Source organism: Allohahella marinimesophila, from assembly GCF_039538005.1.
GTDB classification, from domain to species: Bacteria; Pseudomonadota; Gammaproteobacteria; order Pseudomonadales; family Oleiphilaceae; genus Allohahella; species Allohahella marinimesophila.
Genome location: NZ_BAABBO010000011.1, coordinates 114,537 through 229,879 on the forward strand (window position 1 = coordinate 114,537; position 115,343 = coordinate 229,879).

Below are 115,343 nucleotides of genomic sequence, written 5' to 3' on the forward strand. Positions count from 1 at the left end.
AACGGTGGTGATCGCGAGCAGTTCCTCAAGGCGTTTTACTCCTTCAGCGTCAAATCGCAGACCGCACAGGCTGAGAAACGCGGCATGAGCTACCGGGCCACAGGTGTTCCAGCCCTCGTCGTGAATGGAAAATATCGTATTGCTTCCACGGTGCCCGGTGGATTCGAAGCCATGCTGGACATCGCCGACTTCCTGATAGCCAAAGAGCGGAAAGCTGCCGCCAAATCCGGCGGCTAAGCGTTGTGTTCGAATGAGTGAAAAGTCGGAGTCGAGTGCGGCGCTGTCTCGCTTGAGAGGGCGGCTCAATCAGCCGTTTTCAGGCCGTGCTGACTTTCTGCATGCCTGCAGTTTCGTGCCCGGGCGCTCTCACGCGCTGTCGTCCGAATCGCCTCGTGGGGATTCGAGGCGACTGCTTGCCGAGAAGTTTCACGCGCTCAAGCTGCTGAGCTTCAATATTCAGGTTGGCATCACCACACAATCCTACAAGCACTATGTCACCCGTAGCTGGCAGCACCTGTTACCAAGCAGGCGGCGAATGCCTGCGCTGGATAGCGTGGCGCAGCTCCTTCGCGATTACGACATCATTGCGCTACAGGAAGTGGATGGCGGCAGTATCAGGAGTGATCGTACCAATCAGGTGGCTTATCTGGCGGAGCACAGTGGGCATCCCTACTGGTATCAGCAGCTCAACAGAAATCTCGGCGCCGTTGCGCAGCATAGTAATGGACTGGTGAGTCGCTACGAGCCCCTCCATGTGGAGCCGCATCGTTTGCCAGGATTCCTGCCGGGACGCGGCTGTATGCTGGGTTTCTTCGGCTCCACTCGCGACCCGCTGGTGGTAGTGAACCTGCATCTGGCGCTGAGTCTTCAGGCTCAGATCAAGCAACTGGATTATCTCTATTCGATCATCGCTGAATACAATCATATCGTCATCATGGGCGATATGAACAACAGCTTCACGACGTTGATAGCCCAGTCGAAACTGGCCAGGCTGGATCTGCATGCGCTGCCAGAGCTGGCGCCGAGCTTCCCTTCCTGGCGTCCGTCGAAAAGTCTGGATCATGTCGCTGTCAGTAAATCACTGCACGTGGAGCGGGCTGGTGTGGTTAATCTGGCCATATCGGACCACCTGCCAGTCGAAGTGGTGATTAGTCGAAAATAGCGGGTGAGCATAACTCACGATTTCGAGATACAAAAAAGCCGGCAGATGCCGGCTTTTTCATGAGCTCAATACAAGTAGGATCTACTTGATCTTCGCTTCCTTGTAGTTCACGTGCTTGCGGATGGTAGGATCGAACTTCTTGATCTCCATCTTTTCTGGCATGTTTCGCTTGTTCTTGGTGGTCGTGTAGAAGTGACCAGTACCAGCGGACGAAACGAGTCTGATTTTTTCGCGCATTTTGCTATTCCTCTAAGCGTCTATAATTAGACTTTTTCGCCGCGTGCACGCAGCTCGGACAGGACCGTATCGATACCTTTCTTATCGATGATCCGCATTCCTTTGGTAGTCACACGCAACTTCACGAAACGCTTCTCGCTTTCAAGCCAGAACCTGTGGGTTTGCAGGTTAGGCAGAAACCGACGACGGGTTCTGTTGTTGGCGTGCGACACATTGTTTCCGGTTACGGGTCTCTTGCCTGTAACCTGACACACTCTAGACATCGCTATTACTCCAGCTGGGTTGTCAGGGCTTGCTGACAAGGCACGATATTCGCCAAAACGGGGGCTGAAAATTCAGCGCCGGACAGCGAACAGGCAAGCCATAACCCTGGTAAAATTTGAGCGCGACTTTATATCAAACCTGGCTCAACTAAGCAAGCCATCTGTTTGTCTGACTCGTGGCCGCTGGGCCGATTCATAACAGTCCGAGCTCCGAAAAAGAGCTGACGACCGGGTCGCCAACCACCAGGTGATCCAGCAGGCGCACGTCGATCAGTTGAAGCGCTTTCTGCAGGTCCCGCGTAATGGCGATGTCCGACTGGCTCGGCTCGGAAATACCGCTGGGGTGATTGTGGCCAACGATCAGGGCGGCGGCGTTGTATTGCAGGCAGCGGCGCACCACTTCCCGAAGATGGACCTGCGCGCTGTTGATCGTGCCGTTGAAGAGGTGTTCGAAGCGGATCATCTCGTGCTGATTGTTGAGGAACAGTACGGCAAAGACTTCATTTGGCTGGTGACGTAATTCCGACTTGAAGAGAAGCTTGCTCGCAGCGCTACTGGTGAGAGATTCTCCGCGAGGTCGTTCAGCCTTCAGGTAGCGTCGACTCAGCTCGAGTATGGCGTTCAGTTGAGCACTTTTGGCGAGGCCGATGCCGTTCACCTGGCGCAACTCCTCGGGCGTCGCATCGAAAAGCTGACGCAGGCCGCCGAAATGATTGAGCAGATTCAGGCCAAGGTCCAGCGCGCTGAGCGAGCGTGTGCCGCTGCTGATGAAGAGCGCCAGCAGTTCGGCATCCGATAATGCGCCCGCGCCTCGCGCGGCCAGTTTTTCACGCGGCCGCTCGCTGGCTGGCCAGTGCAGAATAGACATCATTACATCCTTGTAGTGTCAGTCGTAGAAGCGGGGCAGTTTAGCAGAGGCAGTTTGTCGGCTGTACAAAAATCGATCGCCAACCGGCTTCAATTGTCGGGCAGCTTTCCAAAAACGGGATTTTAGGCCAGTATAAGAAGTACTTTTCGGACGTAAATCCATAGGAAATAGCGATTTACCCCGTCTTTTATCCAAGCCCCAATGAGAGCAGTCGATGGCGCCAGAGGCATGGCAATCCAGGCGGGTCCTTCTCGCCGTGACCGGAGGCATAGCTGCCTACAAAAGTGCACTGCTTGCGCGTCTGCTTGTGAAGGCGGGGGCTGATGTTCAGGTGCTCATGACTGCTGGCGCCCACGCCTTCATTCAGCCTCTGACTTTTCAGGCACTGACAGGCCGTGCCGTCAGAAGTGATCTGCTCGACGAGCAGGCCGAGCAGGGCATGGGTCATATCGAGCTGGCCAGATGGCCAGATCTCATCGTCATCGCTCCAGCCAGTGCAGATGCCATGGCCCGAGCGGCTGCCGGAATGGCTGATGATCTGCTGACTACGGTTTTACTGGCGACCCGTAAACCCGTTTTCTGGGTGCCCGCCATGAACCAGGCGATGTGGTCGCATCCATTGACTCAGCGAAATCTGGCCATTCTTGCCGAAATCCCCTTCTATACTCTATTTGATACCGCTGAAGGTGCGCAGGCCTGTGGTGATACCGGGCCCGGAAGAATGCTGGAGCCTGAGCAGATCGTGGCCTTGCTCACCGCTACACTTTCAGCGGAAGAGGCCTCGCCACAGCGAACGCCTGCTCCTGTGGCGGCCGGTATACTCTCGGGCACCAGGGTTGTGCTGACAGCGGGTCCGACGCGCGAATATATCGATCCGGTCCGCTTCGTCAGCAATGAAAGCAGTGGTCGGATGGGATATGCGCTGGCCGCTGCTGCCATCAGTGCGGGCGCAGAGGTGACCTTGATATCAGGTCCGGTGGGTATACCGGCACCCGACGGCGTTCAGTTGGCGTCGGTGACCTCGGCGGAGCAAATGCTTCAGGCGGCTCTGGCCGCTACGGCAGAGGGCTGCGATATCTTCATCGCGGCTGCGGCCGTGGCGGATTATCGGCCCGCCAGTCCGGCGGGGCAGAAGCTTAAGAAGCAGGCGGCAGCGGCGCAGCTCTCACAGCTGCAGCTCGTCGAAAACCCGGATGTGCTCAAGTCCGTCGCAGATAGTCACAAGGTGACATATCTTGTGGGTTTCGCCGCCGAGACCGAGCAACTGGCTGAGCACGCTCGCAGCAAGCTGACACGGAAAGGTATCGATCTTATCGTTGCCAATGACGTGTCGCGGACGGATATTGGTTTCAACAGTGACTTCAATGAGGTGCTGCTGATTGATCACGAGCAGACGCAGCGGCTCGAAAGACAGTCGAAGACACAACTCGGCCAGTACCTGCTGGCAGAAATCGTCACACGCTGGCAGCACAAGCAGGCGAATGAACCCGGACAAAACGGTAATGGACGTACAGGGCAATGAGTAGACAAAAGCTTCAGGTCAGGATTTTGAACGACATGATCGGGCAATCCATACCGATGCCAGCCTATGCAACTTCGGGTTCTGCCGGGCTTGATCTGCGAGCCTGCCTGACCGAGTCGATCCACCTCGATGCTGGCGAGACAGTGCTGGTGCCAACGGGCTTGGCTATCCATATCGCCGATCCGCAACTGGCTGCGATGATCCTGCCGCGCTCAGGGCTCGGGCACAAACATGGCATCGTTCTCGGCAATCTTACCGGCTTGATCGACTCCGATTATCAGGGCGAACTGATGATTTCCTGCTGGAATAGAGGCACTACGAGCTTCGAAATAGAGCCCGGCGCCAGAATTGCCCAAATGATCATCGTGCCCGTGGTGCAGGTCGATTTCGACATCACCGATGCTTTCTCCAGTGGTAATGCTGAAGCAAGTCGTGGCACCGGCGGCTTCGGCTCAACAGGCAGGGAGTAAACAGTGGGAAAACCACAGAAGCAGGCTCAGAAAACCCCGAAAGCCGAGACGCAGAAGTCGGCAGCGGCGTCGCTCGGCAAGCAGACCCTGATCATCGGTCTCGCCACCTTTCTGGCGCTGGTGCTCACGGCTCTGGCTATCCACTTTCTTGTGTTCAAGCCGATGTTACAGCAGTCCCGGCTCGATCAGGCAGAAACCGCTGTCGAAGCGGCAGTGCTAGCCACTGAAAGTCGCCTCATGTTTCTCGGCGGCCTTGCCGAGCAGCTGGCCAACTCGGGCGCCGTTAGCCTGAAGCCGGAACAGACGGCGTCAGCCAACGAAATCGTGGCGAATCGCAGGATTGCCGTGCAACTGGCCAGCATCGTCGAAAGCAATATGCCGCTTGCCCGCCGCGTCATAGCCTTCCCCAGTGGGCAGGCCAGACGGGACAGCGACGAAGCTGTACCTCTGAGTTTCGCCAGCATAGAGCTCGTCCGGCAGATAGAGGGCGGTGCCAGTGCGCGTGCGGAAGCCTTTCTCGCTAATGATACCTGGCTGCTGCAGATGGCCAGCCCAGTTCGCATGCCGGGACAGGATCCCGCGACCCCGCCCTGGGGAACGCTGCTGGTGATTTTGCCAATCGAGATGCTGACTGATGTCATGCAGCCGCTCGACGGACGCCTGGAACTGCTGCAGGAGGTTGGTGCAGCACAGCAGATCGTTCATTCGGTCGGTTCGCTGCCTGATCCCTCCGCTGCGGGGGAGCCGCTGACTCGAAAAGTGGGCGACCAACCCTGGCTGGTTCGTTTTACGCCCCGGTCGCATGATCTGGATACCGAAATTCTTGCTGATCCGAACTTCTGGGTTCTTGTACTGGTGCCGGCCCTGCTGCTGCTTCTGGTGGTCTGGGCTGTTCTTCGTCAGCTGTCGTCTCAACTGAACGCTGATGTCAGAAAAGCGGCCGTTTACACCCAGGCCAGGCTGCGAGGAGAGTCTGCACAGCGCCCCACGGTGCGCAGCCCCTATTTCGAGGCCTTCCTGTCTCTGCTGCAGACGCGTACCGATGTCGATACGGGTGTACAGGAGCGGAAACCAGCGGGTAAGGCCCCACTGCCCGCCGACCAGCCTGGAAAAATGACTGCTGCAGACAAGCCGCCAGCCGTCAAGAGCAAGACCGCAGTGCCGGAAGCCCCCGAAAAGAGCGAGGAAGCCCTGTTCGACGATCGTGAGCTATCCAGTTTCGATCTGCTTGGTAGCGATGAGGATCTGCTCGGGCTCGGCTCATCAGACGGCATGCTGGTAGAGGAAATCAACACGGTTCAGATATCCAAGGTGATATTCCGGGCTTATGACATAAGAGGCGTGGTCGGAGAAACGCTGACAGCTGAAATCATGACCGAAATAGGTCGGGCGCTCGGCAGCGAAGGCAAGAGCCGGGGCGTGAATGCCATGTGTGTCGGCTATGACGGGCGCAATTCAAGCAAGAGCCTTGCAGACGCCGTGATCGATGGACTGCTGGCGGTCGGAATGGATGTCATCGATATCGGTCAGGTGCCGACGCCACTGTTGTACTATGCCACGCAACGGCTGCAGACCGGCAGCGGCGCCATGATCACCGGCAGTCATAACCCTGCCAGCCACAATGGCCTCAAGATGATGCTCTCCGGCGACACGCTTGCCGACGAGGAGATTCAGAAACTGTACCAGCGCACGGTAACCCAGAACTTTACCCAGGGTAAGGGGCGGAGACAGACCGCCGACGTCGTTCGCGACTACATGGATGAGATTCTCAATGATATCGCGGTCGCTGCGCCACTTAAAGTCGTGATAGATGCAGGAAATGGGGTGGCCGGTGCCGTGGCACCTCAGCTCATCGAAGATCTCGGTTGCGAAGTGGTGCAACTCTATTGCGATGTCGATGGCAACTTTCCGAACCATCACCCCGATCCCAGCAACCCCGCGAACCTGGCGGATCTGCAGGCAAAGGTCGTAGAGACTGGTGCGGACATTGGCATTGCCTTCGATGGCGATGGCGACCGAATTGGTGTGGTGACTGGCGGTGGCAAGATCATCTGGCCGGATCGTCTGCTGATGCTGTTCGCCAAGGACGTGGTATCTAGGAATCCTGGCGCCGATGTCATATTTGATGTCAAATGCAGCCGTCGTCTGAACGCACTGGTCTCGAGATTTGGCGGTCGACCGGTGATGTGGAAGTCGGGCCACTCCATGATCAAGGCCAAGATGCGCGAAACGGGCGCCTTGCTGGCCGGTGAAATGAGTGGCCATATCTTTTTCAAGGAGCGCTGGTTCGGCTTCGATGATGGTCTCTACGCAGCCGTACGCCTGCTGGAAATACTCGGCATCGACGAACGTAGTGCTGACATGATTTTTGAAGATTTCCCTGAGGATATCAGTACACCAGAGCTGTTCGTGGACGTGGCGGATTCCGCCAAGTTCGACCTGATGACAACGCTGGCCGGTAAAGCCGCCTGGAGTGGCGGGTCGGTCAATACCATCGACGGCCTCAGGGTCGAATATGCTGATGGCTGGGGTTTGGTCCGCGCATCGAACACGGTGCCGGCGCTGACGCTGCGGTTTGAAGCTGAATCGACCGAAGCCATGCAGCGTATCCAGGATATATTCAGGGCCCAGTTACTGAAAGCCGAGCCAGGGCTCGATCTGCCATTTTGACGAGTTGACTGAATTACAGATGAAAGAGAATACACCGCCACAGAACGTCGCTGAAGTTGCCACCGTACTGCATCGTGCATTGCCGTATATCAAGCGTTTTAGCGGCAAGACCATCGTCATCAAGTATGGCGGCAATGCCATGACGGATGAAACTCTGAAGCAGGGATTTGCCCGGGATATCGTGCTGCTGAAACTCGTTGGCATCAATCCCATCGTCGTTCACGGCGGCGGGCCACAGATTGGTGGGTTACTGGATCGCCTGCAGATCAAGTCGCACTTCGTGAATGGCATGCGCGTCACCGACGCCGAAACCATGGACGTCGTCGAAATGGTGCTCGGCGGCCTGGTCAACAAGGGCATCGTCAGCCTGATCAACAGCGCTGGCGGTAGTGCCGTTGGCCTGACAGGAAAGGATGCGGGTTTCATCAAGGCCCGCAAACTCGAAGTCCTCAGCGCCAGCCCAGATATGCAGAAGCCGGAGATCATCGACATCGGACATGTTGGTGAAGTGGTCAGTATCAATACCGGCATCATCTCGATGCTGACGCAAAGCAATTATATTCCCGTCATTGCACCAATTGGCGTTGGCCAGAATGGCGAATCCTACAATATCAACGCGGATATCGTGGCCGGCAAAATCGCTGAGGTGCTCAAGGCAGAAAAACTGATACTGCTGACGAATATCGCCGGCCTGCTGGACAAGTCCGGCACACTGTTGACCGGGCTGAGCCGGGCAGAAGTTCAGGCGCTCATAGCTGACGGCACAATCCATGGCGGAATGCTGCCAAAAATAGAATGCGCGCTGTCTGCGGTCGAGCATGGGGTCAATACAGCTCATATCATCGATGGACGGGTGCCCAATGCTACACTGCTGGAAATCCTGACCGACGAAGGCGTGGGAACGCTGATTTCGGGATGACGTGCGTTAGGTCAGGTCATCGACCATGAGGTCGCTTCTACGGGCTTTGGGCTACGCCATCCTGTTCACTACGCTGCTGGTGGTCGTGGCCTATAGCGTGTTGCTGTGGCAAACCGAAAGATGGATAGAGCGGGTTCGAACTGCAGGTGAAGATCAGTTCTCGCTCAGTCATGGTCTCGCACGCTTCGACCTCGATGGCGCTCTGCACATCGCAGATCTGCGCTTCACTGATTACAGACTGCAGGAGCCGATCATCATTGAGCGCCTCAGTGTCCGATTCAGGTCAGTCCTGGATGCAGTCACCTTTGCCGTGTCTGATCTCATGGACGACTCGTCGCTGCCCGAAGCCCTGACTTTTGAAATCACAAACGCCTCGGTGCCGACCACTGCCGAGTGGGACGTGCTCGATCCTGGCCTGCTGCCCCAAGCCAGTAAGCCATGGGTGAATTACGCCTGCGGCACGATACGACCCTTTGAGCAGGCTAGCTTCGAGAAGATGGGCTTTTCCCGGCTGAGGGTCGATGGCCAGCTTCACTACGAGTTCATTGCAGAAGAGAACGTATTTGCCGTGCTCGGCGAACTTCGCTCCGTGGGCTTCCAGTCTGTAGGTATCAGTGCGAGTGCCGTACTCAGTCATGACCTGTCCTGGCCGCCTCCAGAGGATGCCGAGCCACCACGACTCCAGCATCTTCAGCTCAACTTTAGCGAACAGGGCTTCTGGCAGCGCTTTGCACAGCTGTGTCAGGGCGAGGTCGGCCTGGACAGTCAGGCGTTCTGGTCGCGGAGCCTGACTCAAACCAGAGCGCGGCTAGGCGAAGCGGGCATCGTGATTGGCGGACAGTTCTGGAGCGCAATGCCGGACTATCTTCAGGGCAAGGCACCGCTGGATCTGCAGCTGCACCCGCGTAGCGACTTCGACCCGGCCCTCATGCCTTTCCTGGACTTCAAGGAGCAACTCGCACGGATAGGTGTTCAGCTCCAGGTATCCGGCATTCGCACCACTGCCGCTGATATACAGATCTCTGCCAAAGCGCTCGCCGACTTCATACAGCCGCCTCCACCACCCAGGCCAGCACCCAGGGTGATCAGGCCGCCGCAGGATCTCGAAATACCGCTGGCGTCCATGGCGTTTGCGACCGAGTTCGTTGGCAAACAGATCGAAGTGGAACGCAAGGCCGGCACGAAACTGCAGGGGCGCCTGCTTGAAGTCGGCCCGCGCAGGTTGACACTGATGACTCAGTTGAACGGAGGTGAGGTGCTGTATCATCTGCAACGCTCCGAACTCGAAAGGCTGACGGTGCGCCTGGTGGAGGCAGATGCCAGAGAGCAGTTCGAACAGAAGCTGGAAGCGGCGGCGGCTGAAGTCACTCCGAGCGATGTGATCGAAACAGACTTACCCGAATCGGACGCAGGATCAGAGACCAGCGATGAGGTGGTTCCGGATACTGACGCGTCTGAGAGTCAGCCTCTGAATGAGGGTATGACGGCTGAACCAGAAGCTGATTCTCAGGACCAGGTGGACGAATTTGATGAATGATGGGACGAAGGACCAGCTGAGCTGGTTCCGCGGGGTCGCGCCTTACATTAACGCCTATCGAGGTGCCACTGTCATCGTGCTGGTCAGTGGGGAACTCCTGCTGCAGAACGATGAAGCTGGTATGCGCCAGACACGGCGTCTGATGGAAGATATCGCGTTGCTCAACAGTCTTGGCCTCAAGATTGTCTGCGTCTATGGCGCGCGACCTCAAATCGATGAACGCCTTCGCCAGGGTGGAATAGACAGTCAGATCCATATGGATCTGCGCGTCACCGATGTGACTACGCTGGCACACCTCACTGAAGCTGTAGGTCGACTGCAGACAGAATTGCAGGCCCGTCTCACGCAGTCACTCAGCAGCACGCCACTCAGAAACAATCAGGTATCTGTGGCTGGTGGTAATTTCATCATCGCCCGACCTATCGGCGTAGTGGATGGCGTCGATTTCGAGCATACCGGTATCGTTCGCAGGGTCGATACACAGAGCATTCGCGCTCTGCTCGATCTAGGCCAGATCGTGTTGCTGGGGCCTTTAGGCTATTCACCTACTGGCGAGGTCTTCAACCTGGCGAGCGAGGATGTGGCTGCGTCGGTGGCCATTGCCCTTCATGCCGAGAAGCTGGTGATCCTGTCTGAACAGGATGGTCTGCTCAACCCAGAAGGACAGCTGGTGAGAGAGACCAGCGTGGCCGAGGCCATGCAGATGATCGACGCCTTCGAGGCCAGTGATGCGCGCTCAGCTTTCCGACATGAGCGGCGTCGACTGCTGGCGGCCTGCCGGGCACTTCAGAAAGGGACACGTCGGGTGCATATTATCAACGGCACTCGCGACGGCGCGCTGATTCAGGAAATCTATACCCGCGACGGCATCGGTACGATGATTACCGATCAGTCTTACGAAACCTTCCGCGCAGCCGTCATCGACGATGCGGCTGGCATTCTCAATATCATCCGTCCGCTGGAAGAGCAGGGCGTTCTGGTGAAGCGGGATCGTGAACGACTCGAGCGGGAGATCGGCAACTTCATGATTGTGGAGCGCGATGGGCTGATCATTGGCTGCGCGGCCTTGTATTTCTACCCGGAGTACGCCGCTGCAGAGCTGGCCTGCGTTGCAGTTGATCAGGCTTACCAGACTGGGGGGCGGGGTGATCGGCTTCTGCAGCATGCCGAGCGCAAGGCCCGGGAACTGGGAGCAAAGCAGGTGTTCGTGCTGACTACACAAACGGCTCACTGGTTCCTCGAGCGAGGCTTTCGTGTCGCAGGTCTGGATGAGCTCCCGCTGGAAAAGCAGCGTCTGTACAACTTTCAGAGACGATCCAAGGTCTTCATGAAGCACCTCGACTGAGGCGCTCGGCTATCAGTCTTGCGCGACCTGTTTCACGATGTCATAGGAGCGAAGACGATCTTCCGGATGGTAGAAGTCCGAGTTTATCATCAGTTCGTCCGCACCCGTGCCTTCAAGAAACCTGGTCAGTTGCTGTCTGACAGTATCAGGCCCGCCCACTACGGCTGCCGACAGCATCTGCATGACTCGAGCACGTTCATGTGGATGCCAGTCCAGCGCTTCGACAGGTGGCTGTGCCCGAGTTGATCTGCCGCGCAGCAGGTTGAGGAATTTCTGCTGGTGAGTCGTTGACAGAAACTCAGCCTCATCATCGCTGTCTGCGGCGATCACCGGGATGCCAAGCATCAGATAGGGTTTGTCGAGCACCGTCGAAGGCTGAAAATTATCACGATACAGCTGAATGGCCTGGTGTAGATACCCAGGCGCAAAATGTCCGGCAAATGCAAAGGGCAGTCCCAACCGGGCGGCCAGTTGTGCGCTGAAGCCACTGGACCCCAGTAACCATAGCGGTACGCGCGTGCCCTGACCTGGAATGGCCTTGACCGATTGCCGCGGATTGGCGTCGGCCAGATAGGCTGAGAGCTCCTGGACCATCTGAGGAAAATTATCGGCAGCCTGGGGGCTTCGGCCGAGTGCGCGAAGCGTCTCACCATCCGTTCCGGGCGCCCGGCCAAGTCCCAGGTCGATGCGATCTGGATACAGTGTTGCCAGCGTGCCAAACTGCTCGGCAATGACCAGCGGCGCATGGTTCGGTAGCATGACACCGCCACTGCCAACGCGCATTGTGCTCGTCTTGCCGGCTATGTGGCCGATCAGCACGGCTGTTGCAGCACTGGCTATACCATCGATGTTGTGATGCTCTGCAAGCCAGTAGCGGTAGTAGCCGAGCGCTTCGACCCGCTGGGCAAGCCTGACCGAGTTGTCGAAGGTCTCGGCAATCGAGCCCTCGTCACGAATCGGTGCAAGATCGAGCACCGACAACCGAACCTTTTTCAGCATACCTACCATCTCCGCATCCCAGTCTGTCAACTAGAGGTTGGGGTGGATCCTGAGGTTTAAAGGGCTGTTGTCAGGACGCGGCCGCCTGGAGCACCTGAAGAACGGCGTCGCGTTCGGACTTTGCAAGGCTGGCAAGTGCGGTGGACCAGCTGTAGAACTGCGCGAGGTCGGCATCCAGTTGCCGGTATTTCTGCAGGAAGGCAGGCACCCACATCGTGTAGTGGCCAACACTCAAAAGGGCCGCATTGTTCAATGGCTGGCTGAAAAAGTGGCCATAGCCCATTGGATAGCCGAAATCGGCCTCCAGCGCGAGGTACTGCGAATGCAGGTCATCTAGGATGTCCTGCTTCAAGAGGCGCTTTTCCACAGGGCTGAGGGCCTCCTGACTGTAGATCCCAGCCAGCGTGTGCAGTGTTTCGTCGACGAAAGCGCTCACCCGGGCCGTCGCCTGCAGTTGTCGCAAGACCTGATCTGTGGTGAGTGCAGACCTGCCGTCAGTAGCCCATCGCTCAGTGGCAATGATCTGCACCGCGGTCGCCCAGCTCTCATTGAAGCTGGTGTCACCGCTGACGTACAGCTTTCGGTGTGCCAGCTCGTGAAACAGCAGTGCCACCAGGGAATGGTCGGCGTAATGAATGAAGCTGGAGAGTACAGGATCGTCGAACCATCCAAGGGTAGAGTAGGCATTGACCCCTCGCACGTAGACGTCAAAGCCGGCCGCTGACATCTGATCGGCATTGCGGCGGGCCAGCATTTCTTCGAAATAGCCCTTGTAAGCCACGCAGCCAGCAACTGGAAAGCACCATTCGTGGCTGTCGGTGGAGAATTCGCCAGCCGCCTGCAGATTCCATACAACGTGTCTTCTCGGCAGCGCGACATAGGTGGCGTAGGCATCGTTCACAGGGAGATCCAGCTCGTCCTGAGCGAACTGTCGGGCAGCCTTGACCAGCCTGAGCTTGTCGGCGAGCACCGGCTCGAGGTCCGGCCGGGCAAGCAGCGACTCAATGGATTCACGGTCCCAGAGCAGGGCGAGCTGACCGCCGGTCGCGTGCATGTAATAGCCGAACTGTTGACAACTGCTGAAGAGAAAGATCACCAGCAGCGTGGCAGGGAGTCTGACCCATAGCGTCCTGGAGGCGCGTCGGAAACGATTCAAATACATAATGTTCGGTTCCCCGGTGTCTGCAATGGGCACGATTGTCTATACTTGCTCGTTCATTACCGCGAAGTCGTGGGGAGACGTCGGCAAGCTATAGCGAGATGTCCCCGGGTCCTTTGCTTGCGCGCAATCTATATAGAACAGGTTTTATGCAGTATCAAACTACAGGCCCTGGCGAACGGCGTGCGAGTCGGCGAAAATCGCTCAATCTGGCTGCCCGAATCGTTTATCGCGGCAGTTCAGCCTTACCGTGTCGAATTGCAGATTTTTGTGCTGATGGTGTGTTCATCAGATATGCGCTGGCTGTCGGTGAAGCGCTCGAAGCGAAACAGTTTCAGGTGCAGGACGTCGTGCGGCTGACCTTCCTCGATGAGGCCAGCGGCGAGACCCAGAATCTTTCGGTCAGCGCAGTGCGCATCATCGATGGCGCCTTTGGCGGCCTTTTCGTCGATACCGAGCCCAGGGTCATCCAGGCCTTGCTGTCGCGATACTCTGCCGAGAGTAAAAGCGGTGCGCAGCAACAGGCTGAAGACGGCGATCGTCAGGCCAGTAGCCAGCTCGTTCTCAAGCAGCTGGAGCGCATCCTGCTGGCCCACGTCGAAGCAGCTGCTGATCAGTTCAGTGCAGCACTCTCGCCTGAGCTCGATCGGCAGATGAGTCAGGCTGCGAGCGACAATCTTCGCGGGCAGTTCATCGATGCGGCCACGGTTCTGAGACAGCGTGGTACCCAGTTACAGAAAAATTTCATTCGTCACGTGGTGCAGGGCGTTCGGCAACAACCCTCAGAATCAGCCTCACAGCCTGCGGGCAATGAGCTGGCGCTCGTGAATAAGGATGAATTCGAAGACTGGTTGACTTTGAAGGTCATGGTTACCAAGGCTGAAACGCAGTATCGCCGGGCGCTGCTCGAGCTCAAGATGCGGCTGGACGCCAGTGCGGTGTTCAGAACGGGTAACGAGGCAGCCGGAACCGCCGGTTACAACCCCCTGGGCCCTGCGCTGATCTGCTTCTCGTTTCATGACGCCCTGCACGAACTGAAGCTGCCCATTGCCGTGGATCGTGCCGTACTCAAGGTGTTTGAGGCCACAGTCGTCAAGGGGCTCGAGCCCCTGTATGACCAGTTGAACGAATTGCTTATTCGGCAGGGTGTTCTACCAAAGCTCGATTTGCGAAAGTATCTCGCTCGGGAAGACAAATCCGTGGAGGAAGAGCTCGCATCCAAGCGGGCCATGGAAGCTGCCAAAGCCGACCACGACAAGGCCGAGGCGGCTCAGGCTTCCGGTGCCGCCGCAAGAAAAGCCCTGAAAACAGCTTCTACCAGTACCCCGCGTGCCACGCAGCTCAAGGTGAGAACAGGACGCCTGCAATCGTCGCTGCCCTCTACTGCTCATGGCCCACTGGACAAATCGAAAATGGCAGCGGCCATGGCCAGGAGCGATGAAACCGGCGCTACGCTGCAAATGCACCTGCAGGATGCGGAGGCTAGCTTCGGCGTTATTCAGGAGCTGCTCGGTGTGCTCAACCGAGGCAAGCTGGTCCGTGCGGGCGAGCAGACAATTCAGCGCCGACGATCCTCTGATCGTCTACAGCCTGATGAACCCGCCGAGACGGTTCCGGAGGCACAGTCTCGGCCGCCTTTCCGCGATGCCGAAGTCTTCCGCAAGCTTTCCGCGCAGCAGATCGCTCCGGATGCCACGCATGAAGTCATTCCGACCCTGCGAGAGCGGCTCAAGGTCGATCTCGGCGATGGCGCACCTGAAAAATCTCTGACGCCCGAGCAGGACAATGCGCTCGACGTGGTCGATCGCTTCTTCATGAGTTTGCTGAAGAACAACAAGATCGAACCACGGGCCAAACGGCAGCTGCGTAGTCTGGAGGTGCCGATTCTCAGACAGTACATGAGACAGCCTGATTTCTTTGTGCAGAAGGAGAATCCTGCGCGGCAGGTAATCAACCGTATCGCCCAGCTCGGCGTGAAGGGCAACCGTGCACCAGCTCATCAGATCCATCAGATTGACCAGTTGGTAGTTCGGATACAGAACGAACATGAGACCGACCAGTCCGTTTTTGCTGAAACGCTCAAGGATCTCGATGAATTGCTCGCCAAGCAGCGCAATCTCTACCGACGAAATGTCGAGCGTGTCATGGCCGCAGCGGAAGGACAGGAGAAAGTCACCTCTTCCAAACAGCGGGTCATGGAGGAAATAGAGAGCAGGCTGGCCGGGCGCAGGGTGCCCAAGGCGGTTATTTCACTATTGAACAATGGCTGGAAGGATCTGCTTTCGCTGGTCTACATCCGCCATGATGACCAGAGTGAAGAGTGGGGCCGTTATCTGGGGGTTATCGACTCACTGCTCGAGTTCGGTGAGAAAGGTGATGATGCGGCCATAGACATGCCTGCGCTCGTGAAGACGATTCAGGATGGCCTCAACACGATTTCATCCCAGCATATGCCAGCCACCAGCATACGGGCTGAGCTGAAAGCTTTCCTGACTGGCGGCGGCGAGAGAGCGCAGTTCGTATCGGTGCCTGAATCCACGGAGGCTGTGGCCGGGAGCAAGGCCGCAGAAGAAGTGCCCAACCGGAGTTTGCAACGTTGGATGCAGCGCATTCAGAAACTCAGGATTGGCGACTGGATTCGGCTGACCAGAGAGGGTGAGATTACCGAGCAGGTTCGCATAGCCTGGATTGGCCACAATTCATCGCGTTATGTGTTCGTCAACCAGATGGGCTCGAAGGTGATCGACCTCGATCCAGTCACCCTGGCAGCCTATCTTCAGCAGGGCATCTGCGCCATTGAAGCCGAGGGGGAACAGCCTGCGGTGAACGAGAGTCTCGCCAATATGGTGAAGGATCTCTACGAGCAGCTCAGTCATGTGGTCGCCACAGACGAGCTCACCGGTCTCATACAGCGCAAGGAGTTCGAGCGGCAGGCCCAGGTCTTCTGCCAGAGCCTGCAGAAGTCGTTCAACCCTGGCCTGATTCTCATCTCCACCCGACAGTTTTATCAGATTAATGAACAGGTCGGTATAGCCGGGGGTGACAAGGCGCTCAAGGATATTGTCCGTATCTGCCGAAACCTGCTACCAGAACAGAGTCTGCTGGCACGTTACTCGGGGGACGAGTTTATCGTAGCCGTAGCCCAGGATGCGGGTGAGCAGGCCAACCGGCTGCTCACGGCGCTGCAGAGCTACCGGCTCTCCTGGGAGGGCGATATGCTGCCCCTGCGCTTCGTCGTGAGTTGCCTGCCCCTGCAGCCAGGTCTGCTCGACCTCAGCGATCATCTGCGTGAAAGCGAAGACCTTGTCCGCAAGGCCAAGAGCAGTGCGGCGCAGCTTCCGGTGCAGCTCTCGCCACGTTATGCCACGGCTACCGAAACCGGCCCGCGTCTCAAGGGATCGCCGGTCGACCTCAGCAAGCTCAATATTCAGCTGCGCTGTCAGAAAATCATTCCGCTTCAGGCCGGCACCCAACTGCCTGGCATTGTCGAGGTGCTGATCAGTGTGCTGTCGCCCAAAGGCGTCGTGATACCGGCAGCCGAATTCGTGCAGGCCGCCGAGCAGTCGGACAGTATTCGCGAAATCGATCGCTGGGTCGTGGGCAACATGTTGACCTGGATGGCGGAGAACGGTGGGCTCATCGAAGAAATGGGCAGCGTGCTCATCAACCTCTCCGGTCATTCGCTGAATGACGAGAGTCTGCTGGAGTTCATCTTCGAACAGCTCACCGCTTTTGAGTGCCCGCTTGAAAAGATCTGCTTCGAAATTACCGAGGCCTCTGCCATCAGTCGGCTCAACGATGTTGCAGACTTCATCACCGAGCTGAAGGAGTATGGCTGCCGGTTCTGTCTGGGCCACTTTGGGGTGGGCGCCAGCGCCTATGAAGCACTCAAGGTATTACCGGTCGACTTCATCAAGATCGATGGCACCTTCATCAGGGATCTGCCCAAGGATCTCTACGATCAGATGATGCTGAAATCGATGGTGGACATGGCACACTATCATGGCAGCGAAGTCATAGCGCCCTTCGTCGAGGACAAGACGACGCTGGATCTACTGCGAGACAGGCACGTGGACTATGCCCAAGGCTTCTTCATCGAGCGACCCAAGGCACTGCCCAAGTTCCGCTAGCGCGCGGCCAGCTAGCCCTGGGAGGGTTTAGTCATCCCAGTTCTCGCTGCCGCCGCTGTCATCCACCGAAGCCATATCCAGCTCCTTCATCTTCCTGGTCAGGGTATTGCGACCCCAGCCGAGAAGAATGGCTGCATCTTTCTTGCGACCACCAGACTGCCGCAGCGCCGATTCGATCATGACCCGTTCGAATATCGGCATCGCCACATCGAGCAGGCCTTCCTTTCGCGTGAGCAGCTGTTTCTCGGACCACAGGCGAAGCGATTCCGGCCAGTCGATGGTCGTTGTCTTGTTCGGCGTCTCATTCTGTAGCTCCGGCGGAAGATCCCCGAGATGGATGGTCCGGCCAGAGGCCATGACGGTCAGCCAGCGACAGGTATTCTGTAGCTGACGCACATTCCCCGGCCAGGGCAACTGACAGAGCAGAGCCTCGGTTTCCGGCGCAAGCAGCTTGTTCTCGGTGCCCAGTTCAGCGGCTGCCTGCTCGAGAAAGTGAGCAGCGAGTCGGGGGATATCTTCCCGCCGCTCACGCAGCGCTGGCAAATGAATTCGGATAACGTTCAGGCGGTGAAAGAGATCCTCCCTGAAGGCACCGGATTCCACCAGCTTTTCAAGATTCTGATGGGTTGCTGCAACGATCCTGACATCCGCCTTGACTGGCGTAGTGGCGCCTATTCGGTAGAATTCGCCATCGGCCAGCACCCTCAGCAAACGCGTCTGTGTATCGGCCGGCATATCACCTATTTCGTCGAGAAAGAGGGTTCCACCACTGGCCTGTTCGAAGCGACCAATCCGCTGACCACCGGCGCCGGTAAAAGCGCCTTTTTCATGGCCGAACAGTTCCGACTCGATGAGGTCCTTCGGAATGGCAGCCATGTTGAGCGCAATGAAGGCATGACCCGCGCGCGGGCTATGTTCGTGCAGGGCCTTCGCGACGAGTTCCTTGCCGGTGCCCGATTCGCCGTTGATCAAAACGGTGATATTGCTGTGCGACAGTCGTCCAATTGCCCGGAAAACTTCCTGCATGGCCGGCGCCTCACCAATGATTGGCGGGCTCTTCTGCTTCTGCTGCTCACTGGGTTGACCAATTTTATTCTGGTTGCCGGTCGCATGCGCCAGCGCCCGTTTGATGATGACAATGGCCTCGTCGAGGTCGAAAGGCTTCGGCAGATAATCGAAGGCACCTTTCTGATAACTGCTCACTGCGCTGTCCAGGTCAGAATGCGCGGTCATGATGATGACCGGTATGCCTGGATGTTGTTCCTGCAGCCGCTGCAGCAGCTCCAGCCCATCAATACCCGGCATTCGCACATCGCTGATGATAGCCAGTGGCTGTTCCCGCTGCAGCCGCGAAAGAATGGAGTCTCCCGACTCAAACGATTCAAAGGCGATGCCTTCCTGCTCCATCGCTTTTTCAAGGACCCAGCGGATAGAGCGGTCGTCATCGATAATCCAGACGGGCGACGGCTCGGTCATAGTGCATTCTCCAGAGGTAGGTAGACGATAAATGAGGTGCGTCCGGGTTCACTTTCACACTCGACGATGCCGGAGTGCTGGCCGATGATGCCCTGGGTGATGGACAGGCCGAGGCCGGTGCCGCTGGCACTGCCGCTGACCATTGGATAAAAGATATTCTTCAGCAGTTCAGGTGGTACGCCGGCTCCGTTGTCGATCACTTCGGCCTTGAGTACCAGCCGATGAAGTTTTCCTGAGAGCGTGAACTGGCGCACCGCTCGGGTTTTGAATCGAATCGCGGGCCGGAAGCCAGGCGCTGTCCCTGGCTGAGTCAATGCCTGAACCGCGTTTCTGGCGATGTTGAGGAAACCCTGTATCAGCTGCTCCTTGTCGCCGGTGAACTCCGGTATGCTTGGATCGTAGTCTCTGCGAATGCTGATATCCGATCCGCATTCCACTTCGATGAGGCTGATGATGCGCTCGAGCACTTCGTGGATATTCACCTCGCTGAGGTGAAGCGCTTTGTTCGGTCCCAGCATGCGGTCTACAAGATTTTTCAGGCGATCGGCTTCGGAAATAATGATGTTGGTATACTCAGACCATCCACCACCGGATGTTGGAACCGACAGCCTTGTGGTTTGCTGGGTGTCCTGACTGGAATCGAGCGCCTTGCCAAGCAACTGCGCGGCACCACGGATGCCACCGAGAGGATTCTTGATTTCGTGAGCCAGGTTGCGGATGAGTACACGGGCAGCCTGATGCTCTGATTGCAGCTCCTCTTCCAGCGAAATCCGCCTGACATGGTCCTTGGCCTGCATCTCGAGCAAGCGAAAGGCTTCGCCTGCGGGCCCGCCAACTTCGGCTGGTGCACTGGATATCGTGTAATCGACGATGATGCTGTTGCCACTGAGTAGAACGAAGCGAACAGTGCTTTGTCCAAAACTTTGCTCGGTCGACAATCCGTTCTCAAGTGCGCTCAAGCCACCCGGCTCGGATTGAATGCAGTCGGTATAATGCGAGCCGAGCATACGGCTCGCGCTACTATCGAGCAGAATTTCCGCAGCGGAATTGACGAAGACGACCTTGCCTCGATGATCGAGCAGAAGTACAGCGGTAGCCAGGTTTTCCAGAAGCCTGGCCAATACGGAGTCGGTCAGCGCGGTTTTTGGGTGCATACGGTGTCACGGATTCTCTGGCAGCTAAGATAGTGCCATGAAGCAATAAACGGTCCATGTTCATGTATTGCCTCAACGCTTGCACCAGATATGGTCGTCAAAAGGCCTCAGAGCTACTGTGGTGCGGATTCGGGGTGCTCAGTCCACAATAGTGCAGGCTCACCTTTACAGCGCTCGCCTGCTGTAGAGGCGCTCAGGGTGCACTGCTTTGGTGCGTTCGGCCGCAGTCGCTCAAGGTGGTGTCAGTACTGAGGGCCGATGCAGGGTAAAGGTTACCGGTTCTGCGCTCTGAATAACGCTGTCACCTTCCACCACATCGACGCTGATGGTGTGGGTGCCTCGGTCCACAGTATTCATCTGAATGGCGGGTCCCTTTGTCAGGGGCAGGGCCTCGCCATCGAGTTTCACAAGCAGAAAATGCTCGCTCTGAAGGTCGGGCGTGATGTCCATGATCACATTGAAGTCGCCGCTGCCAGAGTTGAACGCGCTCTCGTCTTCCGGATAGGCGATGCGCAGGGTTTCGTAGGCTGGACCTTCTTCGCCGGACTCAACTGCCTCCTGCCTTTCGCCAATGATGGCGGTGACCTCTTCAGGCTTCGGGAGTGTAATCGTGGCTGTTTCCTTGAGCTCGACACGCTCGGCGCCCTTACGGGGCTGATCGGTAAACTCGACATTACCTTCGGAGTCGGTGAATCGATACACTTCCGCCTGGGCGCTGCCAATCACGAGTGGCGCCACAAGGGCGCCCATGAACAGGACCAGGTGGCCTATACGACCAATCGACGCTCTCGTGCCTGCTACCCGCCCACAGCAGCTATTCCGGACGCTTGTCTGTTTCTGCATTCTCATACCCGTCTCTGAGCCTCTGAATGTGCAGCTTCCAGTATAGTGCAAGCAGGTCTGAAAACCTGCAGCCATGTTGCAGAAACGAAAAAGGCCCGCTAATGCGGGCCTTCTGATGTGCTCCAGGCGTTTAGAGCGAGTAGTACATCTGGAACTCGACCGGGTGAGTCGTCATGTTCAGACGCTCGACTTCAGCGCGCTTCAGCGCGATGTAGCCATCCAGCATGTCCTGTGAGAACACGTCGCCCTTCAGGAGGAATTCCTTGTCAGCGATCAGCGCATCCAGTGCCTGCTCGAGCGAGCTGCACACTGTTGGGATTTCGGCAGCTTCTTCTGGCGGCAGGTCGTACAGATCCTTGTCGGCAGGGTCGCCTGGGTGGATCTTGTTCTGAATGCCGTCGAGACCAGCCATCATCATGGCCGCAAAACCAAGGTAAGGGTTCTGCATTGGATCAGGGAAACGCGCTTCCATACGACGTGCCTTGGCGCTGTTGACCCATGGAATCCGGATGGACGCCGAGCGGTTACGGGCAGAGTACGCGAGCATGACTGGTGCTTCGAAACCTGGCACCAGACGCTTGTAGCTGTTGGTTGACGGGTTGGTGAAGGCGTTCAGTGCGCGAGCGTGCTTGATGATACCGCCGATGTAGAACAGCGCTGTTTCTGACAGGCCTGCGTAGGCGTCGCCAGCGAAGATGTTCTTGCCGTCTTTGGACAGTGACATGTGAACGTGCATGCCTGAACCGTTGTCGCCAACGATTGGCTTGGGCATGAAGGTCGCAGTCTTGCCGTAGGCGTGAGCAACGTTCAGAACGCAATACTTGAGAATCTGTACTTCGTCAGCCTTGCGGGTCAGTGTGTTGGCGCCAACACCGATCTCGCACTGGCCAGCCGTACCGACTTCGTGGTGGTGTACTTCAATCTTGAGGCCCATGCTTTCCATGGCCGCGCACATGGCGCCACGCAGGTCATGCAGTGAGTCGACTGGTGGCACAGGGAAATAACCACCCTTCACGCCAGGACGGTGACCGACGTTGTTACGGTCGAAATCGTCGTTGGACACCCAGGCAGCTTCTTCAGAATGGATTTCATATGAAGCGCTCTGCATGTCTGCACGATACTTGACGCTGTCGAACACGAAAAACTCAGGCTCTGGACCGAACAGTGCGGAGTCAGCGATACCGGTAGACTTCAGGTACTCCTCGGCGCGCTTGGCAATGGAGCGTGGGTCCCGGTTGTAGCCCTGCATGGTAGAAGGCTCAACGATGGAGCAGGTCACGTTTACTGTGGCGTCTTCGGTGAACGGATCGAGTACGCAGGTGTCGTCATCCGGCATCAGGATCATGTCTGATTCGTTGATGCCTTTCCAGCCAGCTATTGAAGAGCCGTCGAACATCTTGCCGTCCTGGAAGGTCTCCTCGCTGATCTCGCTCACAGGCATGGTAACGTGCTGTTCCTTGCCCTTGGTGTCCGTAAAGCGAAGATCGACCCATTTCGCTTCGTGCTCTTTTATAAGTCCCAGAGTTTTCTCTGACATTCCTTACACTCCGTTTACGTAATTTGTTACAGAAATGGTCCGCTCCACTAGACGGTGAAGTCGCAGCGAGCATAGCACGAGGTTCCGGTTGCTGAAACTGTATCCTGGCAGTCAGGCTACTGCTGAAAGCAGGAGTGCCGTCATGATGTTCATCAGCTTGCGCCCCGTCAGGCTAACCTTCAGGCAATAGGGGTAAGCAATTTCGTTGCCACCTTTATGGTCGAGAGGCAGCCGATGCACCTGGATGAGGCTCGGAAGCCCGCAGGTCAAGCCATTACGGCAGTGACCATCTGCACCAAAGCACTCGCCGTATAAACTGCAAGCGCCCAATTTCGGTGCGAATCGCTCCTTATTGGTGCGAAGACATGTGTCATTGCACCAAAAGTGTGCGATAACGAGCTGGCGTCACTGTCCCTGATCAGGATCAGAAGGGAATGGGTGTGAATATCCGCAATGATTCTATACTCTTCTACGACTCTGCTATCAAGCATTCAAGCAATGGTTTATAATGCCGCGCAATTTTTGCCCGCACAGTTCTTCCATTTCGCCACTATTCGGTACTCGCAACGTGATAGAAAAAGTACGCAACATAGCCATCATTGCCCACGTCGACCACGGTAAGACCACGCTGGTGGACAAGCTGCTGCGTCAGAGCGGTACCCTTGGTCGCAAGGATCAGGACTCAGAGCGGGTCATGGATTCGAACGACCAGGAGAAAGAGCGGGGCATTACCATCCTTGCCAAGAACACCGCGATTACCTGGCATGACTATCAGATCAATATCGTGGATACACCGGGCCACGCTGACTTCGGCGGTGAAGTCGAGCGCGTCCTGTCGATGGTCGATTCGGTGCTCCTGCTCGTGGATGCGCAAGATGGTCCGATGCCGCAGACTCGCTTCGTTACTCAGAAGGCCTTCGCCAATGGCCTGAGCCCGATCGTCGTCATCAACAAGATCGATCGTCCGGGTGCTCGGCCTGACTGGGTGCTCGGTGAGGTCATGGACCTGTTCGACCGGCTCGGCGCGACCGAAGAGCAGCTCGACTTCCCGGTTATCTATGCTTCGGCACTCAACGGCATCGCGGGTCTCGAGCCCGACGCAATGGAAGATGACATGACTTCGCTGTTCCAGATGATCGTGGACAAGGTGCCGCCACCTGATGTCGATCCTGAGGGGCCGTTTCAGATGCAGGTCATGGCCATGGACTACAACAGCTATGTCGGCATTATCGGTGTCGGTCGTATCAGTCGCGGCAAGGTCAAGACCAACACGCCTGTCGTGGTGGTCGATCGGGACGGCAACAAGCGCAATGGCCGCATTCTCAAGATCATGGGCTATCACGGCCTTGAGCGGGTCGAAGTAGATAGTGCGATGGCCGGCGACATCGTCTGTGTGACCGGACTAGACGAACTCAATATTTCCGACACACTGTGTTCGCCAGACAAGCCTGAAGCACTGCCGCCGCTGACCGTGGATGAACCCACTGTGAGCATGATGTTCCAGGTCAACGACTCACCATTCGCTGGCAAGGAAGGCAAGTATGTGACCAGCCGCAACATCAAGGAGCGTCTGGACAAGGAGCTGCTGCATAACGTTGCCCTGCGTGTCGAGCCTGGCCCAACCCCGGACCAGTTTCTGGTCTCAGGCCGAGGTGAGCTGCACCTGTCGGTACTGATCGAGAACATGCGACGTGAAGGTTTCGAAATTGCGGTCGCCAAGCCGAAGGTCATCCTGCGTGAACAGGACGGCGTTATGGTCGAGCCTTTCGAGCAGGTCGTAATTGATATCGAAGATCAGCACCAGGGTGCGATCATGGAAGAAATGGGTGAGCGTCGCGCCGAGCTCACCAATATGATTCCTGATGGCAAGGGTCGAAGCCGGCTTGAGTTCACTGCGCCTTCGCGGGGCCTCATCGGATTCCGCTCGGCCTTCCTCACCATGACCTCTGGTTCGGGCATTCTGACGCATATCTTCGATCATTATGGTCCGCTGAAGGAAGGTATCAGTGCCACTCGTCAGAATGGTGTGATGATAGCTAATCTCACGGGTAAGGCGCTCGGTTACTCTCTGTGGAACCTGCAGGAGCGCGGACGTCTGTTCATCGATCCCAACGTTGAAGTCTATGAAGGCATGGTTATCGGCCTGCACAGCCGGGATAACGACCTAACGGTCAACTGTACCAAGGGCAAGCAGCTCACTAACGTCCGTGCGTCCGGAACTGACGAGAACATCGTGCTCACGCCGCCAATCCGGATGTCTCTGGAGCAGGCGCTTGAGTTCATAGAAGATGATGAGCTTGTCGAAATCACGCCGGCGAGTATCCGGGTCCGTAAACGTCACCTCAAGGAAAGTGATCGCAAGCGAGCCAGCCGCAGCTAACGTTGCAGATCTACCTTACGAAGGCGCCCTCAGTGGCGCCTTTTTTGTTGTTATTCCCCTCTCGTAATTCCCCACAAAGTCAAATCCTCGCCCTCCATTTATTAACGAAGTCTCATTAACTCTCGGTAATTGCTTACTATGACTGCCACGGGGTGAATGTCATGGTTCGGGCATCTGGAGCGGCACGAGGCCAGCTGAGTAAGTTCAACTAGGTAGAAGTGCTAATGCCCCAGGCCCGGTTTGTAACATTAGCGTCACAATTGCTACGTACAATTCCGGATCTATACAGTGTATCCGGCTAACAGTCTGAATTAAAAAGGAATTTATACTTGGCTCTCTCGGCTTGAACGTCGTTCACCGGGGTCTGAGTCGCCACAGAAGGCGCCAACATTGCAAAGACCTGAATGCTGTATTACTAATTGGTTATCGGAAACATGCGTTTAGTGGGTTTTCGTGAAGCAACACTTGAGGATTCGATTCTAACCATTTAGCAAAGATCGGATCGGCAGGCAGAGCGGCAGGAAGCGCTGGTGCCAAAGGGACACTGAAAGTCATTGGAACGACTGCACGAACGAATGAAAGCTGCCGAAGAAGCGGCTGTACCGACCCAGACAAGTTTGGGCGGAAGCAATACCCGGCACTGCCAGTTCAGTTATCCAACAATGAGTTGATTTACACACAGAAGGAAGACGAAATGAAAAAGACGCTTTTAGCTTCAGCTGTCACGCTGGCCACTCTGACGACCGGCACTTTCGCAGTCGCCGACACTACTCCACAAATCGACTCTGCGGCCGCGCTGGCGCAGCGTCTTGATTCCATGCCACAGGTTTATGGCAACGTTCAACTTGCCTGGGTTTATTCGGAAGCAGACAAGAATATCCTCTCGGATAACGGGGATGTAGAATTCTTTGAAGGCTCTACCGTAAGCGGCCTAGAAGATAATGGATCAACCATCGGCTTGACTCACGAGCATGAAATCAGCCCTGGCCTCGAAGCGTTCATGAAAATTGAGCTTGACGGCATTGACGGTGATGACAAGGCTAAAGGACGCGGACGAATCAAGCTTGATGAGGCTTACATCGGACTAAAAGGCGACTTCGGTCAGGTCTGGGTCGGCTCTGACGACTCGGCTTACGAGAGATTAATCGATGGCATCAAACAGTATTACGAGATAGTCGTCTTCAACACCGGCACCGTGTATAACACCGGTGAAGGCGATCTGCTCCAATACACTTCGCCTTCATTCAGCGGTCTGACCTTGCACGGAGCGGTTGAACTCGACGGCAGCTTTGAAGATGCAGACGGTAACGACGTGGGCGGTGAAAATCCATATCAGTTAGGCGTCCAGTACGCGGTTGATCAATTCTCACTGGCTGTGGCAATGGACTCGAACGACAGTTCAAATGCCGGTAACACCTATGGCGTTCGCGGTGCGTTCCAGATGGGCGATCTGGAACTGAGTGCTTTATACTCGACCACGACAGACGTCCGTGATGACTACGGTCTGATGGCGATCTACTCTATGGGTGCCAACACATTCGCGGCGTCATACGAGTTCTCCACGCCGGACGGCGACGGTGAGGACACTTCGGTTATTTCGTTGCAGGCGCTCCACAGCTTCTCGGATAACCTCTATGTCTATACTGAGCTTTACTTCGTAACAAGTGATGAGGAAGGTTTCATCGACATCAATCCTGATGACGCCGATAATTCGCTTGTTGAAACCGGTGCCGATGCGACTCACCTGGCACTGGGCGCAGTCTACGCTTTCTAAAAGGCTGTTTAAGACGGCTTCGCTCTGCGAAGCCGTCTTTTTCTCCGATTTGAAGTACGAAAATTTTATCGCCTTTATCATTTGGTAAGATATCGGCGCCTGACGAGAGGGGCAGTACCTCGTCGGCTTTGCCCCTCTGATCGCTACCAGTTTCTTTTACTGTCAAGCCAAAAGCCTAGCTTGCGCCGGAAGGCCAGATCATCCGCCCGGAATTTCGCCAGACTCTATAGCTGCAGAGCTAGCTTCAATTGGATATCTACTTCAAGAGAGACCTTCGTAATACGATCGAAGGCATTCTTTTCAGAATCAGAACAGGCGTGCCCTGGCGAGACCTGGCGCCAGACTTCGGCAAATGGAATTCGGTCTACAAAAGATTTAATCACTGGTCGAGAAAAGGCGTCTGGCAACGTCTGTTCGACAAGCTGGTAACTGAACCAGACCTTGAATGGGTTTTCCTGGATGGGACTTATGTCAAAGCTCATCAGCACAGTGCAGGCGCAGCGTCGCTCTGGCCTGCGCTTTCGTGTGGCTACCGATGTGAAACGTCAACAGCCCCTAGCAGCCATATCTTACTAGAACGTTTTGCTCCACCCTAACCAAACCTTAGGGTCGCTGGAGCTCACCGAGCCCAGTGCAGTGTCTTCATCGATATCAGCATACTCCAGGTTGAAACTGAAGTCGCCAAATTCTCCAGCATTTTTCGTAATGTTAGCTGAGGCATGTGCGTAACTCGCGTCTCCGACAGATGGAGCGCTGTCGTCGGTAAAGTCGTAGAAACCTGCGAGAACGCCCGTACTGTAGCCGTCCTGCAAAGGTATTTCGACACTTGCATAATAGTAGAGGTCGCCTTGGACGAACAACCCTTTCCCACTCACGTCGCTGTTTGTTGTATACGCGAAGCCTAGGGCCGCAACGCCATAGCTCAGCTCCCCATATATCTCCCCGAAGTCAATGGAATCAGGCGCATCGGGATAGGCATAGTAGATATAGCCCACATCGTAGCCAAGGTCATTCATCGCTCCGGCGAATCCAGCATATAAGTCCAGCTCGTAACTCGTTTCATCGCCGAAATCCACGTTGGAGGCCCATGTACCAGCGTAAAAACCGGAGGCGTGTTCAAAGTCAATTCCACCTTGAACAGCTGGGGAACCGTCTGTTTGCGTTACACCGCGAAACAGATAATTGCTCACAGCGGCGATGTTGGTACTCACCTCTGCGCTCACGAGAGAAGATGTCAGCTGGAGCGTGACCATCAATCCAAAACTTGACGTCATTCGAGATTTTTTCATTGCTTGCACCTTTGTTAAAGAAATCACGATCTCGAAGTATTAGGCAAAACACATGCCACCTTTCTGAAAAACGCTGCAGACATTTGCAATGCATTGATTGCTGGGCAAGCGAAGCTGGTATCAGCTGTTCGTGCGTCGCTGGTAAAGCATAAAAGAACCTCTCGACTCTACGCAATGCGTCAATCTGGTGCATTCGCCGGGGTCGGAGCGCGCTATGCACCAAAAACGCTCTGAACAATTATCATGAGCTCCGTTGTTACGGGTGGATAGTAAAAGGAGTTTTCCCTCAATGATAAAGAGTGCCCCACCTGAACTGCCAACGCGAGTCAGTAAAAAATAAGCCAAGTGATTGCCTTCGTCGAATCCAATCTCGTAGAGATCGTCACCTATCTGTTTACCGTGAGCAAACAAACGTTTTTTACTGATTGGCCGTACGGAAATTCGAAAGGCCGAGGGACGAGAATAATGACTCGTGCTGTGATGTGAAAGTGGCGCGAGGAAGAAGGCCCGCCGTACCATTGCGGCGGTGGCGGGCCATATAGCTAGGCTTTACGGGCGTCTCTGAGCTTGCCTTTTGAGAACAGGGCGAAGAGCACGGGCAGTACAAAGAGTGTCAGGAACGTGGCTGTCACCAGCCCGCCCACGATTACACTGGCCAGCGGCTTTTGTATCTCTGCACCAACACCGTTCGAGAGCATCATGGGTATAAGTCCCAGCGCGGAGGTGAGAGCGGTCATAAGCACAGGCCTCAATCTGGAGGTCGCACCATCGAACACGGCATCGGCTACCGCCAGGCCATCGCCTATCCGCTGATTGATGCTCTCCACCATGACCACCCCATTCAGCACCGCTACCCCGAACAGGGTAATGAAGCCGACGGAGCTGGGAACTGACAGATACTGCCCGGAAATCCAGAGCGAAAACACACCACCGATCACCGCCAGGGGTACGTTGACCAGGATCAGCATGGCCTGTCCCACAGACCCGAACGCAAAGTAGAGCAACAATGCTATGAGGCCAAGTGAGATAGGTATGACGAGTGCCAGTCGTTTCTGCGCTCTCTGCTGGTTTTCGAACTGGCCGCCGATTTCCACTGAATAGCCGGTGGGGAGATCAACCTGCTCAGCGATGACCTGTCGAATGTCCGCTACAACGCTGCCCATATCCCGGCCTTGCACGTTCGCCTGTATCACAACCCGCCGCTGAACATCGTCGCGTCGGACCTGTGGCGGGCCTGAAGCTATCGTGACATCGGCCACATCGCCCAGGCGAACCCACGCACCGGAAGGCGCCTGCAGCCGCAGATCGGCAATCGCCTCACGATTTTCACGGAAACGTTCGCCAAGACGTACATAGATATCATAGCGTTCGTTGCCGTTGATGATCTGGCCAGCGCTCGCCCCGCCGAGCCCCTCCCGTACCAGTTCCATCACATCGCCTACAGCCAGACCATAACGCGAAAGCGCGCGGCGATCTGGTTTGACGACCAGCTGTGCTTCACCCGCAATCTGTTCCATGGCAACATCACGCGCACCAGGAATTTTCTTGACGACTGTCTCAATGGCCTGCCCCTGTTCGGCCAGAACATCCAGGTCCGGGCCGAACAGTTTGATAGCCAACTGCGCTTTCACACCAGACAGCAGTTCATCCACACGCGTGGCAATCGGCTGGGAAAAATTGAACAGTAAGCCGGGATATTGTTCGAGTTTCTCCTCCATCAGGCTCTGCAGCTCATAGCGGCTGCTGGCACTCGTCCATTCAGGCACGGGCTTGAGACCGATATAGATTTCGATATTGTTCACTGGTTCAGGGTCTCCGCCGATTTCCGCTCGCCCGATTCGCGACAGAGCATAGGTCACTTCTGGAAACTCCATCAGCATCGCTTCCAGTTTGGGCGCTACTGTCAGTGCAGTGTCGAGACTGGAAGAGGGCGCCAAGGTAACCCGCAGATTGATCGTCCCCTCTTCAAGTTCAGGCACGAACTCCGTGCCGAGACGAGGAACGACGGCTGCGGCAGCTATCACCATCAGTCCCGCAACCAGAACCACAGTCTTTCGGTGTCCCATCGCCCAAAGCAGTCCCCTGCGATACAGGTAATCCAGCGGCTTCAGCACGAAGCTTTCTCGTTGACGAATCCCCTTCCGGAACATATAGGTAGCCAAAGCCGGAACAATAATCAGCGCCACGAACACCGCAGAAAGCATGGCAAGCATGATGCTGATGGCCATCGGCTGGAATAGCTTGGCCTCGACACCTTCAAAACTGAAGAGCGGCATGAAGACGACCAGGATGATAGCTGTGGCAAAAAAGATCGGACGGGCAACCTCCCGGCCAGCCTCCTGCAGCCTCAGCGCAATGCCATGGTTGTCATGTGGGGCGTCAACAGGGTCTATATCGTCAGGCCCCACGCGTTTCAGTCTTTGTGAGTCGTGCTCGGCATCCGGGTGGGTCAGGTGTTTGAACATGTTTTCAACCATCACCACTGAACCGTCGACCAGCATGCCTATGGCTACTGCGATACCCCCGAGCGACATTAGGTTGGCAGAGAGCCCGAACCACGCCATGACCATCAATGCGATACCAATCGATATCGGGATGGAGATCAGAACCAGGAAAGTGGCACGCAGGTTCATCAGGAACAATGCAAGGATGACGACGATGAACACGAAAGCGAGCAGAAGGGCGTTGACGACGGTCTCTACGGCCTGCGTGATCAGATCGGCCTGATCATAGAATGCCTCAAAATGAACGCCTTCGGGCAAGGCCTGATTAATCCGGTCGACACGGGCGTTGACGGCGTCAATGGTGGTTTTAGTATTTGCGCCCATACGCTTCAGGACGATACCGGCGACCACTTCGCCCAACTGGACGACTTCCCCATCGGCATTCTTTCGGGTCATGGTCACTGCACCCTGGCGAATTTCACTCCCCAGTTCGACCTGAGCCACATCGGAGACGGTAACGGTTGTCCCATCCACCGTTTTCAGTGGGACCTGACGGATCTGTTCCATCCCTGCTTCGCCGTGGTCCATCCAGCCGGTACCACGTATGACCAGCTGCTCCTGACCACGATTCATGTACCACCCACCGACGTTCGTGTTGTTCTGTTCGAGGGCCTCCATCACGTCGTCCTGTGTCAGGTCGTAGGCCAGCAGTCGTGACGGGTTCAGGTTGACCTGATACTGGCGAACATCGCCGCCAAAGGAGAGCACGTCAGTGACGCCTTCAGCCGGAATCAGCAAGAGTTTGACCACCCAGTCGTGCAGGCTGCGTAGCGCCATCGCATCGAAGCCCGAGTCGGGATCGGCGACCAGCAGATATTGATAGACCTGTCCAAGGCCTGAGGTATTCGGGCCCATCTCCGGTGTACCAACACCATCGGGAATCAGCTCCCTGGCAGCCTGAAGCCGCTCGAAAACAAGCTGACGCGCAAAATAGATATCGGTGCCTTCCTTGAAGACGACGGTGACGCCTGACAAGCCGGTCTTTGATATCGAGCGGACTTCTTCTACGTCAGGCAAGGCATACATCACAGCCTCGATCGGGTAGGTGATGAGCTGCTCGACCTCTTCTGCGGCTAGCCCAGGTGCTTCAGTATTGACCGACACCTGAACGTTGGTGACATCAGGAAAGGCGTCGAGATTGAGTTTCGGAATGATAAAAACGGCAGCTGTCATCAGCGCCACGAGTGCAATCACCACCAGCAAGCGATTGGTGACTGCCCAATCGATGATTCGATTAAACATGAACTTTCCTTTGCTTAGTGATTGTGAGGATCAAAGCCGCCTTTGGCGATTTGGGAAGCGACGAAAAAAGCGCCTTCAGTGACGACACGAGCGCCGGGTGCGGCCCCGGATATTTCGCGCAATAGCCCAAGGGATCGTCCCAATTCAACTTCCACTGGCTTGAACTCGCCAGGATGATCTTCGACGAACACGGTCCAGTCGCCATCGGCACCTCGCATCAGTGCGCCTTCCGGAACGGCCAATACTGGCTTTTCAGTACTGAACTGAAAGAACACTTCGGCAAATTGGCCGGGGTGTAGCCGGTGAGACTGGTTATCGACCAGCAGCCGGACCGTTCGCGTGCGTGTGACCGGATCTATGGTATGTGCCTCCTGCGACACGACCGCCGGTACGCGAAGGTTGGGCGTCACGACCTCCGCCTTCGTCCCTTCGGGCAGGGCCAGCGAGCGATCGGCCGGCAGGTGAGCCTCTACCCACAACTCCTTTTCGTCCGCCAGGGTAATCATCGGGGCACCTGCCTCGATGCGCTGCCCCTGCTCGAAATCGTCCGCGAGTACAGAGCCATCGATTTCAGCTCGCAGGGTATATTCGCCAAGGGCCTTGGTCTTTTGTGTCTGCAGCGCCTTGAGGTCCTCCGAAGTGAGGCCGTAAGCCAGCAAGGTCGCCTCTGCGGCTTCCAGGTCAGCCTTGGCGCTGATATACCGTTGTTCTCCCACGGTTCCGCGACCAAGCTTCTGTACCCGCTGCCATTCTGGCCAGGCTCTGCGGTAGTCGGCCTGTGCCTGGGCGACGCTTTCGCTGAAAAGCGTGACCAGCGGCTGACCTTGTTTGACGTGGCTACCCAGCGCCACGTGGCGACGCAACACCACCGAAGGGACCCGAGGCGATACTCGGAAGCTGGTGTAGCCGTTGGACATGATTTCGCCCGGCGCATAGAGCGAATAGTCCACAGACTGAGGGGCGAGCGCTTTCACCTGAATATCCGCCAGCGTCATCTGACCACCGGTCAATGTTGCGGCAGCGCCTTCATCATGACCGCCTTCGTCGTGGCCGCCCTCCTCATGGCCGCCCTCATCGTGCCCACCTTCCTCCTCATGGCCTTTGCCGCCATGGTCATCACCTTCATCTTCGGCATGATCTTCGTCATGGTTTTCATCACTGTGTTCGTCATGACCATGTTCCTCGGCAGTTTCATGTTTATCGTGCGCCCCGTGTTCATCATGATCTTCTTCTTCATGGCTATCGTGTGGCGGCTCGGCAGTCAGAGCGGCGTCCGGTGAAGTTTCTTCATGAGCATGGCCCGGAGAAGTTGTCTCGGCCTGTCCAGCCGTTGCCAGCGTACCAAGTAGAAAAATAAGCAATGTCTTGTTCATGTGAGGTGTCCCGTATCAGTTCGTTTGAGCAGAGGGTGGCACTGTCGCGGCGATCAGTTGACCCGATGTAAGTAGCACTTGTGTAAGCGCCAACTGCGTCTGTTTTTCGAGTGCTATACCAGCCAAAAGACTCTCGGCCCGCTGGTTGAGGGTCTGAAGATAATCTGCTGTGGAAAGATCCCCGCTACGCCATTGGCGCTCCAGCATCTCGGGACCGTTCTCTACATGACTCTGCGCCACTGTTTGCCAGCGGCCATACTGTTGTTGAAAACGCTGCCAGGCGGCCAGAGCCGCCTCGAATTCGAATCGTTGCTTGCGCAAAGCAGAACGATATCGCGCTTCGGCTTCCAAAGCTGCACGGCTCGCAGCGCGAGTTTCGGCACTGAAGTCGTTACGCACGTTGAGTGGAATGGCGAATGTGAGCGCCACGACATTCTCACCATCGTCGCGACCTGCATTGATGCCTACAGTGGGTTCTGCCCTGGCCGCGCGTCGTGTCACCTCGGCCTCCTCCTTCAGCGCCTGCCAGTTTGCGCGCGCAGTCGCGACTGCTGGATGCGTCAGCAGCTCCTCTTCGGACAGCGAACTTGGCAGAGTCGGCCACTCGTCCTTCGAAATACCGCCGAGTGCGGGCGACCACTCCGGAAGAAGTTCACGCAAGCGAGACTCAGCTGTCAGCGACGCGACTTCCAGTTCGGCAAGTTCGGCGAGCTGTTGGGACAGAAAAAGAAATGTAAGCTCCGCATCGATGGTGCTGATATCACCAGCGCTTTGCCGTTTGCGCGCCAACTCGAGCAGTGTCTGGAAGTGGTCTTTCTGTGCTGTCGCGATCGTGGCCGCACGATTTGCGGCATCCCACTCGATGAGGGCTTCCAATACTTCGGCAGTCCTGTCCATGGCCAGCTGGTGGTACTGTGCCTCAGCTGCCTGGCGGATGGATACGGCTTGATCCTTCCTCGCACCTTTTCTGTCCCACCAGTCGAGAGTCTGCTGAACACCGACGCGGAAGTTATTTTCTTCACCGCCACGTTCCACTTCAGAATACAGCTCAGGGTTGTGGAGTGGCTGGTCTGTTGCGTCGGCCGTGGCCCAGGAGCCCAGCAATTGCTCGCGAGCGGCAGAAATATCCGGATGCTGCTCTAGCTGTGGCGCCAGCCAGCCGGGCCAGTTATCCGCTCTGGCTTGCACGGCAAACGTGGAATAGGAAAGAAGTGCACAAATGGCATAAGAAACTTGCAGTTTCTTCATGAAAAGCCCTCGCAATGAGTAAATCAATGTACATCAGACGCAGCGCGGCATTGCCACGCTGTGTCAATAAGCAGATCGTGCCTGTACGTTGACTAGACTATCGGAGGTGGGTTATCTGAAAAAATGATGTGAGACCGGTAGCTGACGTGGTAGTCAAATAGTCCAGCGTGCAGCGCGGTGAGAAAGGATGGATGTTGATCGTCATCGAGAAACATTGGCGAGGAGCCATGACAATGGCAACAATGATGGCAATCCAGTTGGGCGGTAGCAGAATTGGTGGTCTTGTCAGTGAAGTCGCCTGACTGAGTCTGCTTGCTTGCCTCGTGCTCGTGCTCGAATGACAGATGCGCCTCACCTGATTGATGGCTGTTATGCACGTCCGCTATGGCGAGTACCGATTGCAAGGCAATGAGCGCGGCCAGAAAGACGGTCAGGAGGCGGTGAGTCGCAGAAATGATATTGATCCTGTAAAGCCAAAATGATTGACGTGGGTAACCCTACCAGATTCGTCCTTGGAGACCAACGCAATAATGCTATTGTTTATGAACAAGCGGCAAGGTGTCGCGCGTACCCATTTATCGGTCGAGAAAAATGCCGCGCAGTGTCTGGTGCAACCACACTTCGAAAGCGGGCTTAGCTATCAATTCATTTGACCCAGCGGTCTGATGCCTGCGGCTCTGCGTAGCCTCTTCGGCGACTGACGAGGTATTCACCAACATCAGCCCCGCAAGTTCATCCCGATACATGGAACGGGGCAGCAAAGAAAGGAACAGAAATATGGGCGGACATCACGATCACAGTTCCGGCAATTTGAAGACGGCATTCTTTCTGAACCTGAGCTTTACGATCATTGAAATCATTGGAGGCTTGTGGACGAATAGCATCGCAATCCTCAGCGATGCCGTACACGATCTAGGTGATTCCATGTCCCTGGGTCTTGCCTGGTATTTCGATCGCCTCTCGCACAAGGGGCCTAATCCGCAAAACACCTATGGGTATCGCCGCTACGCGCTGCTCGGTGGGCTCATCACCTCGATCGTACTCATCCTGGGTCTCGCCTTCATTCTCTGGCATGCTGTGGGCCGGCTCCTGTCACCAGAGGCTGTCAATGCCCCTGGTATGATGGCTTTGGCGGTGGTCGGGATAGTCTTCAATGGCGTTGCTGTGCTTCGGGTGCGGAAGGGTTCGTCTCTGACCGAAAGGGTCGTGAGCTGGCATCTGCTTGAAGACACGCTCGGTTGGGCGGCGGTCTTGATCGGCGCTGGCGTCATGACCATCTGGGATGTGCCGATCATCGATCCCATACTCTCGATCGGAATCTCTCTGTTCATCCTCTGGAACGTCATTCGAAACCTGCGCCAGTTTTTCCATGTGTTCCTGCAGATCAGTCCAGAGGGTTTCGATATGGAATCCTTTGAGCGTGACATAAGCTCACTGCCAGGCGTCAACTCCGTACACCACTGCCATAGCTGGTCTCTGGATGGCGAACATCACGTCCTGAGCGCGCATCTGGTGATGAATCAATCGGTAAGCCGGGAAGAAGTGGTAACGGTCAAGGAAAAAGTGCGTGAAATGCTGGACACTGAAAAGTTCGTACACCTCACCCTCGATGTTGAGCTCGAAGGCGAGGCTTGTGTCACAGGCGATGGCCCGCACGGCATCCCTCCCGAATTGCCCGGTTAAGGATCAATTGAAAGCCCGGCAAACTGATTGTAGATGCCGGCGCTGAGCGCTTTCATACATTGACTCCAGTCCCCGCTTGACGAATGGCGATGCAAAAAGAAATTGCACCGAAGTAGCGCTCGCTGGAATCACAGCGGGCAAAGTGCCTCTGGATCGAGCGCGCGGGCTTTCGATCTTTCAAATCTGTTGTTACGCCAAACGGTTGCTGCAACTTGGCTCCCAGCTTTACCAGCCAGTCAGGCCAGGCTTCAGGCCAGGTCATTTCGAAGTTCGCGAGCCGGCCGCCTGGCGGAAGTGCCGAGGCGATGGTTCGGATCACGCTGTCGTAATCAGGAATCGTCGCCAGCGCCAGCGTTGCCAGCACGGCATCGACATGTGGTGGAAAGACATAGTCGACCATGTCGCTTGCGACCAGCTCAACGTTACACCAGTCCTCCGCATCAATCTTCCGCTGTGCCTGTTCGAGCATCTCCGGCGACAGGTCGACGCCGATAATCCGCCCGGTCGGGCCAACGGCCCCGAGGAGCAGCGGCAAGTTGACACCGGTGCCGCAGCCTAGGTCGACCACCGTGTCACCCGGCTGCAAGTGTAACCCTGCCACCGCCTCCCGGCGGTAGCGGCGCAGCCGCATGCCGACCAGTTCGTACAGCAGCAGGCCGTGGTCGTAGACCGGCGCCAGCCGGCGATAGGCGCGGCTGAAGTCTTCTCTATCCCAGGCCATCGGGTATTTCCTGTCGTAGTTGCAGCATTTTATCAAGCATCGGCTTCCTCCCGATCGTCGGGATCAAGCTCGACGTGATATGCATCACGTCCCGATTCATAGGCTTCCCACGCTACGTAGGGCACAATCAACAGCGCGGCGATCGGGTCGGCCCACCACCAACCCTGCCATTGCACCAGACCGATGCCGATTAGCACAACGATGGTCTGATATTCGCATATCATCGTGTCGATGGCGTCGTACTTCAGCGTTGGTGAGTCGGTTTTCTTGCCGTAGTAATACTTGCCCCACGCGAGCAGTGGGTTAACGACCAGCGACACCAGCAGGATGCCAATGCCCCACCACGACATCGACGCCGTATCCTGGCTGATGAGCTTGCTGATCGCCTCATATAGGATAAAGGCCACCGCGACGGTAAAGGCCCCGGACAGAACGCTCAGGGTGATCTTTTTGCGCTTGCGTAGCTCGCGTTCACTTTTGCCCTGTTCCTCGCCACGCAAGCGCCAGATCATGAATGCCGCCGAATTGGCTTCGACGATGCTGTCCACGCCCCAGCTAACCAGGGCAGAACTCCCAGTGGCAAAACCCGCTGTCAGAGAGACAACAACTTCGATGATGTTATAGATCAGGCTCACTACCTCGACGGTGCGGCCCTTGCGAATGCGCGTGATATGTTCACTACTCATCTGAATGCTTCTCCTGTCGGGTGGTTTGTGAGAGTGCCGTAAGCAGGGCTCCTTCAGGGTTCAGCGGCTCGAACCAGAACAGGCTGGCATAGCGGTCGAAACCGTTTTGCATTGCTCGGTTCTCCATCAGCTTTGCGCCATGCCATCGCCATTCGAAAAATCGATGTGACGGCGCTGGCTCCCATGTCTATTTGACGCCTTCAATCAGGGCAGTGACTTGTCTACGTAAACCATCAACCATCGTATTGGGTTTCACCCCTTCGGCCGTGACCGCAAAATAATCCAGCACTTGAGTGTTCAGATGAATAGGCAAAATGTTTCTTGGCATCGTATAAAACTTACTGCGCTCGCCTTTCGAAAAGTCGTATTCTTCACGCAGGATGTTCATCCTCCGGCGAACTGTCTGTTTCGTGATTGGTGGCCGATTGCGCTGAAACAAACCGGATGGTCACGCCATCTTCGTCTGTAGTGCGGATTTGTGACCTGAGGCGCTGCGAACAGCACCTGATTTTCTCAGTCCGTTTCCAGCGTAGCCATAAAAGCCGTCGCCTCGGCAATCGACTGGTTCATCTCCTTGATGAGCACCTCTACCTGGCTCTCTACTCGACCGAGCTCGCTCTTGAGGCCATCGATCGCCTGAGCATTCAGGTTGTGCTTGAGATAGAGCACCTGATCCCGGAAAATCGTGAGCACAGGCTCCATTCGGGACTCGGCCTTCTTCATGGTCTTAAGCAGCGCCTGATACTCCTTTCGGGTCTCCTTCAGCTTCTGGCTACTGCGTCTCTTGAGCGATTCATCAGAATAGATATCGAGCTCGTCCTCCCATTCGTCGAACAGTGCCTCAGCTACGCCCTCGACCTTGTGTATGCGGTCATGAACATCCTCTGCAGCCTGTTCCGAATCCTGAAAGGCGTCATTGAGCTTGTCATACTTCGCCTGCAGCTCACTGTCCTGCTTGCCGAGCAGCGCCTGGAATTGCTCGAGTGCTGAGCTGAATTCTTCCTTGGCTTCTTCCTGTGAATCTTTGACGTTCTCCACGCGATCTTTCAGTATTTCGCGTTTGGGGATGCCGATTTTCTCCATGGCGCTGTAGTAAGCGCTCTGGCATCCCTGCAAGGTCATCAGGGTGGCGGTGCCGACCGTAAGCCCTGCGGCCAGTAATATGGCTCTTCCGAGTGGGGATCTGGTGGTTGGCAGGCGCATGGGCGGCAAGGCGCCGTGGGGTGCTGTAGGCATTGTCAAAAATCCTTTCCATGAATGGTTTATGATCTGGGCAAGCTCAGACTATACAATACTTTCCAGGCGCGGCCGTGGGCGCCTGCGTGGTCCTGACCTGAGCACAGGTCTATCCAATGATTTACGTGATCTCGACTAAAAGGATGCAAGTGCAATGAGTAGTGAAACTGACGCAGCCGCAGGGCCAGTTGAACTCGAAGCCAAGTTCGCGTTCGATCTCGCCAGACTCGAACAGCTGGAACGGGGTCTGGCCGTAGCCTATGGCAAGCCGCGGCAGCGTCTGCAACTCAGGAACACCTACTTCGATACGCCTGACCATCGCCTCAGGCAGGTCGGTGTCGCCTTGCGAATACGTTCGACTGCCCTGCTCGCCGAGGGCGACGGTACGGTGGATCTGCAGGTACTGGCGCCAGAGTCGATGGCCTGGGAGCAGACGGTGAAAGCGAGAGGCACCGTGACCGGTGGACTGCACAGCCGAAGCGAGTGGAATCACCCCCTCGGCAACCACCCCTCTGACGCACCGGTACCCGAACTTGATCAGCGCTGGCTAGAGGCGCTGGCGACCAGTGAGCTGCCGGGCCTGGCAGGCTTCGACTGGAGTCAGCTCCGCCCATTGTTCAACACCGATTTCGAGCGCTTGATCTGGTGGCACGAAGGCGCCGTGAACGTTGAACTTGCGCTGGATCAGGGGGCGGTCAGTGCGGGTGGCAAGACGACCGCGCTGTGCGAACTCGAAGTCGAGCTCAAGCGCGGGGGCAGCGAAGCCTTCAATGAGTTCCTGGGCGCGTTCAGGACCAGGATTGAGCAATCCGACGAAACTGAACCGGCGCTCGAGCTGCAGCCGTCCGAGATCAGCAAGGCCGCGCGAGGTTATCTGCTTGCCGGAAAAGCAGACTTTCTGACGCCACCAGAGGACTGTCAGAAGATCTGTCGCCTGAGCTGGCATGCCATTGCCGACCGCTACGATGCACAGGTGCCAGAGGCCTGGAGCGGGGCCGTGGCCGGATCAGGTGAAGCCGGTGCAAAGGCCTCCATGGCCGACGCAGGGCAGGAGGCGCCCACAGCAGAGCAGGCATGGCTGAACGGCGCTGCTGCGCAGATCGCCCGCGCGTTCTGCGTGAGCGACTTCCTCGCCGAGACCCTGAAGAATCATTTGCCCGCCGTCGTGCGCTACGTAGCCGACAGCCTGAACAAGACCTGGCAGAAAGCGGATTTCGAGCAGCTGTTGACCAGCCTTGGTGCAGGCGCGCCGGATGAAGATGAGGCCGCCTTCAATGCGGTTCTGCGCAAGTTCCGTACCCTGGCGCAATTCCGAATCGTGTGGCGCGACCTCGTCGTTTGCAACACGGTGGAGGAGACAACGCGAGAGGAGAGCTGGCTGGCGGAACTCTGTCTGCAGGCTGCGCATGATTTCTGGATGCAGCGGCTGGGTCGGCGCCACGGCTATCCGATAGCTGCAGGCAAGCCTCAGCCGCTTGTCATACTCGGTATGGGAAAGTTGGGCTCGTTCGAACTCAACGTCTCATCGGATATCGACCTGATCTTTCTGTTCGAGCAGGACTGCGGTGAGACCAGCTGGCCGGAGGGTGAAACGCCGCCGGGGAAGCTCCAGAGCCTGGACACGCCGGCCTTCTACCGTAAGCTTTGCCAGGGCATCATTGCTGCAATTGACCAGCGCACGGCTGACGGATTCGTGTTCCGTGTCGACATGCGACTGCGTCCATTCGGCCGCGACGGCGCGCTGGCCATCAGTTTCAGCGCGGCTGAGCACTATTACTTCAATCAGGGGCGCTACTGGGAGCGCTTCGCGATGCTGAAGGCGCGTGCTGTTGCAGGCGACATCAAAGCAGGCTCACGCCTTCTGGCGAATCTGTCGCCGTTCATATTCCGCAACTATATCGACTTCACGGCCATTCAGGCCTTGCGCGAAATGAAAGCCATGATTGAACAGGAAGTCGTGCGCCGAAGCCTCAAGAACAACATCAAGCTCGGCGCAGGTGGCATCCGTGAGCTCGAATTCGTCGTGCAGGTCATGCAGCTCATGCACGGTGGGCGACAGGTAATGCTTCGTCAGGGCAGCCTGTTCGGTATGCTGGAGAAACTCGAGAAGCTGCGCCTGCTGGAGCCGAAGGAGTGCGCCGGCCTTGCGGAGGCCTATGCCTTCCTCCGGAACCTCGAGCACGCCCTGCAGGGCCTGCGTGACCAGCAGACCCAATTGCTGCCGGTTGATGATCGAGACCAGTCTCGTATCGCTTTCGCCATGAATGAGCCTGACTATCCACAGTTGCTGAAGACCCTTGCACGACATCGCAAGATCGTCCGCCAGGTTTTCAACAGTGTAGTAACCCCGGCGACCCAGGCTGAGCTGATTGACCTTGGTCTGGTGGCGCAGGACCAGCAGACTGGCGCAGGGGTGCTGGACGATGTCGACTGCACCGAATGCTGGCGCATCATTGCTGGCGCCTTCGGTGTCGACATCACTGCCGATTCGGTGCCACAGCGACATGACAAGGAGGTGGCACCAGATCCTGCTGCAGTCCGCCAGCAATTGCTTGCGCAAGGCTTGCAGCCTGGAGCACTCGGGCACCTGGACGAATTGCTCGAGCTCGCAGACCGGCTCCTGCACTACTCGCAGTTTCGCCAGCTCAGGCCGGCGGGGGTGCGGCGCTTCCATGCCTTGATGCCTACGGCACTTGGACAGCTGTTTCGCTACGGACTCGCACCCTGGCTGAGTGCCCGTTTCTTTGCCTTGCTGGAGCAGGTGATCGGCAGGTCGGTGCATATGAGTCTGCTGATCGAGAACCCGCTTGCGCTCCACGAGCTCATGAGCCTGCTGCACGATAGCGAATGGATCGCCGAGCAGCTGATATCACTGCCGGTGCTCCTGAACGAGCTGGTGCAGCACAAGCAGATCTATACCCCGCCCGATGTGGCGACGCTCACCGATCAGCTGCGTCAGGAACTGCTGCGAATACCAGAGGAAGACCTGGAAGAGCAGATGGATGCGCTGCGTTATTTCAAGCGCGCCCATGAGCTGCGAGTTGCGGCGTCGGAAATCCGCGAGACCCTGCCGCTGATGAAAGTCAGTGACTATCTCTCCGCAATTGCTGAGGCGATGCTCGGTGAGGCGCTGCATTTCGCCTGGCAGGATGTGGTTCACAAGTATGGCCGCCCGATGCGCGATGCCACGACGCCCTGCGATCCTGATTTTGCCATCATTGCGTACGGCAAGCTTGGTGGGCTGGAGCTCAGCTACAGCTCCGATCTCGATCTCGTTTTCCTCCACGACGCTGACGATACACTGGAAACCGACGGAGAAAAACCCGTCGAGAACAGCGTGTTCTTTGCGAGGCTTGGGCAGAGAATCATCCATTTTCTGTCGACCCGAACCGTGCGAGGCGAGTTGTATGAGACGGATATGCGACTTCGACCATCCGGCAACAGCGGCTTGCTGGTGAGCACCCTCACAGCCTTCGAGCGGTATCAGCGTGAGCGTGCCTGGACCTGGGAGCTGCAGGCATTGACGAGGGCACGTTTTGTGGCCGGCTGTCCCCGAGTGGGTGAAAAGTTCATGGCTGTTCGTCAGCGGGTACTGTGTGCTGAACGCGACCCGGTCAAGCTGAGCCGCGATGTACTCGAAATGCGTGAGAAGATGCGCACGCAATTCGCCGTCGACGCGAAAAGCAGTCTCAAACACGCAGCAGGTGGCATTGTGGACATCGAGTTCATGGTGCAATACGCAGTGCTCCGATGGGCGCATGATTTTCCGACAGTCGCCAGGTGGAGTGACAACATTCGCATGCTGGAGGAACTCTCCAGCCGCAAGTGTGTAGACCCCGAAGCCGCTGACTGTCTTATTGCCATCTATCAGCTGTTCCGTTCGGAGCTACACAGCAAGACACTGGGACTGACTGCCGATACGACGTCGCACGAGGCAGGTGACGAGCCTGAGCCTGACGACAATGCGTCATCAACGAATTATGCAGCGACAGTAGAGACAGGCGAAGCGCTGGTGGCCAGAATGCTGCCTCAGCGGGAGAAAGTGTCTGCGCTGTGGCAACGCTGGTTTGAGCCATCAACATCGGAAGACGAGGAAACGAAGTAATGACATCAATGGCTGACAGAGACGGGTTCATCTGGATGGATGGTGAGGTGGTGCCGTGGCGGGAGGCTAATGTGCATGTCCTGACCCACACTCTGCACTATGGGGCCGGCGTATTCGAGGGCGTACGGGCCTACAGGACTGAGCAGGGCACTGCATTGTTCAGGCTCGAAGATCATACCAACCGGCTGTTCGACTCGGCTCACATCCTCAATATGAAGATGCCATTCTCGAAGTCCGAGATCAGCGAGGCACAGCTGGCGGCTGTCCGGGCGAACGATCTGGCGTCTGCCTACATCAGACCAATGGTGTTTTATGGGGCAGAGGGTATGGGACTGAGGGCAAGTAACCTGCAGGTGCATGTGATGATCGCTGCCTGGGAGTGGGGTTCCTATCTCGGAGAAGAGTCGGTCGCCAAGGGGCTGAAGGTCAGGACTTCGAGCATCACCAGGCACCACCCCAATATTGCCATGACCCGCGCCAAGGCCAACGGGCAGTACATCAACTCCATGATGGCCCTGAACGAAGCCCTGGCCAGCGGCTGTGATGAGGCGTTGATGCTGGATCCTGCTGGCTATGTGGCGGAGGGTTCAGCGGTGAACTTCTTCATGGTCAAGAACAGGGTGCTGTACACGCCACAGCTCACCTCGTGCCTGAACGGCATCACCCGCAATACCATGTTTCGTCTTGCGGACGAACTTGGCCTGCACGTCGTGGAGAAGCCTATCACGCGCGACGAGGTCTATATCGCGGACGAGGCGTTCTTCACTGGCACAGCTGCTGAGGTGACACCGATTCGTATGCTTGATGAACGGCAGATCGGTGAAGGTAAGCGTGGACCAATCACCGAAAAACTTCAGTCGCTGTACTACGATGTGGTGAAGGGGCGGCGCGACGATTATGCCGAGTGGTTGTCCTATCTCGATTGACGGACGGCCCTTTCGGTTCTGGTATCGTGAGGCGACTCATAGCCCGGTGCAATATCGGGCACATAAAAATCCTCGCGCGGCTTGAACAGCTTCACGCTCATGGCAATGACTATGAGCAGCAGGAAAAACTGAGTAGCTTTCAGACGCAGTATCCTGCGCTTCCTGCGATGGCTTGCCTTGCGGTTTCGCGCACTCGATGCTTCTGCTGAACTCAACAGCGCAGGACCATTGCCGAGGCCTGCTGCTGTGCTGCCATTGGTAACGGGGCCTGCTGAAGGCGTTTGAGTGCTTCTGAGGCCGCTGATGTTCTCGATGCCGAGGGCCACCAGGATATAAGTAGGTATCACCAGTATCAGCAGATCATGGTCGCGGACACTCCAGCTCCAGCTGATCTGGAAGAACAGAACGATCGCCCCCACCAGCCCCAGTAGCGAGAGAAAGCCGAAGCTCGGATTACGGCGAACGCTCCGCTGGATGCCGATCAGTCCCGCGATATAGAACAGCATTACGGGCTCGAACAGACTGCGGGCCAGCCAGTTGAACTCTGTGCCGAAGATGATCCAGCCGGCTAGCGTGCGGCTCTCCTTCCAGAAGCCGGGGAAAGTGAAATCCAGTGCCCGTTCGCTGCTGTTGTGCAGTTCGGAGAGCTCCGAGCGAAGCACGGCATAATGTTCAAAGGCATTATTGAGCAATCCCAGGCGAAGCAGCGCTTCATGTAGAAAATTACTGCCCCCAATCATCGAGCTCAGCCACATCATGACAAGGTAGGCCTGCAGGAACGGCGCCACATACACAAGCAACAGACGAAACTCTCCACGGATGAAGAGATAGACCGCGCTCACGATGATCAGTACGGTAAAGCTGACGTCGAGGTAGACCAGCACGATGGCGCCTATTGCGCTGCCAACGGCTGCGAGCAGGGATCTGCGTTCGGTCGCGTGAAGCAGACAGAGCACCGAGGCGATCAGCAACCAGAACTGCGAAGCCCCTTCAAAAGACGCCAGACCCCAGAATATCCAGGTAGGCGTGATGGCGAAGAGCAGTGCGGCATTGAAGCGGCCGAAGCCGTCCAGGAAGTAGCCGAGCAGATAGTACATCAGCGCACAGCCCAGGCTCCCGGTGAGCACGCCATAGAGCGAGTAGGCCAGCGAATATTCGCTGCTTTGCAGCAGTGCCGCCGCAACCAGGCGATAAATGAAGGCCACGAGGAAAATGAAGCCAGCCGAATCGGCCGCCTTGCCTGGATAGACGCCCGGGCTTGCACCGGTTCTGCTCCAGGGCAGCCTCATGTATTGGCAACCGCCGTACGAGGCCTGCGTTTCTTTTTCTTCACCACTTTATACGGCGAAGGCTCGGCGGGGTCCGGGCGTGTCTTGAATCGGCGGTGCATCCACAGGTATTGCTCGGGAAAGCGGAGGATCTCGCGTTCGAGCAGCTTGTTCGTGGCGGTGGCATCGGCGGTTTCATCGCCGGAAGGGTAGTTGGTCAATGGCTTGCTGAAATGCACTTCATAGTAGCCGCCGATATTGCGGAAGTGCGAAAACTGCAGCACTCGGCAGCCGGTTCTGGCTGCAATCTTGGACGTGGTTGTAATCGTCGCGGCAGGCACGCCGAAGAACGGCGCAAAGGTACTGTTCTGACGCCCATAGTCCTGATCGGTCGCATACCAGACTACACGGCCTTCTTTCAGGCTGCGAAGTGCACCTCTTAGCCCGCCTCGATTCAGTATGCGCTGGCAGTAGCGGCTTCGGCCACGGGTCATGTAGTAGTTGAATAGCGGATTATTGTGATCGCGCTGCATCACGTCGGCATTCGCAAACAGATTGTAGAGCGCGCCCGCGAGATCAATGGTGGCAAAGTGTCCCCCAAGCAGCAGCACACCCTTGCCTTCGGCGATCGCATTTTCCAGGTTTTCCAGGCCATAGGCTCTGCTGATCGGGCGAAAGCGTTCAAGATCGTTGAACCAGACAGCGGCCGCTTCCAGAAAACCAGTTGCATTGGCTTCGAAGCTGGCGCGTACGAGCCGTTCCTGCTCAAGTGCAGATCGCTCGGGAAAGCAAAGCCGAATATTGGTGCGGGTAATCGACCGGCGTGCACGCAGAAGGTGGTAAGCGCCCTTGCCGAGCATGCGCCCGAAGAACTGTATGTTACGAATGCTGAGTCTGGAAATGAGTTTCAGCAGACCGATCAGCAGCCAGGTCGGCCAAAATCTGGGCGCCAGAAAGTCAGCCGGTCGCTGGTCCAGCACAGGGTTCGCATTCACGTTGCCGGCCGGTTCGTCAGCAGCCATGAATGCGGAGTCCAGTCGCTTCGGGATGGGAAATTGGCTCAGCCTTTGTAGGCGGCAGCCGACTGAGTAATGGCTTCGCGTGCCTCGGCACTACCGGCCCAGCCAGAGACCTTGACCCATTTGCCTGGCTCGAGAGATTTATAGTTCTCAAAGAAATGCTCGATCTGCTTGATCAGCAGCTGTGGAAGGTCCGCGGGCTCATGCACGTCGTTGTACAGAGCAGAGACCTTGGCATGCGGTACTGCCAGCACCTTGGCGTCACCACCAGCTTCATCTTCCATATTCAGGATGCCGACGGGGCGGCAGCGAATCATCGCACCTGGCTGGATCGGGTAGGGCGCAACGACCAGCACATCCAGCGGGTCGCCATCGTCAGCCAGCGTGTTGGGAATAAAACCGTAGTTGGCCGGGTAGAACATCGGTGTTGCCATAAAACGGTCGACCACGACCATGCCAGCATCCTTGTCGACTTCATATTTGATTGGATTGGCGTTGGCCGGGATTTCGATGATGCAGTTGAAATCATCCGGGAGATCCTTGCCGGCTGGGATGGCGTCGAAATTCATGGTGCGTCCTTATCTGAAAAAGCGGGGTTGAGAGTCGATGATCGACTCGGCTCTGGAAACTGGCGCACAGTATAAGCGAGCGAAGGGCGCCGGGGCTAGCTGATCGTCCGGACGCCGCCTGCACCTGCCAGCAGCAGAACATCCGCCGGCCGCCTTGCAAACAGGCCATTGCAGACTACTCCGGTAATCTGATTGAGATCTGACTCGAGCGCTGTCGGGTCAGTGATCCTGAGGTTGTGAACATCGAGGATGATGTTGCCGTTGTCCGTTGTGAAGCCTTCCCGGTAGACCGGATCGCCGCCCAGCGCGACTATCTTGCGGGCGACCAGACTGCGGGCCATGGGGATGACTTCGATCGGTAGCGGGAAGTTGCCGAGCACGTCGACGAACTTGCTCTCATCAGCGATGCAGATGAACTCGCTGGCAGCTGCCGCAACGATCTTTTCACGCGTCAATGCGCCGCCGCCGCCCTTGACGAGCTGACGATGCTCGTTGCACTCGTCCGCTCCGTCGACGTAGAAGTCGACCCGGGATGCCGAGGTGAGCTCCAGTACTGGCACATGCAGCGAACGCAGCCGTTCTGCTGTGGCTGCAGAGCTGGCGACCGCCGCGTCGAAATCGATCTTGTGACGAGCCATCGCATCAATGAAGAAGTTGGCAGTTGAACCTGTGCCGAAGCCAATGATGGTATCGCTTTTCAGTAAGGGGAGGATGCGCTCGACGGCAGCTTCCGCTGCGGCCTTTTTCTGCTGGTTCTGATCCATGATGACCTGCCATGCCTGAGAGTGTGGAGCCTGTAGCCCGGTGAAGCGGTAGACTGAGGTATAGTAGTACCGCTACTATCTCACGATTCTTCAAGCCAGGCCCGAATTTGTCAACAAGCGACGCCGGCCGATACCGGAACATCTAATGCTACAGCGCTTCATCAAGAAAATTCTCTCCGCCCGAGTCTACGACTGCGCCATAGAAACGCCGCTGGATCACGCCAGACTGCTGTCCAAGCGCCTGGGCAACGAGGTCTGGCTCAAGCGTGAAGATCTTCAGCCCGTGTTCTCTTTCAAGATCAGAGGCGCCTACAACAAGCTGGCGCAGCTAAGCGAGGCCGAGCGGCAGCGCGGCGTGATCACCGCTTCCGCCGGGAACCATGCCCAGGGTGTGGCCCTGGCCGCTCAACAACTCGGTATTCGGGCCATCATCGTGATGCCCCAGACCACTCCGGAGATCAAGGTGAACTCGGTGCGCTCCCGTGGCGCTGAAGTCGTGCTGATCGGTGATGCCTTCGATGAAGCTGCCGCGCATGCAGCCAAACTCGTCGCGGAGCTGCAGCTGACTTATATCCCGCCCTACGATGATGAGGATGTCATTGCCGGACAGGGGACAATTGCGGTCGAGATACTGCGTCAGTTCAAAGGTCTGCCAGACGTTATCTTCACTTGTGTCGGTGGCGGTGGTCTGACGGCCGGTGTAGTGGCCTATATCAAGTATCTGCATCCGCATATCAAGGTGATCGGTGTGGAGCCGGCCGATTCGAACTGTCTGTATGCCGCGCTCGAAGCTGGACAGCCTGTTACTTTGGCGGAGGTTGGCATATTCGCCGACGGCGTGGCTGTAAAACGCATTGGAGACATTCCCTGGTCCATCTGCAAGGATCACATCGACGAGGTGATCCTGGTGAGTACCGACGAAATCTGTGCGGCCATCAAGGATATCTTCGAAGACACGCGGTCCATCGCTGAGCCGGCTGGTGCGCTGGCTGTTGCGGGAATGAAACGGTACGTCACTCGCGAGAAGGCCGTCGGCCAGCGCCTCGTAGCGACCGTGAGCGGTGCAAACATGAACTTCGAGCGCCTGCGCTACGTGTCTGAGCGAACGGAGATCGGTGAGGCGCGAGAGGCTATTCTTGCCGTGCAGATCCCAGAAAAGCCAGGCAGCTTCAAGCAGCTTATCAATACCCTTGGCGGCCACAATATCACCGAATTCAACTATCGCTATGCGCTGGACGATCGGACGACCGACGATGCAGCCAAGGCGCAGATCTTCCTGGGTGTTCAGGTGAGCAGGGGTGCTGAGGAAACTAGCGACCTCATGGGGGCGCTCAGTAACGGCGGCTACACCGTGATCGATCTCACGTCCAATGAGATGGCGCGAATGCACGTTCGCCACATGGTGGGCGGCCACTCGCCGGCGCTACTCAACGAGCTGGTGTATCGATTCGAATTTCCCGAGCGGCCTGGTGCATTGCTGAAGTTCCTGATGTCCTTCGGAACCCGCTGGAATATCTCCATGTTTCACTATCGGAATCATGGAGCGGCATTTGGTCGGGTACTGGTCGGAGCGCAGGTTCCGGCGGAGGATAAGGTCGACTTCGAGACCATGCTCGATACGATTGGGTTTCGATATTGGGAGGAAACGGATAATCCGGCTTACGGCCTTTTTCTCGGGAAGTAAGCGTTTGTGCATGAGCGCGTAAAAAACAGTGATTTTTTGTGTTTTGACCTTTGAAAGTTAGCGATACCTTCTATAATAATTTTCAACAACAACCCTGAAGTCGCTGAATCTGGATAAAAAAAGGTCTTACCGGCATGCAAAGAAAACCCGACGCCATCACCACTGTGCTGTTTATTTTCGTCATCAGCCTGGCTGTGTCAGGATTTACCACGATGATGCACGACGACGCAGAAGCTGCGACAGCTTCGCGTAGCGATGTTGTTACGGCTGTTCAGATGCAACCGTTGTTGACGAGGCGGTCGACTGATAGCGCCTATCGGACGCAATAGCGTCAAGCGGAATATCCCAGGGCTCCGAGGGCAGGCGCTCCACCCCCTGGAATTCGAAGGCAATACCCAGTTTCAGTGGCCTTGAAACCAGGCCAGTGGTCGCAGCACCGCTTGGCTTGCTGAAGCGCCCGAAACTTCTGTCGTAGAAGCCCCCGCCCATACCGAGCCTGTTACCCTGCTCATCGAAGGCCACCAACGGTACGCAAATCGTGCTAAGTGTCCATAGCGGCACCGTCAGCAGTGGCGGCGCTGGCTCAGAGATGCCGAAGCGATTGCGCATCATCGGCATACCTGGATAGAAGCGAGCGAAGCACAAACGACCGTGATGGACCGGATGCAGTACAGGCAGGAATAACTGCCTTCTGCAGCGAACTAAACGTGCTGCCAGGACATCAGGATCAATCTCGCCATCGTTTGCCAGGTAGAGGCCCCAGCGGAGATTGCGGCGAAACAGGAGTTGTGTGGTGATCGTTGAAGCGAGCGCCAGTGCGGCGTGTCGACGTTGAGTAGCCGTAAGGCTTCTCCGGCGGCGGCGCATCTGCTTTCTCAGGGAAGATCTGGCGTCTCGCTGACTGGTCATGAGCGACCTGCGAAACAGAGGGAAAAGAAGCTACCCGAATTACCGTTACTGGATGTAGCCCTTGAACCCGATGGTTCAAGGTGGCAACCGCAGGGCTGAGAAAGGCTTTCCTGTCGCTTTCGCTCAGGACTTGCACACATCAGCCACATTAGGCAGCCGGTAGTATAAGTATCGGCTCGAGGACATATCCAGCTGGCGGATAATCCAGGCAGTGGAACCAGTCTACTGCAAAGCTCCATGGATGTTAACCGCTTAGATGCGTCCAACTGTGACGTATTGTTAATTCCTGCAAGGCCAGCCAAAAACGTCTGGCTACTTGCCGAGCACTTCATCCAGGCGCCGGTGCATCTGCTCCAGCGACTGCTCTATGGCCGAGTCCCGCGTTGAAGCCTGCATGGTTTCATAGCTCAGATTGAGCGCGGCCATGACGGCAATCCGCTCGAGGCCATGCACCTTGCCGGTATTGCGAATTTCACGCATTTTCGTATCGAGCGCACTAGCGGCTTCTCGCAAGCCACTCTGTGCTTCTGGCGGACAGGCGACCAGATACTCCTTGTCGAGGATGGTGACGGCGACTGCGTTACCGGGCTTGTTCATAAATACCTACTCACGATGACTGCTCCAGAGACTTGAGCCGACCAATCATGGCTTCGATCTTCGACCGCGCCATATCGTTTTTCTGCATCAGCTGCATGCGCTCCTTGTGGAAGGCATCCTGCTGAACTTTCATCGCGGCGTTGTCGCTCTCGAGCTGGCGGCAGCGTGCGATCAGACGTTCCATTTTTTCATTGAGCTGTTGAAGCTTGACGACTTCCATTGAATCCTCGTATAGATCATCGCGAAGGTGGCCGTTGAGGCGCCCCCGCTCTCTATGTGGTGCTGGCGATATGTCATGCAGCTATGCGTCATGCTAGCATAGCCGTAACGCTTACAGGCGCAAGCAGACCCGCACACAAGATGCGCTCATACTAACCCAGTGGACCAGTATACGTCATGGCTACTCCGCAAAAAGCACTGGCTCAGATTCTCCAGCAGCTCAACAGTCCAGTGTCGGCTGCTTACATTCACGGGCTGTGGTCCGGCCGCGTCGTAGCTGGTGATTCGGCCTCCATCGCGCCCTCCGAGCTGGATCCTTCAGAGCGCGAATCGTTTTCCTCGCTCGATCCAGGCCGGCTCGCCGAGACGCCCTGGTGGCTACATACCGATGCGGTGCTCGACAGCGACGAAGCGGTGGATGGCCCCTACATAAAGGCCTTGGCACTGATATTCGGCTATGCCGAGGAAGCACTGGCCTCAGACGCGATGGATTTCTCGCTCTGGCTGGATACCTGCACCGATGACATTGCCGTGAAGCTCGATGAACTGGCCGAGTGGAGCCAGGGCTTTCTGGAAGGCTTTTCGGCCCTGCTCGGCGATCAGATCATGGACATCAGTGATGATGCGCAGGAGCTTATCGAAGACCTCATCGCCATCGGTGAGCTCGATCCGGACAGCGCGGCCGAGGAAGTCAATGAAGGCGCGGAGTTCGACTTCCTGCAGATCGAAGAGTTCGTCAAGACCGCCGTGCTCCACTTCTGGCATGATTTCCGAATCACCAAGAACAGCAAGTCCGCCGCGCCCGGGCAAGATGGCAAAAACGGCAAGTCGGCCGATGACAGTGATAACGACCCACTCGCCGGCGTTACTGTTCATTGATCTGAGAATGAGTGTGCTGCCGTTTCGAACAGACTCAAGTTGTCCATTTCAATAAGAAGGAAGCAGATTGTGGCAGGCCAGACAGCAACAAGAGCAAACACCGTAGCCAGAAAGCCTGCAGCGGGCAAGGGCGCGGCGGCCACGGGTCGGGGCGCCTCCCGACGTCCGGACACGACTGGCCCAGCGAAGATCAGCCGTCGCGAGTTCGACCGCCGGCGTACGGCGCTCATGGCCATGATGCCCGCAGACAGTATCGCCATACTGCCAGCGGCACCGGAGCGCATTCGTAACCGTGACGTCGAGTTTCCCTATCGGCAGGACAGCGATTTCTATTATCTCTCCGGCTTCCCCGAGCCACGCTCGGTACTGGTGCTGCGACCTGGCAATCCGCATGGCGAAGCCGTGCTCTTCTGTCAGGACAAGGAGCCAGAGCTGGAGCGCTGGAATGGCCGGATCATCGGGCAGGGCGAAGCGGTCGATTCATACGGCTTCGATGATGCGTTTCCAATCAAGGATATCGATGACATTCTGCCGGGCATGCTCGAAAGCGCCAGTGAAGTGTTCTACGACTATGGGGCCAACGAGGCTTTCGATGCGAACGTTACCCGCTGGCTGAACCGCATCCGCACCCAGATTCGCGAAGGCGCGCGCCTCCCCGACAGCATCAAGCCGCTGCAGTACAACCTGCATCATCTGCGGTCGTACAAGAGTGCGGAGGAAATCAAGGTAATGCGAGAAGCTGGCCGTATCAGCGCCGAAGCTCATATGGCTGCCATGAAACTCTGCAAGCCCGGCATGTACGAGTACGAACTCGAAGCCATTATCAATTATGAATTTGCCCGTCAGGGCGCAGTGTCCTGGGCCTATCCGGCGATTGTCGGTGGCGGTGCGAATGCCTGCATTCTGCATTACCGGGAGAACAACCAGAAGCTGAAAGATGGCGACCTGGTGCTGATCGATGCCGGCTGCGAGCTAGCCTATTATGCAGCAGATATCACCAGGACCTTTCCGGTCAATGGTCGCTTCACTGCCGAGCAGAAAGCCTTGTATGACATCGTTCTGGAAGCGCAGCTGCAATCGATTCAGCAGGTCATGCCCGGCAAGCACTGGAACGAGCCTCATGAGGCCTCCGTCCGGGTCATTACACAGGGTCTGAAAGATCTCAAGATACTCAAGGGCTCGATGGATGAGCTGTTGGAGACCAAGGCCTATATGCGCTTTTTCATGCACAAGACCGGTCACTGGTTGGGCATGGATGTTCACGATGTCGGCAGCTACAAGGTCGATAGGCAGTGGCGGCAGCTTGAGCCAGGCATGGTCATGACCGTGGAGCCAGGTATTTATATCGATCCCGATGCCGACGGTGTGGCCAAGCGCTGGCACGGTATCGGTATCCGCATCGAAGACGATGTCTGTGTGGGCAAGAATGGTCCTGATGTTCTGACCGAGAAAGTGCCGAAACGCACGGAAGATATTGAACAGCTCATGGCGTCATGAGCCGGCAGCCAGGGATAACATGCTGAAAGTTGCCATCATTGGTGGGGGGTTGGCAGGGTCTGCGCTAGCCATGGCGGTGCGCTCTGCACATCATCTGGACCTTACGCTCGTTGAACAGCGCGCTATCGCCTTCGATAGCGGCGTGACTGCGAGCGCCGAAGCAGCAAGCGTAGATGCCGTTGCGGATCGCCGCTCGAGTGCACTGAGTTATTCGAGTCAGCAACTGCTGCAGCGTTTCGGCGTCTGGCCGGATATTGCCAGATGGGCGGCGCCAATCGAGCAGATTGCGGTCAGCGAGCGCGGTCAGTTCGGGCAGGTCGCGCTCAGTAGCCGAGAGTGTGGCGTGCCAGCGCTCGGCTATGTCATACCCAATGAAGTACTTGGCCAGGGCATGCTGTCACAGGTTGCTCGCGCAGACGCCCAGCGTTTTCGTCTACGCTCGCCGGCTACACTGACACAGGCCCAGCTGACACCGGAGCAGCGCTGGGTACTGCAGTTCGACACGTCAGATGGCGTGGTCAGCGACACCTTCGACCTACTCGTCTTTGCCGATGGCGGCAAGGCTGCAGAACTCTGCAGCGCAAGCTTGACGGAGCAGTCCGGTGCGATGTTCGAGCAGCATCGACATGACTATGCGCAGGTGGCCATCATCGCCAATATCCGTAGTCGAACTGGTCACGAACGGCGGGCCTTCGAACGCTTTATCGATGAAGGTGCGATCGCGCTTCTGCCTCTGGCTGGCGATGGCGACCTCTGGTATTCACTGGTCGTCACGGTCAACAGTGAGCGTGCGCAGCGCATCAATTCGCTTGAAGACGCCGCATTCATTGACGAAATTCAGCGTCTCGCCGGATTTGAGCCGGGCATCTTCACCGCCGTGAAAGCCCGCCAGTCTTACCCACTCTCCTTGCTGGACATGCCTGGCCAGATCGGCCCCGCATGCGTAGTCATCGGCAACGCTGCACACACTCTTCATCCAGTCGCGGGGCAGGGCTTCAACCTTACGCTGCGTGATGTCGGGGCGCTGGCCAATATATTGACTGCTCGCGAGATGCAGAATGCCGATGCGACCGCCATCAATGCAGGTTTAGCGGCTTATGGACAAGCGCGGTATGCCGATCAGCGTATGCTGATTGAAATAACCGACCTGCTGGTGGAGCTGTTCATGCGGCCGGGGAGTACACGACCCGCTGTTGAAGACGACCGGCCCAATCGCTGGCTGCCGGTGTCGGTAGTCTCGGCACTGCGCAAGTCTCGGCGCGTCGGATTTGCCATGCTCAACACCATGCCCTTCGCACGTCGAGAGTTTGCCGAAGCGGCTATGGGGCTCTGGGCGCCGCAGGCTGCGCCCTGGCAGCCCAGACAGCGGCCTCGGATCGAAGCCCTTGCAGAAGAGAACATGCCCTCATGACTCCTCAGACGCCCGCTATCGGCACAGGTCCGTCTGCGGCCTACGACGCTGTGATCATCGGTGCAGGACTGGTTGGCGCTGCGCTCACGCTTCGCCTGCTGCAACTAGGCCTGCGGGTTGCACTGGTGGATCCGAGTCCTGCGCTGAATGCAGCGGCTGTGAAGCAGGTTCAGGCGGAAGCCCCATCAGGCGATATCGCGACCTACGATGTCAGAGTGAGTGCCTTGTCGCCGGCATCGCGGAGGCTGCTTGAAGATATCGAGGTCTGGTCTTCGATTCAGGACGCCGCGCAGCCCTACACCAGCATGCGAATCTGGGACGCCCGCAACGGCGGTCGAATTGGCTTCGATGCCATGGATGTCCAGCAGCCCGACCTGGGCTGCATCGTCGAGAATCGCATTGTGCTGGCTGCGCTGTATCAGCGACTCGCTGCAGCCGCAGCTGAACCGAAGGCGCAGCTGCGACTGGTCAGGGGCAAGCTGCGGGGCATTCTGCCAGCGCAGGATGATAGCCGTTTGCTGACCATTGACACCATCGCAGCAGACGGCGAGCCTCCTGCAAAGGCGCTCACACTATCGAGCCGCCTCATAGTCGGCGCCGATGGTCCGGGTTCACAGACTCGCAGACTGCTGGATATTCCGACACGTGAGTGGGATTACGGGCAGCAGGCGATTGTGGCCACAGTGGCCTTTGATGAATCACATGACAGTGTTGCCTGGCAGCACTTCACGCCCAGTGGGCCACTGGCGCTCCTGCCACTGCGAGCCCACCTTGGACAGCAGGGCTCCCCAGGTGGTCATGAAGGCCGACTCATTTCCATTGTCTGGTCGCAGGATCATGACGAAGCGCGAGCACTCATGGCTGCTGATGATGAGACTTTTCTTCAGCATCTGAACGCTGCGTCCGAAGGCTGTATTGGCACAGCGATAGCGGCCGGCAAGCGAGTGTCGGTGCCGCTGAGACAGTGTCATGCCAGGCGCTATCATATGGATGCGGCAGTACTCATAGGGGATGCCGCCCATGTTATCCATCCTCTGGCAGGGCGAGGGGTGAACCTGGGTTTGAAAGACGTCACCGCGCTGGCGGCATCCATAGAGCGAGGGCTCGGCCGCGGACTGCTTCCCGGTCATATTGAAACGCTCCGGCGATACGAATTGCAGCGGCGGCCCGACAATCTGGCTGTCATGGCCATGATGGAGGGCTTTCACAGAGGCTTCACGAGCCGCTCAGCCCTGCTGAACAATCTGTTGAATCGTGGGATGTCAGCTGTGCACGCGCTGCATCCGCTGAAGCGGAAAATCATCAGCCTGGCGATGAACTAGGCAGGACTGGCGCTCTACTGTGGCATCGCTGGCATTCAGAGCAGCAAGGCACCGACCAGCGCTGGCAGGGCTGTTTCAACCCGCAGTACCCGCTGGCCCAGCGACACCGGCTCGAAGCCGGCTTCGATGAAGTGTTCGACTTCATAGGGAATAAAACCACCCTCGGGACCGACCGCCAGCGTGACCGCTTCATCCTGAAGTCCACGAAACGCTGCTGACGGCCGACCATCCACTGCGCCAAGCAGCTTCCGGGAATTTTGCGCGATAACAGGCAGCTCATCTTCGACGAAGGGTTTGAAGCGCTGATGCAGGGTAATCACCGGCAGCTGCGTGTCCATCGACTGCTCGAGCCCAAGGATAGTGTTGGCAAACATCGCCGCTTCGCTCAGGTAGGGTGACTGCCAGTAACTCTTGTCGACCTTCCTCGCGTGGCAGACACAGATTCGCTTGATGCCGAGAGACACTGCAGACTGCAAGGTGCGCCGCAGCATCTTGGGTCGCGGCAAGGCAAGTACAAGTGTGAGCGGCAACGGCGGGGGCGGCATGATGGCCAGCGCGTCTGGTCTCAGTGTGAGCGCATCTTGTTCAACGCCAATCACTTCGGCAAACCCCAGGTTCCCTCCGAGCACACCAATTTCGAGGTGATCACCTGGGACGACCTTTACGATCCTGAGCAGATGGATGGCTCGGCGGTCGGTGGCAGGCAGGTACACGAGCTCGCCTGCGATCTCCTCAGGCGTCAACAGCAGCAGGTTCATCAGGGCGTGGAGGGTTGCTCGTCGGAAGCACTGCCTTCAATGCCGAGGTGCCTGGCGAAAAATATGCCGGCTTCATAGAGCAACCACATCGGCACCGCCAGCAGCGTTTGGGAAATGACGTCAGGGGGTGTCAACACCATGCCCACCACGAAACAGCCGACAATGATATAAGGCCGCTTTTCCTTCAGACTCGCAATGGAAGTCAGGCCAGTCTTGAGCAGCAGTATGGTGGCGACGGGAATCTCGAAGGCGACACCAAAGGCGAAGAACATTTTCAGAATGAAGTCGAGGTAGCTATTGATATCCGTCATCATCGCCACCCCTTCCGGACTTGTGGAGGCAAAGAATGCGAAGGCCAGCGGAAATACGACGAAGTAGGCGAAAGCGACGCCGGCATAGAACAGGAGGACGCTTGTAATCAACAGTGGGATCGCAAAACCCTTTTCCTTCTGGTACAACGCCGGCGCAATGAAGCTCCATATCTGGTAAAGGATGTAAGGCACAGCCACGAAAAATGCGGTGAACAGAGTCAGCTTGAACGGGGCCAGAAAAGGCGAGGCCACGTTTGTCGCTATCATGGTGGCGTTGGGTGGCAGGGCTGCCCTCAGCGGCTCGGACACTGCTGCATAAAGTTCATTGGCAAAGGCATAGAGCGGAATAAAACAGACGGCGATCGAGAGAACGCAACGCAGCAACCTGTCGCGGAGTTCGACGAGGTGACTGACCAGCGACTGTTCGCCGGATTCCTGCATGTCGGACTCGTCGGTCATGATGGTTTCGTGTGCTCCCCGTTTGCCTGATCAGGCTGCGGTTTAGGTGATTTGTCGATCTGTGTCGCCGGCTGCTCATTGGAAGTAGCGGCTGGCTGTGTCGATGCTTGCGCAGGTTGTTCGTTGCTGCTTGGACGAGACTTCACTGGTTCTGTGCCAGCGATGGGCTCACGAACAATGCTGTCCTCGAAGTCTTTCGCCCTGTCCAGCGCCTGGCGGACGGTGCCCTGTATATGTTCGACGCCCAGCGTGTCGCCTTCCTTGCGCAACTTCTCGCGGAACTCCTCAGCCTTCAGCTGCTTGTCGATCTCGCTGGTAAATTGCGAAGCCATTCGTCGAAATTTACCTATCCAGAGGCCCGCACTCCGCGCAGCGCCAGGGAGACGCTCTGGTCCCAGGACCAGCAGTGAAATCACCGCGATCAATACCAGTTCAAGAAAGCCAATATCAAACATACACTTGGTTTACCACACAAAGGCCGGTCAAGCGATCTACCTCCTGACAGGGAGGGATCAGCTTTTTCTGGTATCAGCCGCTGATTGTGTCTCCACGGCCGAGCCCGAATTGCTTTCGGAAGCCAGGGGGTCCGAACCATTGCCCTGTGGAGTCTGCTCGCTGATCTGTGAGTTGGCTGTTTTCTTTTGCTCAGCCTCGGCATCAACCTTGTTGGCGTCATCTTCCCCAACAGCCTTCTTGAAGCCCTTGATCGCGCCGCCCAGGTCAGAGCCGATATTCTTCAGTCGCTTGGTGCCGAAGAGCAGTACAACGATCACCAGTACGATCAGTAACTGCCACATTGAAATACCCATACCTAACCTCTCGATCGAGCGTCGTTGACGGTTTGCCTTCTCAGCAATTCGTCTTTGGAGCGCGTTTATGGTGTCTGACTGAGTTTCGGGCCAGCACTCGTGATCTGGCATCCTCGTCTGTGAATATTACACCACTATGACAAGGAGTGGTGCATCAGGGTTTACGACTGTTTTTTTCGTCGATGCCGGAGAGGCCAAATCGCCGGGCCAGTTCGCGCAGCACATCTTCGTGAGAGCAGCCCAAATGCTGGAGTGCCAGCATGCAGTGGAACCAGAGATCCGCGGTCTCCGATACCATATCGTGCTTCAGCCGATCTACCTCCGCGCTTCCCGATCGCTGTCCGCTCTCAAGATCCTTGGCTGCCAGAATAGTCTCGGTACACTCTTCGCCAACCTTCTCCAATATCTTGTTTAACCCCTTGCTATACAGCGTAGCGACGTAACTTGAATCGGGTGGCGCATTCTTGCGGCCAGCCAGCACCCGGTCGAGTTCAATCAATACGCGGCTGGAGTCAGTGACCAGCGCTGTGCCAGTGTCGTTATCTGCGTCCGCAGCACCATCCTGCGGGTGTTCTTTATCGCTCATGAGTCTCCTGTTTCCGAATCACGGTGGCTTGTGCCCTGAGGCTGCGAATACACCTGGCTCATATCTTTCAGTACCGCACTGTTCGTCACCCATTCCGGGCCTGCGCCAGTCACTGCAAGGGTGCGGAAGAAACAGTTGGCCCGACCGGTATGGCAGGCAATGCCACCGACCTGCTCAACGTCTGCGACGATCACATCGCCATCACAATCGAGCCGGAGCGCATGAAGCTTCTGAACATGGCCTGACTCTTCACCCTTGTGCCAGAGCTTTTGCCTGGATCGCGACCAGTAGACCACCTCGCCACGCCGAAGTGTCTCTAGCAGCGCTTCGCGGTTCATCCACGCCTGCATCAATATTTCACGGCTTTCAGCATCCTGGGCGACCACATTGACGAGGCCGTCGTGATTCCAGCGAATCTCGTCAAGAAAGGCCGAGGCCTCAGTGATGGCCGTGTCGACTGTAAACATGTTCAGCTCCCCGCCACAGGCGTGGTATGGTGATTGATCAGACTCATGCGCAGATGACCGCCCAGACGGCCAGAGGCAGTACGGCAGGCACTAGCCAGGGCCTGGATTCGATCCAGACTACCCAGTCGGGCGGGTTGCTGACAAAGAAGCCAGCTACGCCAGCGGACAGGGCGAGCAGGGCGATGGACGCCACGGCAATGATCTTGGCCGACAGGCGACCGTTACCTTTGCTCTTCTCTGGCCATGTCCGCCCATTCCCATCGGCGGCACCGCGACCAGCCGTGGCGCGCCGCGAGCGGCTTTGCTCCTGCCGCTCGCGGTACTGCAGATGCCCGCCGACCCCGGAGCCGCCGGCGATGTTCTGCAAGGCGTTATACACCAGTTCAGGCATTTCAGGTGAATGCTCGAGCCACTCGGGAAGCCGCTCCCGCATGGCCTGCAATAAACCGGGCGGTCCGATCCGCGACTTCATCCAGCGCTCCAGATAAGGCTGCGCAGTCTGCCACAGATCAAGCTCAGGGTAGAGGGTACGACCGAGACCTTCAATGTGCACCAGCGTCTTCTGCAGCAGCACGAGCTGGGGCTGCACTTCCATTTCAAAGCGCCGGGCCGTCTCGAACAGTCTCAGCAGAAAGTGGGCAAAGGAAATCTCCGCGAGGGGCCGTTCGAAAATAGGCTCGCAGGCGGTCCTGATAGCGGCTTCGAACTCGCTCACCGGGGTGTCGGCAGGCACCCAGCCTGAAGCCACATGCAAAGTGGCCACTGCGCGGTAATCACGTCTGAAGAAAGCAAGCAGGTTCTTCGCCAGATAGGCCTGGTCTTCCTCGGTGAGCGAACCGACGATGCCGCAATCTATGGCAATGTAGCGCGGGTCCTCAGGCTTCGAAGCATCGATGAAAATATTCCCCGGATGCATGTCGGCGTGAAAGAAGTTGTCCCTGAACACCTGGGTGAAAAATATTTCCACGCCACGTTCGGCTAGCAGCTTCAGATTGACATCCAGAGACCTGAGCGTGGCCACCTGAGAAATTGGAATGCCATGGATGCGCTCCATGGTGAACACACGCTCGCCGGTTAGCGGCCAGTGCACAGCCGGCACGTAGAGCAGTCGGGCATCAGCGACGGCGGAAAAATTACGCTTGAGTTGCGATGTGTTTGCGGCTTCCCTGGGCATATCCATTTCGTCGAGAATCGTCTGCCGGTAGTCTGCTACTACCTGGGGGGCATTCAGGCGATGCCCCTGGTCGACTCTGCGCTCGACGAAGTCTGCCAGCAGCGCCATTAGCCGGGTGTCGCGATCGATGCGCACCCGGATGTCCGGGCGGGTCACCTTGATGACGACGTCCTGACCGTCCGGCAGACGGGCAGTATGCACCTGCGCGATGGAAGCCGAGGCCAGAGGTGTTTCCGAGAAATCCAGTACTCGCGACTCGATGGGGCACTGCCATTGCCGCTCTATGATGGCGCGTGCGACAGCACCATCGAAAGGGGCGACTTCATCCTGCAGACGGCTCAGGGGAATCGCGATATCCGGTGGCAACAGGTCAGGCCGTGTGGAGAGTAGTTGCCCTACCTTGATGAAGATGGGTCCGAGCTCTTCCAGGGCCTTCTGGAAAGCATCGCCACGGTTGCCCGGCGGCGTTGGAAAGAGTCGCCATGGTCCGAGGGTAAGGATGAGCGCCAGCGACCTGGAGCAGTATTCGCGCGGAATGAGGCGGTCCAGCCGATAGCGGCTGAACACCCATAGAATCTGCAGGCAGCGCCACACACTACTCAAACGCCAGTCGCCTTCTCTGCCAACTGTGCTTCGAGGATCGCCAGTCTCGCTTCTGCCTTGTCGGCTCGCTGACGAAGTGCCAGCGCTTCTTCGGCAAACTGCTCGAACTCGCGGGGATGGGGCATGGCTTCGCGTTCGTCCTGCAGATAGGCCAGAACATCACTGCGGAAGCGCTCGGTGGTGCTGCGTATCCAGTGCCGTGTACCGCTGGCGGTGCTCCCCAGCACACTCGCAGTTTCGACACCCAGCGTCTCTGCAAGCAGCTGGGACCACTGGATATCAAGCCCGGCCCGGATCGTCTCGAGCGCATCGAGCAACTCCACATTGCCCTCGACCTTCACCGACTCGCGTTGACCTTTCAATGCTGCGAGCAGCTGCAATGGGGTGCCCTTCAGCCAGACCATATCCGGGAGGGGTGACTTGGCGATGTCGTCGGCCCGCTGTAGTGGGTATCCGAGCCTGATGACGACTGGCTTGCCGGGCGCAGTCTCGATGTCGATACCAAGCAGGCGACCGTCCAGCGCCCGCAGGGACTCGGCAGACGCCGCGTCATAGGCCAGTACAGCATTGATACGTTTCAGTATTCTCTCGATCATGAGCTGCGCCGGTCAGGCCTTGATGCCGGTATGGAGGGCCACTATGCCATCGCTGAGGTTATAGTACTTGCACAGACTGAGGCCGGCCGTTTGAAGCATGCCAAGCATGGTCTCCTGATCTGGGTGCATGCGAATGGACTCGGCCAGGTACTTGTAGCTGTCACTGTCCTGTGCGACCAGCTTGCCCATCATGGGCAGGGCCTTGAAAGAATACGCGTCATACATTTTCGCCAGCAGCGGATTCTGCGGCTTGGAAAACTCGAGCACGAGCAGGCGACCGCCAGGCTTCAGCACGCGGCACATTTCAGCGAGTGCAGCGTCCTTGTCGGTGACGTTGCGCAAGCCGAAGGCGATGCTCACACAGTCGAAGCTGTCTTCCGGGAACGGCAGCTTTTCAGCATTGGCCTGCACATACTCGAGTGGCGCCGCGTAGCCCTCGTTGAGCATGCGTGTTCGACCCACCTCAAGCATGCTGGCATTGATGTCTGCCAGCACCACGCGCCCTTCCGGTCCAACGATATCGGCGAACTTCCGGCTGAGGTCGCCAGTACCGCCGGCGATGTCGAGTACTGAATAGCCCTTGCGAACACCGCTTTTCGCAATGGTGAAGCGCTTCCACATACGATGGACGCCGAACGACATGAGATCGTTCATGGCGTCATAACGTCTCGCGACCGAATCGAACACAGCGCCTACCTTGGCCTGTTTCTGTTCGACCGGAACCTGACTGAATCCGAAATGGGTGTTGCTGTCCTGACTCATGCGCGCTGCCTGTACTTCCTGTGGAGAAACATTTGCCAGCGGACTACGTACCCAGAGTATCGGAACGTTGCGCCGGCGCGATCGCTTGTCGCTGCGAGCTCGTTATCTTAACCTGATAGCCTTAATACGGCCATGGAAACCACAGATATGTCGAACATCAAAGTATCACGTCAGCACAACCTGCCAATGGATGAAGCAAGGGCAAAGGCAGAGGCGCTGGCTGAAGATCTGGGACGCGAATTCAATGTCAACTACGAATGGAACGGTAACCAGCTGGATTTCAAGCGCAGTGGCGTGAAAGGTGATCTCAAGGTCAATGAAAACAGCATCGATGTCGACCTCCATCTGGGTCTGCTCGCCAGGCCCTTCAAGTCACGGATCGAACAGGAGCTGCATCGACACCTCGATCATCTGGTACGAGGCTGAGCGGCTTCAGAGCCGGAAAGGTTTTTCCATCTGCCGCAATTCGTCAGCCTCATGACTGAACAGGTGCTCGAGCAGTGCAATCTCCCGGTTTGAGATCGTATCGAGCAACTCTGTGACGCCCCCCATATTGCGAAAGGCCGTGAAGCCGCGCATCAGGAAACCATGCAGTTCTGCCAGGCCAGCCATCTCGGCGGCGCCCTGGCTGATCTGGAGCGCGAACAGAATGCTACGACTGGTCACGTAGCGTTCTAGCTCGATGCCGAGCGTGCTGGTCAGCTGAATCTGCCTCAAGCGATCATCCCTGTTGTCACAGTGACGGAATGCCGCTGCATACTGACCGTCCGACATACCAGTGATCCAGTCAGCAAAAGCCGCTTCGGAAGCAGCGTCCTTTGCGTTTGCGCCAGCAGCCTGCAGGTAGTCGTCGAACAGCGTGTCGAGCAGACGGTCGTCGAGCTGCTGTGTCAACATATTGAGATCGGTAAGATCCGCCATTACCCCAAGCAGTTTCTGAGGGAGCAGCTTGACGATCTTTGGAAATATCCGTTCGAGGTCGGCATCCCGCTGCATGAGATTATGTGGCGCATAGAGATCATTCAGGAGAAAAACCAGGGCCTCATGATATCTCGGGGACTCGATGAGATCGCGATGCGTCTCAGTCAGTCGAGCCATCTGCACTGCCTGGAGCGCCGCCACCGATTGGGTCCGGTCGGATTCAGGTGAGCGATTCTCGTGGCGGTAGTGATGATAATCCAGCAGTGACTGCTGCAGGCGCTGGGCTTCGCCTGATCTGGGCTTGACTCCAAGGAGCTTGTGTTTCGACATGCGTTTTCTTGAGTGATGAACGGCGATTGATACCGGCTGCCTGTCGCCGATTACTCAGCTGTCCTGGCTAGCGTTGGCCGGATCGGCGTGGCCTGGGCGAGTCGTGCGGGCAATTTCGGTATCCAGGATTCGCAGTCGAGAGTGATGAAGTGACTGCTGGCGTCGGTTTCGACGATGCTGATCGCATTGTGCGACTGACGAGCACTTTTGAGCATGGCAGCCCTGTCCAGAACCCGGTCGACTTTGGGTATCAGAATGGTCCCATTCGGAATGTGTTCATACGCCGAGCTGTCACGACTCATCATCCAGTCCCGAAGGTCTTCGATGTTGTGAACCAGCGTCATATACTCTTTGATCGACGTGAAGATATGCGGCATCAGCTGGCGCTTTCGATTGGTCGGCGTGCCAAAGAAGGTTGGCGCGTAGGATGCGGACGGCGCGGAAGTGATCAGCCGAATCAAGAGCGGCCAGGTGGTATGATTCATCGGTTTGATCAGTCGTCTGACCAGAGGATGCAGCCGGCCTTCCGGTAAAACAGGCGCTTCGAGAACCACTTCGACATTTTCGAACAGGTCGGGGCGCAGCATCGCAGCTTCCATGATGACGGCGCAGCCACGTGAGTGACCATGTATGCGCACATGAGGCGCGGTCGGCAGATTCGCCAGCGTCTGCAGAAGTATGGCGGCGTCATGTGAAATTGTACCGGCCGGCGCGTCGATATCTGTCTGCCAGCCGGCGGTCATGACTGTAGGACCGCTCACAGGCAGATGATAGCCGCTACAGGTCAGCAGAATCAGTTCGGTGTCAGCGGCCTGGTAGGACTGCGTGTAATAGCAGAAATTCTCGAGAAAACCGTGCACACCGATAACGGTATGCCTCGCTTCCGAACTATGGTTTCGAACGGCTACCGAACCCTCGCCGACCTGATAGACCCGACCGGAGAACATTTCGGAATAGGTAGGCAAGACGGGCTTTAGAAGCCGGTTTTTAGTCTCCGCAAGACTGCTCATATTCCTCCTTTGACGTCAGGATGCACGTACTATTGTCTATTAAATTGTGACAGCGATCTCATTAAATCTGCTGGCCTTAGTGTAGTACGAATGGACGGCAGTTTACGAACATTTAAGATGGGCACTTTGACCGATCAGGGTCAATTGAGCAATTACAATACAATTGATTGCGCCGCAGCCGAATCTCTCGTTAGAGTACGTCATGCTTAGTGATTTTCCGATTGATCCTGTGAGTGGAAACGATGCCGCCTGGCTGCGCCTGGACCGGCCCACCAATCATATGATCATTACAGCCATGGCGATCACAGATCCGCTGTCGCCGTCACAGTTCAGACAACTTATCGAAAGACGCTTTGCTCATCTGCACCGTTTCTGTTGTCGCCCGGTCGTACATTCCGGCGTCTATTTATGGGAGCAGATGGATGACATCGATATTTCGCGGCACATTCGGCACGAATGCCTGCCGCCTGGCGCCGGTAAGCCGGAGCTCGAGCACTTCGTCAGTAGTCTGCAAAGCCTGCCTCTTGCGCCCGATCGCCCCTTATGGGAATTCATACTGCTCGAGGGTTACGAGCAGCAAAGCGTCGCCATCATGCGGGTTCATCATTGTTATGCTGATGGCCTCGCTCTCATTTCAATATTCGCTGCTCTCACCGATGATCACCAGGTAGTCTCGGCAGGCGGGCCGGATGCTGACGACGAAGCGGAAATCGGGCGACAGTCCGGTGCCAGCGGATCAACGCGGCGCCGAACAGCCGATAGGGTCAAGGCGGGTCTGGAGGCGGTCAGTCATGGCGTCGAGCGGGTGACTCATCTCAATTTCAGGTTGAGCCCGGAGCGTTATCGCTGGCTCAAGGCCGAAACCTTGGAAGGGCGGGGCTTGCAATTGCTCAACTCTGCAGCGGAGTTGGCCAGGCTGGCAGCACTGCCCAGAGATCCCGAAACGGTGATGAGCCAGAGGCTTGGCGAGCAGAAGCGCGCGCTCTGGTCTTCCAGGCTACCGCTCGATGATTTCAAGGCGGTCGCACGACAATTCGGCGCAAGCGTCAATGATGTTCTGCTGTCCTGCGTGGCTGGAGGCCTGGGCAAGTATCTTGCGGAGCACCAGAGCGTCGATGAGCATCTCGAGCTTCGTGCCACGGTGCCCGTGAACCTCAGGCCTTCGAGTCAGGGGCAGCAGGACAGTACGGTCGAGAAGACCGCGGCGCAGCAGCCGGACGACGAGGACGACCTGCTTGGTAATCAATTCGGTACGATCTTCATCCCGCTAGCTGTAGGGCTGCGGAATCGTGTTGAACGCCTGTACAAGACCAAGCACGACATGCGGGCGCTCAAAGGTTCCGTGCAACCGATGCTCTCTCATATTGTCATCGGCGCTACCGGGCTGATGCCGACGATGCTTCAGCAGCCGCTGATGGACGCGTTCAGCAACAAGACGAGTCTTGTCCTGTCGAATGTGCCAGGCTCGAAGGAGCAGCGCTTCATTGCGGGCAGCGCAGTGAACGAGTTGATGTTCTGGGTCCCTCAGGGCGGCGAAACAGGCTTGGGCATCAGTCTGCTGAGCTACAACGGCTTTGTGCAGATCGGGCTGCTGTGTGACCCACATTGCGTGGTCTTCCCCCAGCAATTGATGAAGCATATCTGCGGCGAACTAGAGGAATACCTGGCCGCATGACTGCATAGTGCCGATTCCTTCAATTTTATTGGCAGTCAGAGCGGGTAAGATGGTCCAATGCCGCGGGCATTCCAGTTCAGGCCACCGCCTTACAATACAGAAGCAATCAAAGCTGAGACAAGATTGATGACAAGACCAGATTCGTGCGCAGCCAGTGTATCACCGCTTTTCGTAGCGCAAGCCATAAAGGCGTTCACGAGGCGCCCAGTGTCTTTGGCCGTGGCTCTCGCCGCGCTGGTCGGCCTTGGTGGCTGTAGCGAACTGGAAAACGAGCCGAAGAAACCTTTCGTGAGAGGCGCGCCGAGCCTGGTGGCAGGGCAGTTCAATACCACGGAATTTATACTCGAAGACAACCGGGCACGCTATATGAGGACCGGTATCAACGGCTCTTCCAGTGGGGGGCATCAGGACTGGTTTTCCTATAACGACACCAAGGAAGCGCACGGTTTCATCCGCGGGTTCACCTATCGCTTCACGCCAGAACGCTGGCTTGGGGAGCGGGCCAACAAGCGGCAGGTTGGGGACAGGACCTCTAACGGTGACATGATTTTGATGGCCGATCCGGGCAGTAATAACATTTCCCTGTCTTTACGGGCCGCGCCAAATAATACCACCGAGGAAGAGTTCAACAGCTTCCAGCCTGATCTGACGCTGGGCCCATACCGCTGCCTTGAATACAGTGTCGGCTATGATAAGAACGGTGCAGAGATGGCGTTTCCGGAGGTCTGGTCGATGGAGGCTACATTCAATCCGGATGGCACTGGCGCATACACTTACCTCAACGACTCTGGTCTGCTCGAGCAGAACCGCAGTCCACGCCCCTTCAACTACATCAGAGGTTCCGCCGCGATCGGTGGTATCGGCGCACTGCTGATTTCCGATGCGAGTGCCAGGCAGGCCAATCCACTCGAGCCAACCCAGCCAATCCTTTCGCCTGGCCCAAATCTCGATGAGAATTATTTTGCTGATGTCGTCGCTGACACCTTCCGCATCGATTGTGGGGACGACTACCTTATCGATCCGAGAGATGATGCCGGAGAGGGCAATGGACTGGAGCGCCGAGTAGAAGCCCGACCACAGTACTGCAACGTCGCGGCCTACGGCGCAGCCAATGTCGATGGCAGTGTGCTGTTCGCATCGCGACAGTTTTATGAGGCCGTCGCCAACAGGCCAAGAGGCGTGGTTGAGACAATTTACAGTGCACCTAGCGGTGGACTGCGGGATTTTCAGAGTCAGCAGATTTGCGTTCGCGCCTCCGCCGGAAAGAGCGATGCCTCGCTGGCTGGGGCCTGGTGGCAGATGGAAACCTATGTCGACGATGGCGTGGCCGTGACGACTTTTGCAGAACTCATCCTCAACGATCAAGGTATCGGTGAAAGCCGTCAGATCGATGTGGCTGGCAATGTCGCGCCGCGAACTGCAGAAGTGCAGTTTTTCGTAGACTCGAATGGTGTACTTAACTTTGGCGGTGGCCTCGGCGCTGTGAACGGGGATGACTCGTTCTTTATCTACAATGCTTCGGACGATACCGGCAAGCGCGGTATGGGCTTCGCCATCAGGCAGAATCTGCCACCGGATGATCTGGCTGAACGCATTGGCGAGACGCCCGATGAAGAGTGAGGACCAGGCACATCTTGCAAAATTGCTTGAGCAGACAGCCCTCATTCACTGGGACGAACTTCAGGTTCATTTCGCCAGGGGAGCATTGATTCGGGTGGCTGAGGATATCAATCTGGTCGAAACCGCCTTCAGTATCGTAAAAAACGACACTGCAGCCGTCAGCGAGCTTCAGGCCAATCATCAGATTGACGGGCCTACTGATGCTGATGCTTTACTTTGGGCAGAGCAGAACCCCGAATTCTGGGCACTTGTGATCGCACCATGGGTGTTGATTCAGGGGCCTGTTCAGTCCAGGGGATGAAGACGCCCGTTTTCATCCTTTTTATACTCTCGTCCAGTTTCGCCTTGTAAATCTTTCACGCCGCTTCAACCCTAATCTGCAAAATCGACCGCAATTCTCCCTTCAAAATCAGCCCGCGCACACACCGATACAGGCTAAGCATCTGAATTTACAGAACATAAAAAAATTGGCCTGTTTATTGGATATATGGCTGTGTGTGTAAGCGAAGCAGGACCAGGCGCGAGTCTGTAAGCAAGGATGCTATCCCAACTTCCTCGACCGATCAGTCGCTCCCACTACGCCGATGAGGCGATTGTGACACTACATTGATTGCTACGGCACGCATGGAGGTTTGGATCGTGACCACAAAATATCAAGAAGGCGCCACTGTCGAATGGCAGTGGGGGCAGGGCAAAGGTGCCGGTAAAGTCAAAAGCAGTTTCGAAAAGACGGTGAGCAGAAAGATTGCTGGAAGCGAGATAACTCGGCACGGCAGCAAGCAAAACCCGGCTTATTACATCGAAACGGACGACGGCGATAACGTATTAAAACTTCATAGTGAGTTGGAGAAGCAGTGATGGCAAAGATGCTCTATAGCGTAGCAACGTGTGATGACGTAGCTGACAAAATCGTGAATAGTCTTACCGGCGTTGGGATTTCTCCGAACCAGATCACGCTGCTTCGACGTCTGAAGGCCCATAAGGACTGCGCGAAGGTGAATTCATCGTTCCGCTGCGTCACGAGCGGGCACGACGATTACTTCCAGGCTTCCGGCATGTCAGTCAATGAGTCGCGACCATATCGTGAAGCACTCGAGGAAGGCAGAATTGTCATAGCCCTGAGTTTCGGAATCAGCGGTCAGGCCAGTGCGCCCGTCATTGATAAGGGCTCTTCCGAACCTAAGCCGAGCTATGAACCTGCGTTGCTTCAGACAGCATGAAAGAATGGGCTGCTAACCCTGCGCATCTTTACTTCCGGGCCGTTATGAACTGCATGACAAGGCCGCTGCGCCAGGATAGTTATCTGCCCAATCAGGGCGCTTGCCGTATACGTCGATAGCCGTGAATCTTCTATAAGGCTCACGGCTCGCCTGCATCAGATCTTCCAGAATACTCGCGTCGCCCTCATCTAGCGCTTCAAAGGCGCTCACCAGCAAATAGTTGCGAGGTATGAAGACCGGGTTGTGGCTGCTGAGTATGGCTGCACGCCTGCCGCCTTCGCCTTGTTCCTCCGACTTGCCCGCCAGATCTGCATGAATTCGTGAATAGTTTGCGAACCACCCTGCCCAAAGTTGAAGGGTATTTTCGTCCAGTGGCTTGTAGGCAGCAGACGACAGCCGCTCGGCAAGCATGTTCTGAGCCTCCGGGTTCGGCAGCTTCGCCTCCAGCACATCAGATTCTCCCAACATACTGAAAAATAGTGTAAAATCCATTTTCGATGTTTTCATCAGCGCATCAAGGTCTGTGAGCAGAGCCGTGGTCTCAGAATGTGCCAGGCTGTGCTGATCGGCCGGGCTAAACCCTAGTTTGCCGAGTCGCATGCTGTGCATGGCCGCGACCAGATACTGTTCGGCGCCTTCTATCACCTTTGTCAGGGCTGGCACATCTTCGATGAGTGGGTAAAGGGCATTGGCGAGGCAGGCCAGATTCCATCTCGCTACGCCTGGCTGATTGCCAAAACAATAGCGCGCTTCTCTGTCCGAAGTGTTGGGCGTAAATACAGGATCGAAGTCCTCCTGCCACCCAAACGGTCCATAATCGATGGTGAGGCCAAGAATCGACATATTGTCGGTGTTCATGACGCCGTGAACAAAACCAACGCGACTCCAGTGAACGATCATGTCCATCGTGAGGTGGCAGATGGCTTCGAACCATCGTAAATACGTCGTTTTTGAATCGGATTGTTCCCGATCGGCGTGAATATCGGGGAAGTAGTGCCGAATGCTAAAGTCCGCCAGTTGCCGCAGACACTCGAACTGCTTTCTGGCAGCGAAGATCTCGAAGTGTCCGAAACGAAGAAAGCTTGGTGCCGTGCGACAGACGATGGCGCCTGTCTCGTGGCGCGGATGGCCGTCGTAGAACATGTCCCTGACGACCTCAGCTCCGGTGCTGCAGAGCGATAGCGCTCTGGTGCCGGGAACCCCGAGGTGATGCATGGCTTCGCTGCACACATATTCCCTGACTGAGGAGCGCAGCACAGCCCGGCCATCAGAGCCGCGACTGAATGGCGTTCTTCCGCTACCCTTTAGCTGAAGCTCGATGCCTGAGGTTTCGCCAAGCAATATCGCTCTGCCATCGCCAAGCTGGCCTGCCCAGTGGCCAAACTGATGGCCACCATACACTGTCGCAACAGGATTCATGCCTGGCAACAGCGTATTGCCAGTAAAGATATCTGCGAGGGTCTGCCGAAGCTCTGGGTCGTCGTCAAGCGAGGGCAGTCCCGCACTGGCTGCCGCATCATTCGACCAGGCCAGTAGCCGAGGCTTGGGAACCTTTTCTGGTTCACAGGGCGCATAAAAACTGTCGGCAAGCTGCTGTGGGATGCGCATCTCCAGCGTGGTGCCACCGAGTTCGTCGGTAAACCTGTTATGGAAGTGCGTGGTTGTCAGCATCGTGTGGTCTGGCGCTCGTTTGCTTCGTAAACAGAACATTGGTTAAAAAAGGAATGAACATGTTACCAGCGTTGGAAATCGAAACCAGCCCTCAGCCTGATGCCGCGGTGATCCTGCTGCACGGTCTCGGGGCTGACGGCAATGATTTCGGGCCGATTGTCGCAGAGCTCGGATTGCCGGCTGATGCCGCAATACGATTCATCTTCCCACATGCGCCGGCCATTCCGGTGACCATAAATCGTCACTATGTCATGCCTGCCTGGTATGACATTACGTCCATCGATATCGATCGGACAATCGATGCAGGCCAGTTACGGGCGTCTGCAGAACAGATTGCGGCCTTCGTGGACCGGGAGGTTGCCAGAGGCATTCCTCCGGAGCGCATCGTTATTGCCGGCTTTTCACAGGGTGGCGCTGTGGCCTACGAGCTGGCTGCATCAGATGACAGGGTTTTCGCTGGCCTGATGGTGCTCTCCAGTTATTTTGCGACGCAGAAGGATGCGCAGTGGCGTGAGCTTCAGGAGAAGTGCCAGCATATGCCTGTGCTGATCATGCACGGACAGGCTGACGACATCGTCAGCGAATCGCTGGGTCGGAGCGCCTGCAAGATTCTATGTGACCTCGGTCTGCAGGTCAGTTACAAGACTTATCCAGTTGGGCATAGCGTCCATCCACGGCAGATCGAGGACATTTCAAAATGGCTGCAAACCGTTTTGCCACCTCGATGATGTTATTCCCGAAAGGGCTGTTGTTTCTGTTGTCCTTCTGGCTGCTCGGATGCCAGGAGCATTCGCCGTCAGGAGACGTGAGCGGGAAGGCTGTGCTGGAAAACGGGTATGCCCAGCTATATGAGCTAACATCGACCCTGAAAGGTGCTGACACCATTCTCAATTTCAAGGCGTCGACCGACGGCTTTGGTGATCTTGTGAATGAACTGGCCACTGATCAGGCGAGCATGGCCGAATATCTCGAGTCCATGGCTAAAGACGAGCCAATGTATGATCTTGCTAACACCGGATACCCGGAAATCAGCAAGCGGACCTGGAACTCGGCCAAGACAGACCGGCTACTGTCGTACTCACCATTCTTCGGACGAACCGACGACAATTTCGAGCGGACCTATCTGCTCAGCCTGACAAATGCCCTGACACAGCAATATCATCTGCTCGAAGTCATGAGCGACCTCGAGCGCGAGAAAGAGCGTCTACTCATGCTGAGGGAATTTCAGAGCGATGTCGGCCGGTACTACGATGAAGTCGTCAGCAAACTCAACAGACAACATTTCAAGGAAAACATGCCTGGGCCATCGCTAAAAGAAGGGGCGTGAGATTCGCGTGCAACGAAAGAGCGGCAGTAGTGTGAGCAGTGCTCAGCCAGTCAGCAGGAGTCTGAGGTACACGGGTTATCGTCTCGAGTTTGTGCGTTATATCGAGCAGCAGCCGGACTTGATATCGCCAGTAGTAATTGGTGAAGCCGAGGCTGGGGCACTGTCGGAAGCTGAGCCGAACGGACAGTCATCAGGATTCGAGCGTATCGCCAGGGCACGGGCCAGCTGGCTGTTGGCTTTGTTGCGGCTCGACGCCTTGCACGCCCGGGTCGACCGAGCTGCCGGTCAGAGTCTGTGGGTGCTCTGTCTGCTTTTCGGGCTTCTGGGGGCTGGCGCGGCAGCACAGGGTTTCGATCTGGCCCAGCATACCGTCAACTTCTTCTGGCTACTCGTGGTCCTGCTCGGTGTGCATACGGCAGCACTTCTGTTCTGGTTGCTGGCCTTGATCGGCCGTCAATTGCGCGCCACCGCCGTCAAGACGCCAATGCTGCAAGTCCTCGCACTCTGGCTGGTGCGCAAACTGTCCCGTCTGTTTGCGCATGAGGCTCCTGAGGCCAATCAGGAAGCGCGGTCCGCCCAGCCACCTTTATCCGTCACGACAGTCAGCAGTGTGTGGGCCCGCCTGCAGAGCCGAGGAGCACTCGGCTTCTGGAATGTCAGTGTGCTGAGTCATGCCATCTGGGCAGCGTATCTGATTGGCGGTTTCGCGATGACACTGATTTTACTGTCGCTGCGGCAGTACGATTTCATATGGGCCACCACAGTGCTGTCTGCAGAGGCCTTCGAACAGATGACGCTTCTCCTGGGTGAGCTTCCCCGCCTGCTTGGAGTCGCGGTGCCGGACGCTCAGGTCGTTCGGATCAGTCGTGCCGGAATCGATAGCAGTCCGGAAATAGCTGGCGCTTCGCGGGTATTGTGGTCAAATCTCCTGCTGGCCAGTCTGATCATCTGGGGCTTGCTACCGAGAACCATTCTGCTGATAGTCAGTCTGACTGGAAGGGTCGCAGCCTTGCGAACGGTAGCAGTGGACTTCGCAAGTCCCTATTACGTTGCCCTCCGCCAGCAGCTGCTCACGGGGTTTCAGCGCGGCGGCGTCATCGATCCTGATCGGCGAAGCGTGCCTGAGGCCGAGGTAGGTCATGTCTCCTCAGTCCCTGTCGCTTTGCCCGACACCTATGATATCGCAGCAATCTATCTCGACCCGCAGCTTCACTGGCCGCCTGCAATGCTGCAACCGCAGAACAATCTTGGCTGTATCGACGATGCGGCGTCTGAGCAGGCGGTCATGGCTGCGGCGGCTGATACTTCGAGCGCCCACCTCGTGCTCTGGTCTCACCTCTCAACGGTGCCAGATCGTGGCGTGCGAAGAATTGTGCAGGCCCTGAAGAGACACTTCAGGGGTCGCCTGCACCTTGGACTGCTGACGCCAGCCGATCGCCCTGCAGATGCGAGCCGCCTTGAAGACTGGTATCGACTTGCGGCTGCAACAGACATCTCTCTGGACGACCTCATCCAGCTGCCCCTGCAGCCTGATGGCTCGCCTGACACATCTGCAGTCGGAGGCAATCACCATGCAGGTTGATTCGAGGCCAGTCAGCACGGCACCTCGGGCGCCGATCAAAATTGCCATTGTAGGGCACACGAACGTCGGCAAGACATCTCTGATGCGGACGCTGTTGCGTGACAGCCGCTTTGGTGAAGTGTCCAATCATCCGGGCACTACACGCCATGTCGAGGCGGCGACGATACTCTGTCGGGAGCAGCCGGTCATTGAGCTTCATGATACGCCTGGCCTCGAGGATTCCATTGGTCTTCGCAGCGCGCTGGAGGAGTTGCCGGCCGGGCGCGACGATACAGGGCAGGCAAGACTGAGACAGTTTGTCGCCCGCGCCGACGATTTTGAGGCGCTCGACCAGGAGCTCAAGGTCGTGCGTCAGTTGCTCGCCAGCGATCTGCTGTTCTACGTCATCGATGTGCGAGAGCCCTTGGTAGGCAAGTACCGGGATGAGCTGTACGTACTCAGCCTCGCTGGCAGGGCCGTGATACCAGTGCTCAACTTTATCCACCAGTTTCCCAACCACAGTATGCAATGGCGTGATTACCTTGGTCAGCTGAACTTCCATGCCCAGGTGCAATACGACACCGTGGTGTTTCGACTCGAAGATGAAAAGCGCCTGTTTCAGAAAATTCAGTCTTTGCTTGGTGAGCATTACGACAGGGTCCAGCAGCTGATTGATGAAAGGCATGCCCAGGCACTGCAGATCCGGCGGGCCTCTGCGGCGGCGGTAGCTGAGTTAATCATCAATGTGGGAAGCTATCGCAAGACGCTGCGATCCGTCGAGCCGGCCAGGGCCGCAATCGAGAGCAACGAGATTTCTGCATTGCAGGATCTGACGAGACAGGCCGAGCAGGCCTGCAGCCGCCAGATCATCAGGCTTCATCGCTTCGCACCAGACGATGTTCGCGAAGCCTTTCTGCCGGTCCAGGACGGTAGCTGGAAGCTCGATCTATTCGATGTGAATACCTTGCGGGCCTTTGGCGTCGAGGCTGGTAGTGGTGCAGCGAAGGGAGCAGCTGTAGGCGCCGTGCTTGATGGTCTGACGGGCTTCATATCGCTGGGCGCAGCGGCGGCGACTGGCGCGCTGGCGGGCGCCATTTTTTCGACCGGGGCGAGGTATGGCCGCGACCTGCAGGCGGCGATGACAGGCAAACGCACTCTGTGCGTGGATGAGCCGACGCTACGGCTGTTATGGCTGAGGCAGCTTCAGCTTCTGACAGATCTGGGCTCTCGGGGGCACGCCATGCAGGGACAGATGCAAATGACCTCCGTGGATGCCAGTGATCTGCCCAAGGCCTGGAGTCAATGGTTGCGGCAGATGCGAGCTAACGCACACTGGAGCGACCTGATTCCCGAGAATCGCAAACGTTCGGCTGATCCGGGGCGAGAAGCGCTGGCAGATGCCCTGGCCGAACATCTTTTTGCTCAGGTCTGACCAAAGTGGTGGCATGCTTCGTAATCTCCTCATCAGTTGAAAACATGAGACATGGAGAAGTATATGAATACAGTCACTCGAGCAGGTAGCAAAGCCACTCATCTTGCAGAGCAGTACGTTTTGTCCACGAGGGCCTACGTCAACGAAGCGGTGCAGACCGGACAGAAGGAATTTGAAACGGTCACCGATAAGGTGAGTGATCTGGTGGGTGAACTGAGAAGTCAGGGCACCTACATTACCGAGCCAGGCCTGCAGTTCTTTCAGGAAACACTGAAACAGCCCATTCAGCGGATCAGACACCCGCTCGTTACGGTGAAGGGTATAGCCACGGTCTGTGAGAGCACTCTGGATCGAGCCTTCCGAGTGGCGAGCCAGAACTACGATAGCTTGCGTCGCAACTGGACCAAAGCTGATGAGGTTGAGGCTGATCTCACTACACGCGAGCAATCTGCCTATGCAGACGCGATTAATTCGGCAATAGACCAGGCAGTCAACAAGCCGGCAGGCACTCGAACTACTTCCGCCAGTGGAGAACATGACGATCTGCAGCGTTTGCCGCAAGTTGGTCCGGCCTTGGTGCGCAAGCTTCACGCCGCTGGTATCTATAACTATCGTCAGATTGCCGAGCCAACTGCCGAGGAAAAGCGCAAGTTGGCCCAGTTTTCAAAAATAAAGTCCTATCCGGAGTGGGTTGAAGAGGCCAAGCGTCTCATCAACTAGCTCACTTCAGCGATTTGATCGTCTCGTCGATGTTCTCGATACGACGATCGCTGGTTGGGTGAGAGCTCAGAAACGCGGCGAGGCCCTGAGGGCCTTCGCCGCCGACGGACTGCAGCGTCTGAATCGCCGCTTTCATCGATTGCGGCGGCTGGCCAGTGCGGTGCAGGGCTTTCACCGCAAAAGTATCTGATTCCAGCTCATCTGATTGCGAGTATCTTGCATTGGCGTAGCCCGCTGCAAGCTGACCCAGTTCGGACTGGCTGAGCTGACCGATGGTTCCACCAGCGGCTGCCACCGCTGAGAATGCTGCGTTGGTGTAAAGTTGCTCACGCATCTGTTTGTAGCTGTGTCTGAGTTCCACGTGTCCAATCTCATGCTGAAGTACGGCCAGTACCTGGTCGTCAGACATGAGATCCATCAGCTTTGAGTACACCCGCACAGTGCCATCAGCCATGGCGAAAGCATTGACCTCATCGCTCAGATAAACTTTGAAATTGTATTTATCCGTATTCGCGCCGGTCATGGGGATGAGCTTGCGAAGTCGCTGGGCGTATGTCGAGCTCTCCGGCGCCACCTTGTTCTGCTTGCCCATTTGCTGGGCGGCTTCGCTGGCAGCATTGATAACGACTTCAGAGCTGAGGGTAGCGGCCTGTACGGCAGCCGCACCTGCCTGAGCAGCCTGTTCAGGGCGGAACTGGCTACCGGTACAAGCGGTAAGCGTCAGCACGAGAGGGAGAGCAATAAGGGGCGCTCGCAGTGGCGGGCGGCTCAGCAGGGTGATTCTGCGCATTGTTGTTATCCTAGGGTAAATTGAACCGATCCGACCCGGCAAGCCGTGCCTTGTTGATCAGCTTGAGTAAACCCGCCGCGGCTTCGGCGTCGCTCAGCGCGCGATGATGTTGCGTCAACGGAATGCCGAAGTGGGCAGTGAGATTTTTCAGGCTATACGAATCGAGGCCGGGTTTCAGTTTTTTCATCATGGCACAGGTGCACAGTTGTGGCATGCGGATGGACTGCTCCATTCGGCGATAGGACTGTCGAATAAAACCATAGTCGAAGCGGACGTTGTGAGCCACGAAAATCGAGTCGCCGAGAAAGGTACGAAGGTCATCAGCAATGGCTTCGAATGGGGGCGCGTTCGCCACCATCTCATTCGTTATTCCGGTCAGTGCAGTGATGTTGGCTGGTATGCGACGGCCTGGATTGATCAGTGTTTGCCATCGTGCCACGATGTCGTCGCGCTGCACGATTACAGCGCCTATTTCTGTGAGTCGGCCGTATTCGGCATTGCCCCCAGTAGTTTCCACGTCTACTACGACATACGGTTGATCAGGATCGACCACCCATTCTACCCGCTGTACCGACACCTGAAAGCCCGCCTCACGAAGCTTCAGCAACTGCATCATCTGTCTGCGCCGTAATTGGTCGCCTTCGGCTTTTACTTCCACGAAGCGAAGGCCGTCGGCATCGATGATCATCAGGTCGGGATAACCGGATTTGCAGCTGTCGTACTGGCGCGCCATATCACGCAGCACGGTGCGCAGTCCCTCCAGTGGGGCTAGCTCCACCATCTTGCACAACTGCTCTGCCATGGTGGGCGCCCATCCCGTAAAGCTGTTGGGACGCCCGTAGCACCTGCTCAGGTGTCTGAGGACATGGGACTTGAGCTGCTCGCGGTCCATCGCCAGAACACGTTCTATCTGGTCGCGTTGCGCCTGGTAGAAAGACCCATCAGAGAGTCCCGCCGGATGGTGCTGAAAATCCGAGGAAAAGTGGCTGGCTTCGCTTTCATAGAGGTTCGGCCAGAATGTGAGTACGAACAGGCTGCGCCAGATTCGGTTCTCGGCGTGCACGACCAGACGCCCCGGTTTCTGCCAGTGCCGAGCCAGCGCGGCTTCGGGTTCGTGGCGAAAGGCTTCATCGAGTCGGCTGACGCCAGCAGCCCGGAGCATGTCGGTGAGTAGCGACGTTCGCTTGCTACCTTTAGTGGCTTCGAGTCCTAGCTGACTGGGGGCATAACGGGCATCGGCAGGTAGCAGCTCGCCACCGTACTTCCTGGCCTGAAAGTCGATCGCAAACAGGTAGGCATCGTCGCTGGTTGGCGTTTCGAACAGGCTTGTGATCAGGGCACGGGCACGGCTTTCATCCAGTCGATGCCAGAGTCGAATGGCTTTTTCAGTCGCTGTGGCGTGTTCGCTGCTCTGGTAAAGCGTCGCCGCCTGTGCCAGGCGGTCTTCGCTTTCCAGACGGGCCCCCAGTCTGAACACACATTTATCGTACAATGTGGTGCCAAGTTCAGTCAGCGGTTGAGGCTGATTTATCAGCCAGGCCGCCTGGGCTTCTGACTCGGAATGATCTGCACTGGCGGGCTGTTTGAGTTGCTGAGCCAGTTGAGCGAGTTGGAAGGTGAGCCAGGCATCTTCTGCGGTCTCGAAGCGGGCCGTGTAGCCAGCCTCGAAGCTGTTCGTGCGCAGTAGCCCGAGGTCACGCATTGCAAAACGCCCAAGGTTCTCTTCCAGTCGGCCGAAGTAGAGAAACAGAATGAAGCTCACTGTCTCCTGATACTGCTGCACGATGAAATCTTCGGCATAGGCCGTCAAGGCTGATGGCCGGGCGTGCTGAATGCGAGCAAGCTGCTCTCGGGCGATCGATAGCAGGCGCTGCTTGGGCCAGCTTCGTTTCCAGGTGGACGATTCCGACGCGCCCACGATGTCCAGAAAGCCCACCAGTTCTTCCCTCGTCAGGGTGGTCAACAGGTTCGGTGCGTCCTCAATCCCGGCCCTGGCCACAAAGCCCTCGCGGAAGAGCTGCGTCAACAGTGCGTCCAGATCCTCCAGCTCTTCATAGCGAATCCTGTCCAGACGAAAATAGCAGCCCTTTCGATTGCAGATGCGAACAAACAGCGCTGCAACGTCGCGAGGAAGCGCCATGAACTGTTCGATGAACTGAACTTCCCTGGCGCGCAGGACATGGTCGTAGTGCTGCCGTATGAACAGCAGCATCTCCCGGTAGTGGTCATAATAGTAAAACGGTGCAAGATCTCGCTTCAGCACGGGAGTCCTATATCAAATCAGGTGTCAGGCCTTATCCGCAGATTCATTGAAGGGATTGGCATAATGAATGATGCGCTGCCCGAATATGAAGCGCCGCAGCGCTGCCCGCGGCAGGGCAATGATGGGATTCGGGAACAGGCTCTCGACTGTTTGCCAGAAGCCGCTGGGCAGCATGCCGGGCAGCAACTGGCGTGTGAGTGCTCGTGTACCCCTTCGCCAGGTGGACATGGATGCATCCTTCAGGTCGAGTACCATTGAGTAGCGCGCCATATACACCTGGAACACACTCTCCTTCATGGCCTCGAATACACCGCCTGCGGCAATGAGCCCATTCCACGCGAAATAATGCTCAAGATCGCCGAGGGCAATCAGTACTGGCTTATTGGCATTGGTGAAATTTGCTGGCTTATCAGCCTTGAAATAGCGGAGCGCGTTCTCGGCCGCATGCTCGCCCATGTCGAGCGCATGATAGGCCTGTTTGTGCAGCGACTGATCCACGATGCTGGCGCAGTCACCAGCGAAGAACAGCGTTTCCCGCCAGGCATCGGCGTAGCCATATTGGGCTTTGTTCAGCACCGGATTCAGAGCATTGTCCACCAGGAGTCCAATGCCGTCCTCTGCTGTCTGTAAATGAAGCTGCTTTTCTTCGCAGAGTTGCTTGACCAGACCCTGACGTTGAATACCAGCTGTCCAGATCGTCAGGTCAGAGGGCAGCATCTGACCATCCACCAGCTCGATATGACCACGGCTCACACGTTTTACTGCAGATCGGGGGCCTGTGTGGAAGGTGACCTTCTTCTTTTTCAGCTGTTTTCGCACGTCTTTGGCCAGATCATCAGAGAACTCGGGCAGCAGATCCTGTGCGTCTACGACCTGCACCTTCAGTTTGTCCTTGAAGCGTTTGTTCCGCAGTATGGATCCCAGCGCCTCGACGCCCGATAGCCCACCGCCAATGATAGTGACGGTAACAAGCTTCTGTTTTTCGCTCAAGGTCGCCAGCGCCCGTTCGATGTGCTCGGCCTGATCAACATGGCGAAAGCCAGTAGTGTGCTGCTGTCCGCCCGGCACGACATTGGGGGCCTGTTCACCGCCACAGGCGACAATGCAGGCATCGTAACGAAGCTCGCGACCATTTTTCAGCACGATTTGACGTCCGATCGGGTCAAGTGCCTCCACCGATGACTGGATGAAATCCTGCCCAAGTTGCTGAAAGAGTCTGGCGCGATCGAAACAGAGGTGCTCCCGAAGCTTGAGGCCGGACAGGATGTCGTGAATATGTGGTGTCCATTCAAAGTCCGGCCGCGGATCTACGACGGTGACTCTGCAGATGCCCTGCAGCGCAATCGCTGCTGCCAGTCCGCCGAAATTGCCACCGACAACCAGAACATGCCGGTCGGACACATCGATGTCGCCACTCAGCACCAGTCGCGAGCGCAGCCATTTTGCTGCACGAAGCGGTGTAGCTACGAATTTGTTGATTGCGTCTGACATACCTGTTTGAGCTCCTTTCAGGCTCTCGCTCGAAAGCGCGAGCGTTTAAATTCACTGCCGGCCTGAGGCCGGCAAGGTAAAGCTTACGCAAGGCTTGCAAATTCTGGCCTGGTTCAGGCCTGCAAGTGGTCGGGTTTGTGGCTCATTATGCCTGACGCGGAGCTTGTAAGCCTCGGAAAAGCGGTAGGTCGCCGTCCCGGAACGCTCCTTGCTAAGCATCTGCAACCCTTGGCAATCTGCAACGCTGCCGCCTGTGCGCATACTACGGAGAGATGACATGACGGACTTCTATCAAACCGGCCCGATCACAACGATTCATTCACTTGATCAGGATACGAGCGTACAGGCAAGTCGTGTTCCTGAGTTGAGGGATGCACTTGTCGAACACGCCCAACAAAGACCTGTGTCCCTCATCCTGCCATGCCTGTATTCCGAGCTCGAAACCGAAGCCATGCCGCGGATTCTCGATGAACTGTCACGAGTCGACTTCATCAAGGAAATCATCATTGGTCTGGATAGGGCCTCCGAGGCTCAGTACCGCCACGCTCTCGAACTGTTTAGCGTTCTACCGCAAAGACTTCATGTACTGTGGAATGATGGGCCTCGCCTGCGCGCCATCCACGGGACCCTGGCAGACAGGTCGTTAGCCCCACTCAAGGCAGGCAAGGGGCGGAACGTCTGGTACTGCATGGGTGTGCAACAGGGGTCGGGCGTTGGAGAAGTCGTAGCTCTGCACGATTGCGATATTCTGACCTATCAGAGCGATTTGCTCGCAAGACTGGTCTACCCGCTGGTCCATCCAGACTGCAACTTCGTCTTTGCCAAAGGCTACTATGCGCGCTATGCGGACAGCAAGCTGAATGGCAGGGTCTGCCGTCTGCTCATGAGTCCGCTGTTGAGATCACTGCGGCAGCTCCTCGGTGCCTCACCGGTACTCGATTATCTCGACAGTTTTCGTTACGCCCTCTCGGGAGAATTTGCCATGCTCGCCTCGGCAGTGCCCGACACCCGCTTGCCTTCCGACTGGGGGCTCGAGATCGGATTGCTGTGCGATATCTATCATCGCTACTCCACGAATCAGATCTGCCAGGTGGATATCGCCGACAGGTATGATCATAAGCATCAGCCGCTTGGCGATGATTCGGAGGGCGGCCTGGTCAAGATGGTCAGGGATATCACCAGAACGCTGCTGAAGCAGATTTCTGCTGAAGGTGCCATGGTTGATGATGGCATTCTCAGTGCCTTGCACTCGACCTACCTTCGCTCGGCTAACGAGATGACTCGTCGTTTTCAGTGCGATGCCGTGTGCAACGGCCTGGATTACGATGTTGCCCGCGAGCATGAGGCGCTCAATCTGTTTGCCTCGACGATACTGGAAGCCGGGCGCAGCTTCCGGGAGGACCCAGGCGGTGAGCCGGATATGCCAACCTGGCGCTGTGTTCGCTCAGCCGAGCCAGATATACCCGCCCGCCTGCTCGAGGCGGTGCATCAGGATATGGCGCAGTTCGGCAAGCCCGATGGCAAGCTGAGCAAGATCAGGGCAGCGTAGTCGCGGAATGACTGATGACCTGATTTCGGCCTGAGAGCTTTGCCCGGTAGAGCGCCTCATCGGCATGCCGTAGCAGTTCATCTTCGAGCTGATCTGCGGCGGGAATGAGGCAGGCCACACCTGCACTGATCGTCATCGCGATGGACTCCCGAGCACCGGATTTCCTGTTCCGATAGCTCAGTGGCGCAGCGGCGACGTGGGCCCTGATTTTCTCTGCGATCATCAAAGCGGCAGCCAGATCTGTCCCGGGCAGCACTACGATGAACTCCTCTCCACCATAACGGGCCAGGGTGTCAGAGGCGCGTCTGGGAAAGTTGCCCATGACGCCAGCAATGTGTTTGAGACAGAGATCCCCAACCTGATGGCCATGCGTGTCATTGATGCCCTTGAAGTGATCGACGTCTATCATGATCAGGGAAATTGGTGAGGCTGTTCGTGAGGCCTGATTGAAATCCTGTTCGAGGCGCTGGTTGAAATAGCGGCGGTTGTGCAAACCGGTGAGCTCATCGACAAAGGTCTGCTGCTGCAGTTTCTGGTTGGCATTTTCTAGCAGCTGCATGGTTCTTTCGAGCTCTGACGTGCGATCCCTGACCTGATCTTCCAGTTGCAGGCTGTGGCGTTTTTCTGCCTCGCTGCGAGCCTTTCTTTGCTGATTCACATATTCCCCGAGCGCGAAGGAGATCAGCATGACCTCAAGCAGCGTGCCAATTTGCAAGGCGTGCTCAGTAAAGAAGGTTCGGGGAATAAGCTCTACTTTACTCACAACGATCACGAGTGCGCCCAACAGGGTCATGAAGCAGGCCAGGGTGAAGAACTGTGCTGAGCGATCGCCGGTAAGCGAACGTTTGATACCCATGATCATCGCTAGGCTATTGAGCGTGAGGGCGAGCCCAAGCAATGGAAATATCGTTTGGTTGTAGGGCAGAAAAAGACTCAGGATGGTCATTACACCGCCGAGTCCTGCCATGACCACAAGCAGTCGATCAATGACAGGCTCGCGTTCGCGCAGGCGGAGAAATTGCCGGATGAACAAGGCCATCCACATCAGCGTCAAACCGAGGAAGAAGGAAATCGCAATCTGGTTCCACACCACGGCCTGTGGCCAGATATGTTGAAATGCCAGGCCACTCATGCTGAACTGAAAGCCGATGAAGGAACAGAGAAAGGCCACATACATGATGAAATCGGCGCGTCTCAGGCTAAAAAACAGAAACAGGTTATATAACGCCATGACCACCATACTGCCGTAGTAAAAACCCTGCAGCAGCGATGTCCGGTGGTCCAGCCGCGTAAATTCTTCAGCGTCCACCAGCCGCATTGGCGCCTGCAGCGAGGAGCTCGACTCGAGGCGAATATAAAGTGTCTGAATGGCATTCGGCGCCATCTCAAGCGGGAAGAGGAATTCCCTGTGAGGAAAATAGCGCGTATCGAACGGATAAGCGTCGCCAGTAGAGTAGGTTTGCAGCAGTTCGCCCTCTGCGTTGATAGCAAAAAGATCAATATGATCGAGCAGGGCATAACCCACCATGAGCAGCATCTGCCGTGGTGCTGAGGTGTCGTTCTTCACCACGACCCGTAGCCAGTAGGCCGATTCCGTGTAGCCGAAGCTGGGTACGGCTTCCTCGACCTTTTGCCAGTCGAGATTGCTGCCCGACAGCACATCATTGATGCCGAGTGTGCCTGCTGTATCTTCAAGACTGTAGGCTGCTGCGCCGAGATCCACCTGTTGATCGGTAGATGAAACACTCAGTTGCTGGGGCAGCTCGAAAGCGTCAGAGGCCGCCGCCGGTGCGATCTTCAAGCCAAGTGACATCAACACGAGCCACAGCGCACCAAGGAGGCAGCGGCAGGTCATCCAGCCCCCGTAGGGCGCATTCTTTCTGAATCCTGTTGTAGCCAGCCGAAGAGCTGATCAGATGGCATTGGCGTGGCGATGAAAAAGCCTTGCATGCAATCACAACCCATGCTGACGAGAAGGTCCAGTTGTGCCTGTTGTTCTATACCCTCAGCCACTACTGTGTATCCGAGACTGTGCGACATATCGATGGCAGCCTTTACAATGATTTGACTGCTTCGCGAGGTGCAGACGTCCTTGATGAGGGACTTATCGATCTTGACCTCGCTGAGCGGCATTTTCTGCAGATACGCGAGCGAGGAATACCCGGTACCAAAGTCATCAATGGACAAGGGAAAGCCAAGCTCTTTGAGCCGGTCGAGCGTCAGCAGACCCTCGCGCTCGGAATCCATCACTGACGTTTCCGTCAGCTCAAGGATTACCGACTCGAAGCTGAGGTTGCGGGCGAGCAACGTAGATTGCAGATGTGCGTCGAGACCTTTGGTCAGCAGATTGCGTGGAGAAATATTGATGGCCATGCTGAGGTCACGCTGAAGCAGTCTGAAGCGGGTGAGATCGTCAGCCGCGTTGGTAATCACCCACAGCGTGAGCTGGTGAATGACGTCAGTCTGCTCGGCGAGTGGAATGAATATTTCAGGCGCAATCATGCCCCGCTCGGGATGTTCCCAGCGCAGTAGAGCTTCGACACCCGTAGTCACCAGTCGACCGTCACGCATGATAGCCTTTGGCTGGTAATACAGTTGCAAGGCACCAGTCTCCAGCGCGAGACGCAGTTCGGTGAGTATCGTCAGGCGCTCCTCTGTGTAGCGGTCATAGCGTCTTGAATAAAAGCCATAGCGCTTGCCAAGCCGGATGGCAGCATCCTTGGCTATGCGTGAGTTACGAATGGCCTTGGCCGGTTCGAGTTGATCGCTATCGACACTGAAAAGCCCGAAAACAGGGTCTAGCTCGAGCAGGAAGCCCAGGTAATTATCTGGACGCGCCGTTCTGTTGATGAAGTCGATGTAGGTCTGGCGGTGGGCTGGGTCCTCGGCAGAAATAACGATCATCGCCAGCGTATCGGCGCCCAGACTCGCGACATAATAGGTCTGCCCTGCGCTGTCTTCGATGGCAATGGCGCCACGTAGGAACTGTGCTCGCCGATTGAGCCCTAGCGCGACTCTATTGATCAGCTCGTCGGCATTATCCTGACCCAGCGTATGCACGATGTCGTGATAGCGATTGAATACGATGCTGACGACGAGATAGGGGGTGACCTGTGGCGCCTGAGCCAGCTCAGCCAAGCGCATGACCAGACGCTCACGGTTTGGCAGGCCAGTGACAGGGTCATGAATGGCATGATCGATCAGCTGCTGCTGGACTTCACGGCGCTGTTTTTCCTCCGCGAGCAACTTGTTCTGCGCCACAATCTTGTCTTCCCGCTCGCGATAGACCCGTGCCGCCAGCACCAGTGTAAGAATGAGGGTCTCTATACCTGAGCCAATCTGCAGGGCGTAGGTGGCCATGAAGGTATTGGGAATGATGCCGTGTTTGTGGAGTGTTGTGGTGACCAGGCCTATCGACAGCAGTGACCAGCCGAGCGTATAGATGATGGCCGGTCGCGACCCCTGCCGCCAGCGTATGGGGCCGGCAAGGAACAGAATCAGAAATAGTGGCGCCGCCAGAAACGAAGACAGCTGGATGCTGATGTGATACGGCAGGATAAACGCTGCGATCAGATCCAGGACCGCCAGTCCCATGACTGTTTTCAGAGCAAGATCAAGGCGACGGCTCTGGGCTTCGGTATCGAGGAAAGTTCTCGAGAACTGCGCCGCGAAGATGGCGAGGAAGGGCATGGATACCAGCAGCAGGAAGCCGTTCAGGAACGGAAAGTCCGACAGGATGTGCTGAAAGGTAAAGCCACGAATGCTCATGAAGAAGGTCAGGAAGCCGAAAGTGGCGAACGCGTAGTAAAGATAGACACGCTCTCGCAGCAGAAGGGCATACGCCAGGGTGATTGTGATCATGAAGGCGAGGGCGCCGAAGTACATGAAATGCACCTTCGCCTCGGTGACGGCCTGTTCAAAGAATTGCTCAGGGTCCCAGAGTTTCAGCGCGAACTGCAGCGCGCCGCGGGTGGCGACCCTTAAATAGATCGTCGTGCTTTCACCAGGATCGAGCGAGATCGGGTAAAGAAAATGAGGGTGGTCAATCCAGCGGCTGGAAAACGGCTTGCTTCGGCCGGTACTCAGGTGTCCTGAGCCTTCCTCCCCTCGAATATCGATGAAGTCGACTTCGTCGAGCCAGGGATAGGCCAGTTGTACCAGACCACCTTCAACCTTATCGCTGGAATTGCTGATTTTGAAGCGATACCACTGAGGAGTCAGTGTATAGCCGGCATTGACGCCGCTGTTCTCACTGACATCGACCAGTTCCCAGATAATATTGACCAATCCCTTATCGCCACCAGCCTCGCCACGAGCGAGCAGGTCAGCCACTCGCTCGGCAGGATAGGCGCGCTCGGTATCGGCATACCGTTCGAATTGCAGATCGATGGGGCCCTGGCTGACGAGTTCAAGCGCATTGCTGGTTGACGATTCCAGCAATGGTGGGGCGGAGGCCTTGAGCCATGAGCTGCAGAAACACAGCATAAACAGCAGGATCAATCTGTGTAGGGCAGAGGCTGGATACAAAAGGTCCGTCCAAGGTGGCTGCGCGGGCGATGCTGAGGCTGCTCGACCACAGGTGTTAGAGTTGTCTAGGCAGTATAGACCCTTGGTGAATTCAAAGACTGACGAAAAAGACACGGATTCCGGGAAGCTTTTGCAAAATTTGCCAGTTTTAGTAGTTTGTTCTTCATATGACCCACCTTTACCAATTGGAATTTCAGCGCATCTGCCCGCCAGCCCAGTTATTCCGGCAATACTAAAATCTGGCACGATTCATGGATACACCCCAGTTACATGACGGCGACTGGCCCGGCTCGATTTAACGTCAGTCGATCCAGGCGCCTCATTTCCAGTGCTCACAAGTACAAAAGGAAAGAATCTATGAAAAAGCTAATGATATTTGCCGCAGCAACTGCCCTCTCAACCAGCGTAATAGCTGATGAGATGAAGTCCACTATGGACGGCGAGTCCAGAGCAGAGCGTATGGAGCAGCAAGCCAGCTCACAGTCTCTCGAGGAAAGTTTCAACAAGCTCGACCAGGATGGCGATGGCGTCATTTCCAAAAGTGAAGCGAGCGAGAATCCACAGGTAGAAAGCCAGTTCAGTCAGCTCGACGTGAACGGTGACGGCGAAATCGGCCGTAATGAAATGATGCTTGGATCAGGCGAAGCCACGGCTGCCGGTCAGGAGAAAGAGCATAAGATGAACAAGGATTCCGGTATGGATGCTGGCGCTCAGCAAGACGAATACAAATTGGATGAAGCGCGAGATCCAGCTGAGTAAGCAGCTCAACCAACTACGATAGTTTGAAGGATTAGCAGAAAAGGATAGGTCGAGGGATCGACCCCACGGATGGCAACTTACGCTACAGAAACAAGGCGCTGCAATTCGTAACGTCATGGGTCTGGAAGCCTGACTTGTAATAATTATACTTCGTTCAGTCGATTTATAATTTTTGCAGGTTTTTTTGCGTGGCCAAAATTTTCTTTCTGACCAGTATTCTCTTATCCGGTGTATCCGGAGCCGTCCAGGCTGACCTCGTGCCGTCTTCGTTCCAGGCATCACCCTACCAGCCCTGGCTCGACAATCTGGTTGGTAAAACCGAGTTTGAGCAAGTGACCCTCGTCAACGACGGGCTCAATGAGTTCAACTATATTCGCGATGAGCAGCAGTGGGGCATAGAGGATTACTGGGCGACACCGACTGAATTTTTTATGAATCAGGGTGGCGACTGCGAAGACTTCTCACTCACCAAGTATCTTATTCTACGGGCTGCCGGCGTCCCTGCGGACCGCCTTCGCCTGACCTATGTGCGGTCGCTTGAAATGAACGAAGCGCATATGGTTTTGAGTTACATTCCAGCCGATAGCAGTGAAACCTATTATCTGGACAATCTTCGCCCGGAGCTCGCGACGGCTGCCCAGCGGCTAGATCTCGTTCCCTTCTACAGTTTCAGCGACGACAATCTCTGGCTCTACGACAATGGCGGCTGGTCCGAGAAATTCAGCGCCAACGGTCGACTGAACAAGTGGAATGATTTTCAGGTACGGCTCCAGGGCCAGTAAGCACTGTTGACATCTGCGACCGGGTCAGTCGCGTATCTTAGAGCCTTGGAACTATTTGAGGCGCTCCCATGACCATTCCCCTGACTTTCCTTCCGCGGCCAGCGGTCCCCCGTCTTTTTTCTCGACCCTCGACTGGCCGTCTGGCTCTGGCCGCCTGTCTCAGCCTGCAGGCCGCCTGTTCGGACGCAGCCACGTCTTCGAGCGCTGACGGTCCGGACCTTACACCGCCTGCCAAGGCCAGTGCTGCAGAAGCTCAGGACAAGGATGATGTTTTTTCGGTGCAGTCCATCGAGACTTTTGATCAACCCTGGGCCATGACCTTCGCCAGCGAGGACACCCTCATCGTCACCACCCAACCAGGCCGCATGTTTCGCCTCAAATGGCCGCAGACGCTAGCCAACGCCGGCACCAGCATTGGCGAGCCAGAAATGGTCGAGATTGAAAACGTACCCGAAGTCGTCTTCGAAGGGCAGGGGGGGCTCGGTGATGTGATGGCGGCGCCAGACTTCTCCCAGTCTGGCAAGCTGTATCTGTCATGGGTCGAAGCCGGTGACAAGGGCCTCAGTGGAGCTGTGGTAGCGACGGCTCGTCTGGTTCAGGAAGAGGGCAAGCGGCCTCGCTTGGCTGACATACATCGGATCTGGGAGCAAACGCCAAAAGTGTCCGGGGCGGGCCATTTCAGCCATAAGCTGTTGCTCAGTCAGGACGGACACCTTTTTATCAGTTCAGGGGACCGGCAGAAGCTCGATCCTGCTCAGGACATGCAGAAGAATCTTGGTAAGCTCATCAGGCTCAAGCCCGACGGTAGTGTTCCTGACGATAACCCCTTCACCGATCAGGGTGAGCTGGCCAAACAGTTCTGGAGCATCGGTCACAGGAATATTCTGGGCATAGCGCAAGACGCTGATGGCACTATCTGGACCAACGAGATGGGGCCGAAGGGCGGCGACGAATTGAACAGGATTCAGCGTGGCGATAACTACGGCTGGCCGGTCGTATCGAATGGCGAACATTACAGCGGCAAGGATATTCCAGATCATCCTTCACGTCCCGAATTCAACGCGCCTGAGTTGTGGTGGACACCGGTTATCTCACCGGCATCCATGGTCATCTATGGTGGGGACAAGTTTCCTGACTGGCAGAATCAGGCCATTATTCCAGGTCTGAGCTCCGAAGCGCTTATCAGGGTCTCCCTCGACGACAAGGCCGCGGAGCTGGGTCGCATAGCTATGGAGAGCCGAATGCGAGAAGTCGAAGAGGGGCCCGATGGCGCACTCTGGGTACTCGAAGACCGCAGCAATGCGGGCTTGTTGAGGCTCTTGCCGCGCCAGCAATAGTCATGCGGCAGTCGCCTGGTCAGACCGCCTTGATCTGATCAGGCGATAGACCTTCAGCTCTCCGGCTGGATTTCCTTATTAGCCAGTTCATCCAGTTTTTTCAGGTGGTAGGCCACGGCACACTTGTGAAACTGTGGGTACTCCTCATCGAGTTTTTCAAAATTGCTACGAGCTTTCCCATACAGGGCCTGACGGTCGTCATCTGTCATTTCCTTGGCCAGTTCGCCCTGATACATCAGGGCCACACCCTTATGATAGATCGCCTCTGCACGAACCTCTGCTGAGTTACTGTCATTACGTTCGATTTCGGTCAACTCTTCAATGACCTTCTCGAGCCCGTCGGACTCTCTCGACTGCGCATATTCGAGTATGCCTTCGCTCAGATTATATTCTCGTGCAGGACAACCGCTTTCAGACATTTCAGTCTGATACCGGAACCGACCCTCGCGAAAAGCCTCACGAAACTGTTCCTTGTCCTTGCCACTTTCGAGCGCTGCAGCCTCCGCACCGATGACGGGAACAGCAGCAGGGGCAAGGCAGCCTGACAGGGCGATCACGCTCGAAAATACTGCGAGCCGCAGGCCCTGGCAGGCGGCGATTTTTCCATTCGTTTTCATTATTGAATTCCTGTTCAAAGGCCAGGTAGAACGCTTCAACTGCAGCTCGATTCGGTCACCCGAATGGGGCATGGCAGCAGCTATGGGCCAAAGTTACTATCGACGGGTTCGCCGGTGGGCAGCGCATCGAGTCGCCGTCTCCGGCATCACTGCTGGTCTCATAACAATAATACCTTACAGGTGGAACTGATGCGCAAGCCATCGTATACGATGCTGCTCGCCACGACGATGACCGTCACCGTTCTGGCAACGTATTTCTGGCTCGATCAATGGCGCGGTAGCACTACCGGACCTGTCGAGCTGACGGCCGACTCGGCAGGCCCGTCGAGCGGCTCGTCGAACATCGAGTCAAGGCCGCCTGCCTCGTCCAATGTTGCGAGTAACGACCAGCCTGCGCCTGCAGGATCTGCAGAGGCCAAGGTGACCGTCGATGTCGAACCTGACTACGAAGCCATGCATGACGAGCTGGCGCAGCAATTGGCTGAAAGTCTGCCAGCGCTGAGCGCGCAGTATGCCGAGGCCAATCGCTATCCCCCTGGTTCGCAGCCGATTCGTTCCGCTGCCGACCTCGCACAATATCAACCCAACCGCAGCACTGACGTCTCTGCTCCGTTTCCTGGCGATGTGCCCGGCGACGAAGTCGGACTGAGCCTGCAGCTCGATCGATACCAGTATTTTCAGGGCGACCGGATCGCGGTCGCGGCAACACTCAATCCAAGCTCGGCTAACTCACTGACGGCTGCAGAAGTCGTTTTCGTGTTGAAGGATATTGATGGCAATGTCTTGCTCACGCAGCCGGCCCAACCTGATGTTTCGGGCGACGGCGGGTTGAGTAGCTCTGATCGCGGAACGCTGGCCAGCGCTGTTATCGTGCCGCCGCCCGGGACCGCCACAGGTGAACTTTTCGTTGAGGCCTTAGCGCGTTTTTCGACTTCCGCAGGCACAGGCGAGCGCTCAGCCTCCCTCATTGCTCCCTTGCGATATGATGCGGCGGTCGCGGAGCTGTCTGCCGTGCTGCCCAGTCATGTCGAGGGGCCCGAGTTGGTCGTGCCCTTGCAGTTCGTGGTGCGACAGCCGGGCTACTATTTCGTTGAAGCCAATCTCTATAGCCGACAGAGCAATGCGCCGCTTCTGCATCTGCAGTCAGAGGGGCGTCTCGAGCTACCGGGTGGGCTGCAAAGCCTTCGCGCTCATATTGCCGCGCTCAAAGCCGGTGGCGATGAAGGCCCTTACCTGCTCAAGGATTTCAAGATAGAGAGAGCTGCGGAGGCAGGCGAGACTGCTGACCTGCCTGGCTCTGCGCCTCAACAGCAGTATGCTGTCGAAGGCTTCAGTTTCTCCAGCTATACGGACACGCCCTACGAGGATCCGTTAGCTGAGGAAAGAGCGGAGTTTCTTGAAAAGCTGGGAACGCTCTAGCTGACGAGACGCTTCAAAAACAACTATAAGAAAGCAATCAGGAAGAACTTATGACTCAACACCTCTCGCGACTCGTTCGCATCGTCGTGCTCTGTACCCTGGCCATCAGCAGTACATGGGGCTCGATGGCTTCGGCAGCTCTGGCCGGTAAGAATGTCATTTTGGTCCATGGCTTCCAGGCCAGCGATCTGTCGAGTAATCCTAACGATGCCGCGCTTCAGACCCAGGCGAATAACTATTGGAGCAGCTACTGGCTAAACCGCGCAGAAGAAGTGCTGTACTGGTCCTCGGTCGACCGGGTAAGTGGCGGCATCAAGGACAAGATACGTTCCCAGGTGCTGGCAATCGCGCGCGGTACACGTTGTATTTCGGGCTGTGTCGTGGTCACGCACTCGACTGGAGATCTCGTTACCAGATATATGCTGCGCAACGTCAATAACTGGCTCACGAGCGCAGGGATAGATCCGAATCGGTTCAGGATACTCGCTGTGCTGGATCTTGCTGGCGCAGGTGGCGGCACTGAGATCGCTGATCTGGCAGTAGCCATTGGAAATGGCTCGGGTTTCTTCAACAGCCTTCAGCGCTCGGCCGTTGAGCTGGCGCTCGGCTTCCGGCCGGATAGCAACAACCTCGGTGTGCTGTACGACCTGCAGCCAAACACTGCACGCAATATCGCTACCGGGAACAGTGCCGTGCCGCGACTTCGATTCGCTGGCACCGGAGCATCCTACGGTGGACTCACGAAACCGTTCATTGCGGGCGCTGATGATGGGGTGGTACCGCTGCACAGCGCCTGCGGCGCGAGCAGTAAGGCGGACTACGATTCATGTAGCGGCAGTGTCAGCCCGAATGGCGTATTGCAAAGCGTCAGCGCGGCACCTGCCTCACTATACTTCAATAACTACGTGGTATTGATGGGTGAGCAAACCAACCACGGCCAGGCCATCGACAACAGCCGTTCGGGCAATTTCACGACGGTGAGCAATAACCGCGTACTGGGTGGCCTGAACGTCGATTTTGATACCTTCACTCAACGCAAGTGGTGGAGCTTTTTCAGGCAGGTTCGTTGGGTTCGCAATGGCGATAGCTACAGTATGTCGGACAATGTATTCCGTACGCTGAACTGATCATTCCAGTCCGACTCCAGGCCTGCACGGGGCGTCCGGACAGGCCTGGGCATTTTCATTTCAGATAGCCTACCTCACGCTCGCTTCTGAATGACGGGCCCGAGACCTTCGCTCGCCCATCGTCAGCATGAGCAAGGCTGTCCCCAGGCCCCAGAAGCCGTTGAGGATCATGCCAAGAACCCACATGGCACCCGTTACAGACACGCCCTTCATTGGAAAGACTACCAGCATGGCCACGACCGTTGGTCCTATGGCCCCGAAGGCTATGGCCGCAGCCCAGAAAGCAGCTGGGGACAGCTGTCGAACCACTGCCCAGAGCGCGATACCCCATAGTCCGCCGAAAAACGCACTGGAAACGACAGCGGGAACACCGAGGGGTGGCACCGCCCCCATGTTGTAGGCCGGCATGGGGACAATGCCGGCTGCATGCAGAACTGCAAAAAGCCCCTGGTGGAAAATGAGAGTTGCCAGAAAACCACTGATAAACGCCTTGAGCCAGACCATCGATCAATTCTCCTGTGTGGCAGCAACATGCTGCTTGGTATAACTTCGAGCAAGTCTGTCGAGACCGCGCTTTATTGGTAACTTGATGATGACTTCCAGAATTGCGCCGAGAAAGGGCAAGGGCAACTTTGGCTCGAAGCTGATAGTGTAGTCGACAGTCGTACCATCGGCATCGCCGTGGAATCGAAGACTGCCACGGTGATGAGTGATTGGTCCGCCTTTGGTCACCGTATAATCCATACGTCGATTAGGCTCAAATCGTATGACTGTCTCTTCAATCGGGGGGACGCCCGGCACCTTTATGCGGCGAACTGAACCGAGCCCATTGGGGTGGCTCGAGTCGCTCGCATCCCTGATCCGAACGATTTGCGCAGAGGTCAGGCGCCCAAATTTTTCGTGATCACAGAGGTCCTCAAACACCTGTTCTACAGGCGCTTCGAAGCGCTTGCTCATTTCAATCGTCTGCATGTCGTACTCCGGGTTAAGCTTTCGATGACGTTCTGTGGAGGCTCAGGTGCCGCGTTAGGACGCCTCATCAGTTGCCTGTAAACGTTAACATAAGTCAGGGAAAAGCCTTTGTATCTCGTCATTTCTGGCGTATGTTAAATAAAAATAAGACATTCGGGGATCGATCATCGTGAGCTTCCCGCCCGATGATTGCGAATAGAAAAGCACTCAAAGACCACAGGGGAATGAGCGATGAGCGAAGATAAGAAGATGAGTCTGACGGTAAAGGTGCTCCTGGGGATGTCGCTCGGCATCGTGCTCGGACTGGCGATCAATCTGCTTGGCCTCGCCGATGAAGGCAGCTTCATACGCGTCTATGTCATCGACGGCTTGTTCTACGTTGTTGGCGCGATGTTCGTCAATGCCCTGAAGATGCTTGTGGTGCCACTGGTCTTCTTCTCCCTCCTTGTCGGGGTGTGCGGCATAGGCGACATTGCCGAACTCGGGCGGGTCGGCGGGAAGGCCTTTGGTCTGTATATCATGACCACGGCCATCGCCATCGCCATGGCTATTGCACTGGCAGCGTCGACCGGAATTGGCGAAGGTATGGACCAGGAAACCGATGCCAGCTTCCAGGCCCCTGAAGCTACACCCATTGCCGAAGTCTTCATTGGCATCATCCCTACAAATCCGGTTCAGTCGATGGCAGCGGGCGACATGCTGCCGCTTATCTTCTGGACCATCATCCTGGGCATCTGCATTCTCAAGCTCGGTAGTGAAGGTGCCAGGGTTATCCGGGCGGCTGAAGTCGGCAATGATGTGATGATGAAGATGGTCAATATCGTCATGGCAGTCGCGCCCTACGCGGTGTTCGCGCTCATTGCCAAATCCATGGCTGATCTGGGAATAGAATTACTGCTGCAGCTGTTAGGGTATGTCGCCGTTCTGGTGGGCGCGTTGATGCTCCACCTCTTCGTGACCCTCATGATCGTGCTCAAGGTCTTCAGCGGTCTGAGTCCGCTCATCTTCCTGAAAAAGATCAGGAACGTGCAGGTGTTCGGTTTCAGTACAGCCAGCTCCAACGCTACGATTCCGGTGACCTTGCGCACGGTGGTCGACCGGATGGGCGTCAACAACTCGGTCGGTTCGTTTACTGTGCCTTTCGGCGCCACCATCAATATGGACGGGACCGCCATCATGCAGGGGGTGGTGACCGTCTTTGTGGCCAACGTCTACGGGATCGATCTGGGTCTCACTGGTTATCTCACTGTGATTCTCATGGCCGTACTGGCCTCGATCGGCACAGCCGGCGTACCGGGTGTCGGTCTCGTCATGCTGTCCATGGTGTTCAGTCAGGTCGGGCTGCCGATAGAAGGCATCGGTCTGATCATCGGTGTCGATCGACTGATGGACATGATCAGGACTGCAGTCAATGTGTCTGGCGATGCCGTGGTCTCTACCATAGTGGCGAAGTCGGAGGGGGAGCTCGATCTGAGTATCTATAACGATCCCCAGGCTGGATTGGTCAGCACGCTGCCGGACGTTCCGCTGCCTCACGAGCATCACTCGTACAAGGCCTGAGGGCGGTGGCGGGTTCGCCCGCCCAGTTCAGGCGAACAACATAAAGAGATGGCACAGCACCACCACAATGGTCAGCCGCAGTCTGAACAGGGCGTAGCCCCCGGTAATGAGTCCGCTGCGTCCGGATACATCGAGCCAGCCGAGCACGATAAAATTACCTGACTGGACCAGCAGGAAAGCCATTGCCAGCGTTTCAGGGTTTGTTTCGTGGGTCATGCCGTAGGCAAACGTCAACCAGCCGGCGAGTGCGATGATGTTGCTCAGTACCATCCAGCCTAGCCGGGGTGCGCCACTTCGGATTTCAGAGCCCCACCAGGTGCCTGCCATGAAACTCATGATCAGCAGGCTGTAACTGGAAAACAGGTGAAACCAGAGGGTCGAGCCGTTGATGATGAACGCCAGCGCAGGCACGACGAAGGGTACGAGTCCGGCATAGCCGAGCCAGTGGTAGGTGTTGGTGTCGGCTGCCGATCCGGTAGCATCAGTACCCGCTTTCATGTCCAAGCTCTCCGTTTCCAATTTCTGGGTGTCGAGTACCTTACGATCCGCATGGCGACAACGATCGCGCCGCTAAAGGAATGATTGGTCTATCCTTTTCATGTTGAGACGCATTTGGTGAGGGCAGACATACCTTGAACATCGGACAGAAATTGCAGGCAGTGGCTTACACTACCCAGGAGACTGCGCTTGAGTGGTTCGGCTCTTCGGAGTTTGCCATTCAGGCGGGGGCGATCATTGCCTCTTTCCTTCTGGCGCTGATCTTTACACTGATCATCAGAAAAAGTTTTGCTGGCGTATTTGAGCATCCAACGCCGCCGTTGCTGCCACTCAAGCGCTTTTTTTATCAGAAGCAGGATTATCTTCGACCGCTGTTGAACATCTTGTTTCTCGGTCTGGCTATCGAACTGACGGATACGTTTCTGAACAGCAATCTTTTGCTGCACTTCGGCCAGTCTGTAGCCGTCTCGATACTGCTCTACACCATCATAAGACGCAGCATTCCAAACGTCATTCTTCGTCGCGTAGTGCTGTGGGTGACCATTCCGTTCGCAATTCTGGTGTTCATGAACTGGCTGGATGCGCTGACGGGGTGGCTGGCGTCGTTGTCGATAGATATTGGCAGTCTTGAAGTCAGTGCCTTGGATGTCGTTCGGGTCGCTATCTTCGGCTCGGTTCTTTTCTGGATGGGCAAGGTATCGAACAATGCTGGCAAGCGCATTATTCGAAATCAGGCAGATCTGGATGTCGGTACCAGAGAGGTGATCGCGAAGCTGTTCGAGGTGGGCCTCTTCATCGTCATCTTTTTTCTGCTCCTGCAGATCATGGGCATCAACATCACCACGCTGGCCGTCTTCGGGGGCGCGCTAGCCGTTGGTATCGGCTTCGGCCTGCAGTCCATCGCGTCCAACTTCATTTCCGGGATCATCATCCTGCTGGACCGATCCCTCACCGTCGGCGACCACATCGAATTGGATGATGGCCAGAGCGGGATCATCACCCAACTGAACATGCGCTCGACTACGCTTGAAACCTATGACGGCAAGGACATCATGGTACCGAACGAAAAGTTCATCACTTCGACCTTCGTCAATTGGACACACAAGAACGTGAGGCAACGGTACGACATCAATCTGCAGGTCGCTTATGGTACTGATCTGCACAAGCTGTTCCCGCTATTGCGTGATGCCTGCAAAGCGCATCCAAAAGTGCTGTCCGGTCCTGACTATCCGTATGAAGAGCAACCGGATGCCGAGATCTCGAGCTTCGGGGACTCCGGTATCAACATCCTCATCGAGTTCTGGATGGAAGGCATCGACGATGGGGTCAATCGCGTGGGCGGCGACCTCTTACTTATGATCTGGGATGTGCTCAACGAGAACGGGGTGGAAATCCCGTTCCCTCAGCGCGTGGTACGTATGGTCAAGGACAAGGATGACTCAGACGGCTGACCGCGCATAGGCCGCCATGCCATCGGTCAATTTCTCAAGCTGCGCGGATGAGATCGAGTACGGGGGCATGGTGTACAACATCTTGCCAAAAGGTCGGAGCCAGACGCCATGTTGAGCGAGCAGGGCCTGAGCAGATGCCACATCGATGGACTGATGCATTTCGACCACGCCAATGCCACCGATCACCCGGACACTCGCCACCGATGCCAGTTGTGCCAGCGGCCACAGTGCCTGCTGCAGGTGTGTTTCAATCTCCTGCAATCGCTGCTGCCAGGGTGATTCGAGCAGCAATTTTATCGAGGCCTCCGCCACGCTGCAGGCCAGTGGGTTAGCCATGAATGTGGGCCCGTGCATGAACACACCCGCCTCGCTGCGACAGACCGTTTCAGCCACATCTGCTGTCGCCAGTGTGGCCGCCAGGGTCATATAGCCCCCGGTCAGGGCCTTGCCGATGGTCATGATATCCGGCACCAGGTCAGCGTGCTCATAACCAAAGAGCTTCCCGGTTCGTCCGAAACCGACAGCGATCTCGTCGAAGATCAACAGCAGGTCGAGTTCTTCACAAATCTGCTTGAGCTGCCTGAGATAGCAGGGATGGTAGATGCGCATGCCACCAGCGCCCTGAACGATAGGCTCGACGATGACGGCAGCGAGTTCATCACGATGCTTCGCCAGCGTCTGTCGCCATTCAGCGATAAGCGCGGGGTCTGCCACCGGGCAGCCGCTCTGGCCGGAGCACGTGCAGGTTCGCTTACTTTCGCCCGTTGCCTTACCCGTGCATGCAGGGTCTATCGGTGGCTCGGTAAGAAAGATGTTCTCCGCCAGGAAGCCCTTGAATAGTCGATGCATACCATTGTCAGGATCGGTCACCGACATCGCACCAAAGGTATCGCCATGATAACCATAGCGGAAGGCCGCGAAGCGATGCTTGCCGGCCACACCACGACCCTGCCAGTACTGCAGCGCCATCTTCAGCGCGACTTCTACTGATACCGAACCTGAATCGGCAAGGAAAACAGCTTCCAGTTCAGGCGCAGTGATGTCCACAAGACGTCGCCCCAGCGCCACCGCAGCAGGGTGTGTGATACCGCCAAACATGACATGACTCATTTTCGCCATTTGATCTGTTAGCGCGGCATTCAACTCGGGAACGTTGTAGCCATGTATCGCACTCCACCAGGACGACATTCCGTCGATGAGGCGGGAGCCGTCTGCCAGTTGTAGTTCACAACCATCGGCCGCGACGACAGGTGCACAGGGCAGGGGACGAAGTGTCGAAGTGTAGGGGTGCCAGAGGTGGCGCTGATCGAATTTGAGGTCTTCAGGCGTCATGGGCTGCTCGCTATCGGATGAGCAGGCATTGTAGCGAATGCGGGCACAAAAAAAAGGCGACCCCGAAGGATCGCCTTTTCCAGTGAGAGCCGTTGGGTCAGCCGAAGCCGACCCGCCGAATCAGAACTGGTTCATCGTGTTGTCTTTACCAGAAGCCTTCAGAGCTGCTTCACCGGAGAAATACTCCTTGTGATCGTCGCCCATGTCGGAACCGGCCATATTCTGGTGCTTGACACAAGCGATACCCTGACGGATTTCCTTGCGCTGAACGCCCTCGACGTAAGCCAGCATGCCCAGGTCACCGAAGTAGCCTTTCGCAAGGTTGTCGGTAGACAGTGCTGCAGTGTGGTAAGTCGGCAGAGTGATCAGGTGATGGAAGATACCTGCTTCACGAGCGGCGTCACGCTGGAAGGCCTGAATCTTGGCATCAGCTTCTTTAGACAGATCAGTCTCGTCGTACTCAACGCTCATCAGGTTCGCACGGTCGTAAGAAGACACGTCCTTGCCAGCTTCCTTCCAGGCATCGAATACCTGCTGACGGAAGTTCAGCGTCCAGTTGAACGACGGACTGTTGTTGTATACCAGCTTCGCATTAGGCACAACTTCACGGATGCGGTTAACCATGGCCGCGATCTGACCAACGTGTGGCTTCTCGGTTTCGATCCACAGCAGGTCAGCGCCGTTCTGGAGTGAAGTAATACAGTCGAGAACAACACGGTCTTCGCCTGAACCCTGCTTGAACTGGAACAGACCACTGGCCAGACGCTTGGGCTTGAGCAGCTTGCCGTTCGCCTTCACTACAACATCACCGTTGGAGATGTCTTCTGCACCATTTACGACGTCGCCGTCGAGGAATGAGTTGTACTGGTCACCCAGGTCGCCTGGCTCGTTGGTGACGGCGATCTGCTTGGTCAGGCCTGCACCCAGTGAGTCAGTACGGGCAACGATAACGCCGTTGTCGATGCCGAGCTCGAGGAAGGCGTAACGAACCGCACGGATCTTCGCAAGGAAGTCTTCGTGTGGAACAGTAACCTTGCCGTCCTGGTGTCCACACTGCTTCTCGTCAGACACCTGGTTTTCGATCTGGATACAGCAAGCGCCGGCTTCGATCATCTGCTTGGCCAGCAGGTAAGTCGCTTCAGCATTACCGAAACCAGCATCGATGTCGGCTATGATTGGCACAACGTGAGTCTGGTAATTGTCGATCTTGGACTGAAGCTCTTTTTCAAGTGAGCTGTCGCCTGACTGACGGGCAGTGTCGAGCTGACGGAACAGGCCGCCGAGTTCACGCGCATCTGCCTGGCGAAGGAAGGTGTACAGTTCGCCGATCAGTGAAGAAACAGAAGTCTTCTCGTGCATTGACTGGTCAGGCAGTGGGCCGAACTCGGAACGCAGCGCTGCAACCATCCAGCCAGACAGGTAGAGGTAGCGACGCTTGGTCTCACCAAGGTGCTTCTTGATAGCAATCATCTTCTGTTGGCCGATAAAGCCGTGCCAGCAACCCAGTGACTGGGTGTACTGTGAAGTGTCCTTGTCGTACGCAGCCATATCTTCACGCATGATGTCGGCGGTGTACTGAGCGATGTCCAGACCGGTCTTGAAACGGTTCTGGGCGCGCATGCGAGCAGCGTATTCTGGGTTGATGCTTTCCCAAGTCTTGTTGGCCTGGACGATTTCCTTGAGGGAATTGATGTCCTGCTGAATATTCGACATGTATTTGGTCCTGTCTGATGAACTTGAACGGGCATTGAAGCGATGGCCAAAGCGGCCAACCGCGGGTATATGACAACGATGCGAATGATAGGGGATCGGGCTGGATAAATGAAATATATATAAAGTATTCCCGGTATCATTCCTGTGAATGGCTTGTAAGTTTATGTGCCTGCGTGTGCAAAATGTGAACTGGTCGATAACAATCGAAAAACAAAGCGGAACGAAAGTGAAACGGACGCCGCCAGTGAAAGCCATTAGCCTGACCTCTGCACAAACCCGCATAGCCTGACCATCGAGCATCGTTAGAATGATAGCTTGGCTATCCTGTCCCCCTCTACCTGTCACTTTCAACTGCGTGTGTTTATGAATAGTTCCAGATTCAAGAAAAGCGATCAGGCATCACTGTTTTCAAGAATCAACATATTTGCCCTGTTTATATCGTTCGCGGCGATCTCAGCTTGCTCCAGTGAAACGGAAGAGCCAGATCGCACGGCTGAAGTTGAGGCCAGGCTTCAGACAGTGATCGAGAAATACGATGTCAGGGCAGTGGATCCAACCACCCTCGGCGCGCCGTCGATTGACGATCCCCTGTCCCAGCTTGGCAAAAAGCTTTTTTTTACCAAGGCCTTGAGCGGTGAGCAGGATACGGCCTGTGCCAGCTGCCATCATCCGTCTCTGGGTGGGGGCGATGACCTGAGCCTGCCGATCGGTGTAGATGCTGTCGATCCTGATCTGCTCGGCCCGGGCCGACGTCACCAGTCCTCGGCCGATCACTGGGACGGTGGCCCGACAGTGCCGCGTAATTCGCCGACAGTCTTCAACTTCGTTCTCTATGAAAAGACGGTTTTCCATGACGGTCGCATTGAGGCCGTGGAGGGCGGCATTCGCACCCCCAACTCCGAACTCGGGTTGGCAGATCCAAACGCCGGTGACTCTCTGGCTGCCGCTCAGGCACGCTTTCCCGTGACCTCGGCAGAAGAGATGCGCGGGTTTCATTTTGCGGCGAACGAAGGTGATGACGCCCGACTTCTACTGGGGAAGCGCCTGCGCGGGGACAGTGGGGAACTTGATGCCGTGGCTGTGCAGAACTGGGACGCTGAATTTGCGGCGGTTTTTGGGCATGACGTTCAGCCGATGGTGAATTACCACAGAGTGGCAGCCGCTATCGCCGCCTACGAAAATTCTCAGCTCTTTATCGACAATGCCTGGTTCAGATATCTGAACGGAGACCAGGACGCGCTGACCCTTGCGGCCAAACGAGGAGCCATATTGTTCAATACGCCGGCTGCTGATGGTGGTGCAGGGTGCACCACCTGTCACAGTGGTCCCGCCATGACCGATGAATCGTTTCATGTGCTGGCCATGCCTCAGATCGGTCGTGGCAAAGGCGACGATGCCAATCTTCGCGGAGACCATGGTCGGTATCGGGAATCACATCAGCCAGACGACAAATACGCCTTCAGAACGCCCAGCCTGCTGAACGTGACCGAGACAGGCCCTTACGGACACTCGGGCGCCTATGCCGATCTTGAATCGGTTGTGCAGCATCACCTCGACCCACTGACTGCCTTGGAGAACTTTGATCTTTCTCAGCTTGACGAAGGCATACAGAGCGAGTCGCTCATGTATACGGCTGAGGAGTCCATTCTCCAATTGGAGAGACTTCGGGCTGAAGGAAAGAACAACCTTCCGCTGGTGCAGTTGAGTGAAGGAGAACAGGCTGATCTCATGGCCTTCCTGCAGGCCTTGACTGACCCATGCGTGCAGAGTCGTGAATGCCTGTCCAGGTGGATTCCAGGACCGGAAGACTCGGATCCAGACCAACTACGACTTGTGGCAAAAGACCGCAATGGCGAGTTGCTGTAATTTGTTTTCACCCGATCCAGCAAGTATTCTGAAGTCTGCTGCATGGTTTGCCAGATTACCGCCCCGTTCAGGGCGCTGTCGGAGTATAGCTCAGCCTGGTAGAGCGCTGTCTTCGGGAGGCAGAGGTCGTGGGTTCGAGTCCCCCTACTCCGACCAGTTCACAGTCCCGTCTCAAGGTCTTTCATCATTAAGCTCGCCCGCGTGGGCTGATATGGCGAGTTCGTGTGCTTGCTTGAATTGTTCAGGCATCCGCTTTGGCCGACCAGTCTGAAGATCGATGCAGGCATAGCGACAAAGCGCACGAGACAGTGTCTTGCCATCTGAAGCGCGCTTGATCTGGAAGCGACGTTCAGAGGTCAGCTTGCCATCGCTTGCGGTAATCCACGTGCCCACCACAATATCGTCGCCCGCGTAGGCGCTGGCCAGATAGTCGATTTCCGTTCGCACGATGGCCATGGCGCGACCTGTCGTTTCATGGGTCGCCCAATCCATACCCAGCGGCTCTATATGAGCCCAGCTGGTCGCCTCCATCCAGCGCAGATAGCTTGCATTATTGACGTGTCCCAGCCGATCGCAGTCAGCTTCTGCAGCAGAAAACTGCATGGTGAAGGGGCGCTGCTGGTCCCAGTCCTGATCTGAGTTGCTCATTTGCTCAGGCCCCCAGCAGACTGCCACCGCAGACTCTGAGCGTTTGCCCGCTGATGCCGCTGGCGCCTGGGCTTACCAGGAACTGTATGGCTTCGGCCACGTCGCCAGGCTTGCCGCCCTGGGATAGTGCGTTGAGGCGTCGGCCGGCTTCGCGTACAAGTACGGGGAGCGACGCGGTCATGTCAGTTTCGATGAAGCCCGGGGCAACCGCGTTGACGGTGACGCCTCTGCTGCCGAGCTTGACGGCCTGTGCCTTCACGTACCCGATGAGCGCCGCCTTGGTGAAGGCGTAGTTTGTCTGCCCATAATTGCCGGCGATGCCACTGATGGAGGAGAGGCAGACCACACGTGCCTCGGCGGCAATCAGGTCATGATCAAGCAAGGCGGCATCGAGTTCGAGAATGGCCTGTAAATTGACGGCCAGTACGGCATCCCACTGTTTTTCAGACATTCTTGCCAGGGTTTTGTCCCTGGTAATGCCTGCATTATGAACGATGACATCCAGTTGGCGTTTGTTGCTCTTGCACCAGTCTGTGAGCGCGATGGCGGCCTCGGGCTGGGTAATGTCGGCGACAATCGCCGTGCCGCCGATGTCGGCCGCGAGTGCGTTGAGCTTCTCGGTCTGGCCAGCCGTGTCGAGACAGATTACATGCGCCCCTTCGCTGGCCAGCCGCTTTGCGGTTTCGGCACCTATACCGCCCGCTGCGCCAGTGACTACGGCGGCTTTGCCTGACAGCACAGCCGTAGCGGGCAGCTGAGCAGGCGCCGGTATGCCACAGCTGATATGCAGGCTCTGGCCGGTGATATAACTACTATAGTGTCCGAGGAAGAAGGCGACGGGTGCATACAATCTGTGTTGACAGCCGGGATCGACCTTGAGCAGATTCACGGTGACGCCGCGCTTGCCAACTTCTTTTGCCAGCGATTTCGTCAGGCCTACGAAGCCCTGATTGAAGGCGGCCGCTGCGGCGGCCTGCTGGACGCTGGACGAAGCAGTGAGCACGAGAATTCGGCCGTGCTTGCGCAGTCTTGGCAGCGCTGCCTGAAGCTGCTCGAATAGCGAGCGAAGGGCTTCAACCGAATGACAGCCATTCGCATCTACTATGATGCCGTTTAGCAGCAGGCCATCTCTGACCTGGTCACCCCGAATCAGGCTCTGACCACCAAGCTGTTGGATAACTGGCGTGAGCTGGGTGCTCTGCTCCGGCGCAATGATAAGGCCAATAGTCTGATTGGCCAGTGGCTTGGCAGAATAAGCGCCTTCACCACGCTTGAGTTTGACAGGCGAGGGCAAACCCAACTGTCGAAGCACCTTTGCGCCGAGTCCCTGCTGGGCTACCGCCAGTAAAAAATCTGTCATTATTTGCCGCTCCCGCGCGTGTTATTTTTAATAGCTATGCGATCACCATATGCGCTCGCGCTGGTCAGAGTATCTAAAACTTGCCGGTACCGAGGCAATACTTTTCGCCTTGCCAGCGGGCTCGATGGCCAGGTCTCAGGCAGGGGGTTCGATGCTGGCAATTTCATCAGGCGTCAGTGCTCGCCACTCACCCGGCGCGAGGGCGGGGTCGAGCCTGATCTCCCCCATGCTCAGCCGATGCAGGCTGGTCACCCGGTTTCCTCTGGCAGCAAACATACGCTTGATCTGGTGGTAGCGACCTTCCGAAATAGTGACATAGCAGGATTTTGCATTCAGCGGCTCCAGCAAGGCTGGTCGGGTCGGGGTGCCTTCGCCATTCAGGAACAGACCGATATCAAAAGCAGTGATGTCGGCATTGCTAATCGGTTCGGCAGTTTCGACGCGATAGGTCTTGGTCTTTCGGCCCGGCGTTGTGACAGCATGATTCCACTGACCATCATCAGTGATGAGCACCAGCCCCGTCGCATCCTTATCGAGCCGACCAGCCGGCTGCAGGTTACGATGTCGAAGCGTGGGATCGAGCATGTCGATCACAGTCCTGTGATCAGGTTCATCCGAGCTACAGACGACATCCAGTGGTTTGTTCAGCATCAGATAGAGATAGTCCTGGTGAACCAGCGGTGCGCCATCCAGGCTGATCACATCTGTGTCCTTTACCTGGTAGGCAGCTTTGGTCATGACGCTGCCATTGACCGTCACCCGCTTATCCTTGAGGACCTTGCCCACTTCAGAGCGTGAAAAAGGTGTGTTGTGACTGATCAACTTGTCGAGTCTCATTGGCAGGATAAAGCCCTATGCTGGTGCGCGAGTGAAGCAGCAGTGTACCCCAGAATGAAGCACGCTGGGGTCGTCAAAAATTTTCTGGTTTTCCCCTGGCGTTTGGGGGACCATAGGGTCTGATCTCCGACAGGGAAGGCTCGAAGATGTGCTCACTCCTCCGCTCAGCTCGCGCGCTCGCGACTACTGTATCGCTCGCTTTTATCTTTAATGCTTCTTCAGTTCTTGCGGACGTGCCGCAGGCTTATGCGCTCACGGATATTGGCAGCCTCGGCGGCTACAGTGTGCCCCATTCGATCGATGAGTCTGGCCGAATCACTGGCTACAGCTATACAGCTGGCGGCATCCGGGCGTTTAGCTGGACTCAGTCTGGCGGAATGATCAATCTCGGTTCGTTGGGCAATGACAAGAGCATGGCGTACGACTCGAACGAAGCCGGCACTGTGGTCGGCACCAGCATCGTGAACGGGCAATATCGGGGCTTTATCTGGAATGCGGCCTCCGGTATGTCTGCCGTTCCGTGTCCTCCGGCGGCCACCTGCAGTGCACGCGGAATCAATTCGCAGGGCGTGGTGACTGGCTACACTCAGATCCCTGGTGGGCCCTACCGTCCCTTCCGATGGAGCGGTGGTGAATTGCTTGAGTACCTCCCGACACTGGGCGGCAGTCAGGGCTATGGCGCCGGAATCAATGCTGACGGCATGGTGACTGGGGTCTCCTACACCGCCGATCCGCTGCCACATGCATTTGTCTCCAATGCGGACACACAACTCACTGATCTTGGATCGATCGACGGTACGACGAGCTACGGCAAAGCCATTAATAGTCAGGGTCACGCGGTCGGCTACGGCGCAGACCTTGGCAACAAGTCTGCGTTTTTCTGGTCTCCTGAGCTTGGTATGGTGCCGCTCGGTACACTTGGTGGACCCAACAGCTACGCAAAAGGTATCAATTCTGCGGATATCGTCGTTGGGCAGAGCCAGACACGCACTCGTGCAACCGGTTTCGTATGGAGCGCTGCGACCGGCATGCTCGACCTCAATGAAATGCTCCTCGGCGACACCGGTTACTTTATCACTGCTGCCCTGGACATTAACGACGCAGGTCAGATCACAGCCTTCGGCAAAGATAGCTATGGTCGAATTCGAACGCTGCAATTGACGCCTGTTTACTAGATTAAAGGTAAAAGATGTTTTTGATGACCCTGCGCGGGTTCGCGCCAGCTCTGCTCGTCTCATCCTTTCTCATGGCCGCCGGTTGTGGGGGCGGCAGCGGTGGCGGGTCATCCAGAGGGCCAGTGGTCGATCAGTCTGACAACACCCCCTCGCCGGGGCCTGTTCCCGGAACAGCGAGTTGCCCGGCAGTATTCGAAAAAGCCGGGGTGCCGGTACAGTGGAATTTCACTACGCTCGCGGCCCAGAACGTGAACGCTGGCGGCGGGTCGGTGACACTCGAGTATGTTCTTGCCAATGCCGGTGAAACCAACAGCTACTTTCTCTATATTCCTTCGACGGATCCCCTTGCGCCAGTCATCATTCTGAACGAAGCCTATAATGGCATTGACTGGACTGGCGAAGGCGTCGACGCGCAGTTCGCCGCATTGGGCCCTGGCAAGCATCCTGACAGTTTCGCGCCTGCTTACAACGGTCAGGATCTCGTGCGGTACTCGCCTGAAACGTCCGCACCCGATGGCGGCTCACTCAGGGCTTCGGTCAATTTATGGCTCGAGAGCGGCTTTGCGGTCATCAAGACCTATGGCCGATTCTATGCTGGCGGTGCGCTGGCCAACGACGTCAGTGACGCAGTGGCCCCCTGGTATTTCATCGCTGACCGGGCATCGACCTTTGCAGGACGCCAGTTGTTTACGACCGGCGGCAGCTGGGGCGGGCTGATGGCGCTTTATGGTGCCGCTGCGGCGCCTGATTCGGTGGTGCCGACTGCGGTGGCAGTGACTTCTGCGCCCGTCGATCTAAAGGCTGTCAGAAATTATGCAATGCAGCTGCCCTCGGATGTCCCCGCAGCGAGCGAGGAGGTCAACGCCTTCTTCTCGCCTTATATTAGAAGGATCGATGCATCCATCAGCCGGGCGGGCACCAGCTCCTCCGCGCCTTTTGATACGACGACTCTCTGTAGCTGTTTGCCAGATAAAGTACTGGCAGCCCACGACGATATCGATACGATTGTTCCCGTGGCGCAGACCGAGCAGCTGCAAGCATCGTGTGCCGGGCGAGTTCAGCCGATATTCTGGAGGCGCTCCGCGCAAGCTGCCGTGCAGACGGCTGGCCTGTCCCATGGGGACTTTGGGGGGCGCAGTGCTGTGACCGATGTGGGTACCCTGGTCGGCGCCTGGATCATCGATCAGGCTGATGTTGAACCAACTGTCATTCCGGTTGACCCGGACAGTTTTTCTGGCTTTCTGATGACTGTGTCAGACGCCAGGAACAGAGGTGAAAATACTGATTATGCCATAGCCGCACTCAGGCCTCTGCTGTCGGGAAAAGTATGGCTGCAGTCTACGCTGGGATCCACCCAGCCTCAGACAGGGGCTGATTTCCTGGCGGGCTTGCTGAACACTTTATTCGGCCTTCAGACCACGGCCGAATCTGTCGAAGAAGCGCTGACCGCGAATACACTGCCATTCTGATCGGGCCGTTCTCCGGACCGCTCCTTTCTAATTACTTTCACAATTATGCCTGGCTGTCTAGCGACTGGTCGCTGAGCACACCAATCTACGTTTTTTGCTACCGTTCAGTTGCAAAAAGACGCGGTATAAGACCCTAAAAAACAAGGATTTAGCCTAGTATTTCTCGCGGAAAGGCAATGTTTGCCTGTTAAGTTGCGAGATAAAAAAATGTCCTTTAAATCCCTTTTAAGTGCCGGTGCGATCGTCATGACGATGCCGTTTCTGGCTCAGCATGCTCTGGCGGCCTCATGCCCGCAAACACCCATGACACCATTCGTGGATGCCCTGGATGTTGACAGCAAATACTCCACTTCCGATGCCACACGCTCCACACTGGGTACGGTTGATTCACTGTCTGTCGCTACGCGAGACTATCTGGGCGAGTACGCCGCCAGTATTGTGTTCTTTGCGGACTATCATGATCAACGCGCAGGTACCTCCGCCGGTCGGGTCGGGTTGGACTGCATGAATGTCTGGCTGGACAAGTGGGCGTCGGCCAATGCCATGCTGACTGAAGATTCCACGCCGACAGGTCAGGCGGTCAGAGTATGGACCATCGCCTCCATTGCATCCGCCATCCTCAAGACACAGGGCAGAGAGCCCGGTGCGTTAAAGATGAGCGAGCAGACTATACAGTGGCTACAGCGTCTTGCTGAAAGGGTGGTGGCCGATTACGAGCACCGCTTCACCAGCAAAGGCAGCAGGATGAACAATCACGACTACTGGGGCGCCTGGGCTGTCGCATCGGTGAGCGCTGCGACGGGTTCCGGCACCAGCGTGCCATATGCGTACCGCGTGTTTGACCATGCCATGCAGAATGCTGCCTGGGATTCCAGAACAGGAACATATTACCTGCCTAACGAGACAGGCCGCGGCAATCTGGGTCTGCATTATACTCAGTTTGCGCTGGCTCCACTCGCCATGCTGTCGGAGTACCTGCCGAAACTGGGTTATACCGTGCATCATCAGCAAAGCCAGATCATGGATTCGCTGGCCACCTCTGCGCTCGAGGCATTCCTGAACAAGTCTGCCTATCGACACCTGTTCACCACGACGCAGAAGCAGCCGTCAGCCGACAGTTTTACCTGGGCCCGTGTGTACCACAGCAACAATCCGGCTAATAAGGCTGCAGCGAACATCATGGGTCGCTACAGCAAATATCTGACCTCACATAGCAAAATCGGTGGCGAGCTCTCCAGACTTTACCCCTGAGCAGCTACTGCCACGGCGGGTAAGGGCTTGGGTTTCGCTGGCGCTACGGCCGGTTTGGCTGCCAGGCTTCCCGGTCTTTCCGTCAGTGGTGTGCTCGACTGAGGGGCCCGGCCATATATATCGTCGAGCCGAACGATGTCGTCTTCACCAAGGTACGAGCCTGACTGCACCTCGATGATTTCCAGCGGAATGATGCCGGGGTTAGTCAGGCGATGTACTTCACCTACCGGGATATAGGTCGACTCGTTTTCGCCAAGCAGGAACACATCGGAGCCCCGAGTCACCTCTGCGGTTCCGCTCACGACGATCCAGTGTTCAGCGCGGTGGTGATGCTTCTGCAGTGAAAGGCTGGCGCCTGGCTTGACCTTGATATTCTTGACCTGAAAGCGGGATCCAAGGTCTGTCGTCTGGTAGCTTCCCCAGGGTCTGAACACTTCCCGATGCACAATGTGCTCGCTGCGGTTCGCAGCCTTGAGCTGATTGACGATCGTCTTGACGTCCTGAACCGAGTCCCGGTGCGCAACAAGCACGGCATCTTTGGTGTCCACAATGAATAGATCCTGGACGCCGACCATCGCGACCAGTCGGTGGTCCGAGCGCACATAGCAGGCAGTCGACTCGTGGCTGACTACATCCCCCAGCAAAACATTGTCGTCGGCATCACGCGTTTCTGTATCCCACAGACTCGACCATGAACCAAGATCACTCCAGCCAGCATTCAGCGTTACTGCAGTCGCTGTCTCTGTTTTTTCCATGAGTGCATAGTCGATCGACTCGTCCGGACAATGCCGGAACTGTTCCGCAGGCAGCAGGCGACAGCCACCGACTGACTCGCTGGCCTCGAACGCCAGTTCGCAACTTTCGAACATTTCGGGGTAGTGGACAGCCAGCTCTTCGATATAGCGTCGAGCGCTGAACACGAACATGCCGCTGTTCCAGAAATACTCACCGCTCGCAAGATACTGCATGGCTGTCTGCAGATCAGGCTTCTCGACGAACTCACTGACCACACTGGCCTGGGTACCGACGGCTTCACCGGTTCTGATATAGCCGTAGCCGGTCTCCGGTGCGGTGGGCGTAATGCCGAACAGAACGAGATCTCCGCGCTCTGCTCTTTCCTGCGCCACTCGCAGCGCCCGATGATACGCTGGAAGATCAGCGATGTAATGGTCGGCGGGAAGCACCGCGATAATGTCATCGCGTCCGCTGGACAGAACTTCGAGCGCTGCCATCGCCACGGCTGGCGCTGTGTTACGGCCAAACGGCTCGAGAATGATCTGCAGCGGTGTGCACCCGATCGACTGCAGCTGTTCCTGAACAAGAAAGCGATGCGCTTCGTTGGTCACCACGACTGGCGGCGACAGGCCGTCTGGCAGGCGGCCGATGGTCTGCTGGAACATGGACTGTTCGCCGACCAAGGGCAGGAACTGCTTCGGGTAGCCTTGACGTGATAGCGGCCAAAGTCTTGAACCGTTACCGCCTGAAAGTATTACTGGAATCATGTCAGTTACTCCCTCTGGTGCTGTGCTGGATGAAACGTTGCTTGCCGGATCTGTATGGCTTGATCGGGGGTCTTGCTGGACTTCAGTATCTGCGTTTGTGTGGTCGCCAGTTGACCTCTGATGACCGGTTGGACCACATATCGCGCTCTGAACTCGTTGCCGGACAGCCCGAGAATGGCGCCGCCGCTGGTGCTGATACTCGCCTCACCGCTATTGGCAAAGACGTTGTCCTGCAGCCATAGCGGCTGACTGGAGGACTGTTCTGCAAACACGGCTCGCAAGGCATAGTGCTCATTGCCAACAACATCGTTGCCCCGGGCGAGCAAAGGCCCGCTGTGATGGCTGTTGATGCCTGAGCGCGCACTGTTTCTGATTCGGTTTTTTTCCAGAATCAAAGGGCCATTATCAGCGCGCACTTCCTGAAAACGGATACCATCCCCGCCTGACCCTGCCAGAAAATTGTTGATGATCGACAGCGAACTGACGCTGCCTTCTATGCGTACCGCATCGCGGTGCGTGGCGCTTATGAGGTTATCGCGCAGGCGAATGTGACCTCCGTTTCGTATTCTGACGCCGGCGTTGTATCGCGTCCGCTCGATTCTGCTATTGGCAAGCTGAAGATCGCCTGCACTGAAGTCGATACCGTATCGGGCCGAGTCCTCTATGACCGTAGTGCTGATCCTGACCTTGGCCTGGTCACTGGTCAGCCCCGCCTCCATCCGCTCGAGTACACTGTCTGCCATCTGCAGGCTGGAGGAGCCACGCCTTTGCAGGCTGGCGTGATGGCCAAGCGTCAGTCCGCTGGACAGATAGGCGTTGTATCCCAGCCGATGCAGCCTGGCGCGCTCCAGATAGGTGCGGCTACCGTTCCAGCCAAGAATGAATGGACGAAATCGTGTCCCGCCCTTCAGTTCTGCCTGCAGCGTGGTGATTTCTGCATCTATGACGGACAATGAGCCTGCGTTGACTATGACTGCTGCGGCACTGGCGTCGAGCATCAGCACTGCATTCTCGACAGTCAGGGTGGCGTTGTGTCCGATGATGAGCGGGTAATGCAGGTGATAGATCGGCCGTCCTGCTTCATCCTGACCTTTCAATTCGAGTATCGAGGCATTGCGCAACTTACGGGTGAGGCCGGCTAGACTGCTGTTGCCCTTGTGAAGCGTCAAGGCTCGTGGGTGCGTCGGCTGGTATCTGCTCGCAATTCGAAGGAGCCCATTGTGCACCAGCGATTCAAAGATCCAGCTGCCGGCCTGGGCTGAGAACAGGGTGTCCAGTGAATATCTTGTATCGACGTCCACGGCTTCAGCACCGGGCTGCGTCAGCTCTGTAATGTCGTCACAACAGGCAGTCGGAAGACCTGCTGCTGCCTCAAATTCTGCCCGTGAGAGCTGCTCGACCACTGGCCTTTCCAGGCTGATGTTCACAGCGCTGACCTGGCTAGCCATAAGCATGGACAATAGCAGAATCAGGCCAGCCAGTTTTGCAGGTGCGGGGCTTCGGACGCAGGTCATGATCGATCTCCTGGCAATTTGAGACGCACATCAGACTGCTTTCCCGTCAGCGGTTCACCGAACCAGGGTTCGAGATTTCCGCCGATCTGACTGTAGCCGTCGACATCTCCATCCCGGTCCAGATAGAGTGCTTTCGCGAGGCTATGTGTCGGGTGTAGTTGTAGCCATGGAATGAGCCAGGCAAGTTTGTAATCGGGTACCGACTTTTGGTCTTTCTTGAGGACACCACCAACCTGATCCGGATCCAGCACGCTCTGAGCTGCAAAATTCACCAGCGCATCCAGTCGGGACTGATCGGCTTCATTGAGCTCGAAGCCGTTAGGCGGTAGTGCGGCCGCCAGCATGACGAGAGGCACAAGGGCGTAGTGTGTGTAGTTGGCTGCGAGGTGTTCCCGCCCAATTTCGTTCGGTAGCCAGGCGTACTGTCCTGAAGACGAGAGCTCAAGCTGTCTCAAAGCACGCCGAAATCTTGCGTCCGCCCAGGTAAGGTAGTCGCGTTTATCCAGCAGCAGGCCAGTAGATGCTACAGCCCAGGCCGCCCAGTAATCGTGATTATTGAAATAGCTGAACCCCGGATCGAGGCGCCTGTCATAATCTGCCACAACCTTATCGGCCATCGCTTGTAACCACTTATCGCTGGCCGGATCGGCCGGTAACCGTCCTGGCAAGACCTGCTCCAGCTTGAGCAGTACTGAAGCGATGCTGGCCAGTGCCCATTTTCGTACGGCGACTCCGGTCTTGGTGGCCTCCTCATGCAGCAACGCGTTTTCAGTAGCCCACGCATGCAACCATCCCGAGACACAGGTCAGTGCTACCTTTCCCTTGGCGTCATCAGAATTATTGATGGCATAATCGCCAAGTCTCACCAGCCCCTTGGTAAAATCCGTTACCTGCTCCTGAATCGCTTCTGATTGTTCGGAGCGTTCGCGCAGGGTTGTCTTGGTCGCTTCGCTTTGATCGTATTTGCTTTCAATGAGCAGAGGACCGGTCCACGGGGCCGGTACCAATTTCGGACAGTCTTCAACGACGATGGCATCCGCGTGTGGCGTACTGCAGGCAGTCATGAGAGTGAGGCTCAGCAGGCCAAAGCCAGTCATCTTCAGTACCCGCATAGCTGGAACTCCACGCTGGCGTCGGTTGCAAAGGGTTCACTCGGCTCGAGGAAGACAGAAAGCAGATTAGCGCCCCTAACTGTTGCGTCAGTGCTCAACTCAAGCAGATAGCGACCACCACTCACGGCAGCAGAACGCCGATACCAGACCTTGTCGCGCATACCGTTGTCGTAATAGGTAATGACATAAAAATCCCTGATGTTGGCATCGGAGAAATTCAATTCGATGAAGCCCTGTTGATTGGTAAAATCTTTCTGTTGTCTGCCAGCGTTGGCGTACAACTCGACACGAGTGCCTGCAGCCATCGCCGGCAACGCGGTTGTGAGCGGCTCAACGAGCTTCTTATTGAGAGCACAGCCGCCAACGATGGCTGGTAGCAATTCCCTGTACATCAATGGATCTTCCAGTCGCCAGTTTGCAGGGTGTTCCCATATGATGAGTTTCGGCGGTGCTTCCGGATCATAGTCTTCGGACAGCAGGTAGTTCAGCAGTGAGCCGTCTTGGCCTGCACCTGGCAAGGCGTAATTGAGCATGTCCACAGACAGACCTTGCTTGAGAAAACCTTCGAAGTTGTAGTTTTTGAAGGCTTCATCTCGGGCGGCGCTGTTGCTGGTGCCTATCAGCACGACCTCAGGGTCTCCGCTGTCCCCAAACAGCGCATCTGCGCCGTCTTCAGCGGCGGGAACTGTCTGATAACCCTGCACATACTGAAAACCATAGTTGTTGCCACAAATCTGGCGAAGTGCACGGTTCATCGTGCCATCCTTCGCGATTTTGGTAACGGACTCCGTGACGAACTGCTTTTCAGCCAGATCTTCGTAAACCGGGTGAGCCAGAAGGGCTTCAACGGTAAGTTCTGCCGTCACTCTGGCGCCAAAGGGAGTCCAGTGATGGTCGCGACGAAAGAAATAGTCTTCGGTCTTGGGCATGTCGAGCAAGCGAGTCACATCGGGCACGATCGCCCCGGCCTCTTGCAGTTGCGCAAGGAAATGGGTGAGCTTCATTCGGGCCAGATCGGGAGCGAAGCCATAGCGTTTGTCCTCCCGTACCTTGTCAGCGTGAAGCATGCCTCTGGTGGGTTGCACGACCATGGCGACCTCGATTCCAAGATTCTTCAGAGCAGCGATCAATCGTCTGAACTGAGGCACCATGTCATCAGGAATGCCAAAGTCGTTACTCAAGTCAAAATCCGAACGAAACAGCCAGTTATCGTGACCAGGCGCAATTTGACTCATGGCTTTCATCACACCCTCCTGATAGTGGCTGCTGTCAGTGAGGCCGTCACACAGGAGGCACTCGAGATCCTCGCAGGGTGCCTCAGCCTTGGCATCCGAAGCTGAAGCCCCAGAGGACCACAGCAGGAAAATCGCCAGACTAAAAAAGGCTCGCATGTTCTGATGACAACTCAACATTCAGCGCTCCACAGCATCTCTCAGTTTTAGGGCCGGCTACTCGAGACTGGTAATGGCGTCTGCTACCACCAGTGGCTTGAGGGCCCCTGCCTGCGGGTAGATGACATAGCTGTAGGATCGTCCCTTTTTCAGGAAGACTGGCTCGAACGCAGCTGCTTCTGAGCCAGCCGCCCAGGCAGAGAGGCCAATCTTGACCTCATTGATTTCCCGCTGGCCGTTAGCCATCGGAGAAATATTGGGCACCACCGCGTGCTTGCCATCAGCTGTTTTCAGATCCAGCGGCTGATCGCTGAGATTGTAGAACGCCACCTGAGCCTTTTTGCGCCCCTGGTAATACTTGTCCTCGATGGGCGTCACCTTCCCGTCGTGGAACACGAGGGTCCACGCACTGTTTTTAGGAAACTGCTGCTCCAGGCGCTCACCGTTGACTTCGATAACCTGAGCTTGTCCACCGGTGAAAAACACATAGTCACTGACTTGATAACTACCGACCGTCTGCACGGCAGTCTTTCCTCCGAACTTGACCGAAGCGGTCTTGTCGGCAAGGTTGATAACGCGAGCGAATGCCGAATCGGCCGGCGCTGTCGCATCGTAGAGCGCTTCATTGCCATCCTTCGCGGAGGCCGAAACCCCGACAAGCGACAACATTGTGAACAGACAGAACTGAAGCCAGTTGGCTGGCTTGCTAGAAACACGTGGCATACTATTCACCTCGGAAAATTGATTGTTCAAAGCAGTTGGTCGACAGTCGCCCGCCAGCTGGCGTAGCTGTTTTCCTGGGAAAGCAGCGACCGCACCGGGAACTCCCATATGATGGTCTTCAGGTCATTATCTTCGGGCAGACCTGCCGCGAAGAACTCCTCCATGGCCGCTATCGGCCCCTTGGCCTCGACAGCAACCGTGATGAGATCGGAACGGATAGCCTCCTTGACGAAGCCTGCCAGATTCCATTCATCCATTTTCGTGTAACTTGAGCCAACCAACGCGACTTCCACTGCGGTCTCGCCGAACAGAGCCGCTTCATCTTCAGTGGCGCTCGCCGCAATCGTTTGATACTGGTCGACCAGCTCCGTGGCCAGGAGTTCAGGGGCCATCCATTCGCTGACCTTGATGTAGTTCGTGAGATCGCCTTTGAACTCGGATTTCCCGATGGTTTCGCTAGTGAAGACAGTGCTACCCACAATGTCCGGGAATCTGGCAGCCAGCGTCTGGGCGGCCAGTCTGGCGCCCTGGGGCGTCCAGTGCGTATCTCTCTTGAGATACAGCGGCGTCTGGTGTCGCTGGGCAAGAAAGGCTGGCCGGACATCGGCAAATTCAATGCCGTTGCGGGTAAGCGCCTCAAGAAAAGCACCGTGTAGCGCCTCAGTCTTAGGGGTCAGCACGTGTCGGCTATAGTCGCTGT

98 protein-coding genes, 1 tRNA gene, 1 other RNA gene and 1 pseudogene (2 of these 101 cut by a window edge) are annotated in these 115,343 nt (G+C 56.6%); 44 read left to right on the forward strand and 57 right to left on the reverse strand.

Features of this window, described 5'->3' with window-relative positions:
• A protein-coding gene (locus ABD735_RS12750; protein WP_344806985.1) for a thiol:disulfide interchange protein DsbA/DsbL crosses the window boundary here: on the forward strand, window positions 1–237 show its final stretch. It extends 429 nt beyond the left edge of the window; the window shows 237 of its 666 coding nt (coding positions 430–666); its start codon lies off the left edge, out of view; it ends in the stop codon at window positions 235–237.
• Window positions 238–250: 13 nt separating this feature from the next.
• Window positions 251–1,162, forward strand: a complete 912-nt coding sequence (locus ABD735_RS12755) for an endonuclease/exonuclease/phosphatase family protein (protein ID WP_344806987.1) — start codon at window positions 251–253, stop codon at window positions 1,160–1,162.
• Window positions 1,163–1,243: 81 nt separating this feature from the next.
• Here ABD735_RS12755 and rpmG read toward each other — a convergent pair whose 3' ends face one another.
• The 3 genes from rpmG to radC all read right to left on the reverse strand — a co-directional run bounded on the left by rpmG (window position 1,244) and on the right by radC (window position 2,530).
• On the reverse strand, window positions 1,244–1,399 hold the full coding sequence (gene rpmG, locus ABD735_RS12760) for a 50S ribosomal protein L33 (protein WP_344806989.1): 156 nt from the start codon (window positions 1,397–1,399) through the stop codon (window positions 1,244–1,246).
• A 26-nt stretch (window positions 1,400–1,425) separates the two neighbouring features.
• Window positions 1,426–1,662: a 50S ribosomal protein L28 gene (gene rpmB / locus ABD735_RS12765; protein ID WP_344806991.1), complete on the reverse strand. Its 237-nt coding sequence runs from the start codon at window positions 1,660–1,662 to the stop codon at window positions 1,426–1,428.
• A gap of 193 nt (window positions 1,663–1,855) precedes the next feature.
• A complete protein-coding gene (gene radC / locus ABD735_RS12770) occupies window positions 1,856–2,530 on the reverse strand; it encodes a RadC family protein (RefSeq protein WP_344807399.1) in 675 nt (224 codons plus the stop codon).
• Between the two features lie 214 nt (window positions 2,531–2,744).
• Between radC and coaBC the strand changes: the two genes are divergently transcribed.
• Genes coaBC through argA form a run of 6 tightly spaced genes read left to right on the forward strand, consistent with a single transcriptional unit; the run spans window position 2,745 to window position 10,993 of the window.
• Window positions 2,745–4,052 (forward strand): bifunctional phosphopantothenoylcysteine decarboxylase/phosphopantothenate--cysteine ligase CoaBC, encoded by a 1,308-nt coding sequence (gene coaBC / locus ABD735_RS12775; RefSeq protein ID WP_344806993.1) that lies wholly within the window; start codon window positions 2,745–2,747, stop codon window positions 4,050–4,052.
• Window positions 4,049–4,522: a dUTP diphosphatase gene (dut, locus tag ABD735_RS12780; protein WP_344806995.1), complete on the forward strand. Its 474-nt coding sequence runs from the start codon at window positions 4,049–4,051 to the stop codon at window positions 4,520–4,522. Before coaBC ends, dut begins: the two co-directional genes overlap by 4 nt.
• A 3-nt stretch (window positions 4,523–4,525) precedes the next feature.
• Entirely contained in the window at window positions 4,526–7,192 is a 2,667-nt protein-coding gene (locus tag ABD735_RS12785) for a phosphomannomutase/phosphoglucomutase (protein WP_344806997.1), read from the forward strand.
• Window positions 7,193–7,211: 19 nt separating this feature from the next.
• Complete coding sequence (argB, locus tag ABD735_RS12790) at window positions 7,212–8,111, forward strand: acetylglutamate kinase (RefSeq protein ID WP_344806999.1); 900 nt, start codon at window positions 7,212–7,214, stop codon at window positions 8,109–8,111.
• Window positions 8,112–8,136: 25 nt separating this feature from the next.
• Entirely contained in the window at window positions 8,137–9,648 is a 1,512-nt protein-coding gene (locus tag ABD735_RS12795; protein ID WP_344807001.1) for a hypothetical protein, read from the forward strand.
• Window positions 9,641–10,993: an amino-acid N-acetyltransferase gene (gene argA, locus ABD735_RS12800; RefSeq protein ID WP_344807003.1), complete on the forward strand. Its 1,353-nt coding sequence runs from the start codon at window positions 9,641–9,643 to the stop codon at window positions 10,991–10,993. The genes ABD735_RS12795 and argA overlap by 8 nt, the downstream gene beginning before the upstream one ends.
• Before the next feature lie 12 nt (window positions 10,994–11,005).
• On the opposite strand, the gene ABD735_RS12805 is transcribed toward argA, so the two are convergent.
• Together ABD735_RS12805 and ABD735_RS12810 are read right to left on the reverse strand one after the other, a co-directional pair.
• Window positions 11,006–11,992 carry an LLM class flavin-dependent oxidoreductase gene (locus tag ABD735_RS12805; protein ID WP_344807005.1) on the reverse strand — a complete coding sequence of 329 codons (987 nt, stop codon included), beginning with the start codon at window positions 11,990–11,992 and terminating at the stop codon, window positions 11,006–11,008.
• 70 nt (window positions 11,993–12,062) lie between these two features.
• Window positions 12,063–13,154 (reverse strand): aminopeptidase, encoded by a 1,092-nt coding sequence (locus ABD735_RS12810; RefSeq protein WP_344807007.1) that lies wholly within the window; start codon window positions 13,152–13,154, stop codon window positions 12,063–12,065.
• Window positions 13,155–13,300: 146 nt separating this feature from the next.
• Between ABD735_RS12810 and ABD735_RS12815 the strand changes: the two genes are divergently transcribed.
• Entirely contained in the window at window positions 13,301–17,281 is a 3,981-nt protein-coding gene (locus ABD735_RS12815; RefSeq protein ID WP_344807009.1) for a DUF1631 family protein, read from the forward strand.
• Window positions 17,282–17,308: 27 nt separating this feature from the next.
• Here ABD735_RS12815 and ntrC read toward each other — a convergent pair whose 3' ends face one another.
• The 4 genes from ntrC to glnA form a co-directional block, all read right to left on the reverse strand.
• On the reverse strand, window positions 17,309–18,757 hold the full coding sequence (gene ntrC / locus ABD735_RS12820) for a nitrogen regulation protein NR(I) (protein WP_344807011.1): 1,449 nt from the start codon (window positions 18,755–18,757) through the stop codon (window positions 17,309–17,311).
• Window positions 18,754–19,911 (reverse strand): nitrogen regulation protein NR(II), encoded by a 1,158-nt coding sequence (glnL, locus tag ABD735_RS12825; RefSeq protein ID WP_344807013.1) that lies wholly within the window; start codon window positions 19,909–19,911, stop codon window positions 18,754–18,756. The genes ntrC and glnL overlap by 4 nt, the downstream gene beginning before the upstream one ends.
• A gap of 231 nt (window positions 19,912–20,142) precedes the next feature.
• The gene (locus ABD735_RS12830; protein WP_344807015.1) at window positions 20,143–20,754 is read right to left on the reverse strand and encodes a DUF4124 domain-containing protein; all 612 of its coding nucleotides are present in this window, start codon (window positions 20,752–20,754) and stop codon (window positions 20,143–20,145) included.
• A gap of 130 nt (window positions 20,755–20,884) precedes the next feature.
• The gene (glnA, locus tag ABD735_RS12835) at window positions 20,885–22,291 is read right to left on the reverse strand and encodes a glutamate--ammonia ligase (protein ID WP_344807017.1); all 1,407 of its coding nucleotides are present in this window, start codon (window positions 22,289–22,291) and stop codon (window positions 20,885–20,887) included.
• Window positions 22,292–22,859: 568 nt separating this feature from the next.
• Here glnA and typA point away from each other — a divergent pair.
• The 3 genes and pseudogenes from typA to ABD735_RS12850 form a co-directional block, all read left to right on the forward strand.
• Window positions 22,860–24,671: a translational GTPase TypA gene (gene typA / locus ABD735_RS12840; RefSeq protein ID WP_344807019.1), complete on the forward strand. Its 1,812-nt coding sequence runs from the start codon at window positions 22,860–22,862 to the stop codon at window positions 24,669–24,671.
• Between the two features lie 694 nt (window positions 24,672–25,365).
• Entirely contained in the window at window positions 25,366–26,445 is a 1,080-nt protein-coding gene (locus ABD735_RS12845; RefSeq protein ID WP_344807021.1) for a porin, read from the forward strand.
• 254 nt (window positions 26,446–26,699) lie between these two features.
• Window positions 26,700–26,951, forward strand: a pseudogene (locus ABD735_RS12850) (transposase); the annotation flags it as partial.
• Between the two features lie 66 nt (window positions 26,952–27,017).
• Here the strand turns inward: ABD735_RS12850 and ABD735_RS12855 are convergent.
• From ABD735_RS12855 to ABD735_RS12870, 4 genes are all read right to left on the reverse strand, one after another.
• Entirely contained in the window at window positions 27,018–27,734 is a 717-nt protein-coding gene (locus tag ABD735_RS12855) for a TorF family putative porin (protein WP_344807023.1), read from the reverse strand.
• A 542-nt stretch (window positions 27,735–28,276) separates the two neighbouring features.
• Window positions 28,277–31,480 carry an efflux RND transporter permease subunit gene (locus ABD735_RS12860; protein WP_344807025.1) on the reverse strand — a complete coding sequence of 1,068 codons (3,204 nt, stop codon included), beginning with the start codon at window positions 31,478–31,480 and terminating at the stop codon, window positions 28,277–28,279.
• Between the two features lie 14 nt (window positions 31,481–31,494).
• Complete coding sequence (locus tag ABD735_RS12865) at window positions 31,495–32,853, reverse strand: efflux RND transporter periplasmic adaptor subunit (RefSeq protein ID WP_344807027.1); 1,359 nt, start codon at window positions 32,851–32,853, stop codon at window positions 31,495–31,497.
• A 15-nt stretch (window positions 32,854–32,868) separates the two neighbouring features.
• Window positions 32,869–34,101: a TolC family protein gene (locus tag ABD735_RS12870; RefSeq protein WP_344807028.1), complete on the reverse strand. Its 1,233-nt coding sequence runs from the start codon at window positions 34,099–34,101 to the stop codon at window positions 32,869–32,871.
• Window positions 34,102–34,878: 777 nt separating this feature from the next.
• On the opposite strand from ABD735_RS12870, the gene ABD735_RS12875 reads away from it, so the two are divergent.
• Entirely contained in the window at window positions 34,879–35,784 is a 906-nt protein-coding gene (locus tag ABD735_RS12875; protein WP_344807030.1) for a cation diffusion facilitator family transporter, read from the forward strand.
• Between the two features lie 52 nt (window positions 35,785–35,836).
• Here ABD735_RS12875 and ABD735_RS12880 read toward each other — a convergent pair whose 3' ends face one another.
• The 4 genes from ABD735_RS12880 to ABD735_RS12895 form a co-directional block, all read right to left on the reverse strand.
• The gene (locus tag ABD735_RS12880) at window positions 35,837–36,505 is read right to left on the reverse strand and encodes a class I SAM-dependent methyltransferase (protein ID WP_344807032.1); all 669 of its coding nucleotides are present in this window, start codon (window positions 36,503–36,505) and stop codon (window positions 35,837–35,839) included.
• A 32-nt stretch (window positions 36,506–36,537) separates the two neighbouring features.
• Window positions 36,538–37,191, reverse strand: a complete 654-nt coding sequence (locus ABD735_RS12885; protein WP_344807034.1) for a cation diffusion facilitator family transporter — start codon at window positions 37,189–37,191, stop codon at window positions 36,538–36,540.
• A 187-nt stretch (window positions 37,192–37,378) separates the two neighbouring features.
• Entirely contained in the window at window positions 37,379–37,579 is a 201-nt protein-coding gene (locus ABD735_RS12890) for a hypothetical protein (RefSeq protein ID WP_344807036.1), read from the reverse strand.
• Window positions 37,580–37,704: 125 nt separating this feature from the next.
• A complete protein-coding gene (locus tag ABD735_RS12895) occupies window positions 37,705–38,427 on the reverse strand; it encodes a DUF2959 domain-containing protein (RefSeq protein ID WP_344807038.1) in 723 nt (240 codons plus the stop codon).
• A gap of 154 nt (window positions 38,428–38,581) precedes the next feature.
• Here ABD735_RS12895 and glnE point away from each other — a divergent pair, with 154 nt between their 5' ends.
• Both glnE and ABD735_RS12905 read left to right on the forward strand, forming a co-directional pair.
• A complete protein-coding gene (glnE, locus tag ABD735_RS12900; protein ID WP_344807040.1) occupies window positions 38,582–42,532 on the forward strand; it encodes a bifunctional [glutamate--ammonia ligase]-adenylyl-L-tyrosine phosphorylase/[glutamate--ammonia-ligase] adenylyltransferase in 3,951 nt (1,316 codons plus the stop codon).
• Entirely contained in the window at window positions 42,532–43,458 is a 927-nt protein-coding gene (locus ABD735_RS12905) for a branched-chain amino acid transaminase (RefSeq protein WP_344807042.1), read from the forward strand. The genes glnE and ABD735_RS12905 overlap by 1 nt, the downstream gene beginning before the upstream one ends.
• Here the strand turns inward: ABD735_RS12905 and ABD735_RS12910 are convergent.
• The 4 genes from ABD735_RS12910 to rpiA form a co-directional block, all read right to left on the reverse strand.
• Entirely contained in the window at window positions 43,446–44,747 is a 1,302-nt protein-coding gene (locus ABD735_RS12910) for a hypothetical protein (RefSeq protein WP_344807044.1), read from the reverse strand. The two genes, ABD735_RS12905 and ABD735_RS12910, sit on opposite strands and share 13 nt — an antisense overlap.
• Window positions 44,744–45,748, reverse strand: coding sequence for an LpxL/LpxP family Kdo(2)-lipid IV(A) lauroyl/palmitoleoyl acyltransferase (gene lpxL, locus ABD735_RS12915; protein WP_344807046.1), 1,005 nt, complete (start codon window positions 45,746–45,748; stop codon window positions 44,744–44,746). Before lpxL ends, ABD735_RS12910 begins: the two co-directional genes overlap by 4 nt.
• Before the next feature lie 38 nt (window positions 45,749–45,786).
• On the reverse strand, window positions 45,787–46,314 hold the full coding sequence (ppa, locus tag ABD735_RS12920) for an inorganic diphosphatase (RefSeq protein ID WP_344807048.1): 528 nt from the start codon (window positions 46,312–46,314) through the stop codon (window positions 45,787–45,789).
• 95 nt (window positions 46,315–46,409) lie between these two features.
• Entirely contained in the window at window positions 46,410–47,078 is a 669-nt protein-coding gene (rpiA, locus tag ABD735_RS12925; protein ID WP_344807050.1) for a ribose-5-phosphate isomerase RpiA, read from the reverse strand.
• Window positions 47,079–47,208: 130 nt separating this feature from the next.
• Between rpiA and ilvA the strand changes: the two genes are divergently transcribed.
• Window positions 47,209–48,762, forward strand: a complete 1,554-nt coding sequence (gene ilvA, locus ABD735_RS12930) for a threonine ammonia-lyase, biosynthetic (protein ID WP_344807401.1) — start codon at window positions 47,209–47,211, stop codon at window positions 48,760–48,762.
• Window positions 48,763–49,023: 261 nt separating this feature from the next.
• On the opposite strand, the gene ABD735_RS12935 is transcribed toward ilvA, so the two are convergent.
• From ABD735_RS12935 to ABD735_RS12950, 4 genes are all read right to left on the reverse strand, one after another.
• Window positions 49,024–49,671: a 5-formyltetrahydrofolate cyclo-ligase gene (locus ABD735_RS12935; RefSeq protein ID WP_344807052.1), complete on the reverse strand. Its 648-nt coding sequence runs from the start codon at window positions 49,669–49,671 to the stop codon at window positions 49,024–49,026.
• A gap of 27 nt (window positions 49,672–49,698) precedes the next feature.
• Window positions 49,699–49,885: non-coding RNA, 6S RNA (ssrS, locus tag ABD735_RS12940), on the reverse strand.
• Window positions 49,886–49,983: 98 nt separating this feature from the next.
• The gene (locus ABD735_RS12945) at window positions 49,984–50,268 is read right to left on the reverse strand and encodes a cell division protein ZapA (RefSeq protein ID WP_344807054.1); all 285 of its coding nucleotides are present in this window, start codon (window positions 50,266–50,268) and stop codon (window positions 49,984–49,986) included.
• Window positions 50,269–50,278: 10 nt separating this feature from the next.
• Window positions 50,279–50,488, reverse strand: coding sequence for a TIGR02449 family protein (locus tag ABD735_RS12950; RefSeq protein ID WP_344807056.1), 210 nt, complete (start codon window positions 50,486–50,488; stop codon window positions 50,279–50,281).
• Between the two features lie 176 nt (window positions 50,489–50,664).
• On the opposite strand from ABD735_RS12950, the gene ABD735_RS12955 reads away from it, so the two are divergent.
• From ABD735_RS12955 to ABD735_RS12970, 4 genes are all read left to right on the forward strand, one after another.
• A complete protein-coding gene (locus ABD735_RS12955) occupies window positions 50,665–51,366 on the forward strand; it encodes a UPF0149 family protein (RefSeq protein WP_344807058.1) in 702 nt (233 codons plus the stop codon).
• Between the two features lie 69 nt (window positions 51,367–51,435).
• Window positions 51,436–52,863, forward strand: coding sequence for a Xaa-Pro aminopeptidase (gene pepP / locus ABD735_RS12960; RefSeq protein ID WP_344807060.1), 1,428 nt, complete (start codon window positions 51,436–51,438; stop codon window positions 52,861–52,863).
• Window positions 52,841–54,274: an FAD-dependent monooxygenase gene (locus ABD735_RS12965; protein ID WP_344807062.1), complete on the forward strand. Its 1,434-nt coding sequence runs from the start codon at window positions 52,841–52,843 to the stop codon at window positions 54,272–54,274. The genes pepP and ABD735_RS12965 overlap by 23 nt, the downstream gene beginning before the upstream one ends.
• Window positions 54,271–55,596 (forward strand): FAD-dependent monooxygenase, encoded by a 1,326-nt coding sequence (locus ABD735_RS12970; protein WP_344807064.1) that lies wholly within the window; start codon window positions 54,271–54,273, stop codon window positions 55,594–55,596. Before ABD735_RS12965 ends, ABD735_RS12970 begins: the two co-directional genes overlap by 4 nt.
• Before the next feature lie 35 nt (window positions 55,597–55,631).
• On the opposite strand, the gene ABD735_RS12975 is transcribed toward ABD735_RS12970, so the two are convergent.
• The 9 genes from ABD735_RS12975 to ubiE all read right to left on the reverse strand — a co-directional run bounded on the left by ABD735_RS12975 (window position 55,632) and on the right by ubiE (window position 62,121).
• Window positions 55,632–56,354, reverse strand: a complete 723-nt coding sequence (locus ABD735_RS12975; protein WP_344807066.1) for a 16S rRNA (uracil(1498)-N(3))-methyltransferase — start codon at window positions 56,352–56,354, stop codon at window positions 55,632–55,634.
• Complete coding sequence (tatC, locus tag ABD735_RS12980) at window positions 56,354–57,124, reverse strand: twin-arginine translocase subunit TatC (RefSeq protein WP_344807068.1); 771 nt, start codon at window positions 57,122–57,124, stop codon at window positions 56,354–56,356. The genes ABD735_RS12975 and tatC overlap by 1 nt, the downstream gene beginning before the upstream one ends.
• Window positions 57,121–57,579: a Sec-independent protein translocase protein TatB gene (tatB, locus tag ABD735_RS12985; protein ID WP_344807070.1), complete on the reverse strand. Its 459-nt coding sequence runs from the start codon at window positions 57,577–57,579 to the stop codon at window positions 57,121–57,123. The genes tatC and tatB overlap by 4 nt, the downstream gene beginning before the upstream one ends.
• A gap of 57 nt (window positions 57,580–57,636) precedes the next feature.
• The gene (tatA, locus tag ABD735_RS12990; protein ID WP_344807072.1) at window positions 57,637–57,933 is read right to left on the reverse strand and encodes a Sec-independent protein translocase subunit TatA; all 297 of its coding nucleotides are present in this window, start codon (window positions 57,931–57,933) and stop codon (window positions 57,637–57,639) included.
• 154 nt (window positions 57,934–58,087) lie between these two features.
• A complete protein-coding gene (locus tag ABD735_RS12995; protein WP_344807074.1) occupies window positions 58,088–58,519 on the reverse strand; it encodes a phosphoribosyl-ATP diphosphatase in 432 nt (143 codons plus the stop codon).
• On the reverse strand, window positions 58,516–58,986 hold the full coding sequence (gene hisI, locus ABD735_RS13000; protein ID WP_344807076.1) for a phosphoribosyl-AMP cyclohydrolase: 471 nt from the start codon (window positions 58,984–58,986) through the stop codon (window positions 58,516–58,518). The genes ABD735_RS12995 and hisI overlap by 4 nt, the downstream gene beginning before the upstream one ends.
• Window positions 58,987–59,029: 43 nt before the next feature.
• Window positions 59,030–60,754 (reverse strand): ubiquinone biosynthesis regulatory protein kinase UbiB, encoded by a 1,725-nt coding sequence (gene ubiB / locus ABD735_RS13005; RefSeq protein ID WP_344807403.1) that lies wholly within the window; start codon window positions 60,752–60,754, stop codon window positions 59,030–59,032.
• 5 nt (window positions 60,755–60,759) lie between these two features.
• Complete coding sequence (locus ABD735_RS13010; protein WP_344807078.1) at window positions 60,760–61,359, reverse strand: hypothetical protein; 600 nt, start codon at window positions 61,357–61,359, stop codon at window positions 60,760–60,762.
• A gap of 12 nt (window positions 61,360–61,371) precedes the next feature.
• Window positions 61,372–62,121, reverse strand: coding sequence for a bifunctional demethylmenaquinone methyltransferase/2-methoxy-6-polyprenyl-1,4-benzoquinol methylase UbiE (gene ubiE, locus ABD735_RS13015; protein ID WP_344807080.1), 750 nt, complete (start codon window positions 62,119–62,121; stop codon window positions 61,372–61,374).
• Between the two features lie 147 nt (window positions 62,122–62,268).
• Between ubiE and ABD735_RS13020 the strand changes: the two genes are divergently transcribed.
• On the forward strand, window positions 62,269–62,547 hold the full coding sequence (locus ABD735_RS13020) for a polyhydroxyalkanoic acid system family protein (protein ID WP_344807082.1): 279 nt from the start codon (window positions 62,269–62,271) through the stop codon (window positions 62,545–62,547).
• 6 nt (window positions 62,548–62,553) lie between these two features.
• Here the strand turns inward: ABD735_RS13020 and ABD735_RS13025 are convergent, their stop codons facing one another.
• Complete coding sequence (locus tag ABD735_RS13025) at window positions 62,554–63,372, reverse strand: DUF8198 family protein (RefSeq protein ID WP_344807084.1); 819 nt, start codon at window positions 63,370–63,372, stop codon at window positions 62,554–62,556.
• Between the two features lie 50 nt (window positions 63,373–63,422).
• Window positions 63,423–64,382: an alpha/beta hydrolase gene (locus ABD735_RS13030; RefSeq protein ID WP_344807086.1), complete on the reverse strand. Its 960-nt coding sequence runs from the start codon at window positions 64,380–64,382 to the stop codon at window positions 63,423–63,425.
• A 202-nt stretch (window positions 64,383–64,584) separates the two neighbouring features.
• Between ABD735_RS13030 and ABD735_RS13035 the strand changes: the two genes are divergently transcribed.
• The 5 genes from ABD735_RS13035 to ABD735_RS13055 all read left to right on the forward strand — a co-directional run bounded on the left by ABD735_RS13035 (window position 64,585) and on the right by ABD735_RS13055 (window position 68,897).
• Window positions 64,585–66,057, forward strand: coding sequence for a wax ester/triacylglycerol synthase family O-acyltransferase (locus tag ABD735_RS13035; RefSeq protein WP_344807088.1), 1,473 nt, complete (start codon window positions 64,585–64,587; stop codon window positions 66,055–66,057).
• A gap of 207 nt (window positions 66,058–66,264) precedes the next feature.
• Window positions 66,265–67,677, forward strand: coding sequence for a hypothetical protein (locus ABD735_RS13040; RefSeq protein WP_344807090.1), 1,413 nt, complete (start codon window positions 66,265–66,267; stop codon window positions 67,675–67,677).
• On the forward strand, window positions 67,667–67,978 hold the full coding sequence (locus tag ABD735_RS13045; protein WP_344807092.1) for a DUF2288 domain-containing protein: 312 nt from the start codon (window positions 67,667–67,669) through the stop codon (window positions 67,976–67,978). Before ABD735_RS13040 ends, ABD735_RS13045 begins: the two co-directional genes overlap by 11 nt.
• Window positions 67,979–68,316: 338 nt before the next feature.
• The gene (locus ABD735_RS13050; RefSeq protein ID WP_344807094.1) at window positions 68,317–68,535 is read left to right on the forward strand and encodes a hypervirulence associated TUDOR domain-containing protein; all 219 of its coding nucleotides are present in this window, start codon (window positions 68,317–68,319) and stop codon (window positions 68,533–68,535) included.
• 53 nt (window positions 68,536–68,588) lie between these two features.
• On the forward strand, window positions 68,589–68,897 hold the full coding sequence (locus tag ABD735_RS13055; protein ID WP_344807096.1) for a hypothetical protein: 309 nt from the start codon (window positions 68,589–68,591) through the stop codon (window positions 68,895–68,897).
• Between the two features lie 42 nt (window positions 68,898–68,939).
• Here the strand turns inward: ABD735_RS13055 and ABD735_RS13060 are convergent, their stop codons facing one another.
• Entirely contained in the window at window positions 68,940–70,568 is a 1,629-nt protein-coding gene (locus ABD735_RS13060) for a protein adenylyltransferase SelO (RefSeq protein WP_344807098.1), read from the reverse strand.
• Window positions 70,569–70,627: 59 nt separating this feature from the next.
• Between ABD735_RS13060 and ABD735_RS13065 the strand changes: the two genes are divergently transcribed.
• The 5 genes from ABD735_RS13065 (at window position 70,628) to ABD735_RS13085 (ending at window position 75,608) form a co-directional block, all read left to right on the forward strand.
• Complete coding sequence (locus ABD735_RS13065) at window positions 70,628–71,296, forward strand: alpha/beta hydrolase (RefSeq protein WP_344807100.1); 669 nt, start codon at window positions 70,628–70,630, stop codon at window positions 71,294–71,296.
• Entirely contained in the window at window positions 71,266–71,895 is a 630-nt protein-coding gene (locus ABD735_RS13070) for a hypothetical protein (RefSeq protein WP_344807102.1), read from the forward strand. Before ABD735_RS13065 ends, ABD735_RS13070 begins: the two co-directional genes overlap by 31 nt.
• Window positions 71,896–71,902: 7 nt before the next feature.
• Window positions 71,903–73,477, forward strand: a complete 1,575-nt coding sequence (locus ABD735_RS13075; protein ID WP_344807104.1) for a DUF2868 domain-containing protein — start codon at window positions 71,903–71,905, stop codon at window positions 73,475–73,477.
• Entirely contained in the window at window positions 73,467–74,888 is a 1,422-nt protein-coding gene (locus tag ABD735_RS13080) for a GTPase/DUF3482 domain-containing protein (protein ID WP_344807107.1), read from the forward strand. The genes ABD735_RS13075 and ABD735_RS13080 overlap by 11 nt, the downstream gene beginning before the upstream one ends.
• A gap of 63 nt (window positions 74,889–74,951) precedes the next feature.
• Window positions 74,952–75,608, forward strand: coding sequence for a hypothetical protein (locus tag ABD735_RS13085; protein WP_344807109.1), 657 nt, complete (start codon window positions 74,952–74,954; stop codon window positions 75,606–75,608).
• 1 nt (window position 75,609) lies between these two features.
• Here ABD735_RS13085 and ABD735_RS13090 read toward each other — a convergent pair whose 3' ends face one another.
• The 3 genes from ABD735_RS13090 to ABD735_RS13100 are packed head-to-tail and all read right to left on the reverse strand — an operon-like array spanning window position 75,610 to window position 80,152.
• Window positions 75,610–76,398: a M48 family metalloprotease gene (locus ABD735_RS13090; RefSeq protein ID WP_344807111.1), complete on the reverse strand. Its 789-nt coding sequence runs from the start codon at window positions 76,396–76,398 to the stop codon at window positions 75,610–75,612.
• Window positions 76,399–76,408: 10 nt separating this feature from the next.
• A complete protein-coding gene (locus ABD735_RS13095; RefSeq protein WP_344807113.1) occupies window positions 76,409–78,661 on the reverse strand; it encodes an exonuclease domain-containing protein in 2,253 nt (750 codons plus the stop codon).
• A gap of 24 nt (window positions 78,662–78,685) precedes the next feature.
• Window positions 78,686–80,152, reverse strand: a complete 1,467-nt coding sequence (locus ABD735_RS13100) for an NAD(P)/FAD-dependent oxidoreductase (RefSeq protein ID WP_344807115.1) — start codon at window positions 80,150–80,152, stop codon at window positions 78,686–78,688.
• A 277-nt stretch (window positions 80,153–80,429) separates the two neighbouring features.
• On the opposite strand from ABD735_RS13100, the gene ABD735_RS13105 reads away from it, so the two are divergent.
• Window positions 80,430–81,701 (forward strand): glycosyltransferase family protein, encoded by a 1,272-nt coding sequence (locus ABD735_RS13105; protein ID WP_344807117.1) that lies wholly within the window; start codon window positions 80,430–80,432, stop codon window positions 81,699–81,701.
• Here the strand turns inward: ABD735_RS13105 and ABD735_RS13110 are convergent.
• Together ABD735_RS13110 and ABD735_RS13115 are read right to left on the reverse strand one after the other, a co-directional pair.
• Entirely contained in the window at window positions 81,688–83,556 is a 1,869-nt protein-coding gene (locus tag ABD735_RS13110; protein ID WP_344807119.1) for a sensor domain-containing diguanylate cyclase, read from the reverse strand. The genes ABD735_RS13105 and ABD735_RS13110 overlap by 14 nt on opposite strands.
• Window positions 83,553–86,186 carry an EAL domain-containing protein gene (locus ABD735_RS13115; protein ID WP_344807121.1) on the reverse strand — a complete coding sequence of 878 codons (2,634 nt, stop codon included), beginning with the start codon at window positions 86,184–86,186 and terminating at the stop codon, window positions 83,553–83,555. Before ABD735_RS13115 ends, ABD735_RS13110 begins: the two co-directional genes overlap by 4 nt.
• Before the next feature lie 399 nt (window positions 86,187–86,585).
• On the opposite strand from ABD735_RS13115, the gene ABD735_RS13120 reads away from it, so the two are divergent.
• From ABD735_RS13120 to ABD735_RS13130, 3 genes are all read left to right on the forward strand, one after another.
• Window positions 86,586–86,987 (forward strand): EF-hand domain-containing protein, encoded by a 402-nt coding sequence (locus ABD735_RS13120; protein ID WP_344807123.1) that lies wholly within the window; start codon window positions 86,586–86,588, stop codon window positions 86,985–86,987.
• 188 nt (window positions 86,988–87,175) lie between these two features.
• Window positions 87,176–87,769 carry a transglutaminase-like cysteine peptidase gene (locus ABD735_RS13125; RefSeq protein ID WP_344807125.1) on the forward strand — a complete coding sequence of 198 codons (594 nt, stop codon included), beginning with the start codon at window positions 87,176–87,178 and terminating at the stop codon, window positions 87,767–87,769.
• A 68-nt stretch (window positions 87,770–87,837) separates the two neighbouring features.
• Window positions 87,838–89,106, forward strand: a complete 1,269-nt coding sequence (locus tag ABD735_RS13130) for a PQQ-dependent sugar dehydrogenase (protein WP_344807127.1) — start codon at window positions 87,838–87,840, stop codon at window positions 89,104–89,106.
• Window positions 89,107–89,159: 53 nt separating this feature from the next.
• Here ABD735_RS13130 and ABD735_RS13135 read toward each other — a convergent pair whose 3' ends face one another.
• Complete coding sequence (locus tag ABD735_RS13135; RefSeq protein WP_344807129.1) at window positions 89,160–89,723, reverse strand: hypothetical protein; 564 nt, start codon at window positions 89,721–89,723, stop codon at window positions 89,160–89,162.
• Between the two features lie 189 nt (window positions 89,724–89,912).
• On the opposite strand from ABD735_RS13135, the gene ABD735_RS13140 reads away from it, so the two are divergent.
• Entirely contained in the window at window positions 89,913–91,142 is a 1,230-nt protein-coding gene (locus ABD735_RS13140) for a hypothetical protein (RefSeq protein WP_344807131.1), read from the forward strand.
• 50 nt (window positions 91,143–91,192) lie between these two features.
• Window positions 91,193–92,269, forward strand: a complete 1,077-nt coding sequence (locus ABD735_RS13145) for a lipase family protein (protein ID WP_344807133.1) — start codon at window positions 91,193–91,195, stop codon at window positions 92,267–92,269.
• 69 nt (window positions 92,270–92,338) lie between these two features.
• On the opposite strand, the gene ABD735_RS13150 is transcribed toward ABD735_RS13145, so the two are convergent.
• Together ABD735_RS13150 and ABD735_RS13155 are read right to left on the reverse strand one after the other, a co-directional pair.
• Window positions 92,339–92,773 carry a hypothetical protein gene (locus ABD735_RS13150; protein ID WP_344807135.1) on the reverse strand — a complete coding sequence of 145 codons (435 nt, stop codon included), beginning with the start codon at window positions 92,771–92,773 and terminating at the stop codon, window positions 92,339–92,341.
• A gap of 3 nt (window positions 92,774–92,776) precedes the next feature.
• A complete protein-coding gene (locus ABD735_RS13155; RefSeq protein WP_344807137.1) occupies window positions 92,777–93,241 on the reverse strand; it encodes an SRPBCC family protein in 465 nt (154 codons plus the stop codon).
• A 231-nt stretch (window positions 93,242–93,472) separates the two neighbouring features.
• Between ABD735_RS13155 and ABD735_RS13160 the strand changes: the two genes are divergently transcribed.
• Window positions 93,473–94,801: a dicarboxylate/amino acid:cation symporter gene (locus ABD735_RS13160; RefSeq protein WP_344807140.1), complete on the forward strand. Its 1,329-nt coding sequence runs from the start codon at window positions 93,473–93,475 to the stop codon at window positions 94,799–94,801.
• Between the two features lie 27 nt (window positions 94,802–94,828).
• Here the strand turns inward: ABD735_RS13160 and ABD735_RS13165 are convergent, their stop codons facing one another.
• Window positions 94,829–95,299, reverse strand: coding sequence for a DUF3429 domain-containing protein (locus ABD735_RS13165; protein WP_344807142.1), 471 nt, complete (start codon window positions 95,297–95,299; stop codon window positions 94,829–94,831).
• A gap of 134 nt (window positions 95,300–95,433) precedes the next feature.
• Between ABD735_RS13165 and ABD735_RS13170 the strand changes: the two genes are divergently transcribed.
• Window positions 95,434–96,750 carry a mechanosensitive ion channel family protein gene (locus tag ABD735_RS13170; RefSeq protein WP_344807144.1) on the forward strand — a complete coding sequence of 439 codons (1,317 nt, stop codon included), beginning with the start codon at window positions 95,434–95,436 and terminating at the stop codon, window positions 96,748–96,750.
• On the opposite strand, the gene bioA is transcribed toward ABD735_RS13170, so the two are convergent.
• A complete protein-coding gene (bioA, locus tag ABD735_RS13175; protein ID WP_344807146.1) occupies window positions 96,739–98,082 on the reverse strand; it encodes an adenosylmethionine--8-amino-7-oxononanoate transaminase in 1,344 nt (447 codons plus the stop codon). The two genes, ABD735_RS13170 and bioA, sit on opposite strands and share 12 nt — an antisense overlap.
• A gap of 120 nt (window positions 98,083–98,202) precedes the next feature.
• Window positions 98,203–99,795 carry an isocitrate lyase gene (locus tag ABD735_RS13180; protein ID WP_344807148.1) on the reverse strand — a complete coding sequence of 531 codons (1,593 nt, stop codon included), beginning with the start codon at window positions 99,793–99,795 and terminating at the stop codon, window positions 98,203–98,205.
• 363 nt (window positions 99,796–100,158) lie between these two features.
• On the opposite strand from ABD735_RS13180, the gene ABD735_RS13185 reads away from it, so the two are divergent.
• Window positions 100,159–101,661 carry a cytochrome-c peroxidase gene (locus ABD735_RS13185; protein WP_344807149.1) on the forward strand — a complete coding sequence of 501 codons (1,503 nt, stop codon included), beginning with the start codon at window positions 100,159–100,161 and terminating at the stop codon, window positions 101,659–101,661.
• Window positions 101,662–101,740: 79 nt separating this feature from the next.
• Window positions 101,741–101,817: transfer RNA gene (locus ABD735_RS13190), tRNA-Pro, on the forward strand.
• 15 nt (window positions 101,818–101,832) lie between these two features.
• Here ABD735_RS13190 and ABD735_RS13195 read toward each other — a convergent pair.
• The 3 genes from ABD735_RS13195 to ABD735_RS13205 all read right to left on the reverse strand — a co-directional run bounded on the left by ABD735_RS13195 (window position 101,833) and on the right by ABD735_RS13205 (window position 104,506).
• Window positions 101,833–102,309, reverse strand: coding sequence for an acyl-CoA thioesterase (locus ABD735_RS13195; RefSeq protein WP_344807150.1), 477 nt, complete (start codon window positions 102,307–102,309; stop codon window positions 101,833–101,835).
• 4 nt (window positions 102,310–102,313) lie between these two features.
• Window positions 102,314–103,669, reverse strand: coding sequence for a 3-oxoacyl-ACP reductase (locus ABD735_RS13200; RefSeq protein WP_344807152.1), 1,356 nt, complete (start codon window positions 103,667–103,669; stop codon window positions 102,314–102,316).
• 135 nt (window positions 103,670–103,804) lie between these two features.
• Window positions 103,805–104,506: a pseudouridine synthase gene (locus ABD735_RS13205; RefSeq protein ID WP_344807154.1), complete on the reverse strand. Its 702-nt coding sequence runs from the start codon at window positions 104,504–104,506 to the stop codon at window positions 103,805–103,807.
• A 146-nt stretch (window positions 104,507–104,652) separates the two neighbouring features.
• Here ABD735_RS13205 and ABD735_RS13210 point away from each other — a divergent pair, with 146 nt between their 5' ends.
• From ABD735_RS13210 to ABD735_RS13220, 3 genes are all read left to right on the forward strand, one after another.
• Complete coding sequence (locus tag ABD735_RS13210) at window positions 104,653–105,681, forward strand: hypothetical protein (protein WP_344807156.1); 1,029 nt, start codon at window positions 104,653–104,655, stop codon at window positions 105,679–105,681.
• Between the two features lie 14 nt (window positions 105,682–105,695).
• Window positions 105,696–107,150, forward strand: coding sequence for an alpha/beta hydrolase family protein (locus ABD735_RS13215; protein ID WP_344807158.1), 1,455 nt, complete (start codon window positions 105,696–105,698; stop codon window positions 107,148–107,150).
• A 207-nt stretch (window positions 107,151–107,357) separates the two neighbouring features.
• Window positions 107,358–108,401, forward strand: coding sequence for an alginate lyase family protein (locus ABD735_RS13220; protein ID WP_344807160.1), 1,044 nt, complete (start codon window positions 107,358–107,360; stop codon window positions 108,399–108,401).
• Here ABD735_RS13220 and ABD735_RS13225 read toward each other — a convergent pair.
• The 6 genes in view from ABD735_RS13225 to ABD735_RS13250 are tightly spaced (at most 36 nt apart) and all read right to left on the reverse strand, a layout consistent with a single transcriptional unit that may run on beyond the window.
• Window positions 108,392–109,903 (reverse strand): mannose-1-phosphate guanylyltransferase/mannose-6-phosphate isomerase, encoded by a 1,512-nt coding sequence (locus ABD735_RS13225; RefSeq protein WP_344807162.1) that lies wholly within the window; start codon window positions 109,901–109,903, stop codon window positions 108,392–108,394. The genes ABD735_RS13220 and ABD735_RS13225 overlap by 10 nt on opposite strands.
• Before the next feature lie 5 nt (window positions 109,904–109,908).
• Window positions 109,909–111,417 carry a right-handed parallel beta-helix repeat-containing protein gene (locus ABD735_RS13230; RefSeq protein WP_344807164.1) on the reverse strand — a complete coding sequence of 503 codons (1,509 nt, stop codon included), beginning with the start codon at window positions 111,415–111,417 and terminating at the stop codon, window positions 109,909–109,911.
• Complete coding sequence (locus ABD735_RS13235) at window positions 111,414–112,529, reverse strand: alginate lyase family protein (protein WP_344807166.1); 1,116 nt, start codon at window positions 112,527–112,529, stop codon at window positions 111,414–111,416. Before ABD735_RS13235 ends, ABD735_RS13230 begins: the two co-directional genes overlap by 4 nt.
• On the reverse strand, window positions 112,517–113,941 hold the full coding sequence (locus ABD735_RS13240) for an alginate O-acetyltransferase AlgX-related protein (RefSeq protein ID WP_344807168.1): 1,425 nt from the start codon (window positions 113,939–113,941) through the stop codon (window positions 112,517–112,519). The genes ABD735_RS13235 and ABD735_RS13240 overlap by 13 nt, the downstream gene beginning before the upstream one ends.
• Before the next feature lie 36 nt (window positions 113,942–113,977).
• Window positions 113,978–114,643, reverse strand: a complete 666-nt coding sequence (locus ABD735_RS13245) for an alginate O-acetyltransferase AlgF (protein WP_344807170.1) — start codon at window positions 114,641–114,643, stop codon at window positions 113,978–113,980.
• A 26-nt stretch (window positions 114,644–114,669) separates the two neighbouring features.
• Window positions 114,670–115,343 carry the 3' portion of an alginate O-acetyltransferase AlgX-related protein gene (locus ABD735_RS13250; protein WP_344807172.1) on the reverse strand. It continues 430 nt past the right edge of the window, so 674 of the gene's 1,104 nt are visible here — the last part of the coding sequence; its start codon lies beyond the right edge, outside the window; the stop codon is at window positions 114,670–114,672.

Bases quoted from the DNA above. Each gene is read 5' to 3' on its own strand.
- ABD735_RS12755 (WP_344806987.1), top strand. From the start codon at position 251: ATGAGTGAAAAGTCGGAGTCGAGTGCGGCGCTGTCTCGCTTGAGAGGG.
- rpmG (WP_344806989.1), bottom strand. From the start codon at position 1,399: ATGCGCGAAAAAATCAGACTCGTTTCGTCCGCTGGTACTGGTCACTTC.
- rpmB (WP_344806991.1), bottom strand. From the start codon at position 1,662: ATGTCTAGAGTGTGTCAGGTTACAGGCAAGAGACCCGTAACCGGAAAC.
- radC (WP_344807399.1), bottom strand. From the start codon at position 2,530: ATGTCTATTCTGCACTGGCCAGCCAGCGAGCGGCCGCGTGAAAAACTG.
- coaBC (WP_344806993.1), top strand. From the start codon at position 2,745: ATGGCGCCAGAGGCATGGCAATCCAGGCGGGTCCTTCTCGCCGTGACC.
- dut (WP_344806995.1), top strand. From the start codon at position 4,049: ATGAGTAGACAAAAGCTTCAGGTCAGGATTTTGAACGACATGATCGGG.
- argB (WP_344806999.1), top strand. From the start codon at position 7,212: ATGAAAGAGAATACACCGCCACAGAACGTCGCTGAAGTTGCCACCGTA.
- ABD735_RS12795 (WP_344807001.1), top strand. From the start codon at position 8,137: ATGAGGTCGCTTCTACGGGCTTTGGGCTACGCCATCCTGTTCACTACG.
- argA (WP_344807003.1), top strand. From the start codon at position 9,641: ATGAATGATGGGACGAAGGACCAGCTGAGCTGGTTCCGCGGGGTCGCG.
- ABD735_RS12805 (WP_344807005.1), bottom strand. From the start codon at position 11,992: ATGCTGAAAAAGGTTCGGTTGTCGGTGCTCGATCTTGCACCGATTCGT.
- ABD735_RS12810 (WP_344807007.1), bottom strand. From the start codon at position 13,154: ATGTATTTGAATCGTTTCCGACGCGCCTCCAGGACGCTATGGGTCAGA.
- ABD735_RS12815 (WP_344807009.1), top strand. From the start codon at position 13,301: ATGCAGTATCAAACTACAGGCCCTGGCGAACGGCGTGCGAGTCGGCGA.
- ntrC (WP_344807011.1), bottom strand. From the start codon at position 18,757: ATGACCGAGCCGTCGCCCGTCTGGATTATCGATGACGACCGCTCTATC.
- glnL (WP_344807013.1), bottom strand. From the start codon at position 19,911: ATGCACCCAAAAACCGCGCTGACCGACTCCGTATTGGCCAGGCTTCTG.
- ABD735_RS12830 (WP_344807015.1), bottom strand. From the start codon at position 20,754: ATGCAGAAACAGACAAGCGTCCGGAATAGCTGCTGTGGGCGGGTAGCA.
- glnA (WP_344807017.1), bottom strand. From the start codon at position 22,291: ATGTCAGAGAAAACTCTGGGACTTATAAAAGAGCACGAAGCGAAATGG.
- ABD735_RS12845 (WP_344807021.1), top strand. From the start codon at position 25,366: ATGAAAAAGACGCTTTTAGCTTCAGCTGTCACGCTGGCCACTCTGACG.
- ABD735_RS12855 (WP_344807023.1), bottom strand. From the start codon at position 27,734: ATGAAAAAATCTCGAATGACGTCAAGTTTTGGATTGATGGTCACGCTC.
- ABD735_RS12860 (WP_344807025.1), bottom strand. From the start codon at position 31,480: ATGTTTAATCGAATCATCGATTGGGCAGTCACCAATCGCTTGCTGGTG.
- ABD735_RS12865 (WP_344807027.1), bottom strand. From the start codon at position 32,853: ATGAACAAGACATTGCTTATTTTTCTACTTGGTACGCTGGCAACGGCT.
- ABD735_RS12870 (WP_344807028.1), bottom strand. From the start codon at position 34,101: ATGAAGAAACTGCAAGTTTCTTATGCCATTTGTGCACTTCTTTCCTAT.
- ABD735_RS12875 (WP_344807030.1), top strand. From the start codon at position 34,879: ATGGGCGGACATCACGATCACAGTTCCGGCAATTTGAAGACGGCATTC.
- ABD735_RS12880 (WP_344807032.1), bottom strand. From the start codon at position 36,505: ATGGCCTGGGATAGAGAAGACTTCAGCCGCGCCTATCGCCGGCTGGCG.
- ABD735_RS12885 (WP_344807034.1), bottom strand. From the start codon at position 37,191: ATGAGTAGTGAACATATCACGCGCATTCGCAAGGGCCGCACCGTCGAG.
- ABD735_RS12890 (WP_344807036.1), bottom strand. From the start codon at position 37,579: ATGAACATCCTGCGTGAAGAATACGACTTTTCGAAAGGCGAGCGCAGT.
- ABD735_RS12895 (WP_344807038.1), bottom strand. From the start codon at position 38,427: ATGCCTACAGCACCCCACGGCGCCTTGCCGCCCATGCGCCTGCCAACC.
- glnE (WP_344807040.1), top strand. From the start codon at position 38,582: ATGAGTAGTGAAACTGACGCAGCCGCAGGGCCAGTTGAACTCGAAGCC.
- ABD735_RS12905 (WP_344807042.1), top strand. From the start codon at position 42,532: ATGACATCAATGGCTGACAGAGACGGGTTCATCTGGATGGATGGTGAG.
- ABD735_RS12910 (WP_344807044.1), bottom strand. From the start codon at position 44,747: ATGAGGCTGCCCTGGAGCAGAACCGGTGCAAGCCCGGGCGTCTATCCA.
- lpxL (WP_344807046.1), bottom strand. From the start codon at position 45,748: ATGGCTGCTGACGAACCGGCCGGCAACGTGAATGCGAACCCTGTGCTG.
- ppa (WP_344807048.1), bottom strand. From the start codon at position 46,314: ATGAATTTCGACGCCATCCCAGCCGGCAAGGATCTCCCGGATGATTTC.
- rpiA (WP_344807050.1), bottom strand. From the start codon at position 47,078: ATGGATCAGAACCAGCAGAAAAAGGCCGCAGCGGAAGCTGCCGTCGAG.
- ABD735_RS12935 (WP_344807052.1), bottom strand. From the start codon at position 49,671: ATGACCAGTCAGCGAGACGCCAGATCTTCCCTGAGAAAGCAGATGCGC.
- ABD735_RS12945 (WP_344807054.1), bottom strand. From the start codon at position 50,268: ATGAACAAGCCCGGTAACGCAGTCGCCGTCACCATCCTCGACAAGGAG.
- ABD735_RS12950 (WP_344807056.1), bottom strand. From the start codon at position 50,488: ATGGAAGTCGTCAAGCTTCAACAGCTCAATGAAAAAATGGAACGTCTG.
- ABD735_RS12955 (WP_344807058.1), top strand. From the start codon at position 50,665: ATGGCTACTCCGCAAAAAGCACTGGCTCAGATTCTCCAGCAGCTCAAC.
- ABD735_RS12970 (WP_344807064.1), top strand. From the start codon at position 54,271: ATGACTCCTCAGACGCCCGCTATCGGCACAGGTCCGTCTGCGGCCTAC.
- ABD735_RS12975 (WP_344807066.1), bottom strand. From the start codon at position 56,354: ATGAACCTGCTGCTGTTGACGCCTGAGGAGATCGCAGGCGAGCTCGTG.
- tatC (WP_344807068.1), bottom strand. From the start codon at position 57,124: ATGACCGACGAGTCCGACATGCAGGAATCCGGCGAACAGTCGCTGGTC.
- tatB (WP_344807070.1), bottom strand. From the start codon at position 57,579: ATGTTTGATATTGGCTTTCTTGAACTGGTATTGATCGCGGTGATTTCA.
- tatA (WP_344807072.1), bottom strand. From the start codon at position 57,933: ATGGGTATTTCAATGTGGCAGTTACTGATCGTACTGGTGATCGTTGTA.
- ABD735_RS12995 (WP_344807074.1), bottom strand. From the start codon at position 58,519: ATGAGCGATAAAGAACACCCGCAGGATGGTGCTGCGGACGCAGATAAC.
- hisI (WP_344807076.1), bottom strand. From the start codon at position 58,986: ATGTTTACAGTCGACACGGCCATCACTGAGGCCTCGGCCTTTCTTGAC.
- ABD735_RS13010 (WP_344807078.1), bottom strand. From the start codon at position 61,359: ATGATCGAGAGAATACTGAAACGTATCAATGCTGTACTGGCCTATGAC.
- ubiE (WP_344807080.1), bottom strand. From the start codon at position 62,121: ATGAGTCAGGACAGCAACACCCATTTCGGATTCAGTCAGGTTCCGGTC.
- ABD735_RS13020 (WP_344807082.1), top strand. From the start codon at position 62,269: ATGTCGAACATCAAAGTATCACGTCAGCACAACCTGCCAATGGATGAA.
- ABD735_RS13025 (WP_344807084.1), bottom strand. From the start codon at position 63,372: ATGTCGAAACACAAGCTCCTTGGAGTCAAGCCCAGATCAGGCGAAGCC.
- ABD735_RS13030 (WP_344807086.1), bottom strand. From the start codon at position 64,382: ATGAGCAGTCTTGCGGAGACTAAAAACCGGCTTCTAAAGCCCGTCTTG.
- ABD735_RS13035 (WP_344807088.1), top strand. From the start codon at position 64,585: ATGCTTAGTGATTTTCCGATTGATCCTGTGAGTGGAAACGATGCCGCC.
- ABD735_RS13045 (WP_344807092.1), top strand. From the start codon at position 67,667: ATGAAGAGTGAGGACCAGGCACATCTTGCAAAATTGCTTGAGCAGACA.
- ABD735_RS13060 (WP_344807098.1), bottom strand. From the start codon at position 70,568: ATGCTGACAACCACGCACTTCCATAACAGGTTTACCGACGAACTCGGT.
- ABD735_RS13065 (WP_344807100.1), top strand. From the start codon at position 70,628: ATGTTACCAGCGTTGGAAATCGAAACCAGCCCTCAGCCTGATGCCGCG.
- ABD735_RS13070 (WP_344807102.1), top strand. From the start codon at position 71,266: ATGGCTGCAAACCGTTTTGCCACCTCGATGATGTTATTCCCGAAAGGG.
- ABD735_RS13080 (WP_344807107.1), top strand. From the start codon at position 73,467: ATGCAGGTTGATTCGAGGCCAGTCAGCACGGCACCTCGGGCGCCGATC.
- ABD735_RS13085 (WP_344807109.1), top strand. From the start codon at position 74,952: ATGAATACAGTCACTCGAGCAGGTAGCAAAGCCACTCATCTTGCAGAG.
- ABD735_RS13090 (WP_344807111.1), bottom strand. From the start codon at position 76,398: ATGCGCAGAATCACCCTGCTGAGCCGCCCGCCACTGCGAGCGCCCCTT.
- ABD735_RS13100 (WP_344807115.1), bottom strand. From the start codon at position 80,152: ATGTCAGACGCAATCAACAAATTCGTAGCTACACCGCTTCGTGCAGCA.
- ABD735_RS13105 (WP_344807117.1), top strand. From the start codon at position 80,430: ATGACGGACTTCTATCAAACCGGCCCGATCACAACGATTCATTCACTT.
- ABD735_RS13110 (WP_344807119.1), bottom strand. From the start codon at position 83,556: ATGACCTGCCGCTGCCTCCTTGGTGCGCTGTGGCTCGTGTTGATGTCA.
- ABD735_RS13115 (WP_344807121.1), bottom strand. From the start codon at position 86,186: ATGCTGTGTTTCTGCAGCTCATGGCTCAAGGCCTCCGCCCCACCATTG.
- ABD735_RS13120 (WP_344807123.1), top strand. From the start codon at position 86,586: ATGAAAAAGCTAATGATATTTGCCGCAGCAACTGCCCTCTCAACCAGC.
- ABD735_RS13130 (WP_344807127.1), top strand. From the start codon at position 87,838: ATGACCATTCCCCTGACTTTCCTTCCGCGGCCAGCGGTCCCCCGTCTT.
- ABD735_RS13135 (WP_344807129.1), bottom strand. From the start codon at position 89,723: ATGAAAACGAATGGAAAAATCGCCGCCTGCCAGGGCCTGCGGCTCGCA.
- ABD735_RS13140 (WP_344807131.1), top strand. From the start codon at position 89,913: ATGCGCAAGCCATCGTATACGATGCTGCTCGCCACGACGATGACCGTC.
- ABD735_RS13145 (WP_344807133.1), top strand. From the start codon at position 91,193: ATGACTCAACACCTCTCGCGACTCGTTCGCATCGTCGTGCTCTGTACC.
- ABD735_RS13150 (WP_344807135.1), bottom strand. From the start codon at position 92,773: ATGGTCTGGCTCAAGGCGTTTATCAGTGGTTTTCTGGCAACTCTCATT.
- ABD735_RS13155 (WP_344807137.1), bottom strand. From the start codon at position 93,241: ATGCAGACGATTGAAATGAGCAAGCGCTTCGAAGCGCCTGTAGAACAG.
- ABD735_RS13160 (WP_344807140.1), top strand. From the start codon at position 93,473: ATGAGCGAAGATAAGAAGATGAGTCTGACGGTAAAGGTGCTCCTGGGG.
- ABD735_RS13165 (WP_344807142.1), bottom strand. From the start codon at position 95,299: ATGAAAGCGGGTACTGATGCTACCGGATCGGCAGCCGACACCAACACC.
- bioA (WP_344807146.1), bottom strand. From the start codon at position 98,082: ATGACGCCTGAAGACCTCAAATTCGATCAGCGCCACCTCTGGCACCCC.
- ABD735_RS13180 (WP_344807148.1), bottom strand. From the start codon at position 99,795: ATGTCGAATATTCAGCAGGACATCAATTCCCTCAAGGAAATCGTCCAG.
- ABD735_RS13185 (WP_344807149.1), top strand. From the start codon at position 100,159: ATGAATAGTTCCAGATTCAAGAAAAGCGATCAGGCATCACTGTTTTCA.
- ABD735_RS13195 (WP_344807150.1), bottom strand. From the start codon at position 102,309: ATGAGCAACTCAGATCAGGACTGGGACCAGCAGCGCCCCTTCACCATG.
- ABD735_RS13200 (WP_344807152.1), bottom strand. From the start codon at position 103,669: ATGACAGATTTTTTACTGGCGGTAGCCCAGCAGGGACTCGGCGCAAAG.
- ABD735_RS13205 (WP_344807154.1), bottom strand. From the start codon at position 104,506: ATGAGACTCGACAAGTTGATCAGTCACAACACACCTTTTTCACGCTCT.
- ABD735_RS13210 (WP_344807156.1), top strand. From the start codon at position 104,653: ATGTGCTCACTCCTCCGCTCAGCTCGCGCGCTCGCGACTACTGTATCG.
- ABD735_RS13215 (WP_344807158.1), top strand. From the start codon at position 105,696: ATGTTTTTGATGACCCTGCGCGGGTTCGCGCCAGCTCTGCTCGTCTCA.
- ABD735_RS13220 (WP_344807160.1), top strand. From the start codon at position 107,358: ATGTCCTTTAAATCCCTTTTAAGTGCCGGTGCGATCGTCATGACGATG.
- ABD735_RS13225 (WP_344807162.1), bottom strand. From the start codon at position 109,903: ATGATTCCAGTAATACTTTCAGGCGGTAACGGTTCAAGACTTTGGCCG.
- ABD735_RS13230 (WP_344807164.1), bottom strand. From the start codon at position 111,417: ATGACCTGCGTCCGAAGCCCCGCACCTGCAAAACTGGCTGGCCTGATT.
- ABD735_RS13235 (WP_344807166.1), bottom strand. From the start codon at position 112,529: ATGCGGGTACTGAAGATGACTGGCTTTGGCCTGCTGAGCCTCACTCTC.
- ABD735_RS13240 (WP_344807168.1), bottom strand. From the start codon at position 113,941: ATGTTGAGTTGTCATCAGAACATGCGAGCCTTTTTTAGTCTGGCGATT.
- ABD735_RS13245 (WP_344807170.1), bottom strand. From the start codon at position 114,643: ATGCCACGTGTTTCTAGCAAGCCAGCCAACTGGCTTCAGTTCTGTCTG.